Source organism: Aeromonas sp. TS_SC_11, assembly GCF_057318915.1.
The window spans coordinates 955,001-1,070,343 of the sequence record NZ_CM170470.1; the positions used below are offsets into that span (position 1 = coordinate 955,001).

At 58.3% G+C, this 115,343-nt stretch carries 94 protein-coding genes, 4 tRNA genes and 1 riboswitch (2 of these 99 running past the window's edge); of the genes, 61 read left to right on the plus strand and 37 right to left on the minus strand.

Annotated elements, in window-relative coordinates; translation table 11 throughout:
- Positions 1 to 1,744, minus strand: the 5' portion of a protein-coding gene (locus tag AC1P02_RS04555; RefSeq protein ID WP_346206323.1) for a TonB-dependent receptor domain-containing protein. It extends 92 nt beyond the left edge of the window; the window shows 1,744 of its 1,836 coding nt (coding positions 1-1,744); its start codon is at positions 1,742 to 1,744; its stop codon lies beyond the left edge, outside the window.
- A 52-nt stretch (positions 1,745 to 1,796) separates the two neighbouring features.
- Positions 1,797 to 1,974: riboswitch (cobalamin riboswitch) on the minus strand.
- 36 nt (positions 1,975 to 2,010) lie between these two features.
- Entirely contained in the window at positions 2,011 to 2,913 is a 903-nt protein-coding gene (locus AC1P02_RS04560; RefSeq protein WP_005321658.1) for a LysR family transcriptional regulator, read from the minus strand.
- 111 nt (positions 2,914 to 3,024) lie between these two features.
- Here AC1P02_RS04560 and AC1P02_RS04565 point away from each other — a divergent pair, with 111 nt between their 5' ends.
- From AC1P02_RS04565 to AC1P02_RS04580, 4 genes are all read left to right on the plus strand, one after another.
- Positions 3,025 to 3,951 (plus strand): sodium-dependent bicarbonate transport family permease, encoded by a 927-nt coding sequence (locus AC1P02_RS04565; protein ID WP_005321662.1) that lies wholly within the window; start codon positions 3,025 to 3,027, stop codon positions 3,949 to 3,951.
- Between the two features lie 5 nt (positions 3,952 to 3,956).
- On the plus strand, positions 3,957 to 4,259 hold the full coding sequence (locus AC1P02_RS04570) for a P-II family nitrogen regulator (protein ID WP_005321666.1): 303 nt from the start codon (positions 3,957 to 3,959) through the stop codon (positions 4,257 to 4,259).
- A gap of 63 nt (positions 4,260 to 4,322) precedes the next feature.
- A complete protein-coding gene (gene purE, locus AC1P02_RS04575) occupies positions 4,323 to 4,832 on the plus strand; it encodes a 5-(carboxyamino)imidazole ribonucleotide mutase (protein ID WP_485184277.1) in 510 nt (169 codons plus the stop codon).
- Positions 4,829 to 5,953 carry a 5-(carboxyamino)imidazole ribonucleotide synthase gene (locus AC1P02_RS04580; protein WP_485184279.1) on the plus strand — a complete coding sequence of 375 codons (1,125 nt, stop codon included), beginning with the start codon at positions 4,829 to 4,831 and terminating at the stop codon, positions 5,951 to 5,953. The genes purE and AC1P02_RS04580 overlap by 4 nt, the downstream gene beginning before the upstream one ends.
- A 79-nt stretch (positions 5,954 to 6,032) precedes the next feature.
- Here AC1P02_RS04580 and AC1P02_RS04585 read toward each other — a convergent pair whose 3' ends face one another.
- The 3 genes from AC1P02_RS04585 to AC1P02_RS04595 form a co-directional block, all read right to left on the minus strand.
- Entirely contained in the window at positions 6,033 to 7,229 is a 1,197-nt protein-coding gene (locus AC1P02_RS04585; RefSeq protein ID WP_005321675.1) for an L-lactate MFS transporter, read from the minus strand.
- Positions 7,230 to 7,338: 109 nt separating this feature from the next.
- Positions 7,339 to 8,070, minus strand: a complete 732-nt coding sequence (locus AC1P02_RS04590) for a LytR/AlgR family response regulator transcription factor (RefSeq protein WP_265434214.1) — start codon at positions 8,068 to 8,070, stop codon at positions 7,339 to 7,341.
- Positions 8,064 to 9,737, minus strand: a complete 1,674-nt coding sequence (locus tag AC1P02_RS04595; RefSeq protein WP_005321693.1) for a sensor histidine kinase — start codon at positions 9,735 to 9,737, stop codon at positions 8,064 to 8,066. The genes AC1P02_RS04590 and AC1P02_RS04595 overlap by 7 nt, the downstream gene beginning before the upstream one ends.
- A 173-nt stretch (positions 9,738 to 9,910) precedes the next feature.
- On the opposite strand from AC1P02_RS04595, the gene AC1P02_RS04600 reads away from it, so the two are divergent.
- Positions 9,911 to 10,351 (plus strand): hypothetical protein, encoded by a 441-nt coding sequence (locus AC1P02_RS04600; protein ID WP_058395503.1) that lies wholly within the window; start codon positions 9,911 to 9,913, stop codon positions 10,349 to 10,351.
- A gap of 34 nt (positions 10,352 to 10,385) precedes the next feature.
- Here AC1P02_RS04600 and AC1P02_RS04605 read toward each other — a convergent pair whose 3' ends face one another.
- Positions 10,386 to 13,967 (minus strand): ATP-binding protein, encoded by a 3,582-nt coding sequence (locus AC1P02_RS04605; RefSeq protein WP_485185419.1) that lies wholly within the window; start codon positions 13,965 to 13,967, stop codon positions 10,386 to 10,388.
- Between the two features lie 5 nt (positions 13,968 to 13,972).
- On the minus strand, positions 13,973 to 14,596 hold the full coding sequence (locus AC1P02_RS04610) for a response regulator (protein WP_485184283.1): 624 nt from the start codon (positions 14,594 to 14,596) through the stop codon (positions 13,973 to 13,975).
- Positions 14,597 to 15,174: 578 nt separating this feature from the next.
- On the opposite strand from AC1P02_RS04610, the gene ecpA reads away from it, so the two are divergent.
- The 5 genes from ecpA (at position 15,175) to AC1P02_RS04635 (ending at position 21,304) form a co-directional block, all read left to right on the plus strand.
- Positions 15,175 to 15,738 (plus strand): common pilus major fimbrillin subunit EcpA, encoded by a 564-nt coding sequence (gene ecpA / locus AC1P02_RS04615; RefSeq protein WP_113721576.1) that lies wholly within the window; start codon positions 15,175 to 15,177, stop codon positions 15,736 to 15,738.
- Between the two features lie 59 nt (positions 15,739 to 15,797).
- Entirely contained in the window at positions 15,798 to 16,460 is a 663-nt protein-coding gene (locus AC1P02_RS04620) for an EcpB family pilus assembly chaperone (protein WP_111588832.1), read from the plus strand.
- A gap of 81 nt (positions 16,461 to 16,541) precedes the next feature.
- Positions 16,542 to 18,992, plus strand: coding sequence for a CS1-pili formation C-terminal domain-containing protein (locus tag AC1P02_RS04625; RefSeq protein ID WP_485184286.1), 2,451 nt, complete (start codon positions 16,542 to 16,544; stop codon positions 18,990 to 18,992).
- 23 nt (positions 18,993 to 19,015) lie between these two features.
- On the plus strand, positions 19,016 to 20,614 hold the full coding sequence (locus AC1P02_RS04630) for a hypothetical protein (RefSeq protein WP_485185420.1): 1,599 nt from the start codon (positions 19,016 to 19,018) through the stop codon (positions 20,612 to 20,614).
- Positions 20,615 to 20,629: 15 nt separating this feature from the next.
- Positions 20,630 to 21,304 carry a fimbria/pilus periplasmic chaperone gene (locus AC1P02_RS04635; RefSeq protein WP_485184288.1) on the plus strand — a complete coding sequence of 225 codons (675 nt, stop codon included), beginning with the start codon at positions 20,630 to 20,632 and terminating at the stop codon, positions 21,302 to 21,304.
- 51 nt (positions 21,305 to 21,355) lie between these two features.
- On the opposite strand, the gene AC1P02_RS04640 is transcribed toward AC1P02_RS04635, so the two are convergent.
- The 4 genes from AC1P02_RS04640 to ftnA all read right to left on the minus strand — a co-directional run bounded on the left by AC1P02_RS04640 (position 21,356) and on the right by ftnA (position 24,750).
- Complete coding sequence (locus AC1P02_RS04640) at positions 21,356 to 21,964, minus strand: FimV/HubP family polar landmark protein (RefSeq protein ID WP_485184290.1); 609 nt, start codon at positions 21,962 to 21,964, stop codon at positions 21,356 to 21,358.
- Positions 21,965 to 22,093: 129 nt separating this feature from the next.
- Entirely contained in the window at positions 22,094 to 22,732 is a 639-nt protein-coding gene (leuE, locus tag AC1P02_RS04645; protein ID WP_485184291.1) for a leucine efflux protein LeuE, read from the minus strand.
- A gap of 108 nt (positions 22,733 to 22,840) precedes the next feature.
- Complete coding sequence (locus AC1P02_RS04650) at positions 22,841 to 24,025, minus strand: BaiN/RdsA family NAD(P)/FAD-dependent oxidoreductase (RefSeq protein ID WP_429234323.1); 1,185 nt, start codon at positions 24,023 to 24,025, stop codon at positions 22,841 to 22,843.
- 200 nt (positions 24,026 to 24,225) lie between these two features.
- On the minus strand, positions 24,226 to 24,750 hold the full coding sequence (gene ftnA / locus AC1P02_RS04655) for a non-heme ferritin (RefSeq protein WP_005319436.1): 525 nt from the start codon (positions 24,748 to 24,750) through the stop codon (positions 24,226 to 24,228).
- A 197-nt stretch (positions 24,751 to 24,947) separates the two neighbouring features.
- On the opposite strand from ftnA, the gene AC1P02_RS04660 reads away from it, so the two are divergent.
- Positions 24,948 to 26,741: a GGDEF domain-containing protein gene (locus AC1P02_RS04660; protein WP_485184293.1), complete on the plus strand. Its 1,794-nt coding sequence runs from the start codon at positions 24,948 to 24,950 to the stop codon at positions 26,739 to 26,741.
- A 63-nt stretch (positions 26,742 to 26,804) separates the two neighbouring features.
- Here the strand turns inward: AC1P02_RS04660 and fabV are convergent, their stop codons facing one another.
- Entirely contained in the window at positions 26,805 to 27,992 is a 1,188-nt protein-coding gene (fabV, locus tag AC1P02_RS04665) for an enoyl-ACP reductase FabV (RefSeq protein ID WP_219614867.1), read from the minus strand.
- 377 nt (positions 27,993 to 28,369) lie between these two features.
- On the opposite strand from fabV, the gene AC1P02_RS04670 reads away from it, so the two are divergent.
- Entirely contained in the window at positions 28,370 to 28,804 is a 435-nt protein-coding gene (locus AC1P02_RS04670; protein WP_005319449.1) for a universal stress protein, read from the plus strand.
- Positions 28,805 to 28,995: 191 nt separating this feature from the next.
- The gene (gene trpS, locus AC1P02_RS04675) at positions 28,996 to 30,009 is read left to right on the plus strand and encodes a tryptophan--tRNA ligase (protein WP_485184296.1); all 1,014 of its coding nucleotides are present in this window, start codon (positions 28,996 to 28,998) and stop codon (positions 30,007 to 30,009) included.
- Here the strand turns inward: trpS and AC1P02_RS04680 are convergent.
- Positions 29,988 to 30,962 carry a LysR family transcriptional regulator gene (locus tag AC1P02_RS04680; RefSeq protein ID WP_021140190.1) on the minus strand — a complete coding sequence of 325 codons (975 nt, stop codon included), beginning with the start codon at positions 30,960 to 30,962 and terminating at the stop codon, positions 29,988 to 29,990. The genes trpS and AC1P02_RS04680 overlap by 22 nt on opposite strands.
- A 91-nt stretch (positions 30,963 to 31,053) precedes the next feature.
- Between AC1P02_RS04680 and AC1P02_RS04685 the strand changes: the two genes are divergently transcribed.
- Together AC1P02_RS04685 and AC1P02_RS04690 are read left to right on the plus strand one after the other, a co-directional pair.
- A complete protein-coding gene (locus tag AC1P02_RS04685; protein WP_005319455.1) occupies positions 31,054 to 31,953 on the plus strand; it encodes a DMT family transporter in 900 nt (299 codons plus the stop codon).
- Complete coding sequence (locus AC1P02_RS04690) at positions 31,938 to 32,099, plus strand: hypothetical protein (RefSeq protein WP_096119800.1); 162 nt, start codon at positions 31,938 to 31,940, stop codon at positions 32,097 to 32,099. Before AC1P02_RS04685 ends, AC1P02_RS04690 begins: the two co-directional genes overlap by 16 nt.
- Before the next feature lie 156 nt (positions 32,100 to 32,255).
- Here AC1P02_RS04690 and AC1P02_RS04695 read toward each other — a convergent pair whose 3' ends face one another.
- Positions 32,256 to 32,714 carry a DUF6314 family protein gene (locus AC1P02_RS04695; protein ID WP_485185421.1) on the minus strand — a complete coding sequence of 153 codons (459 nt, stop codon included), beginning with the start codon at positions 32,712 to 32,714 and terminating at the stop codon, positions 32,256 to 32,258.
- A gap of 42 nt (positions 32,715 to 32,756) precedes the next feature.
- Here AC1P02_RS04695 and AC1P02_RS04700 point away from each other — a divergent pair, with 42 nt between their 5' ends.
- Positions 32,757 to 33,611 (plus strand): carboxylate/amino acid/amine transporter, encoded by an 855-nt coding sequence (locus AC1P02_RS04700; RefSeq protein ID WP_058395519.1) that lies wholly within the window; start codon positions 32,757 to 32,759, stop codon positions 33,609 to 33,611.
- Here the strand turns inward: AC1P02_RS04700 and AC1P02_RS04705 are convergent.
- On the minus strand, positions 33,608 to 34,468 hold the full coding sequence (locus tag AC1P02_RS04705) for a GGDEF domain-containing protein (protein WP_485184300.1): 861 nt from the start codon (positions 34,466 to 34,468) through the stop codon (positions 33,608 to 33,610). The two genes, AC1P02_RS04700 and AC1P02_RS04705, sit on opposite strands and share 4 nt — an antisense overlap.
- 70 nt (positions 34,469 to 34,538) lie before the next feature.
- Positions 34,539 to 35,252, minus strand: coding sequence for a 3-deoxy-D-manno-octulosonic acid kinase (locus AC1P02_RS04710; RefSeq protein ID WP_087756799.1), 714 nt, complete (start codon positions 35,250 to 35,252; stop codon positions 34,539 to 34,541).
- Positions 35,253 to 35,425: 173 nt separating this feature from the next.
- Here AC1P02_RS04710 and AC1P02_RS04715 point away from each other — a divergent pair, with 173 nt between their 5' ends.
- From AC1P02_RS04715 to AC1P02_RS04745, 7 genes are all read left to right on the plus strand, one after another.
- Positions 35,426 to 36,493 (plus strand): glycosyltransferase family 9 protein, encoded by a 1,068-nt coding sequence (locus AC1P02_RS04715; RefSeq protein WP_485184302.1) that lies wholly within the window; start codon positions 35,426 to 35,428, stop codon positions 36,491 to 36,493.
- A gap of 299 nt (positions 36,494 to 36,792) precedes the next feature.
- Positions 36,793 to 37,419, plus strand: coding sequence for a guanylate kinase (gene gmk / locus AC1P02_RS04720; protein WP_131731174.1), 627 nt, complete (start codon positions 36,793 to 36,795; stop codon positions 37,417 to 37,419).
- Positions 37,420 to 37,498: 79 nt separating this feature from the next.
- Positions 37,499 to 37,774, plus strand: coding sequence for a DNA-directed RNA polymerase subunit omega (gene rpoZ / locus AC1P02_RS04725; RefSeq protein ID WP_005307060.1), 276 nt, complete (start codon positions 37,499 to 37,501; stop codon positions 37,772 to 37,774).
- Positions 37,775 to 37,908: 134 nt separating this feature from the next.
- A complete protein-coding gene (gene spoT, locus AC1P02_RS04730) occupies positions 37,909 to 40,023 on the plus strand; it encodes a bifunctional GTP diphosphokinase/guanosine-3',5'-bis pyrophosphate 3'-pyrophosphohydrolase (protein WP_005319472.1) in 2,115 nt (704 codons plus the stop codon).
- Between the two features lie 156 nt (positions 40,024 to 40,179).
- Complete coding sequence (trmH, locus tag AC1P02_RS04735) at positions 40,180 to 40,926, plus strand: tRNA (guanosine(18)-2'-O)-methyltransferase TrmH (protein WP_485184310.1); 747 nt, start codon at positions 40,180 to 40,182, stop codon at positions 40,924 to 40,926.
- Positions 40,916 to 41,956, plus strand: coding sequence for an alpha/beta fold hydrolase (locus tag AC1P02_RS04740; protein ID WP_058395524.1), 1,041 nt, complete (start codon positions 40,916 to 40,918; stop codon positions 41,954 to 41,956). Before trmH ends, AC1P02_RS04740 begins: the two co-directional genes overlap by 11 nt.
- Positions 41,957 to 42,046: 90 nt before the next feature.
- Positions 42,047 to 42,859 carry a Cof-type HAD-IIB family hydrolase gene (locus AC1P02_RS04745; protein ID WP_034281594.1) on the plus strand — a complete coding sequence of 271 codons (813 nt, stop codon included), beginning with the start codon at positions 42,047 to 42,049 and terminating at the stop codon, positions 42,857 to 42,859.
- 116 nt (positions 42,860 to 42,975) lie between these two features.
- Here AC1P02_RS04745 and AC1P02_RS04750 read toward each other — a convergent pair whose 3' ends face one another.
- From AC1P02_RS04750 to AC1P02_RS04770, 5 genes are all read right to left on the minus strand, one after another.
- Positions 42,976 to 43,488, minus strand: a complete 513-nt coding sequence (locus tag AC1P02_RS04750; RefSeq protein ID WP_485184312.1) for a ricin-type beta-trefoil lectin domain protein — start codon at positions 43,486 to 43,488, stop codon at positions 42,976 to 42,978.
- A gap of 217 nt (positions 43,489 to 43,705) precedes the next feature.
- Positions 43,706 to 43,782 (minus strand) — tRNA-Pro (locus AC1P02_RS04755).
- A 77-nt stretch (positions 43,783 to 43,859) separates the two neighbouring features.
- Positions 43,860 to 43,945, minus strand: a tRNA-Leu gene (locus tag AC1P02_RS04760).
- A 20-nt stretch (positions 43,946 to 43,965) separates the two neighbouring features.
- Positions 43,966 to 44,041, minus strand: a tRNA-His gene (locus AC1P02_RS04765).
- Between the two features lie 50 nt (positions 44,042 to 44,091).
- A tRNA-Arg gene (locus tag AC1P02_RS04770) sits at positions 44,092 to 44,168 on the minus strand.
- A 258-nt stretch (positions 44,169 to 44,426) separates the two neighbouring features.
- On the opposite strand from AC1P02_RS04770, the gene AC1P02_RS04775 reads away from it, so the two are divergent.
- The 10 genes from AC1P02_RS04775 to AC1P02_RS04820 all read left to right on the plus strand — a co-directional run bounded on the left by AC1P02_RS04775 (position 44,427) and on the right by AC1P02_RS04820 (position 61,436).
- Positions 44,427 to 45,017 (plus strand): TetR/AcrR family transcriptional regulator, encoded by a 591-nt coding sequence (locus tag AC1P02_RS04775; RefSeq protein WP_058395525.1) that lies wholly within the window; start codon positions 44,427 to 44,429, stop codon positions 45,015 to 45,017.
- On the plus strand, positions 45,014 to 46,120 hold the full coding sequence (locus tag AC1P02_RS04780; RefSeq protein WP_485184314.1) for an efflux RND transporter periplasmic adaptor subunit: 1,107 nt from the start codon (positions 45,014 to 45,016) through the stop codon (positions 46,118 to 46,120). Before AC1P02_RS04775 ends, AC1P02_RS04780 begins: the two co-directional genes overlap by 4 nt.
- 15 nt (positions 46,121 to 46,135) lie before the next feature.
- On the plus strand, positions 46,136 to 49,216 hold the full coding sequence (locus AC1P02_RS04785) for a multidrug efflux RND transporter permease subunit (RefSeq protein WP_058395526.1): 3,081 nt from the start codon (positions 46,136 to 46,138) through the stop codon (positions 49,214 to 49,216).
- Between the two features lie 92 nt (positions 49,217 to 49,308).
- Positions 49,309 to 51,306, plus strand: coding sequence for an ATP-binding protein (locus AC1P02_RS04790; protein ID WP_059169625.1), 1,998 nt, complete (start codon positions 49,309 to 49,311; stop codon positions 51,304 to 51,306).
- 76 nt (positions 51,307 to 51,382) lie between these two features.
- A complete protein-coding gene (gene gorA / locus AC1P02_RS04795) occupies positions 51,383 to 52,732 on the plus strand; it encodes a glutathione-disulfide reductase (RefSeq protein WP_485184316.1) in 1,350 nt (449 codons plus the stop codon).
- Positions 52,733 to 53,236: 504 nt separating this feature from the next.
- Positions 53,237 to 54,919, plus strand: a complete 1,683-nt coding sequence (gene kdpA, locus AC1P02_RS04800; RefSeq protein ID WP_096119790.1) for a potassium-transporting ATPase subunit KdpA — start codon at positions 53,237 to 53,239, stop codon at positions 54,917 to 54,919.
- A gap of 67 nt (positions 54,920 to 54,986) precedes the next feature.
- On the plus strand, positions 54,987 to 57,044 hold the full coding sequence (kdpB, locus tag AC1P02_RS04805) for a potassium-transporting ATPase subunit KdpB (protein ID WP_042873548.1): 2,058 nt from the start codon (positions 54,987 to 54,989) through the stop codon (positions 57,042 to 57,044).
- A gap of 390 nt (positions 57,045 to 57,434) precedes the next feature.
- On the plus strand, positions 57,435 to 57,950 hold the full coding sequence (locus AC1P02_RS04810) for a potassium-transporting ATPase subunit C (protein WP_005319497.1): 516 nt from the start codon (positions 57,435 to 57,437) through the stop codon (positions 57,948 to 57,950).
- 127 nt (positions 57,951 to 58,077) lie between these two features.
- Positions 58,078 to 60,666 carry a sensor histidine kinase gene (locus AC1P02_RS04815; protein ID WP_125609241.1) on the plus strand — a complete coding sequence of 863 codons (2,589 nt, stop codon included), beginning with the start codon at positions 58,078 to 58,080 and terminating at the stop codon, positions 60,664 to 60,666.
- Positions 60,667 to 60,752: 86 nt separating this feature from the next.
- A complete protein-coding gene (locus AC1P02_RS04820) occupies positions 60,753 to 61,436 on the plus strand; it encodes a response regulator (protein WP_021139877.1) in 684 nt (227 codons plus the stop codon).
- 96 nt (positions 61,437 to 61,532) lie between these two features.
- Here AC1P02_RS04820 and AC1P02_RS04825 read toward each other — a convergent pair whose 3' ends face one another.
- Entirely contained in the window at positions 61,533 to 62,660 is a 1,128-nt protein-coding gene (locus AC1P02_RS04825; protein WP_256686422.1) for a multidrug effflux MFS transporter, read from the minus strand.
- A gap of 92 nt (positions 62,661 to 62,752) precedes the next feature.
- Between AC1P02_RS04825 and AC1P02_RS04830 the strand changes: the two genes are divergently transcribed.
- Complete coding sequence (locus AC1P02_RS04830; RefSeq protein ID WP_059112346.1) at positions 62,753 to 63,541, plus strand: AraC family transcriptional regulator; 789 nt, start codon at positions 62,753 to 62,755, stop codon at positions 63,539 to 63,541.
- On the opposite strand, the gene AC1P02_RS04835 is transcribed toward AC1P02_RS04830, so the two are convergent.
- Entirely contained in the window at positions 63,507 to 63,740 is a 234-nt protein-coding gene (locus tag AC1P02_RS04835; protein WP_021139880.1) for a hypothetical protein, read from the minus strand. The genes AC1P02_RS04830 and AC1P02_RS04835 overlap by 35 nt on opposite strands.
- A gap of 292 nt (positions 63,741 to 64,032) precedes the next feature.
- Between AC1P02_RS04835 and AC1P02_RS04840 the strand changes: the two genes are divergently transcribed.
- Positions 64,033 to 65,283: a valine--pyruvate transaminase gene (locus tag AC1P02_RS04840; protein WP_271787220.1), complete on the plus strand. Its 1,251-nt coding sequence runs from the start codon at positions 64,033 to 64,035 to the stop codon at positions 65,281 to 65,283.
- Between the two features lie 58 nt (positions 65,284 to 65,341).
- On the opposite strand, the gene AC1P02_RS04845 is transcribed toward AC1P02_RS04840, so the two are convergent.
- A complete protein-coding gene (locus AC1P02_RS04845; protein ID WP_058395536.1) occupies positions 65,342 to 65,779 on the minus strand; it encodes an Hsp20 family protein in 438 nt (145 codons plus the stop codon).
- Between the two features lie 92 nt (positions 65,780 to 65,871).
- Positions 65,872 to 66,285 carry an Hsp20 family protein gene (locus AC1P02_RS04850; RefSeq protein ID WP_021139883.1) on the minus strand — a complete coding sequence of 138 codons (414 nt, stop codon included), beginning with the start codon at positions 66,283 to 66,285 and terminating at the stop codon, positions 65,872 to 65,874.
- Positions 66,286 to 66,565: 280 nt separating this feature from the next.
- Here AC1P02_RS04850 and AC1P02_RS04855 point away from each other — a divergent pair, with 280 nt between their 5' ends.
- From AC1P02_RS04855 to AC1P02_RS04875, 5 genes are all read left to right on the plus strand, one after another.
- Positions 66,566 to 67,336, plus strand: coding sequence for an MBL fold metallo-hydrolase (locus AC1P02_RS04855; protein WP_485184322.1), 771 nt, complete (start codon positions 66,566 to 66,568; stop codon positions 67,334 to 67,336).
- A gap of 90 nt (positions 67,337 to 67,426) precedes the next feature.
- Positions 67,427 to 68,386 (plus strand): GlxA family transcriptional regulator, encoded by a 960-nt coding sequence (locus AC1P02_RS04860; RefSeq protein ID WP_485184324.1) that lies wholly within the window; start codon positions 67,427 to 67,429, stop codon positions 68,384 to 68,386.
- A gap of 71 nt (positions 68,387 to 68,457) precedes the next feature.
- On the plus strand, positions 68,458 to 69,162 hold the full coding sequence (locus AC1P02_RS04865) for a helix-turn-helix transcriptional regulator (RefSeq protein ID WP_219614856.1): 705 nt from the start codon (positions 68,458 to 68,460) through the stop codon (positions 69,160 to 69,162).
- 70 nt (positions 69,163 to 69,232) lie between these two features.
- The gene (locus AC1P02_RS04870) at positions 69,233 to 69,610 is read left to right on the plus strand and encodes a VOC family protein (RefSeq protein ID WP_485185422.1); all 378 of its coding nucleotides are present in this window, start codon (positions 69,233 to 69,235) and stop codon (positions 69,608 to 69,610) included.
- A gap of 203 nt (positions 69,611 to 69,813) precedes the next feature.
- Positions 69,814 to 70,578: a GNAT family N-acetyltransferase gene (locus AC1P02_RS04875; protein ID WP_485184326.1), complete on the plus strand. Its 765-nt coding sequence runs from the start codon at positions 69,814 to 69,816 to the stop codon at positions 70,576 to 70,578.
- A gap of 67 nt (positions 70,579 to 70,645) precedes the next feature.
- Here AC1P02_RS04875 and gyrB read toward each other — a convergent pair whose 3' ends face one another.
- From gyrB to dnaA, 4 genes are all read right to left on the minus strand, one after another.
- Complete coding sequence (gyrB, locus tag AC1P02_RS04880; protein ID WP_485184328.1) at positions 70,646 to 73,060, minus strand: DNA topoisomerase (ATP-hydrolyzing) subunit B; 2,415 nt, start codon at positions 73,058 to 73,060, stop codon at positions 70,646 to 70,648.
- Positions 73,057 to 74,160, minus strand: a complete 1,104-nt coding sequence (recF, locus tag AC1P02_RS04885) for a DNA replication/repair protein RecF (RefSeq protein ID WP_021139890.1) — start codon at positions 74,158 to 74,160, stop codon at positions 73,057 to 73,059. Before recF ends, gyrB begins: the two co-directional genes overlap by 4 nt.
- A gap of 2 nt (positions 74,161 to 74,162) precedes the next feature.
- The gene (gene dnaN / locus AC1P02_RS04890) at positions 74,163 to 75,266 is read right to left on the minus strand and encodes a DNA polymerase III subunit beta (RefSeq protein WP_005319542.1); all 1,104 of its coding nucleotides are present in this window, start codon (positions 75,264 to 75,266) and stop codon (positions 74,163 to 74,165) included.
- An 82-nt stretch (positions 75,267 to 75,348) separates the two neighbouring features.
- Positions 75,349 to 76,719, minus strand: coding sequence for a chromosomal replication initiator protein DnaA (gene dnaA, locus AC1P02_RS04895; RefSeq protein WP_005319544.1), 1,371 nt, complete (start codon positions 76,717 to 76,719; stop codon positions 75,349 to 75,351).
- A gap of 311 nt (positions 76,720 to 77,030) precedes the next feature.
- Between dnaA and AC1P02_RS04900 the strand changes: the two genes are divergently transcribed.
- From AC1P02_RS04900 to mnmE, 8 genes are all read left to right on the plus strand, one after another.
- On the plus strand, positions 77,031 to 77,789 hold the full coding sequence (locus AC1P02_RS04900) for an amino acid ABC transporter substrate-binding protein (protein WP_005319547.1): 759 nt from the start codon (positions 77,031 to 77,033) through the stop codon (positions 77,787 to 77,789).
- Positions 77,790 to 78,458 (plus strand): amino acid ABC transporter permease, encoded by a 669-nt coding sequence (locus AC1P02_RS04905; protein ID WP_087756815.1) that lies wholly within the window; start codon positions 77,790 to 77,792, stop codon positions 78,456 to 78,458.
- Positions 78,459 to 78,470: 12 nt separating this feature from the next.
- Positions 78,471 to 79,205 (plus strand): amino acid ABC transporter ATP-binding protein, encoded by a 735-nt coding sequence (locus AC1P02_RS04910; RefSeq protein ID WP_005319551.1) that lies wholly within the window; start codon positions 78,471 to 78,473, stop codon positions 79,203 to 79,205.
- A 269-nt stretch (positions 79,206 to 79,474) separates the two neighbouring features.
- Entirely contained in the window at positions 79,475 to 79,609 is a 135-nt protein-coding gene (gene rpmH / locus AC1P02_RS04915) for a 50S ribosomal protein L34 (protein WP_005307156.1), read from the plus strand.
- Positions 79,609 to 79,968 carry a ribonuclease P protein component gene (rnpA, locus tag AC1P02_RS04920; RefSeq protein WP_005319554.1) on the plus strand — a complete coding sequence of 120 codons (360 nt, stop codon included), beginning with the start codon at positions 79,609 to 79,611 and terminating at the stop codon, positions 79,966 to 79,968. Before rpmH ends, rnpA begins: the two co-directional genes overlap by 1 nt.
- On the plus strand, positions 79,935 to 80,183 hold the full coding sequence (gene yidD, locus AC1P02_RS04925; RefSeq protein ID WP_010635605.1) for a membrane protein insertion efficiency factor YidD: 249 nt from the start codon (positions 79,935 to 79,937) through the stop codon (positions 80,181 to 80,183). Before rnpA ends, yidD begins: the two co-directional genes overlap by 34 nt.
- A 5-nt stretch (positions 80,184 to 80,188) precedes the next feature.
- Positions 80,189 to 81,835 carry a membrane protein insertase YidC gene (gene yidC, locus AC1P02_RS04930; RefSeq protein ID WP_017411499.1) on the plus strand — a complete coding sequence of 549 codons (1,647 nt, stop codon included), beginning with the start codon at positions 80,189 to 80,191 and terminating at the stop codon, positions 81,833 to 81,835.
- Between the two features lie 87 nt (positions 81,836 to 81,922).
- Positions 81,923 to 83,284 carry a tRNA uridine-5-carboxymethylaminomethyl(34) synthesis GTPase MnmE gene (mnmE, locus tag AC1P02_RS04935; RefSeq protein ID WP_059112340.1) on the plus strand — a complete coding sequence of 454 codons (1,362 nt, stop codon included), beginning with the start codon at positions 81,923 to 81,925 and terminating at the stop codon, positions 83,282 to 83,284.
- 101 nt (positions 83,285 to 83,385) lie between these two features.
- Here the strand turns inward: mnmE and AC1P02_RS04940 are convergent, their stop codons facing one another.
- Both AC1P02_RS04940 and AC1P02_RS04945 read right to left on the minus strand, forming a co-directional pair.
- Complete coding sequence (locus tag AC1P02_RS04940) at positions 83,386 to 84,555, minus strand: histidine decarboxylase (protein WP_485184337.1); 1,170 nt, start codon at positions 84,553 to 84,555, stop codon at positions 83,386 to 83,388.
- 169 nt (positions 84,556 to 84,724) lie between these two features.
- A complete protein-coding gene (locus tag AC1P02_RS04945; RefSeq protein WP_005319564.1) occupies positions 84,725 to 84,976 on the minus strand; it encodes a phosphopantetheine-binding protein in 252 nt (83 codons plus the stop codon).
- A gap of 335 nt (positions 84,977 to 85,311) precedes the next feature.
- Here AC1P02_RS04945 and AC1P02_RS04950 point away from each other — a divergent pair, with 335 nt between their 5' ends.
- A complete protein-coding gene (locus AC1P02_RS04950; protein ID WP_485184339.1) occupies positions 85,312 to 89,685 on the plus strand; it encodes an amino acid adenylation domain-containing protein in 4,374 nt (1,457 codons plus the stop codon).
- A 64-nt stretch (positions 89,686 to 89,749) separates the two neighbouring features.
- Entirely contained in the window at positions 89,750 to 91,078 is a 1,329-nt protein-coding gene (gene basC, locus AC1P02_RS04955) for a putative histamine N-monooxygenase (RefSeq protein WP_485184341.1), read from the plus strand.
- Between the two features lie 45 nt (positions 91,079 to 91,123).
- Here the strand turns inward: basC and AC1P02_RS04960 are convergent, their stop codons facing one another.
- A complete protein-coding gene (locus tag AC1P02_RS04960; RefSeq protein ID WP_485184343.1) occupies positions 91,124 to 93,253 on the minus strand; it encodes a condensation domain-containing protein in 2,130 nt (709 codons plus the stop codon).
- 240 nt (positions 93,254 to 93,493) lie between these two features.
- Here AC1P02_RS04960 and AC1P02_RS04965 point away from each other — a divergent pair, with 240 nt between their 5' ends.
- The 8 genes from AC1P02_RS04965 to AC1P02_RS05000 all read left to right on the plus strand — a co-directional run bounded on the left by AC1P02_RS04965 (position 93,494) and on the right by AC1P02_RS05000 (position 104,010).
- Positions 93,494 to 94,012, plus strand: coding sequence for a sigma-70 family RNA polymerase sigma factor (locus AC1P02_RS04965; RefSeq protein ID WP_011899264.1), 519 nt, complete (start codon positions 93,494 to 93,496; stop codon positions 94,010 to 94,012).
- Between the two features lie 133 nt (positions 94,013 to 94,145).
- The gene (locus AC1P02_RS04970; RefSeq protein WP_485184346.1) at positions 94,146 to 95,969 is read left to right on the plus strand and encodes an ABC transporter ATP-binding protein; all 1,824 of its coding nucleotides are present in this window, start codon (positions 94,146 to 94,148) and stop codon (positions 95,967 to 95,969) included.
- Positions 95,963 to 97,732, plus strand: coding sequence for an ABC transporter ATP-binding protein (locus AC1P02_RS04975; RefSeq protein WP_485184348.1), 1,770 nt, complete (start codon positions 95,963 to 95,965; stop codon positions 97,730 to 97,732). The genes AC1P02_RS04970 and AC1P02_RS04975 overlap by 7 nt, the downstream gene beginning before the upstream one ends.
- A complete protein-coding gene (locus tag AC1P02_RS04980) occupies positions 97,729 to 98,673 on the plus strand; it encodes an ABC transporter permease (protein WP_159167388.1) in 945 nt (314 codons plus the stop codon). The genes AC1P02_RS04975 and AC1P02_RS04980 overlap by 4 nt, the downstream gene beginning before the upstream one ends.
- Positions 98,674 to 98,684: 11 nt before the next feature.
- Positions 98,685 to 99,620 carry an iron chelate uptake ABC transporter family permease subunit gene (locus tag AC1P02_RS04985; RefSeq protein ID WP_485185423.1) on the plus strand — a complete coding sequence of 312 codons (936 nt, stop codon included), beginning with the start codon at positions 98,685 to 98,687 and terminating at the stop codon, positions 99,618 to 99,620.
- Positions 99,617 to 100,399 (plus strand): iron ABC transporter ATP-binding protein, encoded by a 783-nt coding sequence (locus tag AC1P02_RS04990; protein WP_159167386.1) that lies wholly within the window; start codon positions 99,617 to 99,619, stop codon positions 100,397 to 100,399. The genes AC1P02_RS04985 and AC1P02_RS04990 overlap by 4 nt, the downstream gene beginning before the upstream one ends.
- Positions 100,396 to 101,370 carry a siderophore ABC transporter substrate-binding protein gene (locus tag AC1P02_RS04995; protein ID WP_485184350.1) on the plus strand — a complete coding sequence of 325 codons (975 nt, stop codon included), beginning with the start codon at positions 100,396 to 100,398 and terminating at the stop codon, positions 101,368 to 101,370. Before AC1P02_RS04990 ends, AC1P02_RS04995 begins: the two co-directional genes overlap by 4 nt.
- A 165-nt stretch (positions 101,371 to 101,535) precedes the next feature.
- Positions 101,536 to 104,010, plus strand: coding sequence for a TonB-dependent siderophore receptor (locus AC1P02_RS05000; RefSeq protein WP_485184352.1), 2,475 nt, complete (start codon positions 101,536 to 101,538; stop codon positions 104,008 to 104,010).
- A gap of 99 nt (positions 104,011 to 104,109) precedes the next feature.
- Here AC1P02_RS05000 and fhuB read toward each other — a convergent pair whose 3' ends face one another.
- The 5 genes from fhuB to AC1P02_RS05025 form a co-directional block, all read right to left on the minus strand.
- Positions 104,110 to 106,092 carry a Fe(3+)-hydroxamate ABC transporter permease FhuB gene (gene fhuB, locus AC1P02_RS05005; RefSeq protein ID WP_485184354.1) on the minus strand — a complete coding sequence of 661 codons (1,983 nt, stop codon included), beginning with the start codon at positions 106,090 to 106,092 and terminating at the stop codon, positions 104,110 to 104,112.
- Complete coding sequence (locus AC1P02_RS05010) at positions 106,089 to 107,003, minus strand: ABC transporter substrate-binding protein (RefSeq protein ID WP_485185424.1); 915 nt, start codon at positions 107,001 to 107,003, stop codon at positions 106,089 to 106,091. The genes fhuB and AC1P02_RS05010 overlap by 4 nt, the downstream gene beginning before the upstream one ends.
- Before the next feature lie 164 nt (positions 107,004 to 107,167).
- Positions 107,168 to 107,932 (minus strand): ATP-binding cassette domain-containing protein, encoded by a 765-nt coding sequence (locus AC1P02_RS05015; protein ID WP_485184355.1) that lies wholly within the window; start codon positions 107,930 to 107,932, stop codon positions 107,168 to 107,170.
- A gap of 46 nt (positions 107,933 to 107,978) precedes the next feature.
- On the minus strand, positions 107,979 to 109,625 hold the full coding sequence (locus tag AC1P02_RS05020) for a multidrug ABC transporter permease/ATP-binding protein (RefSeq protein WP_374994577.1): 1,647 nt from the start codon (positions 109,623 to 109,625) through the stop codon (positions 107,979 to 107,981).
- Positions 109,626 to 109,682: 57 nt separating this feature from the next.
- Complete coding sequence (locus tag AC1P02_RS05025; RefSeq protein WP_212539423.1) at positions 109,683 to 111,788, minus strand: TonB-dependent siderophore receptor; 2,106 nt, start codon at positions 111,786 to 111,788, stop codon at positions 109,683 to 109,685.
- A gap of 384 nt (positions 111,789 to 112,172) precedes the next feature.
- On the opposite strand from AC1P02_RS05025, the gene mioC reads away from it, so the two are divergent.
- From mioC to rsmG, 3 genes are all read left to right on the plus strand, one after another.
- A complete protein-coding gene (gene mioC, locus AC1P02_RS05030; RefSeq protein WP_005319600.1) occupies positions 112,173 to 112,622 on the plus strand; it encodes an FMN-binding protein MioC in 450 nt (149 codons plus the stop codon).
- A gap of 509 nt (positions 112,623 to 113,131) precedes the next feature.
- Positions 113,132 to 115,021 (plus strand): tRNA uridine-5-carboxymethylaminomethyl(34) synthesis enzyme MnmG, encoded by a 1,890-nt coding sequence (gene mnmG / locus AC1P02_RS05035; RefSeq protein ID WP_021139943.1) that lies wholly within the window; start codon positions 113,132 to 113,134, stop codon positions 115,019 to 115,021.
- 8 nt (positions 115,022 to 115,029) lie between these two features.
- Positions 115,030 to 115,343, plus strand: partial view of a 16S rRNA (guanine(527)-N(7))-methyltransferase RsmG gene (gene rsmG / locus AC1P02_RS05040; RefSeq protein ID WP_021139942.1) — the 5' portion only. 313 nt of this gene lie beyond the right edge of the window; only the first 314 of its 627 coding nucleotides appear in the window; it begins with the start codon at positions 115,030 to 115,032; the stop codon falls past the right edge of the window.

The following is a 115,343-nucleotide window of genomic DNA, read 5'->3' on the forward strand; positions in this document are numbered from 1 at the left end:
TACGGCCACCCAGCGTGAGCTGAGGCGTCACCCCATAGCTGGCCCCCAGATTGATCAGGGTGTAGGAACTTAGTTCCACCCGCTCTGCAGGGAAGCTGCTGAAGTTCTTGTCATCCCGCTTGCCCACATAGAGCAGCTCGGTGGAGAGATCGACCGGGCCCAGCTGCACCTGGGTAAGCCAGCTGGCTTTCTGCTTGGCGCGGCGCAGCAGTTGCTGATCTCCATCGTTCTTGTCTTCGGCCCGGGTGTAATCGAAGCTCAGGTCATGATGGAGCGGACCGGTTTCCAGACCCAGCGCCACTTCCACGCCACGGATCTCGGCATCCGTGTTGTCCGGCTTGCAGGTGGAGAACGCACTCTGACAGGCAATCAGGTTCTTGATCTTGTTGCGATAGAGGTTGAGCGACCAGTCCCAACCGGTATAACGACCCGCAAAGCCCAGCTCCAGGTTCTTGCTCTCTTCCGGCTTCAGATCCGGATTCTCATAACCGGGATAGTAGAGGTCGAGGAAGGTCGGCGCCTTGAAGCCGGTGCCATAACTGAGCCGTACATTGTGGTTGTCATCTATGTCCAGCCCGCTGGCGGCAGACCAGGTGTTGTGACGGCCATACTGCTCATTGTCATCGGTACGGCCAGAGAGCTCCCACAGCAGGGCCTGCCAGCGGTAGCTGCCCACCGCAAACAACCCTGTATTGTCGCGATCGGGGGCATTGAACGCCAGGCCAGAACTGCGCGAGTCGGATTTCAACTGCTCCTGCTGCCAGTCGGCGCCGCCGGTCAGGTTGAGCCCCTCAACGCCGCTCCAGCTGTTGATCCAGGAGAAACGGGTCAAGCCGGTGTGGATCGGCTGGGCGCTGGATTCCCCCTTGCTCTCCAGCCAGCTCTTCAGCTTGTTCTCGCCATAGCTGGCCTCAAGCCGGCTGGTCAGCGTCTCGCTCTGGAACTTGAGACCGCCATCATACTGGAAGGCCTGTACCCGGCTCTGGTCAGCCGACTGATAGGCATCATCCATCTCGGTCTGGTTGTCATAACCCTGGGCGTTGAAGTCCGCACTCCAGGCATCATTGAAGGCATGGTTCAGCCCGATCTGGCCGTTCAGACTGTCGAAGCCATCCCGATCCGGCTGCTGGGCATTGGCCACCACATCGAAACCATCGGTACGCTCGTAGCCGATCATCATATTCATGTCGGTCTGCTGACCCAGGGCCTGCACGGTACGCACCTGACCCTGGCCGTAACCATTGCTGCCCACACCACCCTTAAGATGGGTCTCGCTGCCATTCTTGGCGGAAGTTTTGGTGATGAGGTTGATGACGCCACCGATGGCATCTGCGCCATAGACAGCAGCCCGCGGGCCACGGATGTACTCGATGCGCTCGATATTGCCCAGCGGGATCTGGCTGAGGTCTGGTGTGCCGGCCACCATGGCGGCGATGGGGCGTCCATTCATCAGCACCAGCGAATGGTTGGAGTTGGTACCGCGGATGAACAGGCTGCTCATGTGCCCTCGCCCACCTAGGGTGGTGATCTGAACACCCGGCAACGTCTTCAACAGCGCTGGCAGGCTCTGCACCTGACGGGATTCGATCTCGGCGCGATCGATCACCACAACGGGTGCCAGTACCGAGCTGATGGGTTGTTCCACCCGATTGGCGGTGATCACCAGGGTAGGATTGACGGGGATGGTCGTCTGGGCGAAGGCCGCCGTTGGCAACAGGGCAGCCACCAATAATTTCTTGGACATGAGAGATCCTTAAGTTCGCGTAAGCATCTACTTCGTGGCCGGTTTCTCTCGGCCCGAAATACGAACTTTGGCAGGTCTTCGGGCTGGGGGGCTGATGGCCTACGGCGACGGCTTCCCACCTGACGGCAGTGCCCTGATGTCGCTTCGTTCCCCCTTACCGCTGCGCGCCAGCTCCGGATTTTCACCGGATTCCCTATTAAGCATGATGCGCCAAAGCGGAGGGGATTATAGGCAGAGCCAGATTGGATGTATAGCCATCCAGATTTCTATTTCTGCTTTTCCAGCTCCACCAGCCGCTGCCTGGCTCCCTCCATCACCGCCTGTACACCGGGATGGGAGAGGTGACGGCCAGCAGAGACCAGATAATAGGAGAGCGTGACCTCGGGCAAGGTGGCAATCCGCTCGACACCATAGAGGCGCTCAATCTCGTCACGCATCGCAAGGGGGGCGGGAAAGATCCCCATGCCCGCCTTGCCGAACGACTTCATCAGGGTCGAGTCGTCAAACTGGCCGACCAGATGGGGATGTATTCCCTGCTGGCGATACCAGGCCAGCAGCCGATCATGGGTCGCCGACTTCTCGCCGGGGATAAGCAGCGGCAGCCCTTCCAAAGAGGCGGGAAACCCCGAACGGGCACGAGCCGCCAGCGCCGGGCTCGCAAACAGTGCCAGCGGGCTGCGTCCCAGTTCATGGTTGTAGCCACGTACGCCACTATCTGGTGGCAGTGGGCGATCGATCAGCACCATATCCAGCTTGTGTCTGGCCAGCTCGCTGAATAGCTGCTCGGCCCGCTCTTCATGGCAGATCAGCCGCACCGGCGTCGCCAGCGCCATGGCCGGTGCCAGCAGCTCAAACGCCAGAGTGCGGGGCACCGAGTCGGCAATCCCCACCTGCATGGTCAGCTCCTGGCTGGCATGGCGCAGTGTGTGTTCCAGCTCTGCCCCCAGCGAAAAGATGGCGCCGGCCTGCTCAAGTGCCTGGCGCCCCGCAGCCGTCAAGACGAGCCGCCTCCCCTCCCGGCTGAACAGCGCCACCCCGAGAGACAGCTCCAGCTCCGCGACCTGACCACTGATGGTTTGCGGAGTGAGATGAAGCTGTTCGGCAGCCCGTGTCACGCTGCCGCTGCGCGCCACATGCCAGAAGTAATAGAGTTGTTTGTAGTTGAGCATCCGGATTCCTATCAGTTTTTGCCGAACAATCATCAATCAAAATCTGATTTTATCGAAGCATCATGCACTCTAGCATGCAAGCACCCTGTGAATTGCCTCCTGCGACCCCTCATGCTGGATGTTGTTGTACTCTTTTTCCTGTTTGGCCTGCTGGCCGGTCTGGTGCGATCCGAGCTCAAGTTGCCCCCCGCACTCTATGACACCCTCTCCCTCTTCCTGCTGCTGGCCATCGGCCTCAAAGGCGGTGTGGGCCTGGCCCAGCAATCCTTGTTGCCACTGCTGCCACAACTCGCCCTGGTGATACTGCTCGGTGTGGTGCAAACCCTGGCAGGCTTTGCCCTGTTGCGCATCAAGATGAACCGGATCGATGCCGCCGCCACCGCAGCCCACTACGGCTCGGTCAGCGTGGCGACCTTCGCAGTCGGGGTAAACTGGCTCACCGAGCGCGGCATCAGCTTCGAATCCCAGCTATCCATCTTCCTGGCTGTGATGGAGATCCCGGCCATCCTGGTGGGCATAATGCTGGCGCGCGGGGTGAGCCGCCAGACCCGCTGGCGCATGCTGGCGCATGAAACTTTCCTCGGCAAGGGGGTGACCCTGCTGCTCGGTGGCATGGCCATCGGCTATCTGGCCGGGCCGCAAGGCATAGCCCCCCTCAAACCCCTTTTTGTGGATCTGTTCAAAGGAGCGCTCGCCCTGTTCCTGCTTGAGATGGGTTTGATAGTGGCACGCCAGTGCCAGGATCTGCGCCGCCATGGCCTGTTTCTGCTCGGCTTCGCCCTGCTGATGCCGCTCGCCTCGGCAGGACTGGGGTTGACGGTCGGCAAGCTGATGGGGCTCTCCCTTGGCGGACTCACCCTGCTGGCCACCCTGGCGGCCAGCGCCTCCTATATTGCCGTGCCAGCGACCTTGCGCATCGCCGTGCCCCAGGCCAACCCGGGGTTGTCCCTCAGCGCCGTGCTGGGCGTCACCTTCCCCTTCAACATCATGCTGGGGATCCCGCTCTACCACAGCTGGGCCCGCCACTTCACGGAGTAGCCATCATGCAGACCGAGACCCGTACCCTGCTGACCGTCATCACGGAAGCAAATCTGGAACCCACCCTGCTGCGCACCCTGACCCGGGAAGGGCTGCGGGGCTACACCATCACGGATGCACGCGGACGAGGCGATCACGGCGAGCGCAATGCCAGCTGGAGCGAGAGCGGCAACATCAGGCTGGAGGCGATTTGCAGCCGCGAGCAGGCGGAACGACTACTCGCCCACCTGCAGAGTCGCTACTACCCCGACTACGCCATGATCGCCTTTCTGCAACCGGTCGAAATCGTGCGACCCGAAAAATTCTGAGCCGGCTTGCCGGCTCTTTTTGTTTACCGAAAGCAAACGTTTAACAGCAAGGAATCAGAAAAAATGAACACCCCTCCCCTGATCGGCCTGGTAATGGGCTCCGACTCCGACTGGCCCGTGCTGCAGGCTGCCGCCCGCATCCTCAAGGAGCACGGCGTGCCCTACGAAGCGCGGGTGGTCTCGGCCCACCGCACCCCGGACCTGCTGTTCGAGTATGCCGCCAGCGCCCGCGACCGCGGCCTGCGCGCCATCATCGCCGGGGCCGGTGGCGCCGCCCATCTGCCGGGCATGGTCGCCGCCAAGACCACTGTGCCCGTGCTGGGAGTGCCCATCCCCTCGCGCCACCTCAAGGGGATGGACTCCCTGCTCTCCATAGTGCAGATGCCCAAGGGGGTGCCGGTCGCCACCTTCGCCATCGGCGAGGCGGGGGCCGCCAACGCCGCCCTGTTCGCGGTCTCATTACTGTCGGTCACCCAAGATGGCGATGCCCCCCGCTACCAGCAACAGCTCGACGACTTCCGCGCCAACGAGCGTGACCGGGTGCTGGCTCTGCAACTGGAGGACCCGGCATGATACTGCCACCCGCCACCCTGGGCATGCTCGGCGGCGGCCAGCTTGGCCGCTACTTCGTGATGGCCGCCCACCGCCTCGGCTACAAGGTGGTGGTGCTGGATCCGGATCCCGCCAGCATCGCCGGAGCAGCCGCCGATCATCATATTGTCGCTCCCTATGACGACCAGGCCGCTCTGCACGATCTGGCCAGCCGCTGCGCCGCCATCAGCTGCGAATTCGAGAACGTGCCCGCCGCCACTCTCGCCCTGCTGGAAAAACAAAAACCGGTGCGGCCAGCCGCCAGCGCGGTGCGCATCTGTCAGGATCGACGGGAGGAAAAAGCCTTTCTGACCCGTGCCTGTGTGCCTGTGGCCCCCCACCTGACCCTGCTGCCGGATGAGCCACTGCCCCCTCTGGATGCGGAGCTGTTCCCCGCCATCCTCAAGACCGCCCGCGAGGGATACGACGGCAAGGGCCAGTGGCAGGTCGGCAATCTGGATGAGCTGGCAAGCGCGCTGACCGCCAGCGGCGTGCCCTGCGTGCTGGAGAAACGACTGCCGCTGGAGGGGGAGTTTGCCCTCACCCTGGCACGCAGCCCGAGCGGCGCCATCAGCGCCCTGCCCCTGGTGCAGAACTGGCACAGCGGCGGCATTCTCGATCAAACCCGCTCCCCGGCCAATGTCCCTGCGCTGGAGGCTGAGGCGAAAGATATCGCCGAGCGGCTGATCGCGGTGCTCGACTACGTCGGCGTGCTGACGGTGGAGTTTTTTCTGGTGGAAGGGCGGCTGTTGGTCAACGAGATGGCGCCCCGCCCCCACAACTCGGGTCACCCCAGCCTCGACAATGCCGAGTGCAGCCAGTTCGAGTTGCAGGTGCGCGCCCTGTGCGATCTCCCCTTGCCCGAGAAAGCCGAGGTGCGGCCCGCCATCCTGCTCAATCTGCTCGGGGATCTCTGGCACGGGGGCACACCAGACTGGGCAGGGGTGCTGGCCCTGCCCGGAGTGCACCTGCATCTCTATGGCAAGGGCGAGGCTCGCCCCGGCCGCAAGATGGGTCATGTCACCATCACAGGCCGTGACTGGCCCACGGTGGAAGATACTAGCCGCCATGTGCGCAGCCTGCTGGGGCTGCCCCCACGCTGAGCTGCACTCCCTTGAATGCAAAGACCCGGGCCAAGCCCGGGTCTTCTTTTTCATGCTGTCATCACAATGGAATGAGGGATCAGGCCCTGTCGACGGATACCGCGACAGGCGCCGGCAAGCGGATGGTCAGGGAGAGCACCAGGGCCACCACCATCAGCACCAGGATCAGGTTGAAGGTCGCCATGAAGCCGCCGAACAAGGAGGCCACGATGGAGCCTATGATGCTGCCCAGACCAAAGCCCAGATAGATGACGCCATAGTTCTTGGTCAGGTTGTTGAGACCGAAGAAGTCGCTCACCAGGGAGGGGTAGACTGTGATGGTGCCGCCGAAGCTGAACGCCACGCAGGCCACCGCCACGAAGAAGAGGTTGGCATTGAGGGGCACGAACAGCAGCAATCCCATGCCACCGAGGGTGATCAGCTGGGCTATGGTGATAACCCGGATGCGGGACATCTTGTCAGACAGAATGCCCAGCACCAGTCGACCACCCAGGTTGGCCATGGCGATCACCGCGACCGCATTGGCAGCCACCGCAGTCGACAGACCCACCATGTTCTCGCCGATATCCTTGGCCACGCCGATGACGTAGAGGCCGCTCATGCAGGCGGTGAGGAACATCAGCGCCAGCATCCAGTACTGCGGTTTGCGCATCGCCTCGGCCAGGGTGAAATCACGGCTCTCGGTCTGCTGCGCCGAAGCGGCCTGCTTGGGTGCATCCTTCATCAGCATGCCACCCACCAGCACCATGGACATGGCGATCAATCCCCACAGCTGGAAGGTCGCTTCCAGGCCGTTGTTGGAGAGCAGCAGCAGGTTGATGTACTTGAAGCCGAGGCTGCCCAGGCCATAGGCACCGATGGAGCAGGCGGAGATGAGCCCCTTTCGCTCCGGGAACCACTTCACGCAGTTGGAGAGGGTCATCAGGTAGCCGGTACCGTCGGCAAACCCCACCAGAATACCGGCGCAGAGGTAGAGCATGGCCAGATTGCTGGCGTGGGCGGTGAGGAAGAAGCCGATGCCGAGCAGCACGCCGGCGCCCAGGGTGACATTGCGCACCCCGAACCGCTCCTGCAGCTTGCCCGCCATGGAAGAGGCGACCGCCAGCGACAGGCTGAGCAGACCGAAGGCAAACGCCACCTGGCTGACCGGCTCGTCCAGCTTGTCGGAGAGCTGGGCGTTGAACAGGCTCCAGGTGTAGACGGAACCCAGCGCAAACTGGGTAATGATGGTACCGATCAGGGTGAGGTACCGGGTGCGGTTCATCTCTTTGGTCATGATGCGTCTCGGTCGATGGCCTTAAGGAAATTGAGGCCACTATAGGCAAGACGCAACTCGTGCCAGCCGATTAAGGCATGAAATGCAGATCGGCAGGAATGAATGACAATCAGAGCCGCATCAGCTGACGAAACGCCTTGATGTTGCTGCGACTGACCGGCACCTCGAACGGCAGGTCATGGAGCCGGATGAGATAGGTGCTGTTGAACCAGGGCACTATCTCGCGGATCTTGTTGATGTTGACGCAATAGGATCTGTGGCAACGGAAGAAGCCCTCCGCCGGCAGCCGGCTGACAAACTCGCTGATGGTCATGGTCATCACGTAGCGATCGGTGCGGGTGTAAACATAGGTCAGCTTCTCGTCCGCTTCCGCGTAGTAAATCTGCTCGCAGGGGGTGACTATGATGCGCTCCCCCTTCACCAGATTGACGGTGCGATTCTGCGGGCTGCTCCCCTCGACACCCTGCATCGGCTGAGACTTGCCCGCCAGCTCGAGCTTTTGCAGCAGATTGATGATGCGCGGCTCGTTGTAGGGCTTGAGGATATAGTCGAACGCCTCCAGCTCGAACGCTTCCACCGCAAACTCCTTGTAGGCGGTGACGAAGACGATGTGGGGCGGATGGCTCGACTTGTGCAGGTTCTTGGCCAGCAGCAGGCCATCGATGGAGGGGATCTGGATATCCAGAAACACCACGTCCACCTCGTGATCCTGCAAGTATTTGAACGCCTCCAGTCCGTCCTCGAAACTCGCCACTATCTCGATCTGGCTATGCTGGCCCACCAGATAGGCCAACTCCTCCCGGGCCAGATATTCATCTTCGACAATAATGGCTTTCAACATGGCATCGCCTCCTGATCCGGCAGATAGAAACAGACTTCAGTACCCGGTTCCAGCCGCCTTAGCTGCAGGCCGTCACCGTACAACAGCTTGACCCGCTGATGAACGTTCATCAGGCCTATGCTGCGGCTCTCCACCCGACCGGCGGCCACGCCGTCGATCACCGCCTGACTGATGCCGTAGCCGGTATCGCGCACAGCCACCCGAATCCCCCCCGCCAGCTGTTTCACCTCGATGGTGACCCGGCCCGGGGCGCTGCGGGGCTGGATGCCGTGCAGAATGGCGTTTTCCACCAGCGGCTGCAACAGCAGGCTCGGCACCTGGATGTGGACGTCATCCACCTCGAACACCACCTCCAGTTTGTCGCCGAAGCGGGCCTGCTCTATGGCGATGTAATCGCGCACCTGCTGCAGCTCCTCCTGAATGTCGATGAGCTCGTCCCCCTTGTTGAGGTTGTAGCGCAGATAGTCCGCCAGATTGGCAATGAGCTGGCGCGCCTGCTGGGGACGAATGCGGATCAAGGATGAGATGGCGTTGAGGGCATTGAACAGGAAGTGCGGGTTGATCTTGCTCTGCAATGCAGTGAACTCCGCCTTACGGGTCATCTCTTTCAACTGCTCGATGCGCGATACCTCCATCTGGGTGGAGATGAGCTGGGAGAGGCCCACCGCCATCTCTCGCAGCGAGCTGGTAATGCTGTGGGTGCGGCGATAGTAGATCTTGAGGGTGCCGCTGACGGCGCCGTTTTCCCGCAGCGGAATGATGATGACAGAGTGAAAATCGGAGAGGTGATACTGGCGCAGATCGTTGTTGATGATGATCTGGTCCAGCAACACGGCCCGCTGGGTCATGTCGCTGATGGCGTGGTGCTCGTCCAGCTCGTAGTAATCCTTGCCCACCCCCACGTAGGCCAGCACGTCGCGGGTATCTGTGATGGCTACCGCATCGGCATGGATCTCGTTGCAGATGACGCCGCACACCTGGCCGAGGGAATGGCGATCGACCTTCTGGAAGAAGGGCAACGTCTTGTTGGCGATATCCAGCGCCAGCTTGGCCTGCTTGGCGGCAATCAGCTCCTTCTCGTCATCCAGATCCTGCACCAGCTTGATGATGAGGCCGATACAGAGCGCCCCGGCGATCATCGGATAGGCGATGTGGCTGACGATCTCCACCCCCACCTCATGGGGTTCGGTCAACAGCCAGATCAGCAACATGGTCAGCCCCTCGCACAACATGCCCGCCAGTATGCCGTAGAGCCAGAGTCGCGACTTGCGGCAGCGCAGGTGCAACCAGGTGGCGAGCAGACCGGCGATGATGCTGGCGATGAGACAGGGGATCGAGGTGTGGCCATCCATGTCGATGAGGTAGCGGTGCAGGCCCGAGATAACCCCGGCCGGGATGCCGACCCAGGGGCCGAACAGTATGCCGCCCGAGATGATGGCGATGATCCGCACGTTGATCAGCGCCCCCTCCACCGGAATGCCGGTATAGGTACTGAACACGGCGAACAGGCCGAAGATGGAGGCGACCAGCACCAGCTCGGCCGGGGTGTGATCACGCTTCTGGAACAACCGCTGGAACGGCCTTGTACGGGTCAGAAAGAACAGGGTCATCAGCATCAGCGCCGCCCGTTCAAACACCGCCAACAACATCATCTGATTTTCGAGCAAAACAGGGATCCCGTATCAATGAAGAAGATATGCACCAAGGCGCGGGATCATACCCCGTATCCAGTGTCAGCTCATTTCGAATAACTGGATCCATACTAAGCTTCTCGGTTGGAGGGCCGATAAACAAGCACTCCTGCCAACGGGAGTAACTTCTATATCCAGGAGAGGATCATATGTCTCAGAAAGGAATTCTGGTGGCGTTACTGCTTGGGTGCTGTGGTTCAGCCGCACAGGCCGATACCCAAACCCGTCAGCTCAACTTGCCGGCCATTGCCAGTAAAGATACCAGGATGGAAATAGCGCTCACCCATCCAGGCCTTCAACCCGTCAATTCAAATCAGGCGCGGCATCCCACCCATACCCTGGCTGCCAATATCAGCAGCCCGGATTTCAATACCACCTATCAGCTGCAAGCCCGCAAGCTATATGGCCGCCTGCCACAAGAGGCCGGCACTGATATACAGCTGACAATCAATGGGCAGCTGTTGCCAGCCAATCACCCGCTGATACTGGAACAAGCCACACACTACTATCTTGGCTATGAGGCTGCCTCAGTCCGGCCAAACCAGATCGGTGAGGCCGCCTATGAATTGATGGTGTATTGGCATGGCTGAAAATTGTAAAGGCATGCTTGTCATGCCTTTATCCTTACTCAGCCTCCTGAAGCTGCACAATTGCCAACCTGACCACCTCATAGCTTCGTTGCAAACGTTCCAACGCCAAGGGTAAAGCCAATGAATCCAGCTCATCGGACTCAGCCTCGCCGCAGGCCTTAACCAGTTGTGAGGCCCCCATGATTCTGGCGCCACCTTTCAAGCGATGAACATAATCCAGAAACTGTGGCACATCTTGCACATCAGCGGCTTGTTCTAATCCCAGGAGATCGTCATCGCTGGCACTGATAAATGCTGTCAGTAGAGGCATTATCAATGCAGGTTGATTGCCAGTCAGAGGCCCGAGACAATGTTTGATTTCCTGCATGCAAGTTGCAATGTCTGCTTGCTCTTCACGCTGCATGTATCTATGTAAGCAATGACCGAGTTCTTCCAACCCAACTGGTTTGAACAAGCAGTCATCCATACCAGCAAGATAGCCCTCACTCACCTGCTCCTGACGAGCATCAGCCGTCAAACCTAGAATCACACAACGCCGTATCCCATTGTGGTGTTCCCGCGCCCGATACTGACGAGTCAACTCAAACCCGTTCATACCTGGCATGTTGAAGTCGGTGATGATGACATCAAACGGATATTCAGCAGAAAGTCTCAATGCCTGATCACCTGACTCGACCGCTTGGGCTTCATGCCCCAAATAGGCCAGTTGCTGGCTGATCAGCAACCGATTGGTGGGGTGATCATCCACAACCATTACCTGCAACCGCCGATCGCTTCTTGTTGTGTTGCCAAGTTCAGCTGACGGAACTAGCTCCACAGCATCTGTCAGAGGGAGTTTCATTTCTATCAAGACACGAGTACCACGACCCGGCTCGCTCTCAAGCAACAGTGACCCACCCATCAATTCACAGAGAGAACGGCTGATCATCAGCCCCAGACCAGTACCTGACTGCTCGATATGTTTGGGCTGACTGGCCTGATAGAAGGGATGGAACAACTTTTCTTGCTCCATCGGATCTATTCCTATCCCGGTATCTCTGACAGCCAGTTGCAAGGTGCACCAACCGTCACTAATCCGTGACAATAATTCCACCCGAACCGATCCTTTGTCCGTGTACTTGATGGCATTGCTGATCAAATTGGAGACAACCTGCTTGTAGCAGAGTCCATCTATCTGAACCCAGTGTGACGCACCCACAACCAGCTCCAGTTGCAGGTTCTTCTGTCTGGCCAAGGCATTGAAGACGGTAACAACCGATTCGGTCAAGGCCACAATATCATGAGGTTCTGGTACCAGCTCGAGCCGACCCGACTCTATTTTGGAGATGTCGAGAATGTCGCCGATCAGGGATAGCAGATCTGCTGCCGAACCATGTGCGATAGAGAGCGAGGCCTTATCCTCCTCATGTAGACGATCTCGCCTCAGGGTCAGTTCCAGCAAGCCGATGATGGCATTCATGGGGGTACGAATTTCATGGCTCATGGTGGCCAAAAATGTCGACTTGGCACGATTGGCCTCTTGCGCCTCCTGGCTTGCCACGGCCAGATCGTCAAGTAGACGCAAACGCTCGCTTACATCGATCCAGCCGCCAATTCCACCCTGTACCTTGCCATCCCGATCGTAATAAGGCTGAACCCAGTGATAGACATCCACCCCCCCTCTTGCCATAACCAGACGATGATCACCCTCTTGCACCCTCCGCTCTTCGCAAGCAACAACAAGATCGGTAAACAAGGGAGCAAGAAAAGGCCATCGTTCACGATCCGAATCCAAGTTGCCCCCCAACAGATTGGCTTTTGGTTCACCAAAGAAACTCGCATAACTGCTATTGCAAAGGATCAGTTGCCCAGACTGATCCCTGGCATAAATAGGATGAGGTGTACCATCCACCAGGTCTTCAATAAACTTGAGTTGAGCATTCAACGCCTCCTCCGCGAGTCGGCGTTCACGCATCTGTTTGCGCAGGGATAGGCCCCACAAGCTGACCCAGATAGTCAGCAACAGGATCAGCGAGATGAAGATCCCAAACTCCCGAACAAACTCCTGCCAAGTGATGGCCTCTTTCTGAGGACTGACACGCCAGCGGTTGGAGAGCCCTTCCAACTCATCTGGGGGTATGGTTGCCACCACCTTGTCGAGAATATTGCGCAGCATTTGGTTTTCATAAGAAACAACAAATGAAGCACCAATAGGAACTGACTCAAACAATTCGCCTGTAACAAGCAAGCTATCGGGAAACTTGCTATTGATGTAATACTTGGCAACCCGTAGAGGTAATACGGCTACATCGCATACCTCCGTTGCGACACAGCGCAACGCATCTTCGATGCGATCAAAGGAGTGAGTTGTCATTTTGCCATATGCCTTGTCTATGGCTTGTGTAGCGATAAAACCTTTGACGATGGCCACAGTCCCAAACTTGATTAGACTCTCAGGCTCTGTCACCTCATGCTTCACGCCAACAACATAAGACAGAGGATCAAGCGCAAAAGCCCTGCTGAATAGATAGCGCTGCTTACGTTCTGCAGATGGACTCATTACCGCTGCATCCACGTTCCCATCATCCAGTAGCTGTAACATGTGTTTGGCCGTCTTGACCGGTACAGCTTCTATTTCGACGTCTAGTTTTGCTCTCAGAACCTGAATGAGATCAGCAACCACACCATGCAAGGTACCATTGACATCAAGAAAACTCAGCGGTGGTACGCCGCTGTTAACAGCGATCCGGATTGTCCTCTTCTGCCCCAGCCATACCCACTGACTACTGGTCAGCCCGATCCTCTTGGCATCGATAGAGAGTCCTCCCCCGCTCCAGCGCTTGGCAATTTCGTCACGCTTGCCATCCAATATCCTATGTAGAGCAACATCAATGATTTTCTTGAGACGCCGATTCTGTTTCTCCAGCGCGAATGAAAAACCATGAGTATCCACATACAATGGCCTTAGTAATTGAATGCTGTCTTGGTAAAATTTATTGACGATAAAGTTCCCGGAAATCATATCCACCATGACGGCATCAACTTGGCCATATGATACGGCTGATATTGCACTGTATCGAGAAGGATATGTTTTTATTTTAACATTTGGCAGATAGCGTTTCACTGCAATAGCGGGCAAGTAATAACTCGGAACAGCTACCGTTTTTACATCCTTCTCTGGAACATGAATGCTTTTATATATAGCAGGATCATCGGCGATATATCTATTGGTTAATAATAGTTGCTGCTCCTCCTCATAGGAGTTTGATGAGCTTAAGAGATCTATTTCTCCCCGCTTTAGCGCATCAATGGCTTCTGCCCGTGATGGAAGAGTTTTCACTACTATATCGATATTAAGTAGATGGCTCAGCATACCAATCATGTCAGCAGTAACACCTTCATAGGCATCAGAGCGCAAGGTTATATCCAGAGGGGGATCATCTGGCTTTGGAACCCCAAGAATCAACTGGTCACGATTACGTAACCACAACCAGTCATCGGCATGCAAGGGAAGTGTCTGTTGCCCGAGAGACTCACTGTCGTTCCGTGCATAGACATGTAATAAATCATCTCCCAGCTCATGAGCAGAAGTGAAGAATGAGCAGAGGCAGACGAGCAATACCGGGAGTAGTTTCATTTTGCTCACATCAATTCTTGCCGCTTGGCGAGGCTGATCAGATCGATCATGTTGGTTACATTGAGCTTCTGCATCAAACGAGTTTTGTAAGTACTTACCGTCTTCTCACTCAGTAGCATGTGTTCCGCAATTTTCTTATTTGTATGGCCTTGGCATATATGCATGAGTACACTCATCTCACGATTTGAGAGGGAAGACAGCAGCCCCTCCTTATCAAGGATATAAGCATCTCTGGCACCAGTAATAACATCTCTAGGAAAACAAACCTGACCATTTTCTATCTGTGAAAGCATGCTTTTTAATAGTGAAAGATCATCAAGTTTAGACATAAATCCATCAGCGTCGGCCTGCAGGCAACGTACCATGACATGATGAGTCGCCTGTGCAGAAAGAATTACAACCTTGATCCCCATATTCAAGGTCTTTATTCTTTTTATCACCTCTATGCCATCCAGCTTTGGGATGCCAATATCCAGAACAATAATATCAGGTTGATGCTTTTTAGCAGCAACGATGGCATCGACACCATTATCTACCTCAGCAACAATATGATGACCATCCTGTTCTAGCAAAATATTAACTGCCATTCGTATCGCAGGGTGATCATCAACTATTAATATTTTTGCCATATGCAACCTATCATTGAATAATTTTATTTGGCGTATGATAACTATAATGTCACAACATCACCATACGATAGCCTTACATTAATAATACGTTAATCAATTAAAAAATCATTAACAGCAAAGTCCCTTGCTGATTATGTAAAAATTAATATTTTACATAACTATCAACAAGTTAATAAATCCTCTTTTCGACCTGGCCACCCATTCTGCCGCTTACTCAAGCTCACCCAAACTCGGTGTCAACACCTTGACAAGGTAAGCAGTAAAACACCTAAAAAACAAATATTTAAATTAAAAAATTGATGCGGATAGTATTTAAATTTTTATCTACCCGGAGTTGTACGTAACAAGCACCTTTTAGGATTTTTCCTACGCATGATTAAATCGATTCAAACAGGTCAAGCAGTTATCTTTGTTGGCGAAAAGATAGGCAGGCCAGATGGGCATTTCGTTCCGGTGTTCTGCCTCCCCCCTTGACGAAAGGTGATTCGAGGGCGGGATAAACGAATACACCTCGGTGTAGGTAATAAAACAAGTGGTCTAAAGCCGCTTTCATTAAAATACATATGGAATACATTAATATGAAAAAGACTCTGCTTGCACTGACCGTTGTTGGCCTCGGCTTTACTGCCTCCTCTTATGCTGCCGTAGAAGCCTCAGCCGTGGCGACTTGGAAAGCCACAGCGAAAAAAGATACCACCTCTGAACTGGTTGTCACCCCGCTCACCAGCCTCTCCTTCCAATACGCCGAAGGGATCCAGGGTTTCAATACCGTCGATGGCCTGTTCGACGTCGCCATCAAGGGTGATGCCAGTGCGACCGACTTTACCCTGAAGGCCAAGAAGCTGAATGGCACCCTGAATCACCTGGGTGGCGACTCCACAGTCGATGTCGGCGTGCTGTGGGCCGGTGTACCTGTCACCACCACTGCCTACTCGACTCTGATCGATACGGCAGCCGGCATTAACGGCGGCAACCTCTCCCCCATCGCCCAAGGCTACACCGGAGATGTGACTGCACAAGGTGCCTTCACCTTCATCATCGAGAGTGCAACCAGCGCAGGTGCAGATGCAGCCTTTGATACCCTGCCAGACGGTCTGTGGAGCGGTGAAGTCAACGTCGAGTTCGTTGCCAACTGGTCCTAATTGCTTCGGCACAGGTAATCAGGGGCCCGAGTGGGCCCCTTATAGTCATTGGAGGTCGCATGAACCTGAAAATACTAGTGGCATGGATGCTGTTTATTCCCGGAATCAGCCAGGCAATCAACGTCGGCTCGGTTACCACTTTTATTGATGCTGGCAGCCAGGACGTTTCCAAGGAGATCGCGAACGAAAGCGATCAGGCAAGGCTGATCACCATATCTGTGTCTCGCATTTCCTCACCTGAAGAGGGCGGACAGGAGATGCCGATGGAGGTAGACGGTGAACTCATGCTGTCGCCGAGCCGGCTGATGCTCCCCGCCAATGCCAAGAACAACGTGCGCTTCTTTTACAAGGGTCCACAGGATGGCAAGGAGCGTTACTACCGCATTCGCTGGCTGGACACCGCCTTGTCGATGGACGATCAGCGCAATGAGCGCCGTCAGGCAGTCGCCACCACCTCTGCCCAGATAGGCACCATCCTGGTGGTTACCCCCCGCAAGCAGCAATTCGATTACACCCTGCAAGATGGCATCCTGACCAATAAAGGAAATGCCTCATACAGAACCATTGCTTATGGCACTTGCCTGAAACAAAGCCAGGAGCAATGCAAAGAAACCTATTACGACCTGCCGGGCAAAAAACGCCACTTTAAAAAGGTCAATATCCAGCATGACAAGAGTCACATCGGTCTCTGGCTGGGTCAGGAATTCGTCGTCGTCAAATAACGCTGCTGTTCTCTTACTGCCTCTACCACCTTGTCGAGTGGCGGTGTTGTTTTGCCGAAATTTGGAACCATGGTGCGTGATATGTTGAAAAAAGCCTGCCTGTTGCCAGCCGCACTGCTGATCATGATGTCAGCCTCGGCCAACGCCTCGGCACCACTCAAAATCGCCAATGTCATCATTCCTGCCAGCTTTGCCAGCGCACTGGCAGAAGGCATTGCCGTACCAGTCAGGCTGCAATATCAGGATCAGGCACTGGCGCTCGACACCACCACCGAAGAATCCATCGGCAACGCCACGCTGATCCTGCGGGATGGCACACTGCACCTGCTCAATCTGGACTTCAATCAGGGCCATAGCGATGTGGCCCTGCGCAAGGAGCTGGTGGATCTGTTGCAACAGAATCAGCTGCGCACCTTCTCCAGCGACGGGCGGCTGGTCATCAACGACAGCGCCACCATGCAGCTGGATCTGATCGCCATGCTGCTGACCATAAAGGTCACCAAGGCTGCCTTTGGCGAGAAGAAAGCCAACACCACAAAAGCTAGCCTGACTCCCTCCGTTGAAGCACTGACCAGCGTCAATCGCTACAACCTGGGATACTCCTTTGCCAATAGTCGCCAGGCAAACAGCACCAGTACCAACTTCGCCCAGCTGAACACTCTGGTGGGGTACAGTGAACACCATCTGGACCTTGATGGTTCTCTCTACAATCTGGGGGAAACGAACCAGAACGGCGCCATTTATCGCGCCATGTATGAGCGGGATATCGAGGATCGCCGCTTTGCGGCCGGCATGGTATCAACCTGGGATCTCCAGACGCTAGGAGGGGTGTCCGCCCTGAATACAGGCAGGATCTACGGGCTTTCTTACGGCAATCAGGCCCTCTCACGTACCGTCAATGAGAGCGAATCCACCACCCCGATCCAGGTCTTCATGCCCTCTGCGGGTGAGGTTCGGGTCTATCGGGATGGCAAACTGATCAGCCTGCAGAACTTCTCGATAGGCAACCATCGCATCGATACCAGCCGCTTCCCCCACGGCTCCTACAGCGTCACGGTCGAGATCCATATCGATGGCCGTCTAACGGAATCTAGCAACCAGCGTGTCACCAAGCTCGGCAACAGCCTGGGCTTCGATCAGGAGTGGGGTTGGCAATCCTGGGGTGGCATGATGGAAACGAGCCAGGATGGTTCCCGCTCACCCCTGCTGGGGTTGTCGCTGGCACGTACCTTCGAGACCACCAACCTGACCCTGACCGGCTATGGCTTCAAGGATGCCCTGGTCAGCGAGAGCCAGGCCAGCTGGCAGCTGACCGACAGGGTCAGCACCCAGCTGCAGGGCATGTTGGCCTCTGATGCCTCCTGGCGGATCTCGTCCAGCGTGACGGCACAGGTCCATGACAACGTCTCGCTCTGGCTCAGTCAGGAAAAACTCGACACAGGCAGCAAGCTGACCACAGCCACCATGGAACTCTATACCGCCGGCATCAGCATCAACCTGGGGGGCTGGAATGACAAGCTCGGGAGTCTCTCGTTCAACACCACACATGACCGTGAGCAGGAGAGCGACCGCAGTTATATAGACTATTATCAGAGCCTCTACACCGGTCGTTATGGTCAGCTGGGGTTGCGTACCAGCCTGCAGAGCAACAGCGCGACCCTGAGCGGGTTCAACAACAAGAGCATAACGCTGGACTATTCGATCCCGTTCGACAACCTGTTCAATCTGGGCATGAGCAGCAATGAACAGGGCCACACCACAGCCAACCTCAGTTATCAGAAACGCATGGAGGGCTTCATCAATACGGCGTCCTTCAACAGTGCGAAAGTCATCAACGGCATGGAAAACAGTAACCCATCCCTCTCCGGTACCCTGGGTTTTGAAAACAGCATGACGGGTGGCACCCTGACCCTGGGTCGCAGCTCGGGTGGCGATGTAAATGGCAACCTGATGGCCCGCGGCTCGATTATCACCACAGGGGATGAGGTCCTGGTCTCCAGCCAGAACCGATCCGGTTCAGGCTTGCTGATCGACACCGGCATGGGCAAGGAGGGCAAGATGCTCGCCAGAATCAATGGCCAGGAGCACTCGCTAGAAGGCAGCAAGACCTTTGTCGCCCTATCTCCCTTTCAGGAGTACGAAGTGGAGCTGCTCAACAGCAAGACCACCAAAGACAGCTATGACATCAGCACCGGCAAGCAGCGCTATACACTGTTCCCCGGCAACGTGGCCAGACTGGATGCCACCCACTCGGTCAAGGAGATGGTCACCGTCTTTGGCGTCATACGCGCCGAAGATGGCAGCGTGATCGCCAATGCCAGGATCGACAACCATATCGGCACCACAGTCACCAATGAGGCCGGTGAGTTTTCGCTGGATGTGGACAAGGCCAATCCGGTACTGAGCTTCAAGCATGGCAACGAATTCTGCGAAGCCGAACTGGATCTGGCACAGCAGAGTGGCGCCGTCTGGATGGGCGATGTCATCTGCCGCGGTCTGCAAACCTATGCAATGGCAAGAGGATATCAGTGATGAATACTAACACAGCGGCACTCATGCTTTTGCTATTGGGAATCGGCTGGAGTCAACCCAGTGAATCGGCTGTATCCAAAACAGTCTGGCCTGATGCACCACTGAAGAACTTCCTGTTTATCGAAAATCAGGAGGACAACAACCTGTTTGTAGCTCCGACTGACGGCTTGGACCCACGCTTGACGGGGAGCAATGCCTGGACATCCCTCAAAGGCAATGGCCAAGTGAGCTTGGCATATGTGGACAATGGCTATAACACAGACATTAATAACTGGAATGTAGATATGTGGGAAACGGGCCCAATTCATCGTCCCTATCTCAACCAACGCTGCATCATGACCTATACCCGCTGCGACCCTGAAACAGCAGAAGCCGTCAATAAACCAGCTGTGGTGGATGATCAGGGTTTCTATGGACTGATCGGTGCATCTGCCGGTTGGGGACATGGCAAACTCAGTTCCAGCTTTTTTGATTACCTGCGCACCATGCCAACTGGTGCCACCCTCAACCGCGAGATGAACCTGTGTGCCACTACCATAAAATATGACGCAACAAGAGGCGCTCGCTGCAAGGACCAAACCGGCGGCTACTGGTACGTAAGAAAGATGCAACACAAAAAGGCGGGGCATCTACGTTTCGTACAAACCAATGCCATCAGTGAAGTGATCGTAGACAGCAATGGTAGTCCATATGTCCTGCCCGGTTCGCAAGGGTGTGAAAACTATCGTTTGGGTACACGAGACGGAATTTTGTGTCGTTTCCTGGATTACAACTTCAATGATGATGGAAGCCAGAGTTATTCAGAACCCTATATGTACACGCACGTCAAGGATAGTGCTCTCAATGCCGCCATCGGTGCCGCCGACCTGCAGATGAGCTCTAACCTCACAAACTGGGCAAATAAAGAGGGGCGTTATAATGTTAGCTATTTACGGGGGCACACTTCCGTCTACCTATTTTTATCAAGCAATTTTTTCAAACAGGTCGTACGGCTGGGGTTGCAGGATAAACTGACACGCAATCTTATCAACTTCAACATGAAGAACGGATATGCACCGGAGAGCGGCTATTACGAATTCAGTGGCACAACTGAAATTGTCATCAAGCCCCGTGACTTTAGCGTGTCAATTATCTCTTCCGAAGGTGTGACGAATCCCTACCGGGAGGGGGAAGTTGGCAAGGATATTCTCCGCTTTCCCTACAATATTTCGGACAGTGGTCCAACTAGTGCCGATACGCTGAATATCTCGGTAAAACAAGATAGCGGTAGTCCCTACCAGGGTCACTGCACCTTCTACCCCACCGATCAGATAACAGCGGGAAAAGCCGTACCAGTGCCAACCCGGTTGGTGTTCGACTCAGCCCAGAAAGGGAAGAATTATAAACACCCGATCCGTTGTGACAGCACCCCTGTCGATATCCGCTCACTGGGAATTCAGGATAGCCAACCGCCCCTGGAATGGACTGATCCCAATGGTGACAAAGGAATTACCCGTTTCCGTACACTGGCACTCGAATTCGATCTCACGGATCCCATGACACAGCACACCACGACTGGCGATATGTGGGAAGGAAATGTCCAGCAAAGCGGTACCATTACCATCAATGGGATCTGGCGTTAGGGTGAGGAGTTGAGGATGCGTTATAGAGCTCTGCTGACACTGACGTGTTTACTGGCGTTGCCAGTGAGTGCCATCGATATAGGTCCCATGACTGCCGTGCTTGAATCCACAGACGAGTTCATGGCTCGTACCGTAACCAACAATGGCACCACGCCCAAAATCTATGAGGTTCGCGCGGCCAAGATCAGCAACCCTACGGCCAGTGGGCAACTGCTGGCTATGCCTCCGGGAGAGCTGCTTTATGCGCCCAAGCGCTTCGTACTGCATTCAAAACAGCAGCAAAACGTCAAATTCTACTATAAGGGGGTTGCCGACGATCAGGAGCGTTACTACCGGGTGACCTTCATCGAGTCGCCAGCAGCCCAAGCCGGTGGCCATGAAGATAAGAGCCGTAAAAGCAAGCTGGACATTAAGATAGAGCTGCAATCCATTCTGGTGGCGCGTCCCCGGCAGGAGCGGTTCGAATACCGGCTCGATCAGGCGGCGGGCAGCATCACCAATACCGGCAACAGCTTCTTTGAATTCATGGTGAAACAGGGCTGTGATCAGCCCGACAGCGTGGCAGACAACAAATACCTGCTGCCCGGCGAGACCTATCGCAACACCAAGATCAGCCAGTCTGGCAACCAGAAGCTGATCGTCTATCAGTCACGCTTCATCGCAGTTGGCAAGGACTGCTGGCCAGATTAACCCTTGCTCTCGACTAAAGAACTGCGGTCAAGAGAACACCTTCTCCCGTACCTACCTGACCGTCTCTTTGAACATCCGGCTGGCATGCTCTGGCTCTATATGGGCAACAAGTGCGGGATCGGGGCAATAGAGTCTGCGACTGCGCAAGCGGTGGATATCCTCGCCGGCAAAAGCCCGTTTATTGGTAACAAAAATGGCGTAAACGTTCTGGTAGATACTGACTCGATTGCGTTTGGCAAGCTCGGTTGCCACTCGCCACAGGGTATTCCCACCTGTATCGATCAGACATTTACCCTGCTTTTCATATATCAGGACAGGGGGGAGTGGTGGTGGTGCCGAAGGTGCAGTGACGCAGGACTGGGCAGGAATGGTTGCACTGAGCAGCGGTCGCCCCGGTAAAGACCAATAGAGAATACTGTCGTCTGTCAGCCATTGGCAGGGTAGCGCCACCCGCAAAGTGAAAAGCCGTTCCAGTACTATGTTGTTCAGAGGCTCAAACTGTTCACCACGGCGCAGCAGCAATTCCCCATCCAGACTCGGACTTATCAATGTCATGCGCAGTACGCCCTGCTGGTAACTCTGGAACGAGAAGGTTTCAGTTGCCGCTGAAAAGGGAGTCGTGATCAACATGACCAGCAGCAGTAGAGATTGGCGCACCATGGGTGAAACGGGATCCAAAAAACCCTATTGGATCAGGTCGTCAGCCCCCTAACAAGGGGGACCAGCCAGTTTCAGAATGGTCTTACGCGGCGGGTCCCCGGCATCATCAGGTAGAGCTATCGAAAAAGCTCAGGACGACAGGGTCGCCAGCCTCGCGGCGAAGCCCATGAAGAAGAGGCCGATAAGGCCATTGCCCAACCGGGCAAGCCCCTGTTTACGGCGAAAGAAGCTAGCCACCAGAGTGCCGCCGAAGATCAGCAGGGTCAGATAGACGAAGCTCATGGCCTCCAGCATGCCGGCCAGCACCAGATAGGAGAGCCAGATGTGGGCATAGTTGAAATCGATGAACTGCACGAAGAAGGAGACGTAAAACAGGATCGCCTTGGGATTGGTGAGGCTCAGGGTCAGCGCCTTGGAGAAGTAACGCTCGCCCGGGTCCACCACCGACTCCTGCCCTTCCCGCTTGGCGATAAAATTGGCGTGCAGTATCTTCACCCCCAGATAGAGCAGGTAGATGGCGCCGAGGTAGCGCACCAGAGTAAACAGCAGGGGCGTGGTACGGATGAGAGAGGCCACCCCCAGGTAGGCGCAGAAGATCAGGATGGCATCACCGACGAAGACGCCGAGCGCCGCCCGATAACCGGGACCTACGCCACGGCTCGCGCCGGTGCGCAGCACATAAAGGGAGTTGGGGCCCGGCGCTATGATGATGAAGAAGAGACCGACCAGATAGGTCCAGACATTGACGACACCCAGGCTCTCAAACATCTTCCACCTCGCCAGCAAACAAGAACAGGCAGGCAGCCCCGCCGGATAAAATAGTGAACTGCCACTCTATACCAATTTTCCTGCCGCCGGGAACAGGGCCGTCGCAGATCAGCAGTACTGGCCAGCCACCCAGCCGGAAGACCAGGCCCACTGGAAGTTATAGCCCCCGAGCCAGCCGGTCACGTCCACCACCTCGCCGATGAAGTAGAGACCGGGCACCTTGCGCACCTCCATGGTCTTGGAGGAGAGCTCGTTGGTATCCACGCCGCCCAGGGTCACCTCGGCGGTGCGATAGCCTTCGGTGCCGTTCGGCAGTATCTGCCAATCCCCCAGCAGGGTGGCGATGGCCTCCAGCTCTCGCTCGTTGTACTGGCGCATCGGTTTGCTATTGAGCTGACCCAGCTCCACCAGCTTGTCGACGAAACGCTTGGGCAGCTCGCGACCCAGCACGGTTTTCAACTCCTGGGCAGGATGAGCCTGCGCCCATGCCTTGAGGGCCATAGGAATATCCAGCTCGGGCAGCAAGTTGATATGGATCTTCTCCCCCGCCAGCCAGAAGGAGGAGATCTGCAGTATGACGGGGCCGGAGAGACCGCGATGGGTAAACAGCATGGCCTCTTTGAAGCAGGTGCCATCTTCGGCGGTCACCGCCACCGGCAGGCTGATACCCGCCAGATCGGTAAAGGCCTCTTTCTCGGCTTGATGCAGGGTAAACGGCACCAGACCGGCGCGGGTCGGCAGCACATTGAGGCCAAACTGCTCCGCCAGCTTGAAACCATAGGGAGTCGCGCCCAGCTTGGGCATGGAGAGGCCGCCAGTGGCTACCACCAGAGAGTGGCAGCTCACCTCCCCCTTGCTGGTACCGAGCACAAAACCGGCCTCGGTCCTGGTGACCGACAGGATCTCGGTCTGGAACTGCAGGGTGACGCCAGCCCAGTCGCACTCGGTAAGCAGCACATCGACTATCTCCTTGGCACTCTCGTCACAGAACAGCTGGCCCAGGGTCTTCTCGTGGTAGTTGACCCCGTGCCTGTCCACCAGATCGATGAAGTCCTGCTGGGTGTAACGTGCCAGCGCAGATTTGCAGAAATGGGGATTGCCCGAGAGGAAGGCGTGGGGCCCGGCCTGATGGTTGGTGAAGTTGCAACGACCACCACCGCTGATGAGGATCTTGCGACCCGGCTTCTTGGCGTTGTCGAGCACCAGCACGGAGCGCCCGCGATAACCCGCCTGCTGGGCACACATCAAACCGGCCGCACCGGCCCCGATCACCACCACATCCACTTGCATCATCACTGCCCTACTCATCAGACGGCCAAACACGCGACCAAAAAACCACCGCAACGGCAACTCATAAAAAACAAAAAACGGCCCATAAAAAGAACCGTTTTTGTGCCCGGCAAGAACCACCGCAACGGCAACTCGTAAAAAACAAAAAACGGCCCATAAAGGGGCCGTTATTGTACTGGGTGAACACTAAGTGTCCACGACTATCAGGCGTTGCCATCCATGACGCTGGCGGGGGCACCCTTGGCCAGCTCGGCCAGCTCCTTGTCGATGAAGTAGAGACCCTTGCCATCTTCGCCCACCAGCGACAGACGGTCGACGATGCTCTTGAACAGCTTCTCCTCTTCATGCTGCTCGGCCACGTACCATTGCAGGAAGTTGAAGGTGGAGTAGTCCTGAGTGGTGAATGCCACGTGAGCCAAGCCATTGATGCACTGGGTGATGTGATATTCGTGTTCGAGGGTGTTACGGAAAATGTCGCCCAGGGATTTGAATTCGTGGGGAGGCGCATCGATGGCGCCCAGCATCGGCATAGCGCCGGTCTCGCTCACGTAGGTGAACAGACGCTCCATGTGCTGGCGCTCCTCAACGGCGTGCTGACGCAGGAAGGTGGCGGCACCTTCGAAACCCTTGTCCTCACACCATGCGCTCATCTGCAGGTAGAGATTGGAGGAATAGAATTCAAGATTAATCTGCTCGTTCAACTTCTCGATCATGGCTTTTGCCAACATGCTGATTCTCCACTGTGATTTGATCACGATTGTCGCCACTGTTTTAACACGAATCAACCAGATACGGCGGTCAAACTGCTCAGTTGTGACCGTTTTTCGCCTCATCCTATCCCCCATACAGGTATAGAGAAGCAAAGAAACATGGTGTACGTGGATTCAGCCATTATGATGGCGCCAGTGGTCAGGGAAAGGATTCAATGAGATTCATAACGGCACTGGCACTGCTCTGGATAACCCAGTTGCAGGCCGCTCCCTCCTTGCTGGAAGAGGCTGAATTGCAGGCGGCGCGCGATCCCGCCGGCTATCTGCAACGCCTCGATGCCAACCCGCAGCAGGATATGGAGCTGTTTTATGCCAGAGCCCTGGCCCAGGCAGCCCTAGGTCACTATCCGCAGGCCCTGCTCGACAATGCCAGAGCCCGCGAGCTGGCCAGTGCCCAGCAGCAACCCCTGCGCCTGCTGGATTTTCAGCTGCAAGAGGTTGCCCTGATCCTGGATACAGAGGCACCTGATGAAGCCCTCCGTCTGCTGGCCCGGCTCAAACCCGCCGTTATCGACCACCCAATGCAAGCATCTGAATGGCATGCCCTGAACGGGTTGGCACTCTATCGCACCCAGCAGTTGAAAGAGGCGATCGCCGAACTCAAGACGGCCTTTCGCTTCAAGCAATCCACACGAGACAAACCGGTTGCCAGTCTGGACTCAGCCCGCCTCTTGATGACCCTGGGCAACCTCTATGCCGACCTGAGTCTGCCCAGAGAGGCGGAAACCTATTATCGGGAAGCCCTGCAGCAGATGGTGCAGCTGGACGAGCCAAACAGCCAGACCATCATCAAAGCCAACATGGCACGGCTTTACATAGACACGGATCGCCCCATCCAGGCCAGACAACTGCTCGACAGCCTGCTGGCTACGCCCCATCTGGCGCCGGATTACCGCGCCATCATCCTCGGCTATCAGGCCATGGCGCTCAACGCCCAGGGTGACTGGACGGCAGCCCTGCGCAGTCTGGACGAAGCGCAGACACTCTATCAACAGTTGGGATATCAGGATGCGGGGGAACGCCTGCTCGAGACCCGGGTCAAGGCATTGCAGGGCCGGGGAGAGATACAGCTGGCGTTGCAACTGCTGACGTCCCAGGGCCACCCCAGCGCCGGCAGCAAGGCATTGCAAGCCAGCCTGCTGGCCCAGCAGGGCCGCTATCCGGAGGCTTATGAGGCCTTGTCCGCCTACATGAACGATTACAAGCAGCACTTCAATCAGGCGCTGAGCCAGCATGCCGCCACCTTTCAGGCCGAGATGGATCTGGCCCGCAGCGAGGCCAGCAACCGGGTGCTGCAAGAGGAGAACGAGCGCAAGCGCCAGCAGCTGCTGCACCAACAGAGCGCCCGCAACTACCAGCTGATGCTGGTCGGCCTGCTGGCGGGCGCCCTGCTCCTGCTCGGCATCACCACCCACAGGCTGCACCGCAGCTCACGCCACCTCTACAAGCTTGCCACCTTCGATCAGCTGACCGAGCTGCCAAACCGCCGCGCCCTGCTGGAACGGCTTGCCATCCAGTGGCAACTGGAAGACCCGCTCACCCTGCTCATCATCGATATCGATCACTTCAAGCAGATCAATGACAGACACGGCCATCAGGCGGGTGATCGGGCCATCCAGCGGCTGGCGCGGGAGCTGAGCGACTGGGCCCCGGACGCACAGCTGATAGGGCGCTGGGGAGGCGAGGAGTTTCTGGTGGCGGTACCACTGGCGGCAGAGGATTGCTGGCACCTGGCAGAGCAGTTACGCCTGAGGATTTCCCAGCTGGACACACCGCACATGACCATCAGCATCGGCATAGCGGGGCGTTCAGAGGCTGATGAGGGGCTTGGCCCGCTGATCCACCGCGCCGACATGGCTATGTATCAAGCCAAGCGCCAGGGCCGCAACCAGACCATATTGGCGACAACCCCTTCGGCGCAGGATGAATTGACCAGCAGCGTGGCCTGACGGTCAGTGAGCACGGCCACCCGCGCAGAATGAAACCGGGATAACTTGACCAGCCGGGCGGGATCAGGGCACCAGCTCGGTCAGGGAAGCCACATCCACCGGCGCCCCATAGTCGACACCGGGCAGCTCAAAACCGTTGAGCTGCATGAAATCCTGCCGCAAGCCGGCAAAATCCCCCAGGGTATGGAAGTTATCCGGCGTCACCTTGGACCAGAGTGTCGAGACGGCGGCCTGAATGGCCGGGTCCAGCTCGTGGTCATCCATCCGGATCAGCCGGTTGCCATCGGCCACCACGCCCTGCGGCCCGTACATCTTGCTGGCAAACAGCCGCTGCATCTGCTCGATGCAGCCCTCGTGCACGCCGCGCTCCTTCATCACCCCCATCAGCAAGCCGAGGTAAACCGGCAGCACAGGGATATAGGCGCTCGCCTTGGTCACCAGCGCCTTGCAGACCGACACCCAGGCGTGGCCGCCCAGTTCTGCCAGTTGCAGGTTGATGGCCTCGGCGGTGGCATGCAGGTGCTCCTTGGCGTAGCCGATAGTGCCGTCCCGGTAGAGGGGATAGGTGGATTCCGGGCCTATGTAGGAGTAGGCCACGGTCCGGGCGCCGGGGGCGAGGCAATCGGCCTGCTGCAACGCCAGCATCCAGAGCTGCCAGTCCTCGCCGCCCATGACGGTGACGGTGTCGCGGATCTCCTCCGGGGTGGCGGGCGCCAGGGATTGTTGCACCAGCCTGTCCTGCTCCAGATCCAGCCCCCAGCCGCTGAAAGGCTGGCCCGTGGTCTTGAGTGCGGAGCGCACCTGACGGCCATCCGGCAATACCCGGATACCGCTGGCCAGCGAGTAGATCACCAGATCCACCTGCCCCAGCTGCTGGCGAATGGTGTCGATGGCCTGCTGACGCATGGCATCGGAAAAGGCATCGCCTATCAGATTGACGGCGACGCGCCCCTCCTGCTCCGCCGCCTGCCGAAACCAGATATTGTTGTACCAGCCTGCGCTGCCGAGCCCCTTGTCGGACGGGCCTCGCTCGAACGAGACGCCGACGGAATCGGCACCGGCCCCGAAGGTCAGCGCTATGCGGGAAGCCAGCCCGAAGCCAGAGGAGGCACCGAGAACCAGCACCCGCCTGGGCCCGTTGAAACTGCCCGCAGCCTTGACGCTGGATATCTGCTGCAACACGGCGGCCCGACAGCCGATGGGATGACAGTTGCGGGCAACGCAACCCTGGATCTGGGGATGAATGATCATGACGGGATCTCCAAAGGAACTGGCTACAGCATAACCAAGAAGTTGCGGATTACCTTGATGTCGGGCGGGATATGGGCAGTAAGGGGGCAGAAAAACAAGAGGGAGCGCGAGGCTCCCCAAAGCGGTATTCAGATGCTTTTTATTGTTTTGTGTTCATTGCGAAGCACGGGCACATCCTATGCCTGCCACCCTCGCCGGGCAAGTCGAGGGGTGTGACTCAGGTCAAACTCCTGTTCGATTTATAGACAATTTATGACGCATGACATAGAAGAAGCCCCATAAGAAACTCATTTAAATCCCAAAACTGTGTCGAGAACGCCATTTTAGTTTCATCAGACATTGGTATAGTGAACTCAGGATCAGTGAGGAGAATTCCCATGAATGGAACCTATTACCAACACATACTGGCCGCTATCGACCTGTCGGAAGATAACCGCAAGGTGATCGAGAAGGCGGTTGATCGGGCCCGTTCCAACGGCGCCAAGCTGTCCGTGATCCATGTTGATGTGGACCTCAAGGATCTCTACACCGAGATGATCGATATCGACATCGACAACGTGCAGGATCAGGTGATCGCCGAAGCGAAAGAGAAGCTGGAGACCTTCCTGGCCTCGGTGGACTACCCCATCGAGAAGAAGCTGGTGATCTGCGGTGATCTGAGCGAACGGGTCAACCAGGCGGTCAAGGATTACCAGATAGACCTGCTGGTGTGCGGCCATCGTCAAAGCTTCTGGAGCCTGCTTACCTCCAGTGCCCGTCAGCTGATGAATACAGTACCCTGCGACCTGCTGGTCGTTCCCTTGCAGAAGTGATCAAACTGGCGTAGTTTTATTTGCCATGAATATGACCATCTTCAATCACAACTACTGGTGGTGCTGCTTCTAAACAGGCGGCACTGCTTTTCTATGTAAAATATCCCAAAGAAAACACCGTGACCGCCGAGAGGCGGTCATTGTTTTTAGTCCTTTGTCGCCTCCCGGCCCACCCCACTGGAGAGAGTGACATGCACAACCCCATCATACTGACCGGCGACCGTCCCACCGGCAAACTGCACATAGGCCACTATGTCGGCTCATTGCGTCAGCGCGTCGAGGCCCAGCACCATTACCGCCAATTCGTGATGATCGCCGATCTGCAGGCACTGACCGACAACGGCCACAATCCGGCCAAGGTAACCGACAACGTGCTGGAGGTGATGGCCGACTACCTGGCAGCCGGCCTGGATCCTGCCAAGACCACCTTCTGCCTGCAAAGCGCCCTGCCCGCCCTCGCCGAGCTCACCACCTATTACCTCAATCTGGTCAGCGTAGCCCGACTGGAACGCAACCCCACCGTCAAGGCGGAGATCCAGCAGAAAGGGTTCGAGCGCAGCCTGCCGGCCGGTTTTCTCATCTATCCAGTCAGTCAGGCCGCCGACATCACCGCCTTTCGCGCCACCCATGTGCCTGTGGGTGAAGATCAGTTGCCCATGCTGGAGCAGACCAATGAGATAGTCCGCCGCTTCAACGTTCTGGTGGGTAAAGAGGTGCTGACAGAGTGCCAGCCGATCCTGAGCGACACAGGGCGTCTGCCCGGCATAGACGGCAAGGCCAAGATGTCCAAGTCCCTCGGCAACACCATAGAGCTCGGCATGTCAGCGGAAGAGGTCAAGCAAGCGGTGTTCGCCATGTATACCGATCCCAATCACCTCAAGGTGAGCGACCCGGGTCAAGTGGAGGGCAATACGGTATTCGCCTATCTGGATGCCTTCCATCCCGACAAGATGCTGGTGGCGGAGATGAAGGCCCATTACCAGCGCGGCGGGCTCGGCGACATGCGCTGCAAACAGGTGCTGAACGACTGCCTGCAAACCCTGCTCGCCCCCATGCGGGCGCGGCGCCAGGCGGCGATTGCCGACAAGCGGCAGCTACTGGCCCTGTTGCAGCAAGGTACCCAGCAGGCCCGTTTACTTACCGACGAGGTACTGGCGGAGGTAAAAAGCGCCATGGGGCTGGATTACTTCGCCGGGCTGGGTTGATCCGCACTGCGCTGGGCCACACTGCCCAGCGCATCCGCGCCATAGCGCTCGAAGGCAAGTCGGTGCAGCAACCCCTTGAACCAGCCAATGGCCTGGTCATGGGCGGTGAGCGGGTGGCCCGCCATCAGGTAGACGATGGGGATATCCGGGTTCAGCTGATGCAGGCGCAGCGGGTAGTAGCGGCAGAAGTGGCGCCCTATCATCTCGGGTACCACCACCAGATAGCGGCCGGTCGCCATCAGCGGCGGTACCGCCATAAAACTCGGCAGCCGCACCCCCAGCTCACGCTCAACCCCGAAACGGGCCAGCCAGAGATCCACCATGGCCTGGCTGTGGCCCCAGCTGGAGGTATGGATGTGAGGGCGGCTGACCAGTTCGGCCGGCCCCAGCACCTCGGGCAACTCACTGCCCAGCGGTGACAAACAGACCAGCGGGTTGTTGAACCAGGGCTCGCGCCACAGCCGGGGCGAGAAGTGATTGGCATCGGCGAACCCGATCACCAGATCCAGCTCCCCCTTCTCCAGCTCCCGCTCGTAGTCGCTGTCTGCCAGTTCACACACCTCCAGCCGGCAGTGTGGTGCCTGCCGGTGCAGCTGTTCCACCAGCGCCGGTACCAGACCGTGCTCCACCGAACCCGGGGTGGCGATGCGAAAGATCCGCCGCGCGCTGGCGGGATCGAACCCCTCCGCCTGCCGCAATCCCTGTTCCAGCATGGCCAGCGCCTGACGCACGGGTCCCGCCAGGGTCTTGGCTCGCTCGGTCGGCATCATTTCGCGCCGACTCATGACGAACAAGGGGTCATCCAGCGCCTGCCGCAACCGCCCCAGGGCGTGACTGACGGTGGACTGGGAAAGGTGCAGACGCTCGGCGGCGCGGGTGACGTTTCGCTCCTGCATCAGCATGTCGAACACGGTCAGCAAGTTGAGGTCGAGGCGGGAGAGAGGGAGTTCCATCGATATATGCCATAGTTGAATGACGACAATTCATTTTTGGCATAGTAGCAGATTGCATAGAATGCGCTGGCGAATTACATCGGAGATTAACATGCGTAGCTATCTGTTGTTGCTGGCGATTGGCCTGTTGTGGGGCTCCCAGTTTATTTTCATGCATCAGGCGGTGACCGAGTTGCCCCCCATCATGGTGGCGGCCGGACGAGCCTTGTGCGGCAGCCTGACCCTGGGTCTGCTCTGCCTGTTCATGCGTCTCAAGAGCGAGCACACACCATGGCGCACTTACATGCTGATCGCCCTGCTCGATGCCACCCTGCCCTTCATCATGGTGGCCTGGGGTCAACAGTATGTGGATAGCGCCATCGCCGCCGTGGTAATGGGTTGTATCCCCTTTGTCACCATCTTGATGGCCCCCCTGTTGCTTTCCGGTGAAAAAATCACCAAGGGCGGTCTGGTCTCGGTGATCATCGGCTTCATCGGTGTGCTGGTGCTGTTCTGGCCGAAACTGGCCAACGGCATGAACGCCGGCCTGCTCGGCGCCGTGGCCATACTGTTCGGGGCCAGCTGCTTTGCCATCGGCCTGCTGATGATCAAGCGCTTCGCCAAGGACCACCCTGTGGTGGTGGCGCGCAACATACTGATCTCTTCGGCTATCCAGCTGATGCTGGCGGCCCCCTTCCTGACCGATCTGAGTGCGCTCACCATGCCGAGCCAGCATGCCATCAGCGCCGTTGTCGTGCTGGGTGTCTTCTGTACCGGTCTGGTCTACTTCCTCTACATGGCACTGATCCAGAAGGCGGGCCCGACCTTTGCCTCCTTCAGCAACTATCTGGTGCCGCTGTTCGGCGTCATGCTGGGTGCCATGTTCCTCGGCGAGCAGATCCAGTCCACCACGGGTGTGGCACTGGCCCTGATCCTGGGCTCGGTCGCGCTGAACCAGTGGGCACAGCAACGCCGCGCACAGCGGGAGGCTGCCCTATGTCAGGCATCCTGACCACCTTGTGTGGGGGCCTGGTACTGATTGCCGGCTGGCAATATCGCCACCGGCTGGCCGGCCTGCTCGGCCTGCTGATGGTGCTGCTGCCCTGGTTCTTCGACAGCAAGCTGCAAGCCATGCTGAGCTATGCGTTGCATGCCTGAATACCGATGCTGAATGTGTGACGAGAGTGTATCTCTCCTGTTTTTGGGACCGTTTTAAAAAAACCTCCGATTTGTCCCCTCTACCGGCGCTCTGCGCCGGTTTTTTTATTTCTGCATTTTCATGCTCTTGCATTGGACAGGTGCCCGACTTGAGGGTCATCTCAGGTAGCGATAACTGAGCCGCTCATTCTTGCGCGGGCCTGTGATCTCCCAGCTCAGCAGAAAACCACTGTCGCTCTCGGTCAGCTCGGCACTGTAGTGATCCTGGCCACACAGATGCGGCTCAGCGGTCAGCCAGCGGCCATCCCCTTGCGGCAACAGCTCGAACAATTCCACCGGCTGGGCATAACGCAGGTGGGATAGACGGATCCCCTGATCGCCGCGCTGCCACCAGAAGCGGTTGTGCATGGTCAGTACACGGCCATGGGGCGTGGTGTAACGGCCCGTCTCGGCGAACAGCCAGCCCCCCTGATGATCGGTCACCTCCACATCTCCCTCACCACGACCACACCAGTCAGTCGCGGAACCCGCACCATTGCTTGCCTCGAAGGCAAAGGCGCGGATCTGTGGCAACTGGTGCCATAAACGCTGGATCACAGCTTCCATCTCGGCCATCATAGCGCCCTCAAAATTGACAACTGACGATAAATCAAACACATGAACTATTTGATAGGAGTTACCCTGCTCTGGTCATTCTCCTTCAGCCTGATCGGGGTCTATCTCGCCGGCCAGGTGGATGCCTACTTCTCCGTGCTGACGCGCATCGTCCTTGCCAGTCTGGTGTTTCTGCCATTCCTCAGACGCCGCTGGCTGCGGCCTGATTTCGCACTCAAGCTGATGGGACTCGGCGCCATCCAGCTCGGCATCATGTATCTGTTCTACTACCAGTCCTTCCTGCTGCTGACGGTGCCGGAAGTGCTGGTATTCACCATCTTCACCCCCCTCTACGTCACCCTGCTCCACGACCTGCTGGAGCGCCGCTTCAAACCTGTTTATCTGTGGGGCGCCCTGCTGGCGGTGCTGGGGGCAGCCGTCATCCGCTTCGACGGGCTGACCGAAAGCTATGTACTGGGATTCCTGGTGGTGCAGGGTGCCAACCTCAGCTTCGCCATGGGACAAGTGGGCTACAAGGTACTGCTGGCACGAGAAGCACAGCAACCGCCACAGCAGGCGGTATTCGGCTGCTTCTATCTGGGAGCACTGGCTGTCGCCCTGCCCGCCTGGTGGCTGCTGGGCAAGCCGCAGTATCCGACTTCCGGTTTACAGTGGGGCATTTTGCTCTGGCTGGGGGTGGGAGCCTCCGGCCTCGGCTACTTCCTGTGGAACAAGGGCGCGACCAGGGTCAGCAGCGGTGTGCTGGCCATCATGAACAACGCCCTGATCCCGGCGGGCCTGCTGGTCAATCTGTTGATCTGGGGCAAGGATACCAATCTCGCCAGGCTGGCCATTGGCGGCCTGCTGATGCTGGCCTCCCTCTGGATCTGTCAGCGCGCCAGCGTGAGCAAGCATTAACCAACAACGGCATTGTGCTCCCGTCTGGCCTGACCGTGGCAGGTCGCCAGCCGGGCCAGCAAGTGATCGATATGCTCGCCGGCCTGGCTCTGCACCAGCCCGACACTGACGGTCACAGGCCGCTGCGGCAGCAGGCTGGCATCGGCGATCTCGAGGCGCAATCGCTCGGCAATCTCGAGGCCACTCAAGCGATCGGTCTGGGAGAGCATCAGGATGAAACCATCCTGATCCCAACGGGCGAAGGGATCTTCCCGCCGCAGCTCGTGGCGTACCATGCGCGCCAGCTTGGCCAGCATGGCATCGCAGGCCGCTTCGCCAAACAGTTGCTGGATCTTGGCACTGTGGTCGACGGTAAACTGCAACAGGCTGAAGCTGCCGCTCTCGGTCGCCAGCCGCTCGTCGAGCAGCTGTTCGAAGTGGCTTCGGCTCTCCAGCCCGGTAAGGGGATCCGTGCCATGCCGCTCTTCCGCCACCGGCTGTGACTCGAGCAGGCGCACCACCCCCAACACCTGACCGTGAACATCGCGCCGGGCCCGCTCTTCCAGCCGAACGTAATGACCGTCGTGATGCAGGATGCGGTACTCGAGCCGGATCTGGGGCACTCGCCCGCTCTGACAGGCAGCGAGAGCCTCCTGCAGCACAGCCACATCGTCGGGATGCACCCGTTCCAGCCAGCCGAGATCGTCCAGACCGGTTTCATTCAATCCCAGCAGACGCAGACAGGAGAGATCCCGCTGCACACCCTGTTGCGGGCTCCAGCTCCAGAGTCCCGCCTCCAGCAGAGCCATGACATCCGCCATCAGCGTCGGATCAAACCGGGTGACCACTTCCCTCAGGGGAGCCTTGAGCATGTCCATCGAATGCCTCGAAACCGAATCTGAATACCTGCTCAATAAGTAACATTGGCTCTCGCGCCGAGCAACAGGGTCAGCTCGCTTTTCCCTGATAACCGCTCATCAGCGCCTGCCAGTTTTCCGGCACGAAGTGAAAACTGGTGTGCAATTGGGACTCTTTACTGAAGGAGCGTTGCAGCCGCTCCAGATTGGCCTGCTGCCAGCTGCCCGGGGAACGGATCGCCCCCTTGTCGAAGTCGATCACCCACACCTTGCCCTCCTTGTCGAGCAGCAGATTGTGGCTGTTGAGATCCGCATGATAGACACCCGCATCGTGCAGCTGACGCACAGTCTGACCTACCTTGTGCCATACCTGATCGGCGATCGGCCCCTGCTTGAGCAGGGCCACCAGGTCCTTGGCACCGCGAATGCGTTCGATAAGGATGTCGGCGCGATAGAAGGGGCCCTGCTTGGCCATACGGGCCGCAAACGGGCGCGGCACCGGCAGGCCCTGTTCGCTCAACTTGGCCAGCAGAGTGTATTCGGCCATGGCCCGGCTGGATTCCACCCCCTCGAACCAGAAGCGATCCCGCACCACCTTGCCCACCATGCCGCCACGATAGTAATGACGCAGCACCAGATGACGGGATTCATCCTTCACGAACCAGGTCACACCACGCCCTATGGCAGAACCCACCACCTGGCGATGTGTCTGCCACCAGGCCGGATCAAACAGCTCGGGAGAAGGGTCACGAAAAACCCCTTCGGCGTACCAGCAGATCTGGTTGTGTTCGGTCTGTATTCGCATCTTGGTGATTCCGGTCGGTCAGTAATCGCAATGGTTCGATTCACGATAAGGCGGCTTGCCAGCACGGACCCGTGCACCTTGTGAGGAGCAGGGCCGGTACCGGCTGCCAGTTGCGCGCAATTTTACAATCCACAGGGGAGTTTGCATAATGCCATCCATCCATTTTTCCACCATTGCACCACATCATGCCGCTGTTCCAAACGCCGCCTTCTTCTATCTGCATACTGCGGCTCTCCGCCATCGGGGATTGCTGCCACGCGCTGGCGCTGGTGCGCGTCATCCAGCGGGCCTGGCCCCAGACTCGCATCACCTGGATCACCGGCAAAATCGAAGCGACCCTGTTTGCCGACTTGCCCGGGGTCGAGGTGATCGCCTTTGACAAGAGCAAGGGTTGGCGCGGTTATCTCGACCTGTGGCGCACCCTCAAGGGACGCAAGTTCGATGCGCTGCTCCACCTGCAGGCGGCCATGCGCGCCAGCATAGCGACGCTCGGTATCAAGGCCAGGGTCAAACTCGGTTTCGACAAGGCGCGCGCCAACGACGGTCAGTGGTTGTTCACCAACCACAGGGTTCCCTCCCCCACGTCTCCCCATGTGCTGGACGGTTTCCTTGCCTTTGCCAAAGAACTCGGCATCAAGGATCTGACGCCGGACTGGCAATTGCCTATCAGCACCGAACATAAAACCTGGGCCAGGGAGAAAATCGGCGGCAAACTGACTCTGCTCATCTGTGCCGCCGCCAGCAAGGCATTCAAGAACTGGACTGCCGAAGGCTATGCTGCACTGGCGGATCACGCGACCAACAAGGGCTTTCAGGTCTACCTGTGCGGCGGCCCGGCCAAACTGGAGCGGGATCTGGCGGCCGACATACAGCGGCTAAGCCAGAGCAAACCGGTGGACCTGGTGGGGCAGACCAACCTCAAACAGCTGCTGGCCCTGATTGGTGAAGCGAGCCTGGTGCTGGCCCCCGATACCGGCCCCACCCACATGGCAACCCTGGTAGGCACGCCGGTGATTGGCCTCTACGCCCACCACAATCCGGCTCGCACCGGCCCCTATTTGTGCCGTGACTACGTGGTCAGCGTCTATCAGGAGCTGATCGAACAGGAAACCGGCAAGCCGCTGGCCGAGCTCGGCTGGCGCACCCGCCTCAAGGATCCGGATGCCATGGGCAAGATAGGGATTGAGAGGGTCATTGCTACCTTTGACCGGCTCTGCGCCGATCGTCACCTGCCCGGCTGAGGGCGATTCGGAAATTCCGAGCCATGAGGCAGGGATAACCTGATGGCCCCTGTCCCGCCTGCAGGGCAGAATGGCAGCCGATGTGGGTTACGCTCCCGCAGCAAGCAACGAATACTTTGATCGGCTGGAATATGATTCCAGCCGTTTTTTTATCCGCCGCCTTCTGATAAAATTCGCCGCCTTTACATCCTCCCGACTCAAGAATTTCCTGCGTTTTGCGTTTGGCTGTCTCCCTTTCGGGCACAAGACGGCGGCCTCTGCTACAACCAAAACGCAGCTCTAGATAATAAGGTAATGACATGGCGCAACAAGGCACTCTCTATATCATCTCCTCCCCGAGCGGGGCGGGTAAATCCAGCCTGCTCAATGCCTTGCTGACCCAACACAACCCGGCTGGCAAGATGCAACTGTCGGTTTCCCACACCACCCGCGCCACTCGTCCCGGCGAAGAGAATGGGGTGCACTACCATTTTGTGCAGGTGGAAGAGTTCAAGGAACTGATCGAACGCGGTGACTTTCTGGAGTGGGCAGAGGTATTTGGCAACTATTACGGCACCTCTCGCGCCGCCATTGAAGCCTGCCTGGCTCAGGGGATCGACGTCTTCCTCGACATCGACTGGCAAGGCGCCCGCCAGATCCGTGAGCAGATGCCGACCAAATCCATCTTTATTCTGCCCCCCAGCCGCGCCGAGCTGGAACAGCGCCTGATCGGGCGCGGTCAGGACAGCGCCGAGGTGATTGCCGGCCGGATGGCGAAAGCCATTGCCGAAATGGTGCACTACGACGAGTATGACTATGTCATTATCAACAAGGACTTTGAGCTGGCACTGTTCCAACTCAGGGCCATTATTGAGTGCCAACGGCTGGAAATGCGTCAGCAACAGCAGGCACAACAAAACTTGCTGCAACAGCTACTGGCAGAATAGGCCAAAAACAAGTAAACTTTTGCGTCATTTTTAAACACTGCTTTTTTAAACACAGAAAGCCCAAACACTGGAGTCCTGCATGGCACGCGTTACTGTAGAAGATGCTGTAAAACAGGTAGGTAACCGTTTTGACCTGGTGCTGGTCGCCGCCCGCCGCGCCCGCCAAATCGCGGTTCAAGGCAAAGATCCCCTGGTCGACGAAGAGAACGACAAGCCGACCGTGATCGCCCTGCGCGAGATCGAACTGGGTCTGGTGAACAATCAAGTGATGGATACCCAGGACCGTTACGAGCAGCAAGAACAGGAAGCCGCCGAACTGGCAGCCGTTGCTGCCATCGCCGAAGGCCGCGGTTAAGTAAGTAATTTCCCATGGTCGGCGCCCGCCCGGGTGCCGACTGTTCTTCCCATTTACAACCGCTCGAAAACCTCGCAAACTCAGGACTATTCCTCAATTCCACGGATTGCCGTTTCACCGCTGCGGGGACTGTCTTGTATTTATTTGAAAATCTTAAAGAAATAGCCAGTTCCTACCTGCCTCCAGAGCAGGTTGAGAAGCTCAGGCAAGCCTATGTGGTGGCCCGTGATGCCCACCAGGGACAGATGCGTTCCAGTGGCGAACCCTATATCACCCACCCGGTTGCCGTTGCCCGCATTCTCGGCGACATGCGACTCGATCACGAAACCCTGATGGCAGCCGTGCTGCACGACGTCATCGAAGATACCCCCGTGACCAAGGCCGATCTGGCCGCACTGTTTGGCGATGCCGTCGCCGAACTGGTGGCCGGTGTCTCCAAGCTCGACAAGCTGAAGTTTCGCGATCGCAAAGAAGCTCAGGCCGAAAACTTCCGCAAGATGGTGATGGCCATGACCCAGGATATCCGGGTCATCCTGATCAAGCTGGCCGACCGCACCCACAATATGCGTACTTTGGGTTCGCTACGGCCGGACAAGCGCCGCCGCATTGCCCGCGAAACCCTCGAGATCTTCGCCCCCATCGCCAACCGCCTCGGCATTCATACCATGAAGAACGAGCTGGAAGAGCTGGGTTTCGAGGCTCTCTACCCCATGCGCTCACGGGTATTGCGAGAGTCGGTACGCCGCGCTCGCGGCAATCGCCGTGAAATCATCGACTCCATCCAGAGCGAGATCGAGGGCCGCCTGCATGAGGCCGGCATCGACTCCCAGGTGAGCGGCCGCGAGAAGAACCTGTTTTCCATCTACAACAAGATGGAGAAAAAAGAGCTGCAATTTCATGAGGTAATGGATATCTACGCCTTTCGCGTCAGAGTGAAGGACATAGATACCTGTTACCGGGTGCTGGGGCAGATGCACAGCCTCTACAAGCCGCGCCCCGGTCGCTTCAAGGATTACATCGCCATCCCCAAGACCAACGGCTACCAGTCGCTGCACACCTCGCTGGTGGGGCCCCACGGGGTGCCGGTGGAGGTACAGATCCGTACCGAGTTCATGGATCAGATGGCCGATAAAGGGGTTGCTGCTCACTGGGCCTACAAGCAGGATGGCGACAGCTCGGGCACCACGGCCCAGATCCGCGCCCAGCGTTGGATGCAGAGCCTGCTGGAGCTGCAGCAGAGTGCCGGCAGCTCGTTTGAGTTCATCGAAGGGGTCAAGACAGACCTGTTCCCTGACGAGATCTACGTGTTCACTCCCGAAGGTCGCATCATGGAGCTGCCCACGGGTGCCACGCCGGTGGACTTCGCCTATACGGTACACACAGATATCGGCCATGCCTGTGTGGGGTCACGGGTTGACAGACATCCCTACCCCCTTAGCAGCCCGCTCTATTCGGGGCAGACGGTAGAGATCATCACGGCACCGGGCGCCCGTCCCAATGCGGCTTGGCTCAATTTCGTGGTGACCACCAAGGCCAGATCCAAAATCCGCCAGTTCCTCAAGAACCTGCGCACCGAAGAGTCTGTGGTGCTGGGCCGCCGCCTGCTCAACCATGCGCTTGGCGCCAAGAACATCGAAGACATTCCGGAACCCCGCATCAAGCAGGTGCTGGCCGATACCAAGCACGAAAACCTGCAGGGTCTGCTGGCCGATGTGGGCCTGGGCAACGCCATGAGCGTCATGGTGGCGCGCCGCATGCTGGGCGAACTGCCGCCGGAAGAGCAGCCCAAATCCAGCAGCAAGAAGATGCCGATCAAGGGTGCCGACGGCATGCTGGTCACCTTCGCCAACTGTTGCCGCCCGATCCCGGGGGATGCCATCATTGCCCACATCAGCCCGGGCAAGGGGCTGGTGATCCACCAGGAAGCCTGCCGCAATATCAAGGGCTACAGCCGCGAGCCGGACAAGTATCTGCCGGTACAGTGGGAGGTGGACAAGGATCAGGAGCAGGAATTCCGCACCGGCATCAGCGTAGAGATAGTCAACCATCAGGGTGCGCTGGCCGAGCTGGCCAACGTGATTGCCGCCACCGGCGCCAACATTCACGCCATCAGCACCGAAGAGAAGGATGGCCGTGTCTATCTGGTCACCCTGCTCATCACCACCAAGAGCCGCATCCACCTGGCCAACATCATGCGCAAGATCCGCGTGATGCCCAATGTGCTCAAGGTGAGCCGACAAAAGAACTGAAAACAGGCGGCGCAAGCCGCCTGCTGCTTTTATAGAGACAAGCCATGATCCCCGAATGCATCAAGCAAATCAGTATCATACTGACCCAGCCTCAACCCGGCTCAACCCGCTTGCTGCGCACTCTTGGCACACCCGCCTCACCCTATAGAAACTGATATGACTCCTGAACGATTTAAACGGATTTCCGACATGCTGGCCCAGCGTCAGCTCGACTTGACCGTCTGCATGGAAGAGGTTCATAAGCCTCACAACCTGGCCGCCATAGTGCGTACCGCCGATGCGATTGGCATCCACAGGGTGCATGCCGTCTGGCCCAAGACCTGGATCCACAAGCGCAAGGGCACGGCCCGCGGCAGCCAGAACTGGGTGGATGTGAAGCTGCACCCGGATATCGGCAGCGCCGTGGCCGAGCTGAAAGCCTCCGGCATGCAGATAGTGGCGACCCACCTCTCGGAAAGCTCTGTGGACTTTCGCACCATCGACTACACCAGACCCACCGCCATTCTGGTGGGTCAGGAGAAACACGGCATCGGTGAAGAGGCGCTGGCCCTGGCCGATCACCATATCGTCATCCCCATGGTGGGCATGGTGCAGTCCCTCAACGTTTCGGTGGCCGCCGCCGCCATCCTCTACGAGGCCCAGCGCCAGCGCGAGCTGGCGGGCTGTTATCAGCGCGGCTGCCCCCTCACGCTTGAAGAGCAGAACACTATCTTGTTCGAGGGGGGCTACCCCATCTATGTCCAGCTCTGCAAAGAGAAAGAGATGCCCTATCCCCAGCTCGGCCCGGCCGGTGAAATTCTGGCGGACGAGGCCTGGTGGCAACGGATGCAGCTGACCCGCAAGGGCTGGGCTGCACAACAGGAAGATCCCCAGGATATGGAGTATCCAACCGATGAAATTTAACTGTCTGCCCCTGCTGGCACTGACCCTGTTTTCTGCCGGAGCCCTTGCCGTGACCAATCCCTATCCGCTGACCTCCGAAGCCGAGGTCCCCGCGCTTTACCAGCAAACGCTGCCCGACTTCTGGCGTACACATGCTATCGAGGGGGAGTTCAAGGCCAGAGACGGCGTCACCATCCGCTATGCCGCCCTGCGCCAGGCCAAGGTGGATCGCGCCATCGTTATCGTCAATGGTCGGGTCGAGAGCTATCTCAAGTATCAGGAACTGGCTTGGGATCTGTGGCGCCAGGGCTACAGCCTCTACCTCATCGATCACCGGGGACAGGGCTTGTCCGACCGTATGCTGGCCGACAAGCAGAAAGGCTATGTTGCTGATTTCGAAGATTATGTGGTGGATCTCAAACAGTTCCACGACCAGGTCATCATGGCAGATCAGCCCACCAAGCTGTTCCTGCTGGCTCACTCCATGGGCGGTGCCATCTCGGCGCTTTACCTGGAACGCTGGCCGGATGATATCAAGGCGGCCGTGCTCTCCTCCCCCATGATGGGCATCAACCTCGGCGGTCTGCCCAAATGGCTGGCACAGGGGCTCGCGGCCAGCATAGACACGGTCGGCAGCTGGCTGGGCGAACCACCCTATGGTCCCGGCCAGGGCAGCTACCAGTCACACGAATTTGCCGATAATGGCCTGAGCCACAGCGCGCCGCGCTATCAGGCGTTTCGCGATCTCTACGAACAGCACCCGCAAATCAAGCTGGGGGGGGTGACCGCCCACTGGATCCGCGAAGGGATAGCCGCTGGAGATACCGCCATTGCCGCCGCTGATCGGATCAAGACGCCACTGTTGCTGCTGCAGGCGGGGGAAGACAGCGTGGTGGACAATGCCGCCCAGGATGCTTTCTGTGCCAAGGCCAGATGTGAAGGGGGCAAGCCGCTGCGGATAGAGGGCGCCTGGCATGAGCTGTTTATCGAAGCAGACCCCCAGCGTCAGGCCGCACTGAGCGCGACCCTAGCGTTCTTCGAGCGCTTCTAGCGCTGGTTATTTTTTGGATCCCTAAATAAATGGGGTGACGCAAAACGCTGGGGTACACTGCCCCGGCGTTCAATTGATGCCGAGGTAATGATGTTCAAGGTAGTTGTATCCGATCTCGATGGCACCCTGCTCAACAAGCAGCACCAGATCTCCCCCCGCACCCGTGACACCCTGCACCGTCTGGTGGAACAGGGGATCAAGTTCGTGGTGGCCACTGGCCGGCACCATGTGGATGTGCGCAGCATTCGCGACACGCTCGGGCTGGACATCTACCTCATCACCTCCAACGGTGCCGTGGTGCACGACAAGCAGGATCAACTCATTTTCAATCAGGCGCTGCCAGCTGCCGTGGCCGCCGAGCTGATCGCACTGGATCGCGACCCTTCCATTCACCTCAATGTCTACTATGGCGACGAGTGGCTGGTAGAAGAGGAATTGCCCTGGTTGCTGCAATTCCATGACGAGTCCGGCTTCACCTACCGCCTCACCGACCTCGCCACCCACCCGATGGACAAGGTCAACAAGGTCTTCTACATCGGCGAGCACGAAAAACTGCTGCGGATCGAGGCTCACCTCAACCAGCATTATGGTGATCGACTCAACGTCACCTTCTCCCTGCCGGACTGCCTCGAAGTGATGCACGCCGGGGTGCACAAGGGCAATGCCGTGCGCGCCGTGCTGGCACAGCATGGACTGGATATGTCTCAGGCCGTCGCGTTCGGGGATGGCATGAACGACTTCGAGATGCTGGACATGGTGGGTCGTGGCGTTGTGATGGGCAATGCCCACGACCGCCTCAAGCTCGCCTTGCCAGCACATGAGCAGACCCTGAGCTCGGACGAAGATGGGGTTGCCGTCTATCTGGAGCAGCTGTTCGCCCTCAGTACTGCTGGCGCAGCCTGACCCGTGACAGCATGGATACCACGACTGTGGTATCCATGCTGTTTGGCAGATATTTCAAATCGAGACACGGGCGAAATCTCCCCCAGCCTGAAACCTGTCCCACATCCCCTATCGCCTCACCAGATGAGGCTTTTCAGATTCAACTGCTCCAGCATGCTAGCGCTACTCTTCCACTCGAAACTCTGGTTGGCACCCCCGTAGCACTCCGCCAGCCGAAGCGGTGTGCCGGGCTTGTGGCGACGACCGGCGACATCCAGACACCGATCAACCTTGTGATTGAGCAGACGATCCGCCTGCCACTGCCATTGGCGGCTATCATCCTGACACTCAGCCAGCACGAGTTCGCTCACCCCCTTGGCCACCAGACAGCGCTGATCAAGCTGCAGGGCGCCAGCATCCCAGTTAAACTGCTGTCGGGTTATCTTTTCACAAGGTTGAGTGATCAGTTGATCCTGGGCATTCAATGCCACACAAAAACCACCGCTGGTCATCAGGGCAGAGGGAGCATCGATGGCCTGCCTGGGGGCGGCGCCCATCAGGATTTCATCCGGCTTGGGTTTGTACGAGCAGCCGCTGAGGGCCACGACAACCAGCGCCAACATGCTGGCGCGAACTGTATTATGGTGCATATGACATTTTGGCCTGAAAAGTGTTCAATAATGCCCACTTTGCTATGGGTCTGCGGCCCAGCATACCCGAAGCGGTGACAGGAAAGTGCCAACAGAAGTGTAAACAGACGTAACAGACGCAGAGATGGGGAGATGGGGAGATGGGGAGATGGGGAGATGGGGAGATGATAAACGCCAGAAAGCGAAAAACCCCGCCTAAGCGAGGTTTTTCTGAATATGGTCGGTGATAAAGGATTCGAACCTTTGACCCTCTGGTCCCAAACCAGATGCGCTACCGGGCTGCGCTAATCACCGAGACAATTTTTTCACTGCAACACTCTTTCAAAACACCAAGACAACCACTTTCGGTCATCTTCATCATACAGCAAGTATGGTGCGAAGAGAGGGACTCGAACCCTCACACCCGGGGGGCACTAACACCTGAAGCTAGCGCGTCTACCAATTCCGCCACCTTCGCATACCTGACAAGCTGTAAAATGGGGTGGCTGATGGGGCTCGAACCCACGACAACCGGAATCACAATCCGGGACTCTACCAACTGAGCTACAGCCACCACAGCTGTTTTCGTTCCACAACACGCCCGTTTAACCGGCGCACTTTAAATGGTGCGCCCGACAGGATTCGAACCTGTGACCTCTGCCTCCGGAGGGCAGCGCTCTATCCAGCTGAGCTACGGGCGCTACGCTGTCGAACGGGGCGCATTATTGATGATGGGGGCAGGCTTGTCTACACTTTTTTGCTCCCGCCAAATCAACCGCTTGTTTTTCCATCGTTTATGGCGCTTTTTCACCATTTTTGTTTCATTCAGGCTGGATCCAGCTCTGCAACGCTAATTTGTTTCCCCCCTAATGGTGATGCATCCAGTAGTGGAACTTGACTTGCTTCAATGCCCCCCTAAAATGAATGAACGTTCATTCAGCCGTTGTGATAATCGAGTCATGAACAAGAAAGAACGCATTTTCAATGCGGCTCATGAAATACTCGGCGAGCAGGGTTTCCACGGTCTGTCCATTGCCGTGGTAGCCAAGAAAGCCAAGGTGGCGGCGGGCACCATCTACCGTTACTTCAGTGACAAAGATGATCTGATCCGCCAGCTCTATCAACACAGTATCCTCCAGTGTCATCCCCTGGTCATGGAAGGTGTGCAGATAGATGAGGTGTCATTTCAGCAATTTCGGCGTCTGTGGCTCAACATCCACGCCTTTTTTGCCGACGACCCCAACGCACTCAAATGCAAGTTGCAATATGAGTGTTCCCCACTGGGAGCCGAACTGGAGAAAGACCCGGTCATCATGGCCGCCTGGGCGCCTCTGGATCGTTTCTTCGAGCAGGGACGTGAACAAGGTCTGTTTATCGATCTACCCGTCCGGGCACTGCAGGTGCTGAGCCTGGACTGTGTGGGGACTCTGGCGCTACAACGCCAGGTTCATCACTTTGAGCTGACGCAAGAACAGCTGGAAGCCGCGATCCGGGCCAGCTGGAATGCCATATTAACCCCCAACTTTTCCACCTCAGGAGCCTGTTCATGAAAAAGTGGATGGCCATCATGTTGCTGATAGCGCTCGCCCTGTTTGGTAGCGTCATCGGCTTCAATATGTTCAAGCAGAAGAAGATTGCAGAGTTCATGGCCAACCGGCCAGAGCCCGAGTTCCCGGTCACCGCCATGGTCACCAAGGCCCAGGACTGGGTTCCAACCATAGAGGCAATCGGCTTCATCGAGCCGAATCAGGGGGTAACGCTCTCCACTGAACTGGCAGGCACAATCGATGCCATCACCTTCGAATCGGGCAAGCCGGTCAAGGCAGAGCAACTGCTGCTGAGCCTGGACTCCAGCGTGGAGAAGGCCAATCTGCAAGCCTCCCTGGCCAAGCTGCCAGCGGCGCGAGCCAAGTTCGAGCGTTTCCAGAACCTCTACAAGAAGAGCTCCATCTCCAAGGATCAACTGGATGATGCCGAAGCCAGCTACCGTTCACTGGAAGCGGATATCGACAGCCTGAAGGCAACCATTGCCCGTCGCCAGGTACGTGCCCCCTTCGGTGGCGTGGTCGGTCTGCGTAACGTCTTCCTCGGCCAGTACCTGCAACCGGGTACCGACATAGTGCGGCTGGAAGATACCAGTGTGATGCGCCTGCGCTTCACCGTGCCCCAGACCGATATCTCCAAAATCACTCTGGGCCAGACCGTCAAGATCAATGTGGACTCCTATCCACAAGTACAATTTGACGGGCATATCACCGCCATTGAACCCGCAGTCAACTACCAGAGCGGCCTGATCCAGGTACAGGCAGACATCCCGAACAACGGCGGTCAGCTTCGTTCCGGCATGTTCGCCCGCGCCAGCATCATTCTGCCCACGGTGAAAGACCAGGTTGTGATCCCGCAATCCGCCATCTCCTTCACCCTGTATGGCGAGAACGTCTATGTCATCCATGAGACGGACGGCGTGAAACGGGCCAAGCAGGTAGTGGTCAAAGCGGGTGAGCGTCGCGGCAATGACGTGCATGTGCTGTCCGGCATCAAGGCTGGAGACCAGATAGTGCTGTCGGGTCAGGTTCGCCTGAGCAACGACACCAAGGTGCGCGTGGTCGAAAACGATGCCCTGGCCGTTCCGGCACAAACCCCGATGCTGTAAGCGCGGAGATCTGCAATGCGATTTACTGACATATTTATAAAACGGCCTGTGCTGGCGATCTCGCTCAGCTTCCTGATCGCCCTGCTGGGCTTTCAGGCCATCTTCAAGATGCAGGTGCGGGAATACCCCGAGGTGACCAATACGGTGATCACGGTCAGCACCAGCTACTATGGCGCCAGTGCAGACCTGATCCAGGGATTCATCACCCAGCCGCTGGAACAGGCGGTGGCACAAGCCGACAACATCGACTTCATGACCTCCTCCAGTCAGCTGGGCAGCTCCACTGTCACGGCCTTCATGAAGCTGAACACGGACCCCAACGCCGCGCTCTCCGACATACTGGCCAAGGTCAACTCGGTACGCTCCCAGTTGCCGAAAGAGGCGGAAGACCCTTCGGTCACCTCCTCCACCGGCTCGACCACGGCAGTGCTGTATCTTGGCTTCACCAGCCCGGAGCTCAACTCCAGCCAGATCACCGACTATCTGGAACGGGTCATCAAGCCGCAGCTGTTCACCGTGGGCGGTGTGTCCAAGGTTGACCTCTACGGTGGGGTCGAATTTGCCCTGCGGGTATGGCTGGATCCGGCCAAGATGGCAGCCTTCAACCTGACCGCCAGCGACGTGATGACTGTGCTCAACAGCAACAACTATCAGTCAGCCACCGGTCAGGCGACGGGTTACTTCACCCTGTTCAACGGCAATGCCGAAACCCAGGTCAGCGATACCGACGAGCTCAAACGGCTGGTCGTCGCCACCCGTGACGGCAAGGTGATCCGCCTCTCCGACATCGCCAAGGTGACGCTGGAGAAGAGCCACGACATCTATCGCGCCAGTGCCAATGGTCGCGAAGCCGTGGTCATGGCGGTCAACGCAGCACCGACTGCCAACCCCATCAACATCGCCCACGATGTACTGGAGTTGATGCCAAGCCTGAAGAGCAACATGCCGAGCACCATGCAGACCAATGTGCTGTATGACTCAACCATCGCCATCAACGAGTCCATCCACGAGGTTATCAAAACCATACTGGAAGCAGCTGCCATAGTGCTGGTGGTGATCACCTTGTTCCTTGGCTCCTTCCGCGCGGTCATCATCCCGATCATCACAATACCGCTCAGTCTGATCGGCGTAGTGATGATGATGGATCTGTTCGGTTTCTCCATAAACCTGATGACCTTGCTGGCCATGGTACTGGCCATCGGTCTGGTGGTGGATGACGCCATAGTGGTGCTGGAGAACGTCGATCGGCATATCAAACAGGGGGAGGAACCCTTCCGGGCCGCCATCATAGGGACCCGCGAGATAGCCGTGCCGGTTATCGCCATGACGGTCACCCTGGCGGCTGTGTACGCGCCGATCGCCCTGATGGGAGGCATCACGGGTTCCCTGTTCAAGGAGTTTGCCCTGACCCTGGCGGGGGCGGTATTTGTCTCCGGCATCATAGCCCTGACCCTGTCGCCCATGATGTGCGCCAAGATGCTCAAGGCCAACGAAAAGCCGGGCAAGTTCGAGAGCACGGTTCATCACCTGCTGGAACGGATGACAGACCGCTACGACAGCATGCTGCACGCCGTGATGCAAAAGCGCATCGTGGTCCTGGTGTTTGCCGTCATAGTGTTCGGCAGCCTGCCGCTGCTGTTCAAGTTCATCCCCAGTGAACTGGCTCCGTCAGAGGACAAGGGGGTTATGGCCGTGCTGGGTACGGCACCGTCCAACGCCAACCTGGACTACATCGAAAACACCATGGCGGACGTGAACAAGATCCTGGATGAGCAGCCGGAAATCGCCTACTCCCAGGTCTTCTCCGGTGTGTTCAATGCCAACCAGGCCTTTGGTATCGCCTCCATGGTGCCCTGGAGCCAGCGTGAAGCGAGCCAGAAAGAGGTACTGGACCGGGTTGCCAATCTGGTGAAAGACATCCCCGGCATGGCCATCACCACCTTCCAGTTCCCGGAACTGCCAGGGGCGTCGAGCGGTCTGCCGATCCAGTTCGTCATCACGACGCCGAAGAGCTTCGAAAGCCTGTTCCTGATCGCCGGTGAAATGCTGGCGGCCACCCAGGCCAACGGCCAATTCGTTTATTCGGATCTCGATCTGAACTACGACTCCGCCACCATGAAGATCAAGATCGACAAGGACAAGGCGGGTGCTTACGGCATCACCATGCAGGACATAGGTATCACCATGGGCACCATGATGGCGGACGGTTACGTCAACCGTATCGATCTAGATGGCCGCTCCTATGAGGTGATCCCGCAGGTCGAGCGCAAGTACCGCATGAACCCGGAATCCATCAAGGGTTACTACGTGCGGGCGGCTGACGGTAAATCCATTCCGCTGGGGAGCCTCATCAGTATCGAAGTGGTCGGTGAGCCCCGAGCCCTGCCCCACTTCAACCAGCTGAACTCGGCCACCATAGGCGCAGTGCCGGCACCGGGCGTGGCCATGGGAGATGCAATCAACTGGTTCAAGGCCACAGCCGAAGAGAAGCTGCCGCAAGGCTATCGCTACGACTTCATGGGTGAAGCCCGCCAGTTCGTGACCGAGGGCAATGCGCTCTACGCCACGTTCGCACTGGCCCTCGCCATCATCTTCCTGGTGCTGGCGATCCAGTTCGAATCCGTGCGTGACCCCCTTGTCATCATGGTATCTGTCCCTCTTGCCATCAGTGGCGCCTTGATTGCGCTGGCATGGGGCATGGCCACCATGAACATCTACTCCCAGGTGGGCCTTATCACGCTAGTGGGTCTGATTACCAAGCACGGTATTCTGATCTGCGAAGTGGCGAAGGAAGAGCAGTTGCTGCATGGCATGAACCGGATGGAAGCCGTGATGCAGGCAGCCAAGGTGCGTCTGCGCCCCATACTGATGACAACGGCCGCCATGATTGCGGGTCTGATCCCGCTGCTGTATGCCGCGGGTGCCGGTGCGGCCCAGCGCTTCAGTATCGGTATCGTGATCGTGGCCGGTCTGGCGATCGGCACCATCTTCACCCTGTTCGTGCTGCCGGTTATCTATACCTACCTGGCCTCCGAACACAAACCCCTGCCGGTGTTTGATGAATCCATTCCGCCCAAGGCGAAAGGGAGTCACTGATACCCAAATTGACTGCTCAAGGCCCCGTTTCGGGGCCTTATTTTTATCACGCTAACGAAACACGACATAAGTGCATGAAGCAGTTAAACTAAATGGCAATATATCCAGACCGCAAGGACGCCATGTCAGGACTCTTCTCCAAGACCGCGCAGGCCGTCGGCCGCAACGGACTCTCATACCGACTGCTCTCCTATATTCTGGTGTGCAGTACCGTATTGGCGATGATCATTACGGTGCTTCAGCTTGGCTGGGATTACCGCAAGGATGTTGCCGTCATCGAAGACAGCATCGGCCAGATCGAAGCCTCCTTCCTGCAGCCCATCGCCGCCAGTTTGTGGAACCTGGATGAAGAGCAGGTCAAGGTGCAGATCGAAGGCATCATGAACCTGCCCAACATGCAATTCGTGATGGTCAAGGAGATGCTCGGCAACTCGGAAGTCCCGCTGTTGACCCAGGGGGTCGAACGGGAAAGCTACGACATCTCCCGCGAGTTCAACCTCACCTATCAGGGTGAAGTGGTTGGCAAGCTTTTCGTCGCCGCCTCCCTCGAGCAGATCTATCAGCGCCTTATCGAAAAATCCGTGCTGATCATGGTCAGTCAGACCATCAAGACGCTGGTGGTCTCATTCTGCATCCTGATCATCATTTACTATCTGGTGGTTCGTCATCTCAACCGCATCGCCAACTACGCCCAAAAATTCAATCTGGACAGACTGGCAGTCGAGCTGACGCTGGAAGGCCGCCCCCTGCCCCGCAAGAAACCCGACGAACTGGATACCCTGGTCGCCACCCTCAACCAGATGCGAGCACGGCTGAACGATGAGTTTGCGGCGCGCCATCAGGCGGCAGAACAGCTGCAACAGGAGCGGGACTTCTCGGCAACGCTGATCAACTCGGCCAACATGGTCATCTGTTGCATGGAGCCGGATCTCAACATCGCCAGCATCAACCCGGCGGCCATACTGCTGACCGGCTATCACCAGCAGGAAATATTGCAGCACAACTGGCTGGATCTGTTTGTCAGCCAGGAGCAGCGGGAAGACCTGACTCTGACCCTGGCCGATCATGGCGCCATTGAGGACAAAGAGGTCATCATGCATGACCAGCAGGGCCATGAGCTGGTGCTGCAGTGGACCTTCGCCCCCTTTTACGAAGGCCCCAATCTCAAGTATCTGATCGGATTCGGTTATGACATCACCCGCCTGAAGAAGGTTGAGCGAGAGATCATTCAGCTCAACGAACTGCTGGAAGGCAAGGTGGTGGAACGGACACGTAGCCTGAGCGATGCCAACAACCAACTGGGCAAGGCGTACGACGACCTGAAACAGGCGCAGCAAACCCTGGTAGAGTCGGAAAAAATGGCCTCACTCGGTTCCCTTGTCGCAGGGGTCGCCCACGAGATCAACACCCCTATCGGCATCAGCGTCACCGCCTCCTCCTATTTGCAGGAGCGAGTGGCTGACTTCAAGCTGCACATCGACTCCAAACAGCTGTCGCGCTCTTACCTCAATGAGTTCACCGTCAACCTCGATGAATCCATGCAGTTGCTGCAGAGCAACCTGAGACGCGCCTCGGAGCTTATCGCCAGCTTCAAGCAGGTGGCAGTCGATCAGTCATCGGAAGCACGCTACAACTTCAGCCTCGCTGACAACCTGCATCAGGTAGTGGTTTCCCTCGGTCACAAGCTGAAAAAAGCCCAGTGCGAAGTGGATATCCAGTGCGATCCCAAGCTGTCCATCTTCTCTTTCCCCGGCAGCTTTACCCAGATCTATTCCAACCTGATCCTCAACTCCATCAACCATGGTTTTGATAACTGGGACAAGCCCAAGAAGATCACCATCAAGGTGGAACAAGAGGGTGAAGAGCTGCTGATCAACTACAGCGACAACGGCCGCGGCATACCGCCGGAGATATTGCCGCGCATCTTCGACCCCTTTGTCACCTCCAAGCGAGGCCAGGGCGGCAGCGGGCTCGGCACCCACATCATCTACAACCTGGTGGTGCAGTTGCTGAAAGGCCGCATCAGCTGTGCCAGCGAACCGGGCAATGGCGCCCAGTTCCATATTCGCCTGCCAATCCAACATAACTGAGTGCTGGCTCTTGTGAGCCAGCCGCTTTATCCCCATCATGCTGTGATTGCCTTCTTAATGAGCGGAGAATCTCGCAATGGCACAGCATTTTGACTATATCGCCATCGGCGGCGGCAGTGGCGGTATTGCCTCGGCGAACCGGGCTGCCATGTACGGCAAAAAAGTTGCCCTGATTGAAGCCAAAGAGTTGGGGGGAACCTGCGTCAACGTCGGTTGTGTACCTAAGAAAGCCATGTGGTATGCAGGCCAGATCGCCGATGCCCTGAAATATGGCGCCGATTACGGCTTCGATACCACACTCAATCAATTCAGCTGGGCCAAGCTGGTCGAGTCCCGCCAGGCCTATATAGGCCGCATCCATCAGTCCTACCAGAATGTGCTGGGCAAAAACCAGATCACCGTCGTCAAAGGCTTCGCCCGCTTCGTCAATAGCAACACGATCGAGGTCAATGGTGAACAATACACGGCCGATCACATACTGATCGCCACCGGTGGCCGCCCTGAAGTACCCACTATTCCCGGTGCCGAACTGGGTATCGATTCTGATGGTTTCTTCGATCTGCAGGCGCAGCCCAAGCGAGTTGCCGTGGTCGGTGCTGGCTATATCGCCGTCGAAATTGCTGGCGTGATGCAGGCCCTCGGCAGCGAAACCCATCTGGTGGTCCGCAAACACGCGCCGCTGCGTAACTTCGATCCCATGATCCACGAGACTCTGGTGGAGATCATGGCGCAAGAAGGGCCCAAACTGCACACCCATGCCACTCCCAAAGCGGTAATCAAGAACGCCGATGACAGTCTGACACTGCAGCTGGAAGATGGTCGCCACCTCACGGTCGACTGCCTGATCTGGGCCATTGGCCGCACGCCAGCCACCGACAATCTCGACCTGACAGCAGCCGGCATCGAACTGGACGACAAGGGTTTTATCCCGACCGACAAGTTCCAGAACACCGACGTCGCCAACGTCTATGCGGTGGGTGACAACACGGGTCGCATCCAGCTGACCCCGGTGGCCGTCGCCGCAGGTCGCCGCCTCTCGGAGCGGTTGTTCAACAACAAGCCGAACGAGCACCTTGACTACAATCTGGTGCCGACAGTGGTGTTCAGCCACCCCCCCATTGGCACCATAGGCCTGACCGAGCCGGAGGCCATCGCCGAGTATGGCGAGAGTCAGGTAAAGGTGTACCGCAGCCAGTTCACCGCCATGTATTCGGCACTGACACAGCATCGCCAACCCACCCGCATGAAACTGGTCTGTGTCGGGCCGGAAGAAAAAGTGGTCGGTCTGCACGGCATCGGCTTTGCCATGGACGAGATCCTGCAAGGCTTCGGTGTCGCCATGAAGATGGGCGCTACCAAGGCTGATTTCGATAACTGCGTGGCCATTCATCCCACCAGCGCGGAAGAGTTTGTGACCATGCGTTAAGTGTTCGTGAAGCCCGCCTCATCACCATCAGGCTGGCTTCGATAATTGCGTTGCTATCCTCATCCCACCAGCACGGAAGAGTTTGTCACCATGCGTTAGCCATATGCGAAGCTGGCCCATCAGATCAGCTTCGACAATTGCGTAACCCTTCCCATCCCACCAGCGCGGAAGAGTTCGTGACGATGCGCTAAGCCTCTCGCCCTTTTCCTATCAACCCGGTCCAGGCCGGGTTTTTTCATATCTGCCCTTCGCCAGCCCGACAAACCCTCGCTTTTTACGCCGATTTTACGCCCGCCCCATGCTGCTTTATGGCGCCTTTACGCCTGTTTTACATACCCTTTCAGCGTCAACTACACCAACGGAGTCGATGCTGTCTTACATCGACTCTTGCAGCTAATTATTTCAATGGAGTCGATATGAATTGGCTATATCTGCTGCTGGTCCTCGCCCTTATGGGTTATCTGTTGCGCGCTTTAACGCGCAGCCACGAGTGAGGGATCTGATATGTGGCAAGAAGTGATCTATCCGGTAGCCTTTGTGCTGCTGGTCCTGCTGCCAGCACCCCTGCTTGGCAGCTATATGTATCGGGTGTTTGAAGGCAAGAGCCGCTGGCTGTCGCCGATCGAGCGCGCCACCCTGGCCTGCTGCGGCACGGACGGACGGGAGCAGGATTGGAAGTCCTACGCCCTCAGCCTGCTGGCCTTCAACGGTGCCGGTTTCGGTCTGCTGTTCCTGATCCTGATGGCACAAGGCCTGCTTCCCCTCAACCCGCAGCAATTGCCAGGGCTGAACTGGGAACTGGCCTTCAACACAGCGGTCAGCTTCATGACCAATACCAACTGGCAAGCCTATTCCGGTGAGGCCAGCCTCTCCTACTTCAGCCAGATGGTGGGGCTTACCACCCAGAACTTCGTCTCCGCCGGTACTGGTGCAGCCGTTGCCGTCGCCCTGTTTCGTGGTATCTCCCGCCAGCAGACCATTCATCTAGGCAACTTCTGGCAAGATCTGGTGCGCTTCTGCCTCTATGTGCTGCTGCCACTGGCGCTGATCATGGCACTGCTGCTGGTGTGGCAGGGTGTGCCCCAGAGCCTGTCTGCTTACCTGCCGTTCCACAGTCTGGAAGGTCAGGAGCAACTGCTGCCACTGGGCCCCGCTGCCTCGCAAATCGCCATCAAGCAGCTCGGTTCCAACGGTGGTGGCTTCTTCGGTGTCAACTCGGCGCATCCGTTCGAGAACCCGACAGCCCTCTCCAACTGGCTGGAGATGGTCACCCTGCTGACCATTCCCGCCGCGCTGGTCTGCACTCTGGGTCGCTATGTGAAGGACACGGGCCACGGCCGTGCCATTCTCACCGCCATGGCCTTGCTGTTCGTGCTGGGGCTCTGCCTCTCCCTTTCCCAGGAGATGAAGCTGGATCCCAATCTGGCCCATATCACCAGCCAGGCGGGCAACTGGGAAGGCAAGGAGAGCCGCTTCGGCCCCGTGCTTTCCAGCATTTGGGAAGTCGCTACCACTGCTGCCTCCAACGGTGCAGTCAACTCCATGCATGACAGCTTCACCCCCCTCGGCGGCATGGTCGGCATGATCAACATGCTGCTCGGCGAGGTCATCTTCGGCGGCGTGGGCTCGGGTATCTACGGCATGATGCTGTTCGTGCTGCTGACCGTGTTCCTCTGCGGCTTGATGGTGGGACGCACCCCAACCTATCTGGGCAAGCGCCTCGGTATCACGGAGATGAAATGGGTTGTCGCCAGCATGCTGGTAATGCCAGTCGGGGTATTGGTGTTAGGCGGGGTCACTCTGCTGATGCCGGATGCCAGCACCATCATTGGTCATGAAGGGCCCCACGGGCTGTCACGGCTGATCTATGCCTATGCCTCGGCAGCGGGTAACAACGGCTCTGCCTTTGCTGGTCTCGCAGCCGCCGATAGCTGGCAATGCATCGCCATCGGCCTGGCCATGCTGCTCGGTCGCTTCGGTTACATCATACCTGTGCTTGCCATCGCTGGTCAGCTTGCCCGAGCCCCGCGCCAGGAGACGGGTGAGGGTGACTTCCCGATCCGCGGCCCTCTGTTCATTACCTTGCTGATTATCACAGTGTTGCTGATAGGTGGGCTTTCCTTCCTGCCGGTACTGGCACTGGGCCCGGTAGCCGAGCATCTGAGCCTGATGCAGGGAGCGTTCTGATGAACGACGCCAGCGCGATCACATCACAGATGCCAATGGTCAACTATTTGATACTGGGAGCTTTTCAATGAGCAAGTCCATATCCATCACAACCCATGCCGACAAGGTGAAGGGTAAAAAGCAACGCTCGCAAATCGTGCAGGCCATGGCCGAAGCGCTTTACCGCTTCAATCCCAAGGCACTGTTTGGCAGCCCTATTCTGTTCACACTCTGGCTGGCTGCCGTCATGGCAACCGTAGAGTCCCTGCTGGGGCAGCCCTTGTCTGGGGTCGCCCCCAGTCTGGCCTGGCAGCTGACCGCCTGGCTGTGGCTGACCCTCTGGTTTGCCAACTTCGCAGAAACTCTGGCCGAAGGTCGTGGCAAGGCGAGAGCCGACAGTCTGAAGGCGGGCATGAGCCAGCTCAAGGCTCGTCGGGTGACCGATGCCAAAGATGGTCAGGGCGAATGGGTGCCTGCCACCAGCCTGCTGAAAGGCGATCTGGTGCTGGTACGCAGCGGCGAGATGATCCCGGCCGATGGTGAAGTGGTCGCCGGTATCGCCTCGGTCAACGAAGCCGCCATCACGGGGGAATCTGCCCCCGTCATCCGCGAATCCGGCACCGACCGCAGTGGTGTGACTGGCAACACCACAGTTGTCTCCGACGAGATCTGGGTACGCGTCAGCAACAATCCGGGTGAAAGCACACTGGATCGGATGATAGCCCTGGTCGAAGGAGCCAAGCGCCAGAAGACCCCGAACGAGATGGCTCTCGACGCCCTGCTGGTGGGTCTGACCCTGATCTTCCTGCTGGTGGTGGCGACCCTGCCCTGGTTCCTCAACTACAACGGCACCCAGGTACCCAGGCTCTATCTGATAGCCCTCTTCATCACCCTGATACCGACCACCATAGGCGGTCTGCTCTCCGCCATCGGGATCGCCGGTATGGACCGGCTGGTGAAGCTGAACGTGATAGCCAAATCAGGCCGTGCCGTGGAGGCCGCCGGTGACGTGCGCACCCTGTTGCTGGACAAGACAGGCACCATCACCTTCGGTAACCGCATGGCAGACGAGCTGATCCCGGCACCTGGGGTGGATCCCTCACTGCTTGCCCAGGCGGCCATGCTGGCCTCCCTTGGCGACAATACGCCGGAGGGCAAGTCCATCCTGACCCTGGCGGGCAAGAGCATGGCCAAGCCGAGCCAGCTGGAGAGCGACAAGGTGATCCCCTTCAGTGCCGAGACCCGCCTGAGCGGCCTGGATCGCAACGGTCACCAATATCGCAAGGGGGCTGTGGATGCGGTGCTCAACTACCTCTCTCTCGACCGCAAGGCAGTACCAGAGGTAATCCTCAAGTCGGTGGATCACATAGCTCGCCAGGGCGGCACGCCGCTGCTGGTCTGCACCCATGAGAAGCTGCTGGGAGTCGTGTTCCTCAAGGACATCATCAAGCCAGGCATCAAGGCCCGCTTCCAGATCCTGCGTCACATGGGGATCCGCACCGTGATGATCACAGGTGACAACCCGCTGACCGCCGCCGCCATCGCTGCCGAAGCCGGGGTGGATGACTTTATCGCAGAAGCAACGCCGGAGAAGAAGCTGGCTTATATACGCCAGGAGCAGGCGGACGGACGTCTGGTGGCAATGTGTGGTGACGGTGCCAACGATGCGCCCGCGCTGGCCCAGGCTGACGTGGGTCTGGCCATGAACGAGGGCACCCAGGCCGCCAAGGAGGCGGGCAACCTGGTGGATCTCGACTCCAACCCCACCAAGCTGCTGGACGTGGTACTGGTCGGCAAGCAGTTGCTGGTGACCCGCGGTGCGTTGACCACCTTCTCCATCGCCAACGACGTGGCCAAGTACTTTGCCATACTGCCGGCCCTGTTCATCGCTGCCTATCCGCAACTGGGTGCGCTGAACCTGATGCAGCTGGGTAGCCCCGAAAGCGCCATCTTGTCGGCCATCATCTTCAACGCCCTGATCATTGTGGCGCTGGTACCGCTGGCCCTGCGCGGTGTCAGTCTGAAGGGAACGGCTGCCAGCCTGCTGCGCCGCAACCTGATGATCTACGGTGTCGGTGGTCTGCTGGTGCCCTTTATCGGCATCAAGTTGATCGATCTGGTCATTACCGGCCTGGGTCTGGTGTAGGAACAAGGGCGCAACGCGCTGAATCCATGGTGCCCATGGCCTGCTGGTGCACCCGATTAATCGGCACCAAGTTGATCGATCTGGTCATTACCGGCCTGGGCTTGGTGTAGGAACAAGGGCGCAACGCGCTGAATACATGGCGTCCATGGCCTGCTGGTGCACCCGATTAATCGGCATCAAGCTGATCGATCTGGTCATTACCGGCCTGGGCTTGGTGTAGAAACAAGAACGCAGCACGCTGAATCCATGGCGTCCATGGCCTGCTGGTGCACCCGATTAATCGGCATCAAGCTGATCGACCTGGTCATCACAGGCCTGGGTCTGGTGTAACGACATAGCGGGGTGCAAGCCAGGCTTGCATCCCATCAACCTGTTTGGAGCAAGAAAATCATGATCGCAATCAGAACCCTGCTGACCCTGACCCTGTTGCTGGGCGTCGGCTACCCCCTGGCAGTGACAGGTGTGGCCCAGTTGCTGTTTCCCTGGCAGGCCAATGGCAGCCAGTTGACCAACAAGAAGCAAGAGTTTGTCGGTAGCGCCCTGCTGGCGCAGAAATTCGAGCGGGCTGAGTACTTTCATTCCCGTCCTTCCGCCAGTGACTTCGCCACCATTGGCAGCGGCGCCAGCAACCTGGGCGTCAGCTCACCATTGCGTAGCGAGTTCGCCAAGGCACAGGGTGATGTCCAGTCTCCCGCCATGCTGACCCGCTCCGGCTCGGGCCTCGACCCCCATTTGCCGGTGGATGCCGTGCTGGCTCAGGTGGACAGAGTGGCCAAGCAGCGAGGGCTGGATCCCGCCTTGCTGACGGAGCAGGTCAAGTCGGCGACACAAGCTGGTATCCTTGGCCCGCAAGTGGTCAATATCCTTCAGCTGAATCTGTTGCTCGATCAGGGCAAGGATGCCTGATGGAGGCAAAGTCCGGCACATACGGGCTGGCGATGACCCACATTTTCGAACTGAGCCAGCGGTTGCTCGATAAGGACAATAATGCGTAATGAGGTAAAGGCGGCAAGTCTGGAGCGGGAGCACCGGGATGCGTGATGAGGCAAGGGCCGACGCCTTGCTGGCGAGCCTGGAGCAAGAACACAAGGGCAAGCTGAAGGTATTCCTCGGTGCCGCACCCGGCGTAGGCAAGACCTACGCCATGCTGCAGGCAGTGCGTGAGCAGGCAAGAGAGGGGGTCGATATCCTGATCGGCGTGGTGGAAACCCACGGCCGTCAGGAGACTCTTGCCCTGCTCGACAAGCTTGCCATCCAGCCACGCAAACTCCATCTCCACCGCCAGCAACGTCTGGAGGAGATGGATCTGGATGCGCTGCTTGCACGCAAACCCACCATAGTGGTGGTGGATGAGCTGGCCCACAGCAACGCCCCCGGCAGCCGCCACGAGAAACGCTGGCAGGATGTGGAGGAACTGCTCGGTGCCGGCATCGACGTCTACTCCACCCTCAACGTGCAACACCTCGAGAGCCTCAACGATCTGGTGTGGCAACTGACCGGTGTCAGGGTCAAGGAGACCCTGCCCGATCAGGTGCTGCTGGAGGCCGACAGCATAGTGCTGATCGACCTGCCCCCCAAGGAGTTGCTCGGCCGGCTCAAGGAGGGCAAGGTCTATGTGCCCCATCAGGCCAAGGCCGCCCTGCAATCCTTCTTCTCCCTCAACAACCTGACCGCCCTGCGCGAGCTGGCGATGCAGACCGCCGCCAGCCACGTGGAGGGGGATCTGCAACTGCAGTGGCAAGCCGCAGGCAAGACAACGCTGCCGTTGCGAGGCAAGCTGATGGTTTGCCTCGGCGATCAGCACGGCTCTGCACTGGTGCGTTACGGCCACCGTTTCGCCCAGCGCCGCCAGCTGCCCTGGCTGGTGGTCCACATCGACAGCAAGGGGCAACGCTCCGCCGAACTGGAGCAAGCACTGGCGCTGGCTTCCCACCTCGGTGCCAAGGTGCTGACTCTCTCCAGCCCGGCGGTAGCCAGTACCCTGCTGGAAACGGCCGAGCAGCAACAGGTATCGCAACTGCTGCTCGGCAAACCCCACAAGGCCCCCTGGCGCCGCTCCCTAGTGCAACACCTGCTCAAGCAGGCACAAGGGCTCGAAATCACGCTGGTGGATACCGAGAAGCGCAAACCCGGCATAGGATTGCAACCGCTTCACCCCAAGGACATTCGCCAGAGTCTGCTGGCAGTGACCATAATGGGGCTGACATCGGCTGCCGCCTGGGGACTCTCTCACTGGCTGCCCCCTGCCTCCCTGCCGCTGCTGTTCGTATTGGGGGTGCTGGCGACGGCACTCACCACCAGCCTGGTGCCCGCCATTCTGGCGGCCGTGCTGGGGTTCGTCGGCCACAATCTGCTGTTCACCGCTCCCTACTTCTCCCTCAGCGTGGCCAGTCACAGTGATCTGCTCACCCTGTTTGTGCTGCTCATCGTCGGCATGACGGCGGGGCGGCTCGCCTCCCGCCAGCGCCAACAGCTGGTGGGCTTGCGCGAAACCCAGCAGCTCGGCAACGCCCTGCTGTCGCTGAGCCAGGGGCTGGCCACCGCCAGCAGCCCGGAAGAGGTGCTCAGGCAAGGCACCCAGGCCATCTCGCTGGCCCTGGCCCAACCCGTCTTTGCCCTCGATCAGGACTATCAGCACAGGGCGGGCTCGGCCCAACACAATCCGGGCCAGACCGACAAGGCGGCCATCGACTGGTGTCTGGCCCAGAAGCAGAGCGCCGGTGCCCACACCGCCACCCTCAATGCAGCCGAAGCCCAATATCACCATCTCACCGATGAGCTGATCCTCGGCATTCGACTGTCCAACCCGCTCGCCTCGTCGGCCGAGCATCAGCTGCAAGCCCTGCTCACCGACATCCGCGCGGCCCTGGCACGGATCGATCTCAACGAACGGTTGGCCGACAGCCAGTTGCAGGCAGAGACGGATCGGATGCGCGCCGCCCTGCTCTCGTCTGTCTCTCACGACCTGAAAACCCCGCTCGCCACCATAATGGGGGCTGGCAGCACCCTGCTGGAGTACGGTGACAGGATCAGCCCGGAGGATCGCAGCGAACTGCTCCATTCGGTGCAGGACGAGGCCCGTCGCCTGCACAGCTATGTGCAGAACCTGCTGGACATGACCCGCATCGGTTCACCCGACTTCCAGCTGAAACGCGACTGGGTCGACCTGGCCGATCTGGTGGAGAGTGCCCGCAAGAGGCTGGAGTCTTCCTGGCGTCAGCACAAGCTGCTGGTGCACTTCGATCAGCAGATCCCCCAGCTTTATGTGCACGGCGCCCTTATCGAGCAGGTGCTGGTCAATATCCTCGACAATGCCTCCCGCTACTCACCGGCCGGCACCCCCATAGAGTTCAAGGTGATGCTGGCGGATCCGGACCTCATCCTCGACATCATAGATATCGGGGTCGGCATCGCCGAGTCGGACCGGGACAAGATCTTCAATCTGTTCTACACCCAGCCTGTCGGCGATTGCGGCAGTCGAGGCACCGGGCTTGGCCTCGCCATTTCTCGCGCTATGATAGAGGCCCATGGCGGCCGTATCTGGGCATTCTCCGGTCCCAATGGCAACGGCACCTGCATGCGCATCTCGCTGCCGCTTGCCCTCAACGCACCTGAGGTATAATGGTCCGCATATGGCTCACAGCGATGGCAGAGAGTGCTATTTCCCCTCGCCTCAGCCCTCCCCCAATGTTCGCCTCAGGAGACTAGATGGCTCACATATTGGTCATAGATGATGAAGCGGCGATTCGCCGCTTTCTGCGTATCAGCCTGATTGCCGAAGGGCATCAGGTCAGCGAGGCGGTAGGGGTCAACGAAGGGCTGGAGCTGTATCGCCATCTCAATCCTGATCTGGTGATCCTGGATCTCGGTCTGCCGGATGGGGATGGCATTCAGATACTGCAAGCCATTCGCGAGCACCACCAGAATCCGGTACTGGTACTGTCGGCGCGGGATTCGGAACAGGAGAAGGTGCGACTGCTGGATGCCGGCGCCAACGACTATATGAGCAAGCCGTTCGGCATTGGTGAGATGATGGCCCGCATCCGGGTATTGCTGCGCCAGCGGGCCGGAGTCAGCAGCGGCGAACGCCGCCACTTTCCGCAATGTGGCCTGACCCTGGACGCCAGCAGCCACAAGGTGAGCCTGCATGATGAGGAAATTCCCTTGTCTCGCAAGGAGTTTGCCCTGCTGCAGGCGCTGGTGTGCCATCCCGGCAAGCTGGTGATGCAGACCCAGCTGCTCAACGACATCTGGGGGCCAAGCCACAAGGAAGATACCCACTACCTGCGCATCGTCATCGCCAGTCTGCGCAAGAAGCTGGGGGATAATCCCCAGCAACCCAGCCTGATTGAAACCGAATCCGGCATCGGCTACCGCTTTGTCGGCAGCTGATGTTTCAGCAAAAAGCTGGGCGGCAACATTCCCAGCAACCCCACCTGATCGAGACCGAGTCCGGCATCGGCTACCGCTTTGTCGGCAGCTGATGTTTCACGTGGAACGCCGTCCGCTGCACAGTACGGCCAAGAGGCCACAGCCAAAGAGCAGCATGCCCAGATCCTGCAAACCGGCCGCCAGTGCCAACCCCAGACTGAGCAACAGGTAGTAGGCCAGCCCGAACAGAGCACCCGCACTGCCTGCCACCTCCCGATAAGTCAGCAAGGCCTGACTGAGCACATTGGGAATGGCGATACCAAAGGCCACGACCACCCCCATCATGGGCAACAGGAACCAGAGCGAATCCTGACTCGCCCACACAGCCCCCCCCGCCCCCAGCGCCAGCGACGTGGCCAACCTGATGAGCGACATCGACTGCCAGCCCTTGCCCAGCAAGCGCTTGTTCAGCAGGCTGCCGATCAGAGTCCCTAGCGCCAACACCAGGCCGGAATAGCCGAACTCGCTGGCATTCAATCCCAATCCGGCAAACAGAAACGGTGCCAGGCTGTAGTAGCCAAACAGCATGGTATTGAACAGAGCGACCAGCAGGGCGCTACGCCAGAGCCCGCCATCCCTTGCCATCCGGTACGCCAGTGGCCAGAGAGCCACCCGGGTAGTGATGGCAGGACGGGTTTCCGGCAGACGCCAGCTGGCGATCACCATCAATCCCAGGGCCAGCACCAGCAAGCCGCTGAAGACACCGAGATAGCCTAAATGCTCGGCCAACAGACCGCCGCTCACCAGCCCCAACACAGGGCTGATGGACAGAGCCACCCCCATCACGGAGAAGACACGGGCCAGATCGCTGCCCTGATAGCTGTCACGCAGCATGGTCTGGGTCACGACAGATCCCACGGCTGCGCCAAAGGCCGAGATGATCCGGGCCAGCAGCAGGGTTTCAAACTGGTTGGCCAGCAATGCCAGCAGACTGCCTGCCCCGTAGGTAAGCAGACCGGCCAGCATGGCCGGACGCCGACCGATCAGATCGCAGAGGCGACCCCAACAGACAACCCCTACCGCAAACGCCAGAAAATAGACTGACAGTGTCTGGGACGCCTGCCCGTCACTCACCCTGAACTGACTGGCAATATGCGTCAGCACAGGGCTGTAGATGGTCTCCACTATCTGGGGAAACATCATCAATCCGACCACCAGCCAGAGCGGTGGCAACTTGTTGTTCATGACAAACCTCCTTGACGAGAGGTTGCCAGTCTAGAGAGATACGAAATGTCTGATTACAATAAGCAAGACTATAAACATCAATAATCAGACATATGGCCTTTATTCTTCCCGATCACCCTTTTGATCCCGACCGCCTGACTGGCAGCGTGATCGGCATAGCCTCTGCACTGGGTTGGCACGACTCAGGCCTGCATCAGCATCAACGCCATCAGCTGTTGTTCGCCCAGGCTGGCTGCATGAGCATAGAGCTGGCCAATCGGGTATGCCTGCTGCCACCCAGTCGGGCAGCCTGGCTGCCGGCGGGTACGCCCCACAGGGTCTTGATGCGCGGCGTGGTGGCCTACCGATCCCTCTACTTCATGCCACAACCAGAGCTGCCAGCCAGTGTGCAGGTGATCGCTGTCAACCCGCTGCTGCGGGAGATCATAGAACGAATGGCACTCTGGCCATGGGAGAAACCGGAAGTGGAGCAGAGCCGGACGCTGGCCTTGTTCATGGAGGAGCTGGCGCAAGCGCCGCGACAATCCTGGCAGCTGCCGTTGCCGGCAGACCCTCGCCTGGCAGTCTGGTTACAGGAGGTAAAACGGGGGGACACCCTGCCCGATCGGCTCAACCGGCTGGCCGGACGGGTGGGTGCCAGTGACAAGACCATAGGCCGCATCTTCATGCGAGACACAGGCATGAGCTATCAAGCATGGCGCCAGCAGTGGCGTCTGCTGCGCGCCATGGAGCTGCTGGCAGAGGCTGTGCCCATCAGTCGGGTAGCGGCTTCGCTGGAGTTCTCCAGCGACAGCGCCTTCATCAGCTTCTTCAAGCAGCATACGGGGCAGACTCCCCTGCGTCATCTCAACTCTCGGGGTGAGTCGCATCGGCCGAGCTAGCTTCCACCACCAGGGTATCCAGCGCCAGTGGCTTCAAGTTGCTGAGGGCATCCAGCACCACAGCCCGGGATGCTTCCTGCTGCTGGGCCAGCATCTCCTGTCCTAGTTTGGCGGTATCCAGTTCGGGTCTGGGGTTTTCAGTTGCCATGACATTCAGGCTGAGGGTGCTCATTATCAGGGTGGCGATCAGGGTTTTCATCTGGCTTGCTCCGGTATGGTTGAGATGACCAGATAGCTATTCCAATAGTCGTGCCAATCCTCAAAAAATACATAAGATTATGAATTTGTTTAAATTTATCTTCTTATGACACCAAGGTACGTCGCACAAAACATCATGCGTGGTCATTTTTAAACCCATTAATGGTATTTTTTACCATGCTCGATTATTGAGTCATGTTCCACGTGGAACGTCCCGTTATTTTGATCGACACCCGCTTTTAAACTGAGCTATGGTGCTACATCCCCGTAACTGACTCTGGATCCGTCACCGAATGGAATTTTCCTTGTTCGGCGAGAAGTTCACTCGCCACGCCGGCATTACCCAACTCATGGATGACCTTAATCAGGGGCTGACCAATCCGGACGCCATCATGCTGGGTGGCGGCAATCCGGCTCCGATCCCCGCCATGCTGGAGCGCTTTCAAACCGAAGCCAGAAACCTGCTCGACAATGGCGAACTGGTCAAAGCCATGGCCAACTACGACGGCCCCCAAGGCAAAGACAGGTTCACCAAGGCACTGGCCACCCTGCTCAGCAAGGAGCTCGGCTGGGATATCACGTCCCGCAATATCGCCCTGACCAACGGCAGCCAGAATGCCTTCTTCTACCTGTTCAACCTGCTGGCCGGTGAGTTCGCAGATGGCCGCAAGAAGAAGGTGCTCTTCCCCCTGGCGCCCGAATACATTGGCTATGCCGACTCGGCACTGGCCGATGACTATTTCGTGGCGTACAAACCCACCATAGAGAAACTGCCCGATGGCCAGTTCAAATACCATGTGGATTTCGAAAGTCTGCAGGTGGGTGACGATATCGGCGTGATCTGCGTCTCTCGGCCGACCAACCCGACCGGCAACGTGTTGACCGACGAGGAGATTGAACACCTCGATCAAATCGCCCGCGACAAGGGAATTCCACTGCTGATCGACAATGCCTACGGTGTGCCCTTTCCCGGCATCATCTTCAGCGAGGCCAAGCCGTTCTGGAACGCCAACACCATCCTCTGCATGAGCCTCTCCAAGCTGGGACTGCCAGGCACCCGCTGTGGCATCGTCATCGCTGATGAGAAGATCATCCAGGCCATCACCAACCTGAGCGGCATCATCAACCTGGCGCCGGGCAGCCTGGGGCCCGCCATCACAATCCCCATGATCGAGAGCGGCGAGATCATTGCCCTTAGCGAACAAGTGGTAAAACCCTTCTACAAGCAGAAGGCCGACTTCGCCGTGCAACTGCTGCGAGACGCCATCCCGGACCCGCGCTTCCATATCCACAAGCCGGAAGGCGCCCTCTTCCTCTGGCTCTGGTTCGAAGGCTTGCCGATCCACAGCCAGGAGCTGTATGAACGGTTGAAGGCCAAAAATCTGCTGATCGTGCCTGGTCACTACTTCTTCCCCGGCATTGATGACCCAGAGTGGCGCCACAGCCAGGAGTGCATCCGCCTCAACTACTCCCAGAGCGAGGAGCTGGTGCGCCGTGGCATTGCCATCCTTGCGGACGAAATCAATACTCTCTACGCTCGCTGATCAAGCCTGCCAAAAACAAAAAGGCCTGCAATCGCAGGCCTTTTTCATCTCTTGTCACTTAGTTGGGCAGCGCCAGCTGATCGGGTTTGCCGATCTCGATGGCACGAGGCTTGAGCGCCTCGGGCAGCTCGCGAGCCAGATCTATGGTCAAGAGGCCATGTTCCAGTTTGGCGCCCTGCACCTCAACGTGCTGACTCAGCTTGAAGGCGAGCTCGAAGTCACGCTCTGCGATACCCTGATGGAGGAACTGACGCTCACCGGCAGCTGCCTTGCGCCCCTTCACCTTGAGGGTGCCGTTTTCGGTTTCCAGCTCCAGCTCTTCGCGCTCAAAGCCTGCCACCGCTAGCGTGATGCGGTAGCTGTCGTGCTCCCGCTTTTCGATGTTGTAAGGGGGATAGGCTGCTGCTTTTTGTTCAAACAGGCCCTCCAGCTCACGGGCCATCCGCTCAAAGCCGACGGCATTGGAATAGAGATGAGAAAAATCGAGGTTACGCATAATCCTATCCTTCTAATAAGCAACAGGTTTTTATTTCCACAGGCCCGTCATCGGCACCGGGAAGCTTGGTAAAAATGGATGCAAATCAGGCGTTAGCCGTTGATCTCAATCTTGCGCGGCTTCATCGCCTCAGGTACTTCTCGCATCAGCTCGATGTGCAGCAGGCCATTTTTCAGATCAGCCCCTTTCACCCGCACATAGTCGGCCAGTTGGAAACGACGCTCGAAGCCTCGCTCGGCTATGCCCTGATACAAATAGTTGCGATCGGACTCTGCCTGCTTGTTGCCCTTCACCGTCAGCAGATTTTCCTGGAAGCTCAGCTCCAGCTCTTCCTGGGTAAAGCCAGCCACCGCCATGCTGATACGGTAGTCGTTGTCACTCAGCTGCTCGATGTTGTAGGGGGGATAACCGGCATTGCCATTGCTGGCCGCAGATTCGATGAGATTGGCCAGACGATCGAAACCGATGGCAGAACGATAGAGCGGGGAAAAATCGATAGAACGCATAGTATTACCCTCTTGTGAGCGATAACGGATTATTTGCCCTCCTGTCGGACGGGCTCCTGGTCGAAACCTCTGTCGAGCGTTCCGGCCTTGTTACCTATATAGGGGCCAGCTTTTTGCTTTCAAGGGCGAAAATCAAAGAAATTTTTAGAATTTGCCCGGCACACAGTCGTCTCGTTCACCTGGCCCGATAGGATCGATAATCGACCCGCGGGCCACTCATGGCTGCCCGCATCCCCCGTCATACTGATTGCACATCTCGCCATTATCACGGAGCTACACAATGCAGATTACCCAGGTTCGCAACGCCACCTTGCTGATCGACTATGCCGGTACCCGCTTTCTGATCGACCCCATGCTGGCAGCGAAGGGGACACTGCCCGCCTTCGCCGGAACAGCCAACAGCCACCTGCACAACCCCCTGGTCGAGCTGCCCCTGCCCCTGGCGGAGATTCTCGATGTAGATGCGGTGATCGTCACCCACGATCACCTGGACCACTGGGACCCGGTCGCTCAGCAACAGATCCCCAAGCATCTGCCGCTGTTTGTGCAACATCAGAAAGATGCCGACACCATACGTGCCAGTGGCTTCAAAGATGTGCGCCTGCTGAGCGAGCAGGTCGAATTTGCCGGTATCCGCCTGCAACAGACAGAGGGGCAACACGGCAACGATCAGGTCATGGCTGCGTTGGCCGAGCGGCTGGGTGAAGTGTGTGGTGTGGTCTTCTCCCACCCGCAAGAGAAAACCCTCTATCTGGCAGGTGATACCGTCTGGAACGAGATGGTCGCACAGAGCCTGCGACAGCATGAACCTGATGTGATCATCCTCAACTGTGGCGATGCCCAGGTGCCGGGGCTGGGCTCCATCATCATGGGAAAGGAGGATGTGCGGGCCGTCTATCAGGCCGCACCACAGGCCACCCTGATTGCCAGCCACATGGAGGCGGTCAATCATGCCGTGCTGTCACGCAAGGAGTTGCGCGACTATCTGGCCGAGCACGGCATGGCGGATCGGGTGCGGGTACCGGAAGATGGCGACACGCTCTCGCTGTGATGGCTGGGGCCGAGCATCCGCATGGCCCTTCGGCTTTCAGCTGCCAGCGCATATCATGGTTGTTCATCGCGCAAAGAGGAGGCCAGCGTCATGCCCATACCGATAGTTGCCGTCGTGGCCTTTGACCACTTCAGCCCCTTTCACTGCTCAGTGCCCTGCCTCATCTTCGGCGACATACTGCCGGGTCAGCCCCTGTTCGAGCTCAGGCTCTGTGCCGGGGATGGCAAGGCCAGCTCGCATTCGTCACAGGGGTTCAGCATCCAGGCACCTCATGGGCTGGAGGCCCTGGCCGAGGCGGACATCATAATCATTCCCTTCTGGCGCGACCCGGCAGAACGCCCGGCCCAGCCACTGCTGGATGCCCTGGTGGCGGCTCATGCCAGAGGAGCTGAGGTGGTGGGACTCTGCCTCGGCACCTATGTGCTCGCCTATGCCGGCTTGCTCAATGGACGCAAGGCCTCGACCCATTGGGAGTACGAGCAGGATTTCCTCCGCCGCTTTCCCTGCGTGCGGCTCGATACCAACGCCCTTTATGTGGATGACGAGGGGCTGGTCACCTCGGCGGGCACAGCTGCCGGACTGGATTGTTGCCTCTATCTGGTACGCCAGCACTACGGCAGCGCCATTGCCAACCAGGTGGCACGACGGCTGGTGATCCCGCCCCACCGGGAAGGTGGCCAAGCCCAGTTCATCCAGCAGCCGGTCTCCGCCTCTACCCGGGATACCAGGATGAACCAGCTGCTCGATCACCTGCGAGCCCACCTGACGGAGCCGCATACCCTCGACAGCCTGGCGGCCCACGGCCTGATGAGTCGTCGCACCTTTACACGCCGCTTTCATCAGGCCACCGGCCTCTCCGTCGGAGAGTGGCTGCTGATCGAGCGCCTCAGGCGCTGCCAGGAGCTGCTGGAAGCCAGCACCCATCCCATAGAACGCATCGCCGAACTGGTAGGTTTCAAGACAGCCACCTCCCTGCGCCAACATTTTCGGGCCCGCTTCGCGGTTTCGCCGAGCGAATGGCGGCGATCTTTTCGTGGCAACAAGGAGTGAGTCGCTCTTCTCACCCTGTTCCGGCTCGCCCAAACATGGCACCCTAACCGCAGATCCCAAGGAGCCATGCTATGTCCCGTTCCGAACGCCTGCTGGCCCTGCTCCAGCTGTTGCGCGGTCACCGTTACGCCATCACAGGCACAGAGCTGGCCAGCCAGCTTGGCATCAGTCTGCGCACCCTCTATCGGGATATCGCCACCCTGCAGGCTCAAGGTGCCCATATCGAAGGTGAGCCCGGTATCGGCTATGTGCTGCGCCCTGGCTTCATGCTGCCACCGCTGATGTTCAGCGAAGAGGAGCTGGAAGCCCTGGTGCTGGGTTCACGCTGGGTCGTCGCGCACTGTGATGAAGCCTTGAGTGCATCTGCCAGCAGTGCACTGGCCAAGATAGAGGCCGTGCTGCCCGCCGAATACCGCCAACAGCTCCAGGCCAATGCCCTGCTGATCGGCACCTCCCGCAGCGACAGCCCTGTCGATGAGGCTCCCCTGCGCAGCGCCATCCGCCAGCAGCGCAAGGTGACCCTGAGCTATCGCGATCTGAAAGAGGAGCTATCTGAGCGCACCGTCTGGCCATTTGCTCTCGGCTACTTCGAGCAGGTGCGGGTACTGGTCACCTGGTGCGAACTGCGGCAGGGCTTTCGTCATTTTCGGGTAGATCGCATCGCCCGGATGCAGCTGGAAGATAACCCCTATCCCAAGAGCAGAGAGAGCCTGCTGAAAGAGTGGCGTGCTACCCAGCAGATCCCGCAACCAAAATTCATTGCTGACAGAAACTGACAGCAGGTAGCGCCATGCTGACGGGGTCGGCGCAAATGCGCCCTCCACCGAATCAAGGAGCGTTACCATGTTGTTAGTCCCACAGTTCACCATTCTCTATGTCGCGAATCCGGCTCGCAGCGCCCTCTTCTATCGCGAGCTGTTTGGCCATCCGCCAGTTGAAGAGTCTCCCACCTTTGCCATGTTCGTGTTCGAGTCGGGCGCCAGGCTGGCGCTCTGGTCCAGTGCCACAGTAGAACCCGCCGTTACCCAGAGTGCAGGCGCCATGGAGCTGGCCTTCCCTCTGCCTGATGAAGCCAGTGTCGATACCGAGTTTGCGAAATGGCAGGCTCGCGGCCTGGCCATAATCCAGCAGCCAACCAAGATGGAGTTTGGCTACACCGGCATGGCGCTCGATCCGGATGGCCATCGCCTGCGCCTCTACTGCCCGGGTGCCGAGCCAACCTAGATCTTCAGGTATCCACATCTGTACATCAGGAAAAATGCCGAACGCTAATCAGGCGTTCGGCATTTTCGTTATTTCAACCCGGCCGACAGTGACACTATCATCCTTTCAACTGCCAGTGTTTCACGTGGAACATCGGGAGGTGCCTCGCTAACCAGCTGCATTGCCTGTGTTATCATTCTCAAGCCTGATTATCTGGAAAAACAATGACCTCTCGACATAACTCCCTCAGACTTTACCAGCCGACCAACAGCACCCCGGATGAACTGACAGAGCAACAACTGGCACTGTTCACCCTGCTCCAACTGCGTGAGCAGGAGTTTGGCTTCAACCCGAATGTGATCGTCCATTATCCGGAAGCAGGCTTTCTCGGCTCGCCGATCGGTTATCTGAATCAGCTGATTGGCGAACAGTTGCAACAGGGCTACTTCATCAATCAGGTGGTTATCCTCACCACCTATCAGGTATTGAGCTCCCCACTCATGCAAGCCGGTTATCAGCATGAAGCCGTTCACATGCCAGCAGGCCCCGACCATACCGCTATCTTCAGATGGCAGTGTGGCACTCACCCGGCTGGCAAGACCCTCTATATCGAAGTCGTCAATGAGCAGGACCCAAAGATCCGGCCAACGTTTGTGCTGATGTTGCGCGATGAGCATGGCAAGCTGCAGGGTGGCATGTCCGGGTCAATCTGGACTAAAGAAGAGCGTCGTTATGCCTATATTGGCACTGTCGTTGTGCAACCGGGGCAACCCGCGGGAACCGGCACAATGCTGGCCAATACAGTGCTGGAGTACCTAAAGCTGCAAAGGGTTTGCGAAATCAATCTGGGCACCCAGACCGCCGAGCCTTTTTATACCAGGTTAGGATTCAGGGCCATTCGCAACATAGTGCCTGCGTTACGTCACCGCACGACAAAGGATGGCACCGAGCTTCCCCATAATCTGGTCATCATGAGCAAACTGCTCTGATCCCGCTGACTGCAGATGTAAAAAAGCCGCTCACAAGGAGCGGCTTTTTGCTGTCTGACTGCGTCGGTTAGACGTCGAGGTTGGCCACGCGCAGGGCGTTGGTCTCGATAAAGTCACGACGGGGCTCAACGGCATCACCCATCAGGGTGGAGAAGAGCTGGTCAGCACCGACGGCATCGTCGATGGTGACACGCAGCATGCGACGGGCTTCCGGATCCATGGTGGTTTCCCACAGCTGATCCGGGTTCATTTCGCCCAGCCCTTTATAGCGCTGGATGTAGATGCCACGCTTGCCTTCGCCCATCAGCCAGTCGACCGCTTCCACGAAGTTGGCGATCGGCTTGACCTTCTCGCCACGCTTGATGAAACCACCGTCCTCGATCAGGTTCGCAATCTCCTTGCCCAGCGAGACCAGTTGACGGTACTCGGAGGACTGCAGGAAGTCGTAGCTGATCGCATATTCACGGTCAACCCCGTGCTGACGCACGACGGCGTGCGGCACGAACAGGCTGCGCTCTTCGTCACGACGCACCTGGATCTGGTACTGAATACCGTGGTTGCTCTCGTTGAGCACGGCTTCCATGCCTTGGCACCAGGCCAGCAGCTCGCTTTCACTGGCCAGCAGGGTTTCGTTCAACTCAGGCTGATAGATCAGCTGGGTCAGCACGGCATCCGGTGCCCGGCGGGACATGCGGGTGATCAGGTGAGACACGGCACGGTGCTGGTTGACCAGACGCTCCAGTGCCTCGCCGCCGATAGGTGGCGCCGACTCGTTGACATGCAGGGTAGCACCATCCAGCGCCATGGCAGTCTGGTACTGCAACAGCGCATCTTCGTCTTTCAGATACTGCTCCTGCTTGCCCTTCTTGACCTTGTACAACGGCGGCTGGGCTATGTAGATGTAGCCACGCTCGATGATTTCCGGCATCTGACGATAGAAGAAGGTCAGCAGCAGGGTACGGATGTGCGCACCATCGACGTCCGCATCCGTCATGATGATGATGTTGTGGTAACGCAGCTTGTCCGGGTTGTACTCGTCACGACCGATACCACAGCCCAGGGCTGTGATCAGGGTGCCCACCTCTTGCGAGGAGATCATCTTGTCGAAACGGGCCTTCTCTACGTTCAGGATCTTGCCCTTGAGCGGCAGTATGGCCTGATTCTTCCGGTTGCGACCCTGCTTGGCGGAACCGCCAGCAGAGTCCCCTTCCACTATGTAGAGTTCGGAGAGGGCCGGGTCTTTCTCCTGGCAGTCTGCCAGCTTGCCGGGCAGACCGGCGATATCCAGCGCACCCTTGCGGCGAGTCAGCTCGCGGGCCTTGCGGGCCGCTTCACGGGCACGGGCCGCATCGATGATCTTGTTGACCACTATCTTGGCATCGCCCGGGTTTTCCAGCAGGAACTCGCCGAGCTTCTCACCCATCGCCTGTTCAACGGCGGTCTTCACTTCGGAAGAGACCAGTTTGTCCTTGGTCTGGGAGGAGAACTTGGGATCCGGTACCTTGACCGAGATGACCGCAATCAGACCTTCACGCACATCGTCGCCGCTGGCGGCCGACTTGGCCTTCTTGCTGTAATCCTCTTTGTCCATATAGGTGTTGAGGGTACGGGTCAGCGCAGTACGGAAACCCACCAGGTGAGTACCGCCATCCCGCTGCGGGATATTGTTGGTGAAGCAGTAAACCCCTTCCTGATAGGCATCGTTCCACTGCATGGCGACTTCGACACCGATACCGTCCTGCTCTGTGGAGAAGTGGAACACCTTGGGGTGGATCGGGGTCTTGTTCTGGTTCAGGTATTCAACGAACGCCTTGATACCGCCCTCATAGCAGAAATGCACCTCGCGGCCATCACGCTCGTCCTGCAGACGGATGGAGACACCGGAGTTGAGGAAGGAGAGCTCGCGCAGACGCTTGGCCAGGATCTCGTAGTGATACAGGGTATCGGTAAAGATGGTCGGGCTCGGCCAGAAGCGTACTTCGGTACCCGTGCCGCTGCTGCTGTCGCCAATCTGCTTGAGTGGCGCCTGCGGCTCACCCAGGTGATAGGTCTGCTCGTAGACATGGCCGTTGCGACGTATGGTCAGCAACAGCTTGTCAGAGAGGGCGTTAACAACTGAGACGCCCACGCCGTGCAGGCCGCCTGACACCTTGTAGGAGTTGTCATCGAATTTACCGCCGGCGTGCAGCACAGTCATGATGACTTCTGCGGCGGAGCGGCCCTCCTCCTCGTGCATGTCTACCGGGATACCCCGGCCATTGTCACGCACGGATACGGAACCGTCGGAATGGATCTTGACCAGAATATCGGAGCAGTAGCCAGCAAGAGCCTCGTCAATGGAGTTATCGACGACCTCAAACACCATGTGGTGCAGACCTGAGCCATCATCCGTATCGCCGATGTACATCCCCGGGCGCTTCCGGACCGCATCCAGGCCCTTCAGTACTTTGATATTCGAGGAGTCGTAAGTATTTTCACTCATAGCTTACTCTCTGCCTTCTCTAACGTTTCGGAGATCTTGCCTTGTTCCACGTGGAACAACTTGCAGTCATTCGCATCCATCATGTCTGCGAGCTGACCGGTGTCGATGGCGGTGATAAACACCTGAGAACCGCACTGCTTCAGCCTTGTGGCCAGCAAACGGCGCTTGTCGACATCCAGTTCAGAGGCAAAATCGTCAATTAAAAAAATACAGCCACGGCTGCTATGTTGATTCAAATAGAGCCCTTGGGCCAGTCGCATGGCACAGACCAACAACTTCAGCTGACCCCTGGACAAAATATCCTGAGCAGGCACACCGTTCGCCTTGAGTCGCACATCGGCCTTCTGTGGGCCTACCCCTGTGTAACCCAGCGTACGATCCCGCTCAAACCCCGCCTCCAGCAAGTCGCCGAGGGGGGTATCTTTCTCCCAGCCCCGATAGAAACCGAGACTGATGTCGAATTCGGGCAGAAAATCTGCCGTCATCTCCTTGATCAGGGGCGTAATGGCCTGACAATAACTGGCGCGAAACTCGGCCAGTTCACTCCCGAGCCGCACCAGCTCCTGATCCCAGAACGCCAACTGACGATACTGGGTGCTCTGGCGCAACAGCGCATTGCGCTGTTTCAACAGACGCCGCACTCGTCCCCACAGGGAGAAAAAGGTCGGTTCCTGATGGAAAACACCCCAATCCAGCCAGGCCCGGCGAGCCTGGGGCCCGCCCGTCAGCAGGTTGAAGCCATCGGGATGGATCAACTGCACCGGCAACAGCTCGGCCAGATCGGCCAGTCGCTGGGCCTGGGCCCCGGCGATCTTGAGCTGGGTCTCGCCACTCTTGTCCTTGGCGAGCCCGATGGGCACCTGACGCCCCTCCAGTTCACACTGGGCAAACAGGGTAAAGGCCCGCTCCCCCTGGCGGATAACCCGCCCGGTCAGGTGAGTACGAAAGGAGCGACCGAGACCAAGATAGTGAATGGCTTCCAGCACGCTGGTCTTGCCACTGCCATTGCACCCGACCAGGATATTGAGACCGGGGGACAGCTTGAGACTGGCCTGCTGGATATTGCGAAAGTCGCTGAGCTGGAGTTTGACCAGGGACACGACTAGATCCGCATCGGCATCACCACGTACTGAGCATCCTGATGATCAAAATCCTCAATAATGGCACTGCTGATGGAATCGCTCAGGCTAATCCGAATTTGGTCACATTTTAACGTATTCAGCACGTCCAGCACATAAGAGACGTTGAAACCTATCTCCATCTCGCTGGCTTCGTATTGTACGTCAAGCAGCTCTTCGGCTTCTTCCTGTTCCGGGTTGTTGGCGGTAATGCGCAGCAGGTTTTCCTGCAGATTGAGACGCACCCCACGGAATTTCTCGTTGGAGAGGATGGCGGCGCGGGCAAATGCCTGACGCAGATCCTCACGACCGGCAATCAGGGCCTTGTCGCTGTTGCGCGGAATAACCCGACGCCAATCAGGGAAGCGGCCATCCACAAGCTTGGAGGTGAAGATGAAGCCGTCCAGCGCGGCGCGCAGGTTGCTGCGACCAATCTGCAGCCTTACCGGCTTGTCTTCCGCTTCCAGCAAGCGCACCAGCTCAAGCACACCTTTACGGGGCAGGATAACCTGATGATCGGGCAGCGATTCTTCCACTACCTCGCGACGGCAGGTGGCCAAACGGTGGCCATCGGTCGCCACCGTACGCAGGCCGTGGCCCTCGCTCTCGAACAGCATGCCGTTCAGGTAGTAACGCACGTCCTGGCTCGCCATGGAGAACTGGGTCGCATCGATCAGCTTCTTCAACTCCAGCTGGCCAATGTCGAATTCGAGCACGGATTCCCAATCCTCGATATTCGGGTATTCACTGGCAGGCAGGGTCGATAGGTTGAAACGGGAACGACCGGAACGGATGATCAGGCGCTCGCCTTCGGTGTTGAGGCGAATGTCCGCGCCTTCCGGCAGGCCACGGCAGATATCCAGCAGCTTGCGCGCCGGCACAGTGGTGCGGCCATCCTGGCTCTCATTATTGAGATAGACCTGACCTATCATCTCGACTTCCAGGTCAGTCCCGGTCAGCGACAGCAGACCCTGGCTGACATCAAGCAGGACATTGCCGAGGATCGGCAGGGTCGGCCGGCCACCCAGGGCACCGGACACCAGTTGCAGAGGACGTAACAGGGCCTCACGGCTAATTTCGAGCTGCATCTGTGCTCTCCGTTGTTATCAGGACGAAAGGTTTCGGATCAGGTTGGAATATTCGCGCTGCATCTGTCCACTCACCGTCATATCAGGAAGAGAGGGTTCGGATCAGGTTGGAATAGTCCTCCTTGATGTCGTGACTCTCCTCCTTCAGCTGCTCTATCTTGCGGCAGGCATGAAGAACGGTAGTGTGGTCACGGCCACCAAAGGCATCACCTATCTCCGGCAAACTGTGGTTGGTCAGCTCCTTGGCCAGTGCCATCGCCAGCTGACGCGGACGGGCAACGGAGCGTGAGCGGCGTTTGGATAGCAGATCCGCCAGCTTGATCTTGTAATATTCAGCCACCGTCTTCTGGATGTTGTCGATGGTGACCAGCTTCTCCTGCAATGCCAAGAGGTCGCGCAGCGCTTCGCGCACGAAATCGATATTGATGGCACGGCCGGTAAAGTTGGCGTTGGCGATCACCCGGTTGAGGGCGCCTTCCAGTTCACGAACGTTGGATCGCAGACGCTTGGCGATGAAGAAGGCCACTTCGTCCGGCAGGTGGATCTGGTTCTCATCCGCCTTGCGCATCAGGATGGCGACGCGGGTCTCCAGCTCCGGCGGCTCGATCGCTACCGTCAGGCCCCAGCCGAAGCGGGACTTGAGACGATCCTCGACACCGTTGATCTCCTTCGGATAGCGATCCGAGGTCAGGATGATCTGCTGGTTACCTTCAAGCAGCGCATTGAAGGTATGGAAGAACTCCTCCTGGGAGCGCTCCTTGTTGGCGAAGAACTGGATGTCATCGATGAGCAGGGCATCGACGCTACGGTAATAACGCTTGAACTCTTCAATGGCGTTATTCTGCAGCGCCTTCACCATATCCTGCACAAACCGCTCGGAGTGCATATAGATGACTTTGGCGTCCTTCTTGCGCTCCTTGATGGCGTTGCCAACGGCATGCAGCAGGTGGGTTTTGCCCAGACCGGTGCCGCCATAGAGGAACAGAGGATTGTAAGCGCCACCCGGGTTGTCGGCTACCTGACGGGCAGCCGCACGGGCCAACTGGTTGGACTTACCCTCGACGAAGTTCTCGAAGGTATAGTTCACGTTGGTGTTGCTCTTGTGGTTCGGCTCAGGCTTGGCGTCAGCCTTGCTTTCCCAGCTCTTCTGCAAGTTATTCACAGGCGCAGCACCCCGCGCCGGCGCTCTTGCGATCGCAACGGGATGGGGACGATTACCTATATCAAAACGCAGGGTGGGGCCATCGACCCCACAGAGTTCATTGATGATGCCATTAACCCGGATGAGATACTTGTCTCGTACCCAGTCCAGAACAAAGCGATTCGGTGCATACAGGGTCAGAGTATTGTCACTCAACTCCGCTTGAAGCGGCCGGATCCACATGCTGAATTCTGCCGAGGGCAACTCATCTTGCAGCCGGTTAAGGCACTGCTGCCATAGCGAAGCAGTCACTCTAAACTCCCGTCAATTGATTAACTAAAGACCGGCTATTCTACGTTTTTAGCGGCTGGATCTCTAGCCGCCACCTCGTGGATCCGGCAAATAAGATCCTTGACTTTCAAGGATCCAGCACCGATGAATCTGATTTCATCCCCAAAGTTACCCACAGCCTGATCCCACCCGGACGGCCCCGGGGATCCTGACCTTAACCGGTTATTTTATATAACCAAATATCATTTATTCTTTGGGTTTTATTCCAATAACATCAACGCAAATCCAGTCATTACAACTAAAAATACAGAACAACAGAGAGAGGAATCCCCATGACATCATCCATCAAGCTGGTCTCCGGTGCCGCCATTCTGCTGGCCGCCCTGTCCGGTCAAGCCATCGCCCAGGAAACCATCAAGGTCGGCATGTCCGGCAAATACTTCCCGTTCACCTTCGTCAAGCAGGACAAGCTGCAGGGCTTCGAGGTGGATATGTGGAACCAGATCGGTGAGCGCACCGGCTACAAGGTCGAGTTCGTGACCGCCAGCTTCTCCGGCCTGTTCGGCATGCTGGAAACCGGCCGCGTCGATACCATCTCCAACCAGATCACCATCACCGACGAGCGCAAGGCCAAGTACGCCTTCTCCCAACCCTACGTCTATGACGGTGCCCAGATAGTGGTCCGCAAGGGCAACAGCACCATCCACGGCATCAAGGATCTGGAAGGCAAGACGGTTGCTGTTAACTTGGGTTCCAACTTCGAAGAACTGCTGCGCAAGAACGACCCGAACAAGAAGATCGATATCCGCACCTATGACTCCAGCTTCGAGCAGGATGTCGCCCTGGGTCGCATCGATGCTTTCGTGATGGACCGCGTCTCCACCGCCCAGCTGATCAAGGAATCCAAGCTGCCGCTGCAACAGGCTGGCGCACCGTTCGAGACCATTGAGAACGCCCTGCCCTTCCTGAAGACGCCTGAAAAGCAGGCTCTGCTGAAGAAGGTCGACGACGCCCTGACCGCCATGCGCAAAGATGGTGCCCTGCGTCAAATCTCCGAGAAATGGTTCGCAGCTGACATCACCGACAAATAAATGATGGAATTTGACCTCGAGTACACACTAGGGCTGTTCCCCATCCTGCTCAAATACCTGGGCACCACGATGGAAATGGCCCTGTGGGGATTCGTCTTGGCACTCGTGCTGTCGCTGACCCTGGCGATAGTACGGGTGTTTCGCATCCCCGTGATCCACTGGCTGGCGATGCTCTATATCTCGTTCTTTCGAGGTACACCCCTGCTCGTCCAGCTGTTTCTGCTCTACTACGGACTGCCGCAACTGTTCCCCGTCTTCGTGGGAATGGATGCCTTTACCGCCGCCATCGTCGGTCTGACACTGCACTTCGCCGCCTACATGGCCGAGTCGATCCGTGCCGCCATCCTGGGTATTCACAAGAGTCAGATGGAAGCGGCGCTCAGTATCGGCATGAGCCGCTATCAGGCTATGCGGCGGATCATATTGCCGCAGGCGGCACGCATAGCGACCCCGTCGCTGATGAACTACTTCATCGACATGATCAAGAGCACCTCGCTGGCGTTCACCCTGGGAGTGGCCGAGATCATGGGCAAGGCGCAGATGGAAGCCTCCTCCTCCTTCAAGTTCTTCGAGAGCTTCATGGCGGTGGCCCTGGTCTACTGGGTGGTGGTCATCATCTTCACCCGCTTGCAGCACCTGCTGGAAGTGCGCCTGAACCGTGCCTATTAAAGGAAGTCTGCGATGATCAAATTAACAGGCCTCTCCAAGGCATTTCACGGCAACAAGGTGCTCAACAGCATAGATCTGGAGGTCAGGAAGGGGGAGATAGTGGTTATTATCGGCCCCTCCGGTACCGGCAAGTCGACGCTGCTGCGCTGCCTGAATCTGCTTGAGACACCGGATGCAGGCACCCTTGCCATCGATGATCTGCAACTGGATCTGGCCAACGCCAGCGAGCAGCAGGCAATAGAACTGCGCAAGCGCGCCTCCTTCGTGTTCCAGAACTACGCCCTGTTCGCCAACAAGACGGCGCTCGACAACATAGCCGAAGGGCTGATCACCGTCTGGAAGCAGCCGAAGGCTGAGGCCCGCGCCACAGCCCTCGGCATCCTCAAGGACATAGGGCTTGCCGACAAGCAGGATGCCTACCCGGCGTCCCTCTCCGGCGGCCAGCAACAACGGGTCGGCATCGGCCGCGCCATGGCGGCTCACTCCAAGGTCATTCTGTTCGATGAGCCCACCTCGGCCCTCGACCCCGAGTGGGTCGACGAGGTACTTGGCCTGATGAAGGAGCTGGCACGCCAGCACCAGACCATGGTGGTGGTGACCCATGAGATTGAATTTGCTCGTGATGTTGCCGATCGGGTGATCTTCATGGAGGGGGGCCGGATCGTGGAACAAGGCCCGCCGGATCAGATATTGGTCGATCCCAAGGATCCCCGCACCCGGGAGTTCTTGCGAAAAGTCCTTAAATAGCTCTCTCTTTGGCGGCCTGGCCGCCTTTTTTATTGGAGGATCCTTGTTTAACCCCGGGTTGCCAGTATAATCCTGAGCCCTTGATCCTCCGGATCCTGTCAGCTTCTCCTGCTTATTGATGAGTCAGGGCAAGATGAGAGGGAACGGCGGATTGACTAAAAGCCGAACTCTGTTTAGAATTCGGCCTCTTTTGCTAGTCGTCACACGCTATAGCTGGCGCGTCGGCTAAGTGTGACAATCAAAACTGTACAGAAATACGGAATCGAATCATGAAACGTACTTTTCAACCGTCCAACCTGAAGCGCAAGCGCTCTCACGGTTTCCGCGCCCGCATGGCAACTGCCAACGGTCGTAAAGTTCTGGCCGCTCGTCGTGCCAAGGGTCGTGCCCGTCTGGTAGTTTAATGCCAACGCCGCACACCTTCTCTCGGGAGTTACGTCTGTTAACTCCCGAACACTTCAAACGCGTTTTCGCCGAGCCTGTCCGGGCCGCTTCTCCGCAAATTACTCTTCTCGCCTGTCCCAATACTCTCGAACATCCCCGTCTTGGCCTCGCTGTGCCCAAAAAAGCACTCAAGCGTGCCGTCTGGCGTAATCGTGTCAAACGAGTGGTCCGGGAAAGCTTCCGTCTCAATCAAGCCAGCCTGCCCGCTATCGACATCGTCGTGATCGCCAAGGGCGGCGTCAAAGAGATGGATAACGAGGAGCTGTTCAAGTTACTGGAAAAGCTATGGCGCACTCTGTCACGCCGTTGCAATGGGTAGCTGTCAAACTGATACGCCTGTATCAGCTAATCATTAGTCCCCTGCTGGGGCCGCGCTGCCGTTTCACGCCAACTTGTTCCCAATTTGCGATAGAAGCCATCCGACTTCACGGTTTCATAAAAGGCGTTTGGTTAGCCAGCAAACGTCTATTAAAATGCCATCCCTTATCCGAGGGTGGTTATGACCCGGTTCCGCAACCAAAGCGAAGAAACTGAAGACTATGGAATCACAACGCAATCTTATCCTGATCGGTTTGCTGTTCGTGAGCTTTCTGCTCTGGCAACAGTGGGAGTCCGACAAGGCTCCGAAGCCGGCCCCGACTACCGTGGCCCAAACCGAACATTTCGTACCTGAAGCCGGTCAGACCGGTGATATTCCTCAGGTTTCCGAGCAAGCCAACGCAAACGCCGCACGCAAGCTGATCACCGTCTCCTCCGACGTGCTCAAGCTGACCCTGGATACCCAGGGCGGTGACATTGTTTCTGCCGAGCTGCTGGCTCACAAACTGGAAGAGGGCAAGGATCAATCCTTCGTCCTGCTGACCAGTCAGCCTGACCGCCTCTATGTCGCCCAAAGCGGCCTGGTGGGTCGCGATGGTCCTGACAGCCAGGCCCAGGGTCGTCCCACCTATGAAGCCGCCCAGACCAGCTACCAGCTGGCCGATGGTCAGGATCAAGTCGTCGTTCCGATGACCTGGACCGACAGCAAGGGTGTGGTCTTCACCAAAGAGTTCGTGCTCAAGCGCGGTGACTATGCGATTGGCGTCGATTACAAGATCGACAACAAATCTGCCGAGCCGGTCCAGGTGCAGTTCTACGGTCAACTGAAGCAGACCGTGACCACACCCAAGGATCAGGAAGGTCACGCCATGGTAGCCAGTGCTTACCGTGGTGGCGCCTTCTCCAGTGAAGAGAGCCGCTACAAGAAGTACACCTTCGACGAGATGAAGGATGCCGACCTGAACAAGACCACCAAGGGTGGTTGGGTCGCCATGCTGCAACACTACTTCGTCTCTGCCTGGGCACCGAATGCCGACGATACCAACAGCTTCTACAGCCGCGTGATCCCTGGTAAAGACCAGGCCATCATTGGCTACAAGGCGCCGCTGGTAGACGTGGCTGCCGGCCAGCAGGCCGAAGTGACCAGCAAGCTGTGGGTGGGTCCCAAGCTGCAAGACCAGATGGCCAAGGTGGCAAACCACCTCGACCTGACCGTCGACTACGGCTGGCTGTGGTTCATCGCCCAACCGCTGCACTGGTTGCTGACCGTGTTCCAGGGCTTTGTGCATAACTGGGGTGTGGCCATCATAATGCTGACCCTGCTGGTGCGCGGTATCATGTTCCCGCTGACCAAGGCCCAGTACACCTCCATGGCCAAGATGCGCATGCTCCAGCCCAAGCTGGCCGCGCTCAAGGAACGCTTCGGTGACGATCGCCAGAAGATGTCCCAGGGCATGATGGAGCTGTACAAGAAGGAGAAGGTCAACCCGCTGGGTGGCTGTCTGCCTATCCTGGTCCAGATGCCTATCTTCATCGCTCTGTACTGGGCACTGATGGAATCCGTTGAGCTGCGTCACGCACCGTTCGCGCTGTGGATCACCGACCTGTCAGTGAAGGACCCCTTCTTCGTACTGCCAATCCTCATGGGTGCTTCCATGTGGTATCTGCAGAAGATGAGTCCGACCACCATTACCGACCCGATGCAGCAGAAAGTGATGCAGTTCATGCCGATCATCTTCACTTTCATGTTCCTCTGGTTCCCGGCTGGCCTGACCCTGTACTGGTTGGTGAGCAACGTCATCTCCATTACCCAGCAGACCATCATCTATCGTCAGCTGGAGAAGAAAGGGCTGCATACCCGCACCTGATCTTCCCCCTGATGACAAAAGAGGCGGCCTTAGGGCCGCCTTTTTTATTACAATGTCCCCAATTACCGAACATACGAGCCAAGCAAGATGACAACAGATACGATCGTGGCCCAGGCCACCGCGCCCGGCCGTGGCGGCGTTGGCATAGTCCGGGTCTCAGGCCCCGCCGCCGAACAGGTCGCCGAGATAGTGCTCGGCAAGCTTCCCCGGGTCCGTTATGCCGAATATCTGCCGTTCAAGGATGAGCAAGGCCAACCGCTGGATCAGGGCATAGCACTGCTGTTCAAGGCCCCCAACAGCTTCACCGGCGAAGATGTGCTGGAGCTGCAAGGTCACGGTGGCCCCGTCATCATGGACATGCTGGTGCGCCGTATCCTGCAGATAAAGGGGCTGCGCCCTGCCCGTCCCGGCGAGTTCAGCGAGCGCGCCTTCATGAACGACAAACTGGATCTGGCCCAGGCCGAAGCCATCGCCGATCTGATTGAAGCGTCCAGCGAGCAGGCCGCCCGCAGCGCCATGCACTCCCTGCAGGGGCAGTTCTCCAGCAAAATCCAGCAACTGGTGGAGAGCCTGATCCGGCTGCGCATTTATGTAGAAGCCGCCATCGACTTCCCGGACGAGGAGATCGACTTTCTCTCCGACGGCAAGGTGGCAGGCGATCTCTACGCCATCATGGCTGAGCTGGACGGTGTGCGCAGTGAAGCCAAACAGGGGGCCCTGCTGCGGGAAGGGATGAAGGTGGTGATCGCCGGTCGTCCCAACGCAGGCAAATCGAGCCTGCTCAACGCCCTGGCCGGACGCGAGTCAGCCATCGTCACCGAGATTGCCGGCACCACCCGCGACGTGCTGCGCGAGCACATCCACCTGGATGGCATGCCGCTGCACATCATAGATACCGCCGGCCTGCGCGATACCCTGGACAAGGTAGAGCAGATCGGCATCGAACGGGCCTGGGCCGAGATAGAGCAAGCCGACCGTGTGCTCTTTATGGTGGATGGCACAACGACCGATGCGATCGACCCGCGGGAGATCTGGCCGGAATTTGTTGATCGGTTGCCAAAAAACATCGGTCTCACCGTCGTACGCAACAAGGCAGACCTGACTGGCGAGGATCTGGCTCCAAGCCAGGAACTGGGCCACGCCGTCTACCGCATCTCCGCCAAGACAGAGCTGGGGCTGCCCGCCCTGCGCGAGCACCTGAAAGCCTGCATGGGCTTCCAGGGCAACACTGAGGGGGGCTTCATGGCTCGCCGCCGCCACCTGGATGCGCTGGAGCGCGCCGCCGAGCGGTTGCTGGTGGCCAAAGATCAGCTGGAAATCTATGTCGCCGGTGAACTGGTGGCCGAAGAGCTGCGTCTGGCGCAAGAGTCTCTGTCCGAGATCACCGGCGAGTTCAGCTCCGACGATCTGCTCGGTCGCATCTTCTCCAGCTTCTGCATCGGCAAGTAATCTAGCGAGAAGCAGCCAGAGTAACGCAAGCAAACAGGGCGAGAGCTGGCTCTCGCCCTGCAACCACGTCCACCATGGCAAAGCCGTCGACTCTGGTGCTATCAGACAGTCAACGCATGCGCCAAACCGCGACCAGGTTCTCCATCCAGAGCAATGTCATTGATCACCCTGTCCAGGGTTTCCTTCCCGGTGTGATGAGGCATGGTGATGATATGTGATATTTTTCCTGATGTGGCCAGACAGTGCTTTTTCCATATATGGTCAGCAGGCTTTGGGAAAACCACAGTGATCGAATTTGGATTGCGCCAGGCATGAATCCCTTTGGCGTGAAAACGCTCGATGACATATTGGGCCATATCAAGACAGTGCTGCGTTCGCTGACGCCAGTCTGAAAATGATCGGCTTTTTATTGCCATCCATAGCAGTAGCGGGGTGTAGCCATTGCGCGAGCCACTGATTGTCTGATCACATGCCGAGATATAATCTATTTCAACCGAGACATGCTCGACATGCTTGCGTCTGGCCAGGACAATCCCGCAGGGAATGGGAGAGCCGATCATTTTATGACCCGATACACTTATCGAGTCGATGCCATCTGCAAAAGAGAAAGGTTGAGGGTTGTCGATGAAGGGCAAGATCATGCCACTCAATGCCGCATCGGCATGCAGGTAATAGTCCCCCCTGGTGATTCCTATTTTTTTCAAGCGTCCTTGAATGGTGGCAATATTGTCTGTCGCCCCTGTCATCGTCGTCCCTATGTTGGCAAATATAATAGGGTGACGCTCTCCATCCAGTCGGATTCGATTGATCAGGTCATCATAATCCATCTCGCCATTAGGCAGTGAATCGACCATACATGACTTTACTCTCAATAGTCGAATGATCTTTGCAACCGAATAATGCGTATCTTTTGAGTAATATAATGTTGCCTCAGGAAATAACTCGCGGGCCAGATAGCATCCGAACATATTCCCCTCAGTACCACCGTTGGTCACATAACCCCAACTTTGCTCAAAAGGAATGCAGAACAGGGTTGTAAAGAATTGCATCACCTCTCTTTCAAAATCAAAGGAGTTGAGAAGGTAGTTGCTCTGCTGGCTCCAATCACCACAGTTGTTGATAGAGAAGTTTAGAAAACGGTTCAAAGCGGAGTAGTCGAAGTCAGCCGCCTCTGGATAACCAATATTGAAATATTGATGCTGAACACAATACCGCCAAAACGACTCTATTTTCCCGGCATCTTCTGATGACAAACCCATTATCATACCCATGGCTAGCGCTATGCAGGCATGCCTGCACATTTGGTGGTGTAGTTTGGCAATCCGCATCTTGATTTATCAAGTTGCCGATTATTAATCGTAAGGGATGGAGGTGAAACAACCATTAATAAAAGTAAAAAGCCATCACTCGGACTCTTGCTGTCAATACTATAATTTACGTTTATCTTGCAATGGCTTGTCGATTGGCAATCAACTCCCGCCAGCTAGCCAATGTTGGTGATTTTATCAGATCTTCAAAACTGACATGGATGTTGCGTTCTTTAAGTTCAGCAGCAAATCGCATCACTCGCAAAGAGTCTAGTCCATATAAAATAAGGCTCTCTTCCAGATCCAGCTCTGTGTCATTATCTTCAATAAGTTGCTGTACGCGCTCTTGTAGCCATTGATGGCTAATCATTTCTGGATTGGTCATGTGAAACCAGCCTCATATTGTTGATGTCATTGTAAATAACAGCAGACACAAATACCCACATCATAACTATGGACCTAACGCCTCCACACATTGAGCAGGGATATAAGCCTGCCATTTGTCATGACAATTTTTCGCCCAGGATAATAGAGTTGGAAAATACTTGTCCCGCATTTCAGCGCACACCTTAAACCATTCCGCAGTAGATCCGTTGCAGACTATCTTGCTTCCCCCCCATACAGGTTGACTCAATAAAATAAACTTGAAATGAAAACCATTCTCATCCGTAAATATATAAAGAACCAAATGAATGGCCTTGTCAACATTACGAGCGAGATATGAGAGAACTGACTTCCATGCAGGCGGCTTGCTGGATTGGCCGAGGCAATCACTCATCACTGGGTGAGGTTTCTGCGCATCTTTACGCCGAGTTCGATTGCCATACCCTCGACCTGCAACGCTTGGGCCGCGCCCTTGAACATGTGTATCGATCACACCCCATGCTGCGACTTCAGATAACCCATGACGGCATGCAGACAGTGGCTGAGATGGCGCCATCACAACGCCTTGAGGTTGATGACTTCAAGGCGCTGGGTGATGCAGAACGGGCGGAGGCACTGAGGCGCAAACGCCAGGAGTGGACACATCAACGCCTTGACCTGGCCCGGGGGCAAGCTGCGCGTTTCTCGTTATCAATTCTGGGGGAGGATGCATGCAGGCTGCATATCGATACCGACATGATAGCGGTCGATCCCTCCAGCTTCCGCGTGCTGATGGAAGACCTGGCGCTGTTCTATGAATGCCCGGACTCGCCACGGCAAACCCCTCCTGCCTTCTTCGACTGGTGCGATGCAATCAATCGGGATCCCGTGCAGCAAGCAGCCAGAATGGAAGACAGAGCCTGGTGGCGCAGCAAGCTGTCACAGATAGCACCGGCCCCCTCGCTGCCAGCGCCAGCACATGCTGCTTCATCCCCCGATAGCCACCGCCTCAGTGCATGGATCTCCCCCGAAGAGCGTCAAACCCTGATCCAGTTGGCCCGACACAGACGAATGACGCCTTCCAGCCTGATGTTGGGGCTGTTTGCCCATCAGCTCGGCATGGCCACGGGCCACACGACATTTCGTCTCAATCTGCCCTTCTTCTGGCGCCAGCCCGTGATTGAGGGGACAGAACAAATCGTCGGGGAGTTCGCCAATCTCACCATCCTTGATGTCGACATGACCTCTGCCAATACCCTGGCAGGGCTCTGCCATCAACTGGCAAGCCAGATGGCCGAACGACTCAGTCATGGCAGCTACTCAGGTGTCAACCTGATGCGCGATCTCTCCCGCCACCATGGTGCAGCCCAGCTAGCCCCAGTGGTGTTCACGGCAGCGCTGGATCTGGATGGCGGCGAGCTGTTTTCCGAACGGGTTCACAGTGTGTTTGGCTCCATGAACTGGGTCATCTCCCAGGGACCTCAGGTCGCACTGGATGCACAAGTTGTCCGTATTGATGGCGGCATATTGATCAACTGGGACATTCGCCTGGATGCACTGCCGCAAGCCTGGATCACCCGTCTGTTCAACGATTTCGTCACTCAGGTTGGCACAGTGGCCACCAATCCAGCCACCCTTGACCAAGCGCTGACACCACAAAAGCCTCTGATGGAAACACCTCTGACACCATTGCAGCGAGCCTATCTGCTGGGTCGCACCACCCAGTTCCCACTCGGGGGGGTCGCCATGCAGGAGTTTCGGGAATACTGCGGGCGACTGGATCCGGCCACGCTGCGGCAGCGACTGCACGCCATGGTCAAACGCCACGAGAGTTTGCGCACCCTTGTCGATCCCGAGAGAGTAATCCAGTACGTCAGTGACGAGGAGAGGATCAACCTTGAGGAGATCGACCTGCGCCACCTCTCTGCCAGCACGGCGCAAGAACGGCTCAAGCTGCATCGCAACCACTATACCCACGCACTCTTCAGTCTCGAGCATGCCCCCTGGAACTTGACCCTGTTCCATTTGCCGGATGACCAGCATGTTGTTTTCACTCGCTTCGATGCGCTCATCCTCGACGGGCGCTCGATCGCGGCACTGATGCTGGAGTTGTTCGAGGGTCATCAGCCCGACATGCCCTCCATCACTGCGGCACAGGACGCCCCCGTGAGCCCTGAGCTGCGCAAGGCTGATGCCCAGTATTGGACGCATAAACTCGCCGGGCTGGACGGCCCCCCCCGGCTGCCATGGAAGCAGCCACTGGATCAGATCCCTACCGCCCGTTACGAGCGACAGAGCCTGATCATCCCCCCTGACCTCTTCACCCCGCTTTGCAAACTGGGCTCCCGACAGCACTTTTTCAAAAACACCACCATCATGGCCCTGATCCTGGATGTGCTGTCCCGCTGGCTCGACGAGGGAGATCTGTGTGTCGCCATTCCGGTCGCCCCCCTGCCCTCAGGCCCGCTTGCCAACCGATCCAGCTTCATCGCCGTCGAGTGGTGTGGCGCCAGGGACACCTTGGTAGACAGGGCAAACCAGCTGCAAAACGACGTGATGGAAGGGTTGCAGCATCTGGCCTTCTCCGGGGTGGATATTGCCCGTCAGCTGTTTGAAACCCGGGGTACAGGCCCGGTGCTGCCCATTGTCATCACCAATGGACTCTCCTGGCCAACAGCCACCGGCAGCAGCACCATGACCCTGTGCGCCGGACTGACCCAGACGCCGCAGGTGGCGATGGACATTCGCTTTTCGAGCCGCGCGGATGGCGCCCTGGTACTGGATATCGACTATGCCCGGGAGGCAATAGAGAGCGACCTGGTGTGCGATATCCTCACGGCACTGGACAAGGCAAGCCGCCATATCGTCACCTCCGGCCTGTTTGATATTGATGCCAGCGCCATCATTGATACGGGCCACTATCGCCATAACAGTGACGAGACAGGGGCAGACACGGACCCCTTCCTCGAGCGCATCGCGGCGCATCTTTTCGATGCCGGCAATGACAAAATTGCCCTGATACAGGGGGATCGCCGCATCAGCTATCGCACTCTCGGCGACAGCGTCTTGCGGATCATGGGGGCGTTCGAAAGAGAGGGGATCACGGCAGGCAAGGTCGTCGCCATCTGTCTGCCCCGCAGCCCGGAGCACACCATGGCTACCCTGGCCTGCGCCCTGAGCGGCGTGGTCTGGGTACCGATAGACAGCTGCTCCCCCACCGAGAGGCTGTACTACTTGCTGGAGAACTGTCAACCTGACCTGATCATCTGTGCAGACGGGCTCGAGTCTGACTACCCCACTGTCACACCAGCGGCGCTGCTGGCGTCTCCCCACGACAATGTCAGCGGCCCCCCTTGGGTCGGGCGCTCCCAACACCTGGCGCCAGCCTACTACCTCTACACCTCGGGGACGACCGGCAAGCCCAAATGCGTGGTGCTCAACAACAGGGCCACGGCCAATGTCATCGGCAGCACGCTCAAGGCATGGCAGGTCACCCCTGACGATGTATTCATCTCGGTCACTCCGCTGCACCACGACATGTCGGTCTTCGATGTGTTCGGTTGCCTGAGCGCTGGCGCCACTCTGGTACAGCCGGAAACGGGGGCGGAAAAAGATGCGGTGCGCTGGAATCAGCTGGTGGAGCAGCATGGCGTCACCCTCTGGTGCTCTGTGCCGGCCATGCTCGAGATGTTGCTCTCCTGCAGTCAGGCAACGGGGCTGGCGAGCCTGCGGCTGATCGCGCAAGGGGGGGATTACATCAAACCCGGCATCATAGCCGAACTTCGCAAGCGGCTGCCGTCAGCCCGCCTGACGTCACTGGGAGGGCCGACTGAAACCACCATCTGGAGTATCTGGCACCAGATCGACGCCAGGGATCAGGACAAGATACCGTACGGTACGCCCTTGCCGGGCAACGGCTACTGGTTGCTCAATGAAAGGGGAGAACACTGCCCGACCGGGGTTGCCGGTCGCATCCATACCACAGGGGTGAACCTGGCGCTCGGCTACCTGGAAGATGGCGAGCTGACACAGCAGGACTTTGTCACCCTTGCGTCAGGCTCCGGTGAGGAGACAAGGGCGTTTCGTACCGGCGATCGGGGCCGTTATCGGGCTGACGGCACCCTGATGTTCGACAGCCGCGTGAACGGCTACATCAAGGTGCGTGGCGTGCGCGTCTCATTGCCTGATATCGAAATCGAGCTCATCAAGCACCCTGCCATTGCCCATGTACTGGTGGTGGACTACGGCGCAGAGCAGCAGGGGGAACTCTGTATCGGGGCCCTGTATGTGGGCAAGCATGGGGAAACTGTCTCCATCACCTCGTTACGCGAGCATGCAAAGCAACACCTGCCAGCCTCCCATGTGCCGACGCGCTTTATCCAGGTCGACAGCCTGCCGCTGACACAAAATGGCAAGCCGGATCGGCGCGCAGCACGCAGCAGGTTGACCTCATCAGACAAGGGGGGATCGGCACCACAAGCCACAGCGGATGCTGGTGCGACGGATGGCGGCGCCGTGCTCGATATCTATCTGGAGGTGCTGGGACAGGTCCGGAATGAAGGGATGAGCAGTCAGCTCGACTTCACCAGCCTGGGGCTGCGTCCCCAACACCTCAAGATCATCTCGGCACGCCTGGGTGAGCACTTCTCCAGAACCCTGTCACCGGGACAACTGCTGCGCTGCCGCAATGCAGCGGATGTTGAAGTCCTGCTCAGGTCCCCCGGTTCCTGACCTATCAAGCCTCGGGGGAGAGCGCACTCCCCTGGGGTTCATTGTCATTCCCTCGGAGTTTTTTATGGATATCACAAGCGTTGACCTGACCGGTATTGGCATCGGGCCCTTCAATCTTGGGCTGGCAGCCCTGCTCTCCCGTCACAATGAGGTGACGGGGGTATTTCTCGAGCGCAAACCCGCGTTTCGCTGGCATGAGGGATTGCTGCTGCCGGGCACCACACTGCAAGTGCCCTTCCTGGCCGATCTGGTGACACTGGCCGACCCGACCCACCCCCTGAGTTATCTCAACTACCTGCACCAGCAGGATCGGCTTTACCCCTTCTATTACTACGATCACTTCCTGATCCCGAGACGGGAATATGACCACTACTGCCGCTGGGCCGCGCAGCAGCTAACGAGCTGTCACTTTGGCGAAGAGGTCATCGATGTCCGCTATGACGACACCAGGGAGAGGTTTCTCATCGACAGCACATCAGCAACCGGAGCCGTACAGCGCTACAGCAGCCGCGATCTGGTGATCGGCATAGGCACCACCCCCTGGCTGCCCGACTGGGCTCGAGAATGCCAACATCCTCTGGTCATGCATTCAGCCCGGTTCATGCATGCCAGGGAGCAGCTCTTGCAATGCAAGCGGGTGACCGTCGTTGGCTCGGGACAGAGTGCCGCCGAATGCGTATTGGCGCTCTTTAGCGCCTTGACCCCGGAACAGGTCCGGGCCGGTGCCTCCATTCAGTGGATCACCCGGGCGGCCGGTTTTCACCCCATGGAATATTCGAAGCTGGGGCAGGAGTGCTTCACCCCCGCCTACATGCACTACTTCCACTCTCTTCCCAGAGAGCGGCGCAGGGAGATAGTGGCGGAGCAAGGATTGCTCTACAAAGGCATCAGCTTCTCGACCATTGGCGAGATTTTTGATCTGCTCTATGAGAGATCCATCGGTGGAGAGACGCCAGGCCTGGTGCTCTACTCACATTGCACCATCGAAGGAGTGGAAGAACTGGATGGCCAGGGTGCCCTGCGCATGAGCTGCCATCACACCCAGCTGGATCAGCACTGCACACTGGAGACCGACGCCATCGTTGCCGCAACCGGTTATGCCCATGCGTGGCCTGCGTGGTTTGAACGGCTCAAAGGCACAGTCCTGGCCATTGATGAGCAGGGGGATTGCATAGTCCAGCCAGATTTCACGGCCCGTCGTTGCGACAGAGGACAGGGGCGGATCTTTGTTCAGAATGCCGAAATATTTCAGCATGGGGTGGGCTCACCGGATCTGGGCATAGGCCCCAACCGCAATGCACATATCATCAATCAGTTGCTTGGTCGGGAGCAGTATCGCCTGCCCCGAACCTCCACCTTCCAGCACTACGGGCTGCCAACCTCAACCTCCTAGCCTTGTGTTCTGCCCCCTGTCGGCTGACAGGGGGCAGAACACTGTTTATGCCTCCTTTTGCAGTGCCAGATCAGCCAGTCGACATGCACTCGTACCGGTACTTGTCATCAGTCCGAACAGCCGGTTCAGCACAACGCAAAGGGCCTCGACCCAATCCCTGTTGTAGCGTTCGGCGCTATAAGTGATCACCAGCCGCAATCTGCGCTCCCCTTCCAGCACATCCTCCATGATCTCGAACTGCAACCCGAACATGGACTCCGTTTTGTCAGGATCAATCTGTCGGTAGCGGATCCCCTCACCGGCAGGGGTTGGCAAGCGCCCGTTCAAGGCATTATTGGCGTGAATCTGGACATAGACATCGAACAGGAGACCCTCTGCCGCCGTCATGCCAAGCCCTTGCTGGATCTGCTCCAGCGGGATGTCTGCGTAGGACATGGAGTCATTGATGGTATGCGTAACCGCCCTCAACAGACTGCCGAAAGACTCCTGCTCATCGAACTCGACCCTGTGCGCCACCATGGTGGTGAAGTAACCCACTGTATCAAAGAATGCCGGATCGGTACGTCCGGATGCCGAGGTCCCTATGACGATCTCGTTCAGGCCATCCAGCTTGTGCAGGGATACTGCAATCGCCGTGTACACCAGATTGAAGAGCGAAGAGTCATGGCCTCTGGCGAAGGCATACAAACTGTCGAGACTCCCCTGCTCGAGCTTGAGCTCCAGCCACTGCGCCGCGATAGAACCCAGGCCCTCGGACGGAGCACATAGCCGCTGTTTTCGCCGCTCGTCGGCAGCACCTTGCAACATCCGGGTCCAGTACGCCAGGTGCCGGGGATTGATGCCCTGCTCTGCCTGCTGCCGTGCAAATCCGTGAAAATCGAGCGCTGGCGTGGCCCATACCGGCGCCTGATCTGCCGCACGGGCAAGATAAGCGCTGGCGAGATCCTCCATCATGAGATTGATGGACCACTCATCCACCACCATGTGATGAACCAGGAATGAGAGGTGCTGACGGCCAGTCGCCACATCCCGAATGAAACGGATACGGATCGGCAGCTCACGGGAGAGATCGAATTGATAGGTCGCCTCATTGGCCAGGGAGACACCTCCGCTTTCAGCGCTGTGCCAGAACCACCGATATTGACCCAGATGTTCAACGGGAATAATACGCTGGAATACCTGACCGTCTTGCACATGGAAAGTCGTTCGCAAACTGGGGTGGCGTTTTATCAGGTCTGTAAATGCCTGCAAAAAAACCGTTTCATCAACTTCATCAATAAAATCCAGCGCAAAGGGCAGATTGAAGATGGTGCCAAAATCATGGGCAGCATAGGCTCGCCACAATGACGCTTGTGCCAGCGCGAGTGGCGCCTGCTGGCAGGTATTTTCAACAACAAGTGAAGGTATTTGCTGAGGCGGGCTATTCAATATTGCTTTTTTAGCGAGGGCAGCCGCAGAAGGCGACTCAAAAAAATCATTGAAACGGCACTCAATACCATGACGATTCTGCAACTTGCCAATAATGCGCGTAGCCAGCAATGAGTGGCCGCCAAAATCAAAGAAGTCATCATTAAGCGTCATTTCAGGGCTGGATAAAGCAATACGAAACTCATCAAGTAAAATAAGCGCCAGCTTGTCCCTTTCCGTATGTTCCGTCTGGTTATTGGTAATTTCAGGTACTAACACGCCTGAGTTTATCGATAGCTTTGTCATTTCCAGAGAAGGCAGATGCGGAGCAAGGGCGCCGTACTCATCACGCAACCTGGCCACCAGCTCGCCCAGACAACACGCCTCCCCCAGTATGGGATGAGACATCAATGCGAACATAACATACTGTTCTACATAGATAATGAATGCTTTGAACGGCGGCTGGCTGGCAGAATCCCAGGGCGACGTATGAAGGGCGCCAAGGTTGTCATCGAGGTCCCCCGAAGACAACCGGATAAATTCCAGACAGGGATACCAGCCATCAACCCTGTATTTATAAAGGTCTCCTTCATCACTGAAGAGATAGCGGGAATTCAAATCCGGCAAGGCCGTTATTAATGACTGAATTGTCAGAGTGAGCAATGAAATATCGACATTGTCATCCAGCCGCCAGACTTCCACGTGCTTGATGACTTGCTCCGGATGCTGTTGTTGCAACAACCAGATATTTTCTTCATGAGTGCTCACAGGTATTTCGGGCAATACCTCGGAGTAACATAGTGGCAAGAGTGGCCTCCTTGCTGAATTGTGAATAATGACCATTGGGTTATGCCGGTTTTTCTGTCAAAAACCACTGAGATAGCTCCCCTGCTGTCAGAGTCAGTGAAGAGCATTGCTTGATATCTACGAACAGGATATCTTGTAAATGATTATCATATAGATTTTCATTATCAAAAAGAAAAACACTGTATTCGGGAGAAAAGAGCCGTGGAGAGGGAAGCTTGCTCCTTGCAGGAACAGTGGCAGACGTTATATCGGGACAATCATGGATGGCTCTGTCGCCTGCTCCGCCGCAAGCTGGGAAATTCGTACGATGCAGCGGATTTGGCTCACGATATTTACCTCCACCTCATCAATAAGGGCCATATTCCCGCGGCCAGCGAATCGCGCCGTTATTTGATGCAAATAGCCAAAGGCAAACTGATCGATCTCTATCGCCGGCGCAGTCTGGAAGCCCGCTATCTCGAACGCCAAACCCAGCAACCTGCACTCAGGGAACCTTCCGAAGAGACCCGTGCACTGATGCGCGAAGCCCTGGGCGCGGTCGATATGGCGTTGCAGCGCAAGCCACCCAAGATCCGCCAGGCACTGCTGCTGTCGAGACTCAATGGTATGGGCTACCAGGACATAGCAACCGAACTGCAGGTCTCGGTCTCTTCCGTTGAGAAGTACATAGCCCTTGGCCTGCAGACCTGTCACCAGTGCGAATCAGACGCGGGACGCTGAACTTTCTTTGGTCTTAAAAAGATTCATTTGAGGTTTTTATCCGCCCGTTCGGAAAACCACAAGAGACGTGTCAGCCCAATGCAAACGAGACGGTGGGACATGGCCGCCATCACCCCACAGTGGAGAAGTATTCATGAAGGTAGACGACGAGTTCATCCTTGATTCCAAAGCCGCGGGTCCGATTGCCCGAGTCCTTTCACCTATCCGAGGCCGGTTGCTGGCTGCCGCCCTGCTCGCCGCCGTTGGTTCCATGCTGACACTGGTTCCCCTGGCGGGTATCACCCGGATTGCACAGCTGGTGCTCGACCAGAAGGGTGCTGGGTGGGAGCTTGAAGAACTCTGGCTGATTGTCGGTGCCAGCCTGGCGAGTCTGTTTCTGGGCATGACGCTCATTTCCGCGGGCGATCTGGTCGCTCACCTCGCCGACAACCGCATCACTGGCTATCTGCGCCAGGCGCTGACCCGCCGCCTGGCCAGAGTGCCGCTGGGCTGGTTCACGGCCCGGGCATCGGGTGAAGTGAAACAGGCGATGCAAGATGACATAGGCACACTGCACAGCCTGACGGCCCATTTCTTCACGACCATGGGACGTAGCGCCGGTGCCGTTGCCATCTCGATTGCCTACCTGTTCTTCATGGACTGGCGCATGGCCATCATCTCGCTGCTGCCCTTTCCCCTCTTCTTCCTGTTCTCAGCCAGGGCGCACAGCGCCAGCGCCGCCAACATGCAGCAGTTCGGTGCCGGCATGGCGCGGATCAACAACGCCGTGGTCGAGTTTGTCAGCGGCATTCCGGTAGTGAAGGCATTCGGTGTTCAGGGCAAGCTCCACAGCAGCTACCGCGAAGCCATCGATGCCTTTGCCTATGCCTTCAAGGCGTTTACCCGTCCCCTGGTCAGCGCCATGGCCAATGCCAACGCCATCATGGCGCCAGCCTCCGTGCTCGGTGTCGTGCTGGCCGGGGGCGTCGTGCTGGTCAGTGCCGGCTGGATCGCACCAGCCGATGTGCTGCCATTCGTGCTGGTGGCCCCAGGGCTTTGCGCCCCCCTGCTGCTATTGAGCTACCTCACCCATGACCTGAACAATGCGACCGGCGCTGCCCAGCGGGTGCATGCCTTGCTGCAGACTCCCGTGCTGGACACCACTGCTGCGGCCGACTCCCAGCAGCCTGCAAACGGGGAGATCCGGGTCGAGCAACTGAGCTACGGCTATGACGATCAGGTACAGGTGCTGACCGACATCAATTTCACCCTGCAGCCTGGCACCGTCACCGCCATTGTCGGGGCATCCGGTTCGGGGAAATCCACGCTGGCACGCCTGCTGCTGCGCTTCTTCGATCCGGATGCAGGGAGGATCACCCTTGGCGGGGTCGATCTCAGACAAATGGACAGCGCCCGGCTCTATCGACACATCGGCTTTGTCTTGCAGGATGTGCGCCTCATTCACGCCAGTCTGCACGACAACATAGCGCTGGGTCGTCCGAACGCCACCCGGGCAGAGGTTGAAGCCGTCGCACGGCTCGCCAATATCCACGATCGCATTCTGGCGCTGCCGCATGGATACGACTCAGTGGTCGGAGAGGATGCGCAGCTCTCCGGTGGGGAACTGCAACGGGTGAGCATAGCCCGAGCCCTGCTGCTCGACCCGCCGGTGCTGGTGCTTGACGAAGCCACGGCGGCGGCCGATGCCGACAACGAGGTAAAGCTGCAACAGGCACTCTCGGCCTTTGCCCATGGCCGTACCCTGGTCGTCATCGCACACAGACTCGACACCGTCATGAACGCCGATCAAATCCTGGTGATCGACAACGGTACCCTCTGCGAACAGGGCAGGCACGACGAACTGCTGGCACTCAATGGCCGTTATGCCCGCTTGTGGGCCCAGGGCCGCTATGACAAGGCCATTCCCGTAGAGAAAAGACAATCCCCTGAGCATGAAGAGGCGATCCCCCAATGCTGAAGACCTTTGTTCGTCTGCTGGACGATGACACTGCAATATTGCGTCGCTATGGCTGGCTGGCAGTGATCTACAGCCTCTGTTGCGGCCTCACCATAGTCACCCTGATCCCTGTGCTCAGGCACTTGTTGCAGGGAGAGGTGAACAGCGCAGCCAGCTGGCTGTTCGTCCAGCTGCTGGGGGTGGTGCTCTGCTGGTACCTCAGGCGCAAGGTGGAAAAGGCGGGGATAGCGGTCGGCATTGCCGTTCTCCAGACGGGTCGCCATCAGCTGGGCGAGCACGTCGGCAGCCTGCCCATCGGCTGGTTTACCCCTGCCAACACAGCCCGGCTCAATCACGCGGCATCACAGGGGATGATGGAAATCGCCCAGCTCCCGGCCCATGTGTTTACCCCGCTGCTGACCGGCTCCCTCATACCCCTGGTAGTGCTGGCGGCCCTGTTTGCCATCAACCTGACCCTGGGGCTGGTGGCGCTGGTCGCCCTGCCGCTCATGGTGGGGGTGTTCTGGTTCACTGGCCGCCTCAATCAAGCGGCTGACCTGAAGTTCCACCACAATGCCGCCTCCACCAGCCAGCGCATGGTCGAATTCGCGCAGGCACAATCCGTGCTGCGAGCCTTCAATGGCGAGCGCGGCGGTACCCGCTTCCTCAAGCAGGCCATCTCGCAGCAACAGCAATCCGCCAAAAAGCTTATCCAGCTCACCGCACTCTCATCCGGACTCAATCTCTGGGCGGTGCAAGCCGGCTTTGCCGCCCTGCTGATCGCCGCGACCCTGTGGTTGCAGGGAAATGCAGGTGCTGGCGTGGACAAAGAGGGGCTGATTGCCGCCCTGGTGGCTCTGGTGCTGATAAACCGTTTCATCGATCCCTTGCTCGATGTGGCCAGTTACAGCGATATCCTGCGCAGCGTCCGTGGACAGCTGGATGCCTTGCGAGACATCTTTGCGCAAGCTCCCCAGTCGGCCCCGCATTCACCACGCATCCCGACCGATGCCTCGGTCGAGCTGTGCAACGTCAGTTTCCGGTATGCCGCAAATCAATCCTCCGTGCTCAGTGACGTCAGCTTGAGAGTCGAACCAGGCAGCATGACGGCACTGGTCGGGGCATCCGGCTCGGGGAAAACCACCTTGCTGAGGCTGATTGCACGCTTTTTCGATGTCAGCCAGGGAGAGGTCAAGGTGGGTGGCGTGGATGTCAGGGAGATAACCAGCGACGTACTGGCCAGCCAGATCAGCCAGATTTTCCAGGATGCCTATCTGTTCCAGGGATCGATTGCCGACAACATCCGCATCGGCAAACCGAACGCCAGCGATGAAGAGGTGTTGATCGCGGCAAGGCAAGCCGGGGTGAGCGAGATCCTGGAGCGCCTGCCCCAGGGTCTGGCAACTCAGGTGGGTGAAGGGGGTGCCCGCCTCTCTGGCGGTGAGCGGCAACGTATATCCATCGCCCGGGCCCTGATCAAGGATGCCCCCATACTGCTGGTCGACGAGGCCACGGCAGCCCTGGATGCGGAGAACCAGGCCGCCATCGCCGAAGCGCTGGCGCGTCTGCGAGGGAAACGAACCCTGATTGTCATCGCCCACCAGCTGTCGACGGTCGAGATGGCAGACCAGATACTGGTACTGGAAGAGGGCAAGGTACGCGAACAGGGTACCCATGCCGAACTCAGCCGCCAGTCCGGCCCCTATGCCAATTTCCTGGCACAACGGCAAGCCGCCAAGGGATGGCGCATCACCCGCGCCGTCCGTGACGAGGCCACCTCTTGAGACCAGCGGTACTGCCCACCCTCTTGATCCTGCTCAGTGGCCTCTCCCTGCTGGTCGGGGTCAAACAGATATCCCTGGCGGCGCTCTGGTCCTTCTCGGGCGACAGCTGGCTGACCCTCACCGCCAGCCGGTTGCCCCGACTGGCGGCACTCCTGCTCACCGGGGCCGGCTTGTCGGTGTCCGGGGTCATATTGCAGCAGATAGTGCAAAACAAGTTTGTGGAACCGGCCACCTCGGGTGGGCTGGATGCCGCCAAACTCGGCATCCTGATTGCACTGACCCAGCTCCCCTCAACCGGCACCACGGGGCGGATGCTGGTGGCGCTGGCGTTCTGCTTTCTGTCCAGCCTGCTGTTCATCGCCATCATACGACGCATTCAGTTCAAAAATACTGTGCTGATCCCCGTGATTGGCCTCATGTATGGCAGCGTGCTCAGCGCCATCGCCGAGTTCTATGCCTATCGGCACAACATATTGCAAAGCATACAGGGCTGGCTGCTGGGGGATTTCTCCAAGGTGGTCGAGGGCAATTACGAGATCATCTACCTGATCCTGCCCATTACCGTGCTCACTTATCTCTATGCCCATCGCTTCACAGTGCTGGGCATGGGGGAAGAGGCGGCCACCAGCCTGGGACTGCGTTATTCGGCAACGGCGGCATTGGGATTGGTGCTGGTGGCGGTCACGGTAGCCGCCACCGTCATCACGGTGGGGGCCATCCCCTTCGTCGGTCTGGTCATCCCCAACCTGGTGGCCATGCATTATGGTGAGCACCTGAAGAAAACCCTGCCCATCGTCGCCATGAGCGGCGCCCTGCTGCTACTGGCGTGCGACATTCTCGGCCGTCTGCTGATCTACCCCTTCGAGGTGCCGATAGGCTTGACCGCAGGCAGCGTGGGGGGCGTGCTGTTCCTGTCGATGATCCTGTGGAGACGCGCATGAAGCACCTGTTGATCCCTTATGGCATCTGGGCGCTGGTGATAGTGCTGGCCTTGCTGTTTCTGCTGGTGGGGTCGGATCTGGACTTCGACTATGTGATCCCCCAAAGGTTGATGCGTCTTGCCGCCATCGGACTGGCGGGCATCTGTATCGCGCTATCGGCTGTGACGTTCCAGACGCTGGCGGGCAACCGGCTCCTGACTCCCGCCATCATGGGCTACGAGGCTGTCTATCTGCTGCTGCAAGCCTTACTGGTACTGACGCTGGGCAGCCAGAGCCTGATCCTGCTGGACCGTCAGGAAAACGTGCTGCTGTCACTGCTGTTCATGCTGGGCTACTCCTGGATAGTCCATCGCTGGCTGTTCAGGGAGGGGCAGACCAACCTCTATCAGCTGCTGCTGGCGGGCCTGGTACTGACCATGGTGCTCGGCACCTTTACCCAGTTCATCCAGCTCAAGACCAGCCCGGGTGAGTTCTCCATCCTGCAGGGCTTCAGCTACGCCACCTTCAACCGGGTACAGCCCGGACAACTGCTGTTCGGCGCCGCCTTGATCACCCTGGTCAGCATCATGACCCGCCGACGGCTGGCGGTGCTGGATGTGCTCTCCTTGGGCCGTGACCAGGCAATCTCGCTGGGGGTGGATTACCGGCACACAGTGCGGCTGCAACTGGCCTTGATCGCCGTGCTGGTGGCCGTCTCCACCAGCCTGGTAGGCCCAACGGCCTTCATGGGGGTATTCGTGGCCAATATCACCTATGCGCTGGCACGCACCTTCCGCCACAGGGTCACCCTGCCGCTGGGCTGCGCCATTGCCATCGCCATTTTTATCGTCGCCCAGTTTCTGGTGGAGCAGCTGTTCAACTACCGCACCACGGTCAGCATCCTCATCAACCTGGTGTGTGGCACCTACTTTCTCGCCCTCATGGTCAAAACGAAAGGCACCCCATGATCACCCTGGAGCATGTTCACAAGACTTACGGTGACAAGCCAGTGCTGCGCGATGTCACCCTGACCTTTCCCGCCGGTCAGGTCACCTCGCTGATCGGGCCCAATGGCGCAGGCAAGAGCACGCTGCTGATGTCGATTGCCCGGCTGCTCACCGTCAGCCGGGGCAGAATTCTGATGGACGGGATCAATATCGAGCAGATCCCCACCCGCGACTATGCCAGACGGGTCGCGACCCTGCGCCAGTCACCGGACGTCGGGCTGCGCCTGACCGTTGACGAGCTGGTCTCTTTCGGGCGCTTCCCCTACAGCCAGGGTGCTCTCACCCGCCAGGACCGGCTGGCAATCGATGACGCCATTGATTTTCTGGCCCTTGCGCCGCTGCGCAAGGCCTATCTGGATGAGCTCAGCGGCGGCCAGCGACAGATGGCGTTTCTGGCCATGACCATTGCCCAGCAGACCGACTGCCTGTTGCTGGATGAACCCCTCAACAATCTGGACATGAAGCATGCGGTCAACATCATGCAGGCCATACGGCGCCTCTGTGATGAACAGGGCCGCACCGTCATTCTGGTGGTACACGACATCAACTTTGCCGCCAACTATTCCGACCACATAGTCGCGATGAAAGCAGGCGCCATCGCCCACAGCGGCCCGGTCGGCCAGGTGGTCACCCGTGCCTGTCTGCAAGACCTCTATGAACTGGACTTCGAGATACTGCCGAGTCAAAACGGCTTCGTCTGCAACTACTTCAACCCATCCCTGTCAGGAGAATCGCTATGAGGATGAACAAGGCACATGCAGTGCACGGAATATTGCTGGTGGCGGCCGCTGGCCTGATGGGGTGTGATGACGCCTCATCAGGATCGGCGGCACAGACACCCTCGGCAAACGATCCCATTGTCACTGTCGAACACCAGCTGGGTACGACTCGGATAACCCACCGCCCGGAGCGGGTGGTGGCCTTCGACATGAGTGAACTGGACTCCCTGGATCAGCTTGGCGCCCCCGTGGCGGGCATCGCCAAAGACTATGTGGCTCACTTCCTCAGCAAATACAAAGACGATCCCAACGTCATGGATGTGGGCACCACCATACAACCCAACCTGGAGCGACTGCACAAACTCAAGCCGGATCTCATCCTGATCTCCCCCCTGCAAGCCCAGAGTTATCAGGAGCTGAGCCGGATAGCGCCGACCCTGCACTACGACATCGACATGACCAATCACCAGGGGCATGTACTGGAAACCGCCAAGGCTCACCTGCTCACCCTCGGAAAGATACTGGGTAAAGAGGATCTCGCGCGCGAAAAGGTTCAGCAGATAGACGACAAAATAGCCCAGGTGCGTGAAGTGACCCGGAACCGACCGGAAAAGGCCTTGATAGTGCTGCACAATAACGGTGCCTTTACCTCCTTCGGCACACACTCACGGTATGGCTTCATCTTCGATACCCTTGGGGTTCAGCCGGCGGGTCCTGACAGGGAAACAGGCACCCATGGGCAGCCCATCTCCAACGAGTTCATCCAGCAGGCGGATCCGGACATCCTCTATGTGATCGACAGGACAGCCGTGATGGAGCGGCGGGCGGCACTCAATGCCCAGAGCCTGGATAACCCCCTGCTGCGCCAGACCAAGGCGTGGAAAAGTGGCAAGGTCATCTTTGTCGACCCGGAAACCTGGTATCTCTGCACGGCCAGCGTGACCTGTCTGACCCGCATTGCCGATGAAGTGATGACGGGCTACCGCAGCTGACAGGATCACGTTGTTTGCCCGGCTGTCGCGGCTGAATCACTGGCCGTTATGCTGCCGGGCCACAAAGATACAAATGATATTCATTTTTATTTGAGGGTTGTGAAGTCTCGTTCGGAAAACTGAAGGAGACAATCAATCACCTCCTCGAATAGAAAGGAATCCTGAATGTTAAAGCCCCATCTGTTGCATCCTGCTGCGCTCGCCCATCCCCCTCTGGCACAAACCGTTTCCCGCTTTTCCTTGAACAAGCTGGGCGTGGCCGCACGTCTGGCCATTCTGGCCGGTGTCAGTGGCACACTGCTGCTCGGCCTGGCCCCATCCGCACAGGCACAATCCCCGGAGCAGTCGGTCACGACCACAAAAAGCCTCAGTATCCCGGCTGGCTCTCTGGCCCAGGCGCTCAAGACCTTCTCGTCCGAGACAGGTATCAGCCTGGAGCTCGATGATAAAACCCTGCAAGGGATGACCAGCCCCGGGCTGGCAGGCCAATACAGTCCCCCCCAGGGTCTGGCCCTCTTGCTGAGTGGTCACGATCTGGTGGCCGAGCCTGCGGGAGAAGGACGCTACAAGGTTCGCCGGCAAGCCGGGGTCAGTGCCGATGAGGTCATGGTGGTGCAAGGGCGTCAGACCTATGCCGGTGGCCAGGTGGCCTCTGACAGTCGGGTCGGATTGCTTGGCAACAAGCACTTCATGGATACCCCGTTCAACACCGTCAGCTACACAGAAGAGTACATAGAGAACGAGCAGGCACAGGATATCGGCTCCCTCGCCGGTGCCACCAATGCATCCATCTATGTGCCGAGCAAACGCAGCGTCTTCGAGACCTTCTACATGCGTGGCTTCAGCACCACGGCCAGTGACATGACCTTCAACGGTTTGATCGGCATGGCGCCCAACATGCGCAGTTCGACCGAGATGGCCGAGCGGGTCGACGTGCTCAAGGGCCCGTCCGTGCTGCTCAACGGCATGCCGCCAGACGGCAGCGTGGGGGGCAGCATCAACATAGTGCCCAAACGCGCCGGCAAGGATCCTCTGGCCAAGGTGACCGCCACCTATGAATCAGACGGGCTCGGCGGCGTGCATCTGGATCTGGGTCGCCGCTTTGGTGAAGAAAAACAGTGGGGGGTGCGCTTCAATGGCGTCTACCGCGATGGTGACACCCCGGTCAATGACCAGCAGCACAAGATGGAGCTGACTTCCATTGGCTTTGACTGGCGCAACGAGCGGGCCCGCGCCTCCCTCGATCTCTATCGGCAACATGAAGAGGTGGATGGGGTCAACTACTTCAGCATCTTCTCCATCGCCAGCACTGTCACCCAGCTGCCCACAGCCAAAAAGGGCGACTATTCACTGGCTCCGGCCTGGGCCTACACCATCAATGACACCAGGGCAGCCGTATTGCGGGGGGAGTACGACCTGACCGACTCGCTGACGGCCTTTGCCGCATGGGGCCAGCGAGAGGGGGGATACAGAGCCCTGATCACCCGCAATACCCTGCTCAACAATGCGGGGGACATCAACGCCATGGCCATTCGCTCCGAACGGGACGGCACCCAACGCTCGGGCGAAGCCGGTCTGCGGGGCAACCTCGGCACGGGCCCTGTCGATCACGCCTGGTCACTGGCTGCCACGCACTACACCTCGGAGCTCAGCTTCAAGGATCGCATGTATCCCAACCACACAATCACCAACTATGACCACCTCGATTTTGGCTCGGCCCCCGATCAGAGCGGTTTTGGCGCAGTGACGTCCAGCAGCGACGCCAAGCTGGAAAGTGTCGCCCTGGTGGACACCCTCTCCTTCCTGGACGGGGACCTGCAGTGGACAGTCGGCGCCAGACACCAGATGGTGGAGAGCACCAACTATGGCGCCAGCGGCGCGCAGACCTCCCACTATGACGAGAGCCGGCTCTCGCCAGCCACCGCCATTCTGGTCAAGGTACGGGATGACCTCTCCCTCTACACCAACTACATAGAGGGACTGGGCCAGGGGGGCACGGCGCCCACCACGGCCAGCAATGCGGGTGAAATCATGAAGCCCTACCAGACCAAGCAGTATGAGGTCGGCGCCAAGCTGGATCTGGGTCAGTTCGCCCATACAGTGAGCCTGTTCCAGATAGCCAAACCAAGTGCCTACACGGATCCGGTCAGCAATGTCTATGGGGTCTACGGTGAACAGCGCAACCGGGGGATTGAGTGGGATCTGTTTGGCGAGCTGACTCCGGAACTGCGCCTGCTGGGGGGAGCCTCCTATACCCAGGCCGAACTGACCAAGGCCCTCAACAAGGCCAATGAAGGCAACCAGGCGACCGGGGTGCCCAAAGTGATGGCCAAGCTGGGGCTGGAATACGACCTCGCCGCCCTGCCCGGGCTCACGCTGACCGGCAATACCCAGTTTGTCGGCAAGCGCTATGTCACCGATGACAACCGCATGTCGCTCTCCCCCTACACCACCTTCGACCTGGGGGCCCGCTACACCACCAACATTGCCACCAAGGAGGTGACGGTGCGAGCCTCGGTGCAAAACCTCACCAATCATGCCTACTGGCTCGGCTCCTGGAGCGGTGGCGATGGCAGCGGGCTGTCCGGCGGACTGGGTTCTCCACGTACCTTCCTTTTGTCCACCTCACTGGCATTCTGAGTTGGCTGTCTGCCTCGGCACATGAGTCGGCGCTAGCCTTGAAAAAAAGAGCCCGGGATTATCCCGGGCTCTTTTTTTGTGCATGTGTCATCCACACACCTAGAGGCGGCGCAGGCACCACATGAAGTAAGCGCCCCCTAACAGGGTGGAGACCAGCCCGACCGGCACGTCCTGCGGGAACAGGATCTGCTGGCCGATCCAGTCCGCCGACACCATCAGCAGGGCGCCGGAAGCGGCGGCACCGAGCAGATGCCAGCGCGCCCGTACCAGTCCCATCAGCTTGGCCATGTGCGGGGCCAGCAGACCAACGAAGGAGAGCGGCCCCACCACCAGGGTGGCGCTGGCGGTGAGCACGGCCACCAGCAGCAGTATGGCGAGCTGGGCACGGTTGAGGCGAATCCCCAATGCGGTCGCCAGTGCCGGTCCCATGGGCAACAGATCGAGCCAGCGGCTGATGAGCAGGCAGGCTGCCAGCATCAATACCGCCAGTACCACCAGTCCATAAGCCACCGGCAGGGTGACGTAATAGGTGGAGCCGGACATCCAGGAGAGCAGTTGCTGCACTCGCATGTCGCCGTTGGCCAGCGCTATGGCCTGCAATGGTTCGAACAGCGCCGTGATGGCGATGCCGGACAGCAGGATCCGCTCCGGCTGGAAACCATGCTTGCGGTTGACCAGCACCAGCAGCAAGAGGCAACCGAAAGCCCCGACCAAGCCCCCAAGCAGCATCATGGGCAATGGCAAGGCAGGCAACAGCAGTGCCGTCGCTATCACTCCCATGAAGGTGCCGCCACTCACCCCCAGCAGTTCCGGACTCGCCATGGGGTTGTTGCTGACCCGCTGCAGCAGGGTGCCCGCCAGCGCCAGCAAGATCCCGGCAGCCCCCGCCGCCAGAGTGCGCGGCAGCCGCCACTCCAGCTGGGCCTGCCACCTGAGCCAGCTTGGCCAGCTCCAGCCGTGCATTCCCTGACCGAACAGCAGAGAGCCTATGATGGCAAGCCCCAAGCCGAGCAGCAGCAAGGTGATCAGGCGAGTCGGGGCAGGATGTCGTGCTACCAGCAAACCGGTACTCGCTTTGGGTGTGCCCGACTTCAAGGAAAGTCGCGGGATCAGCCAGAGCAAGAGCGGCGCCCCCAACAGAGCCGTCATGGCACCGGTCGGGATCAGCATGGGCCAGAATCGACTGACGGATTGCAGCAACAGATCGGTGGCCGCCAACAGCAGAGCCCCCAGAACAGGCGCCCACAGCAGCCGCAGACCGAGCTGGCGGATCCCCAGCAGCCGCACCATGGCCGGTGCGGCCAACCCGATAAAACCGATCAGCCCCACCACGCTCACTACGCAGGCGGTGACAAATACCGCCAAGCCAAGCCCCGCCAGTCGCAAGTGTTGGAGGGAGACCCCCAGACTGCGGGCACTGGCATCATCCAGTTCAAGCACAGCCAGCGGGCGCACCAGCGCAGCCGCCAGCCCCCCCGCCACCAGCAGCCGTGGCAGCAGGTAGCTCACACCGTTCCAGCTGTTCTGAGCCAGAGAACCGCTGCCCCACACCAGCAAGCCTTTCAACTCCTCCTGAAAAAACAGCAACAGCCCCATGCTGATGGCCGCCAGATAGAGGTTGATCACCAGCCCCGCGAAGACGATGACAACGGGATTGAGCTGACGGCGCCAGGCCAGGGCAAACACCAGCGCCATGGCGAGGCTGCCACCGGTCATGGCGATCCACTCACGCCCCAGCAGCAACCAGGAGGGGGCAAACAGGGTCACCATCATCAATGCCAGCTGGGCGCCGGAGGCCACCCCCAAGGTGGTCGGCGAGGCGAGCGGGTTGCGCAGCACCTGCTGCATCAGGGTGCCAGCCAGACCGAGGGCGGCCCCGGCCAGCAGGGTCACCGTCAAGCGGGGCAACCAGCTGAAATGGACCACGGCTTGACGGGCATCATCCAGATTGGGCGCAAAGAGGGTCTGCCACCAGAGCGCGCCCGGCAACTGGCGGGCCAGCTCCCAGCAAGCGAGCGAAAGGGTCAGCCCCAGCAGGATCAAAGTCGGTCGCTGCAACGGGGATGGAAATATATGTTTCATTGGCGATCTCCCCTGGCATCCTTCTGCAATGCCTCGCTGAGCAAGGTGGCGAAGCGACGGGCGGCGAGCACGCCACCGAAGCTCCAGACTGCGGGCAGATGCAATACCGGAGCCTGTTGCACCAGCGGCAAATGCTGCCAGAGACCGGGCTCCTGCAGCCGTTCGCTCACCCCGACCGGAATGGGATCCACTACCACCAACCTGGCCTCCGGTATGGATAAAAACTGCTCTAGACTGGCCACCGAGAAACCCCAGGCATTGGTCTCCCCCTGCCAGGCGTTGCGCAGGCCGAGTCGCAGCATCACGGCCTCGAACAGGCTGTGGCGGCCGAACACCCGCACATGGCGCTCATCGATGAACTGCACCACCAGCAGGGGCGGCAGCTCCGCCGGCAGGGTCTGTTTCATCTGCTCGAGATCCCGATTCAAATCTGTCAGCAGCACGTTCGCCTCGGCCGTTTTGTTCACCAGCGCCGCTATGGTCAGGGTCGCCTCATGGAGCCGCTGCCACAGATCAGTTTGTGGATCATAGAGGGCGATGGACTGCACGGGGGCGATGCGGGACAGGGTCGGTGCCAGCGGCGCCGCCAGCGGGGAGATGAGGATGCGATCGGGTTTCAACTCGGCCAGCAGCTCGCGATTGGGCTGAGCCCGCAGGCCTATATCCACCACATCGGCCGGCAGCAGCGGCTCGCCGACCCAGGCGCGGTAGGCGCTGACATCCCCCACCGCCAGCGGGGTCACCCCCAGCGCCAGCAGGGTTTCGGCTATGGTCCAGTCGACGGTGGCAATCCGTGGTACCTGTGTGTGCTCACTCGGCCGAGCGGTATCGGTGGCGGCACTCTGGCTCGCCGGACTGGCCTGCAATCCCAATGGCGCCAGCAGGCAGAGCAGCCAGCCGGCCCTTTTCAATGAAGATATCAAGATAGCTGTCCCGGCTAGATGATGGCGATGGCATGGGCATGGGCCGGGTGGCGCATGACCTCCATCGGAATGCCATGGTAAATGGAGTGCAGAGTCTCGCCAGTCTGCAGTGATATGGGTACAAATAAACTCATCGGGATAACAAGCCTTATCTAAACGATGGCGATGGCGTGGTCATGGGCCGGGTGACGAATGACCTCCATAGATATGCCATAGATGGCGTGCAGGGTCTCGCTGGTCATGATCCGCTCTGGCTCGCCATGGGTAAGCAGACGACCCGAGTGCAGCGCCACCAGCCGATCGCAGAAGCGGGAGGCCATGTTGATGTCGTGAATGACTATGATGACGCCGAGGTTGAGCTGACGGCTGAGCTGCCTGACCAAAGTCAGCACCTCCACCTGATGGGCCACGTCCAGCGCGGCCAACGGCTCGTCGAGCAGGATGAAGCGGCTCTCCTGGGCCAGCAGCATGGCCAGCCAGACCCTGCCCCGCTCACCACCGGAAAGAGTATCCACCAGCCGATCGGCAAAACCTTCGGTATGGGTGAGAGCAATGGCCCTGTCGACCTGACGCTGATCCTCTGCTCCCATCCGGCCCAGCAGGCCGCGCCAGGGATAGCGCCCCATCTCCACCAGTTCCCGGCCGAGCAGGTTCTCGGCGCTCGGCAGATGCTGGGGCAGATAGGCCACCTGACGGGCGAACTCCCGGTTGCCCCAATCGGTCAGCGGTTTGCCATCGAACAGGATCTCGCCCTCACTCAGGAGCTGCTGGCGCGCCAGCAGCTTGAGCAGGGTGGATTTGCCCGAGCCGTTGTGGCCTATGAGGCCATAGACCTGGCCCTGCTCGAAACGCAGGTCCGTTGGGTGCAGCAGCTTGCGGTCGTTTACCGCGAAGCTGGCGGCTTTCATCTCAAACATAAGCTGTTCCTGTGCTGGCCTGATGCCAGTCTCATTGGCGCCGGTATCAAGCCGGCACCTCGCAATCCAGATGGGCGACGGCATCCCGGCTGACCTGCTCGCGCCGTTCACCGGTCAGTTCGGTGAGCTGGCCCTGACGCATCTCCAGCAAGCGGTCGGCCAGGGAGAAGTAGTGATCGTCGTGACTGATGGCAATCACCGTCTTGCCCATCGCCTTGAGGCGCGGCAGCAGCAGCTGATAGAAGATGCGGCGGAACTGGGGATCCTGATCCGCGGCCCATTCATCAAACAGCATCACCTCGCGCTGCTCAGCCAGTGCCAGCAGCAGGGCGACCCGCTTGCGCTGCCCCTGGGAGAGATCGATATCGGCGATAAAGTTGTCCTCTATGGCGAGCTTGCTGCCCATCTGCAACCGATCCAGCCACTCGGTGACCAGCTCGGCCTTGGGCTCAGGCCCCAGCAGATGCTGGAACAGGTGATAGTCGGTGAAGATGGCGGAGAAGAGCGCCAGATAGGCGTTGCGATCCGTTATGGGTTCACCATCCAGCAGGATCCGGCCCGACACAGGCTGATAGAGACCGGTCAGCAGCATGGCCAGGGTCGACTTGCCGGAGCCGTTGCCACCTATGATGAAGACCTGCTCCCCCTTCTCTATGGTGAGGTTGATGGGGCCCACCGCGAAGCCACCCTCCCCCTGATAGTGAAAGCTCACCTGCTCCAGCTGGATGCGTTGCCAGGTGTGGGGTGCCGGTGGCAGCGGGAAGTCGGGATCCGGCTCGGCCAGCGCCAGTGCGGCTATCTTGTCGAACGCCACCTGGGCGGAAAGCAGGGTCGGCAAGGCGCCAATCCCCTGCAACAGCGGAGTGCGCAGGAACAGCAGGGTCAGGGCAAAGGTGGCGGCCACATTGGTGTTGGCCCAGCCGAGGCCATTGGCCAGGAAGAAGACCAGGCCTATGGCTCCCAGCATCATGATATTCGACCAGTTCACCGCGCTCAGGTGATAGGTGTCGGCACGGATGATCTGCTGGCGATAGTCACGGGCGTTCTGCTCATAGAGCTGGTGGTAGACGAAATGGGCCCGCTCGCGATTGAGCGCCAGCTCTTTGCTGCCGGCTATGATGGCCTGATAGTTCTGATAAAGGCGATCCTCCGCCTGACGCATGTGGGATAGATGGCGATAAACACGGTTCACCAGCAGCCAGCCCACCACCATGGTGACGGTGACCCAGAGTGCTGTGACGCCGAGCAGGGCCGGTGACAGCCAGCCGAGATAGAGGGCCGAACCAACAGTGAGCACCAGCCCCTGCACCAGCTCGGGCAGGCGCACGAAGGCGATGGTGATCTGGCCTATGTCGCTGGAGAGGGATGCCAAGAGCGGCCCCTGGCCAAGCTGGCGAATGCGGGCGACATCGGTATCCAACAGTTGCTTGAGCAGACGGCCCCGCAACCGGTAGACGAAATGATGACCGAGTGTGGTCAGGGCCAATTGAGATCCTAGTGTGATCACCAGCAGCAACAGGATCAGGCCAAGCAGTTGGCCAAGTACCGGCAGCGGATCGCCGACGGATTCGACAAGAGATTGATTGATAAAGGCAATGACGCCGATCCCGCTCACTGCGCTAAGCAGGCTGAGCAGAGTAATGGCGATGAAGGGCCAACGATATTGGCGGTAAACCAGAGACAAGAGTTCCATGACGGGCCTGTATGCGGGGGAAAAAGGGCGGGAGTCACAACTCCCGCCCGACCTCTGTTACCAGCGGTAGTTGATGCTGCCCACCACGCTGCGCGGCTCGCCGTAGTAGCAGTAGTAGTCACAGCTGGCCACGTAGGTTTCACCCAGCAGGTTGTTGACGTTGAGCTGGGCTCGCCAGTTCTTGGCAAAGTCATACCCGATCATCGCATCCCATACGGTATGGGCCGGTACCTGGGCCGAACCATAGATGGGGTTGTAGCTGGCATCCACGGCGCCTATGCCGACACTGGAGCCGACATAACGTACGCCGGTGCCCAGTTCCAGACCGGAAGCAACTCCCTGCTGCACCTTGTAGTTGCCCCAGAAGGAGGCGATATGGCGCGGGATCAGGCTGGCACGGCGATCACCCTTGCCGGTGTCGTTGGTCTTGGCATCCGTGTAGGTATAAGCAGCGGTGAGACGCAGCGCCTCTGTGGCCTGCACGCTGCCTTCCAGCTCGACACCCTGGGAGGTCACTTCGCCGGCCTGGGTCTGCTGACCGGATCCTGTAGAGACGAGCGAGTTGGTCTGCTCCAGATCGAACAGGGCCAGATTGATGTAACCGTCTAGGAAGCTGGGGGCGTACTTGACGCCAGTCTCATACAGGGTGCCCTTGAGCGGCTTGTAGGAGTTCTGGGTATTGGGATCTATCCCGGGCAACACCTCGAACGACTCGGCGTAGGCAATATAAGGAGAGAGACCGTTGTCGGCCAGATACATCAGGCTGCCGGAGAGGGATAGCTCGTGATCGTACTGTTTCTCCTCCTTGCTCTTGGCTTCGCTGATGTTGTGGGTCTCCACATAGTCGAAGCGGCCACCACCGGTCAGCAACCAGCGATCGTCCCAGCGGATCTGGTGCTGGGCATAGAGGCCGCTCTGGCCCTTGGTGCTCTTCTGGTGGGTGGTGGTGGATTCGTCAAAACCGGGGAAGCCACTGTAATCCGGGTTCATGGTATTGATGGAACCCATGCCGAAGTTGTCGGCTTCCTGACCTTCGTTGACATGACGCTGCAGATCCAGCCCCAGCAGCAAGGTCTGCTCCGTGCTGTCCGTGTTCCAGTAACCCACCATCTGGTTATCCATGGTGGCGCTCTTGGTATCGCCATCCCGGTAGACAAGCCCACGGTAGGCGGTCGTGCCTTCATAGGTCGGGAAAATATAGGTCTGGCGCAGCAGCAGATCGTTGTAGTTGAAGCGGACGTTCTGCTTGAACTCCCAGGTCTGGTTGAGCTGGTGGGCCAGCTCGTAACCGGCGGAGATCTGGGTGTTGCGATTGCGATCGTAATCCGGCTGGCTCAGGTTGGTGGAGGGATCGATCTGGCCACCGCTGGTATTGAGAGTGCCATAGACAGGGAAGAAGCCGTTGGTCGGCACACCTTCGTCATGCTTGAAACTGGCCAGCAGGGTCAGGCTGGTACGATCCGATATATCCAGGGTGACGCTTGGCGCCAGATAAACCCTATCGTTATAAGTATCGTTCAGCACGCCGTCACGCTCGCTATAGAGGGCGACCAGACGGTAGCGACTGTTGTCGGTCAATGCATCCGAGACATCCACCCCGATCTGGCGAAGATCCCGGCTGCCCATCTGCAGATCCAGCTGCCCCTGCGGGGTGGCGGTCGGCCGCTTGCTGATGGCATTGATCACGCCGCCGGGAGGCGCCTCGCCGTAGAGGATAGAGGCGGGCCCTTTCAGCACTTCCACGCTTTCCAGACCGAACGGCTCTGGCGTCCACACATAGTAGCCGGTGCTGAACAGGCGATTGCCATCCAGATAGGAGGCGGCATCGAAGCCACGCACCTTGAACCAGTCGGCATCGTTGTCGGATCCATAGGATTGGGAGAGCACACCGGAGCGGTAGCGCAGCGCTTCGTCCAGTTTCAGCACGGCGTGCTGATCCAGCTCCTCACGATTGACCACTGAGACGGCCCGTGGCGTCTCGGCCATCGGCACTTCCACCTTCATGGCGGTACCTGTCACCACCATGGTTTCGCTGGCTTTTGGTAATTCTTTCGGTTGTTCGGCCAGTACTGGCAGGCTTGCCAGCAGGCAGGAGAGCGGCAGCAGTTGCTGTGCCCCTCTCTTTCGCATCGCTGCGGTCAGGGTGTTTTTTTGCGCAATCATATAAGTGTCTCAAATATCAATGAGTTGTTTCTGGTTTCTTATTATTGGTGACCGATCAAGCTGGTCTGCCCGGTTCCTCAGGCGAATAAAGCAGCGCAATGCTACTACAGGAGCAATGATCGAATCGATTCAATAATTGCTAATCATTTGCATCTGCATTGTTACCTAACGTATCAAAGCAGTAGCTGTCGGGCAGAAAAAGGAGGGATCAGACTGGGGCATTTCTGGGAAAAAGATCCGGGGCAGACGAAAAACGGGGGATCCTGCCTTATATAGGAAAAGAAAAGAGGATCCATTATCCCCAAGCTTTATCCATATTTATCCACACCCTTTGGCGGTAGAATTCGGCTTTCCGTTTCTTTGTCTGAACTCAGGATCCATTCCATGGCCAAACTCAATCTCGTCGTCGGCTCCATGCTGGGCGCCGCCGAATATGTCGCAGACCACGTCGCCAACCTGCTGGAACAGGCGGGCCATCAGGCCGAGATCCACAATCCAGCCAGCCTGGCCGAGGTGCTGGCCGAGCCGGACGCCATACTGCTGGTGGTCACCTCCACCCACGGTGCCGGTGATGTGCCCGACAATCTGCAACCCTTCGCCAAGGATCTTGCCGAGCAGCATCCGGATCTTAATGCCTTGAAATATGGCGTGATCGCCCTCGGCGACAGCAGTTATGACACCTTCTGCCAGGGCGGCAAGACGCTGGATCTGCTGCTGAGCGAATGTGGCGCCAGCCGGATCGGGGATCGTCTCGACATAGATGTGACCCAGCATGAGATCCCTGAAGATGCCGCTGAGGCCTGGATCCAGGGCTGGATGCAGATGATCGCCTGATCAGGAGGTGGGAGATCCGGTAAAAAAGCCTTGATCTCCCCGTTTATCCCCAGATCGCTATCCACCAAGTTATTAACAGATTGATCCTGACGACTTGTTCTACACGGTTACCCACAATGCCCAGGGGTAATGTGCATAACTACCGTGTAAACCTCTGCAAAACCTATAGTTATCCATGTATGAGATCCAACCCGCTAGCCACCTGTGTATAAAAGCACTGGTTATACCCTGGTTCACGGCCCCAGGATCCAAGCTTTTCCACAAGCTAGGATCGTCTTTAACACGATGATCTTTATGATCAAAAAGTGCTTATCAACAGAAAAGGCGGATCCTAATAAAAGATCCAATAAAAGATCGATCTAAAGATCCTTAAGATCTATTAAGTAGATCCTCCCTTCATTCTGAACGTTAAGTAGACGTTCCCCTCAGGGCGCGAAACAGATAGAATGTTCAGCCCCTCAGCCCAGGCAATCAACGATCTTCAGACGTGCAGATCAAGGTGATCCCCAATGCAATACCATGAACAATTTGATGTGATCGTCGTTGGTGGCGGTCATGCAGGAACCGAAGCAGCAACAGCGGCAGCCCGTATGGGCCTGAATACCCTGTTACTGACCCACAACATAGATACGCTGGGACACATGTCCTGTAATCCGGCGATCGGCGGGATCGGCAAGGGACACCTGGTCAAGGAAGTTGACGCCCTCGGTGGGATCATGGCGCGAGCCACAGATCTTGCCGGGATCCAGTTCCGTACCCTCAACTCCTCCAAGGGGCCAGCGGTACGAGCCACCCGTGCTCAGGCGGATCGACTGCTCTACAAAGCCGTTGTTCGCCAGATGCTGGAGAACTATCCCAACCTGAAGATCTTCCAGCAGGCCTGTGATGATCTGATCATGGACGGGGATCGTGTTGCCGGTGTCGTCACCCAGAGCGGGATCCGCATCAGTGGCAAGACCGTCGTGCTGACGGTCGGGACCTTCCTGAACGGCTTGATCCACATCGGGATGGAAAACTACAAGGGCGGCCGCGCCGGGGATCCTCCCTCGATCGCCCTGGCTCAGCGGCTGCGCGAGATGCCGCTGCGCATCGATCGTCTCAAAACCGGGACGCCGCCACGGATCGACGCCCGCAGCGTCGATCTCTCCGTGATGCAGGCGCAGTACGGCGATGATCCGCGCCCTGTCTTCTCGTTTATCGGCGATGCCAGCCAGCACCCACGCCAGGTGCCCTGCTACGTCACCCATACCAACGAGCGTACCCACGATGTGATCCGCAACAACCTGGATCGCAGCCCCATGTACGCCGGGGTGATCGAAGGGATTGGCCCCCGTTACTGCCCGTCGATCGAGGACAAGATCACTCGCTTCGCGGACAAGACGGCCCACCAGATTTTTGTCGAGCCGGAAGGCCTGACTACCCACGAACTCTATCCGAACGGGATCTCCACCAGCCTGCCATTCGATGTGCAGGTGCAGATAGTGCGTTCCATTCGTGGTTTCGAAAATGCCCACATCACCCGCCCCGGCTATGCCATCGAATATGACTTCTTCGATCCCCGGGATCTCAAGGCCAACATGGAGAGCAAGTGCATCGGCAACCTGTTCTTCGCCGGCCAGATCAACGGTACTACTGGCTACGAAGAAGCCGCGGCCCAGGGCCTGATGGCCGGTTTGAATGCCGGTCTGCGTGCCCAGGACAAGGATCCCTGGCATCCCCGCCGGGATCAGGCCTACATGGGCGTGATGATGGACGATCTCTCCACTCTGGGGACCCGCGAGCCTTACCGCATGTTCACCAGCCGCGCCGAATATCGCCTGCTGCTGCGGGAAGACAACGCCGACCTGCGCCTGACCGCCATTGGCCGCGAGCTGGGTCTGGTGGATGACGAGCGCTGGGGCAAGTTCAATATCAAGATGGAACAGGTGGAGCTGGAGCGTCAGCGCATGCGTTCGACCTGGATCCACCCGCAACATCCGTCACTGGAAGCGGTCAACGCCCTGGTCAACACGCCGCTGACCCGTGAGCAGAATCTGGAAGAGCTGCTGCGTCGCCCCGAAGTGACCTACGATGCGCTGATGGCCATCGAAGGGGTTGGCCCGGCGCTGAGCGATCACGCCGCCGCCGATCAGGTGGAGATCCAGATCAAGTACGCCGGTTATATCGAGCGTCAGTACGACGAGGTGGAGAAGCAGTTGCGCAATGAGAACACGCTCTTGCCGCTGGACATGAACTACCGCGACGTCAACGGTCTCTCCAACGAGGTGATCGCCAAGCTCAACGATGCCAAGCCCGAGACCATTGGTCAGGCTTCCCGCATCTCCGGTATCACACCGGCGGCCATCTCCATCCTGCTGGTTCACCTGAAAAAACACGGCCTGCTGCGTAAAACCGCCTGAGGATCTCCATGCTGCAAAGATTGAACGGCCTGCTCATGCAGGCCGGTATTGTTATCACCGACACCCAAAAGACCCAGTTGGTTCAGCTTGTCGAGTTGCTGCACAAGTGGAACAAGGCTTACAATCTCACCTCGGTGCGTGATCCCGACGCCATGCTGGTCAAGCATATCCTCGACAGCCTGGTGGTGAGCCCTCACCTGCACGGTGAGCGCTTCATCGATGTGGGGACAGGTCCTGGGCTGCCTGGCTTGCCACTGGCCATCATCAATCCTGACAAGCAGTTTGTGCTGCTCGACAGTCTGGGCAAGCGGATCAACTTTAT

What these genes read in the sequence shown, in the direction of transcription:
- kdpB (WP_042873548.1), top strand. Translation starts at nt 54,987, where the DNA reads ATGAGCAAGTCCATATCCATCACAACCCATGCCGACAAGGTGAAGGGT.
- ftnA (WP_005319436.1), bottom strand. Translation starts at nt 24,750, where the DNA reads ATGTTGGCAAAAGCCATGATCGAGAAGTTGAACGAGCAGATTAATCTT.
- AC1P02_RS04570 (WP_005321666.1), top strand. Translation starts at nt 3,957, where the DNA reads ATGCAGACCGAGACCCGTACCCTGCTGACCGTCATCACGGAAGCAAAT.
- dnaN (WP_005319542.1), bottom strand. Translation starts at nt 75,266, where the DNA reads ATGCAGCTCGAAATTAGCCGTGAGGCCCTGTTACGTCCTCTGCAACTG.
- AC1P02_RS04945 (WP_005319564.1), bottom strand. Translation starts at nt 84,976, where the DNA reads ATGACCAATCCAGAAATGATTAGCCATCAATGGCTACAAGAGCGCGTA.
- AC1P02_RS04860 (WP_485184324.1), top strand. Translation starts at nt 67,427, where the DNA reads ATGCCCATACCGATAGTTGCCGTCGTGGCCTTTGACCACTTCAGCCCC.
- fhuB (WP_485184354.1), bottom strand. Translation starts at nt 106,092, where the DNA reads ATGAAACATATATTTCCATCCCCGTTGCAGCGACCGACTTTGATCCTG.
- AC1P02_RS05000 (WP_485184352.1), top strand. Translation starts at nt 101,536, where the DNA reads ATGTTAAAGCCCCATCTGTTGCATCCTGCTGCGCTCGCCCATCCCCCT.
- AC1P02_RS04975 (WP_485184348.1), top strand. Translation starts at nt 95,963, where the DNA reads ATGCTGAAGACCTTTGTTCGTCTGCTGGACGATGACACTGCAATATTG.
- mnmE (WP_059112340.1), top strand. Translation starts at nt 81,923, where the DNA reads ATGACAACAGATACGATCGTGGCCCAGGCCACCGCGCCCGGCCGTGGC.
- AC1P02_RS04705 (WP_485184300.1), bottom strand. Translation starts at nt 34,468, where the DNA reads ATGGACATGCTCAAGGCTCCCCTGAGGGAAGTGGTCACCCGGTTTGAT.
- AC1P02_RS04995 (WP_485184350.1), top strand. Translation starts at nt 100,396, where the DNA reads ATGAGGATGAACAAGGCACATGCAGTGCACGGAATATTGCTGGTGGCG.
- AC1P02_RS04700 (WP_058395519.1), top strand. Translation starts at nt 32,757, where the DNA reads ATGAACTATTTGATAGGAGTTACCCTGCTCTGGTCATTCTCCTTCAGC.
- AC1P02_RS04670 (WP_005319449.1), top strand. Translation starts at nt 28,370, where the DNA reads ATGAATGGAACCTATTACCAACACATACTGGCCGCTATCGACCTGTCG.
- AC1P02_RS04565 (WP_005321662.1), top strand. Translation starts at nt 3,025, where the DNA reads ATGCTGGATGTTGTTGTACTCTTTTTCCTGTTTGGCCTGCTGGCCGGT.
- AC1P02_RS04840 (WP_271787220.1), top strand. Translation starts at nt 64,033, where the DNA reads ATGGAATTTTCCTTGTTCGGCGAGAAGTTCACTCGCCACGCCGGCATT.
- AC1P02_RS04865 (WP_219614856.1), top strand. Translation starts at nt 68,458, where the DNA reads ATGTCCCGTTCCGAACGCCTGCTGGCCCTGCTCCAGCTGTTGCGCGGT.
- yidC (WP_017411499.1), top strand. Translation starts at nt 80,189, where the DNA reads ATGGAATCACAACGCAATCTTATCCTGATCGGTTTGCTGTTCGTGAGC.
- trmH (WP_485184310.1), top strand. Translation starts at nt 40,180, where the DNA reads ATGACTCCTGAACGATTTAAACGGATTTCCGACATGCTGGCCCAGCGT.
- AC1P02_RS04635 (WP_485184288.1), top strand. Translation starts at nt 20,630, where the DNA reads ATGCGTTATAGAGCTCTGCTGACACTGACGTGTTTACTGGCGTTGCCA.
- AC1P02_RS04590 (WP_265434214.1), bottom strand. Translation starts at nt 8,070, where the DNA reads ATGTTGAAAGCCATTATTGTCGAAGATGAATATCTGGCCCGGGAGGAG.
- rpoZ (WP_005307060.1), top strand. Translation starts at nt 37,499, where the DNA reads ATGGCACGCGTTACTGTAGAAGATGCTGTAAAACAGGTAGGTAACCGT.
- trpS (WP_485184296.1), top strand. Translation starts at nt 28,996, where the DNA reads ATGCACAACCCCATCATACTGACCGGCGACCGTCCCACCGGCAAACTG.
- AC1P02_RS04585 (WP_005321675.1), bottom strand. Translation starts at nt 7,229, where the DNA reads ATGACCAAAGAGATGAACCGCACCCGGTACCTCACCCTGATCGGTACC.
- AC1P02_RS05025 (WP_212539423.1), bottom strand. Translation starts at nt 111,788, where the DNA reads ATGATTGCGCAAAAAAACACCCTGACCGCAGCGATGCGAAAGAGAGGG.
- AC1P02_RS04855 (WP_485184322.1), top strand. Translation starts at nt 66,566, where the DNA reads ATGCAGATTACCCAGGTTCGCAACGCCACCTTGCTGATCGACTATGCC.
- AC1P02_RS04560 (WP_005321658.1), bottom strand. Translation starts at nt 2,913, where the DNA reads ATGCTCAACTACAAACAACTCTATTACTTCTGGCATGTGGCGCGCAGC.
- AC1P02_RS04815 (WP_125609241.1), top strand. Translation starts at nt 58,078, where the DNA reads ATGCGTGATGAGGCAAGGGCCGACGCCTTGCTGGCGAGCCTGGAGCAA.
- leuE (WP_485184291.1), bottom strand. Translation starts at nt 22,732, where the DNA reads ATGTTTGAGAGCCTGGGTGTCGTCAATGTCTGGACCTATCTGGTCGGT.
- AC1P02_RS04750 (WP_485184312.1), bottom strand. Translation starts at nt 43,488, where the DNA reads ATGCACCATAATACAGTTCGCGCCAGCATGTTGGCGCTGGTTGTCGTG.
- AC1P02_RS04785 (WP_058395526.1), top strand. Translation starts at nt 46,136, where the DNA reads ATGCGATTTACTGACATATTTATAAAACGGCCTGTGCTGGCGATCTCG.
- AC1P02_RS04690 (WP_096119800.1), top strand. Translation starts at nt 31,938, where the DNA reads ATGTCAGGCATCCTGACCACCTTGTGTGGGGGCCTGGTACTGATTGCC.
- mnmG (WP_021139943.1), top strand. Translation starts at nt 113,132, where the DNA reads ATGCAATACCATGAACAATTTGATGTGATCGTCGTTGGTGGCGGTCAT.
- AC1P02_RS04740 (WP_058395524.1), top strand. Translation starts at nt 40,916, where the DNA reads ATGAAATTTAACTGTCTGCCCCTGCTGGCACTGACCCTGTTTTCTGCC.
- AC1P02_RS04680 (WP_021140190.1), bottom strand. Translation starts at nt 30,962, where the DNA reads ATGGAACTCCCTCTCTCCCGCCTCGACCTCAACTTGCTGACCGTGTTC.
- AC1P02_RS04695 (WP_485185421.1), bottom strand. Translation starts at nt 32,714, where the DNA reads ATGGCCGAGATGGAAGCTGTGATCCAGCGTTTATGGCACCAGTTGCCA.
- AC1P02_RS05020 (WP_374994577.1), bottom strand. Translation starts at nt 109,625, where the DNA reads ATGGAACTCTTGTCTCTGGTTTACCGCCAATATCGTTGGCCCTTCATC.
- AC1P02_RS04900 (WP_005319547.1), top strand. Translation starts at nt 77,031, where the DNA reads ATGACATCATCCATCAAGCTGGTCTCCGGTGCCGCCATTCTGCTGGCC.
- purE (WP_485184277.1), top strand. Translation starts at nt 4,323, where the DNA reads ATGAACACCCCTCCCCTGATCGGCCTGGTAATGGGCTCCGACTCCGAC.
- rpmH (WP_005307156.1), top strand. Translation starts at nt 79,475, where the DNA reads ATGAAACGTACTTTTCAACCGTCCAACCTGAAGCGCAAGCGCTCTCAC.
- AC1P02_RS04810 (WP_005319497.1), top strand. Translation starts at nt 57,435, where the DNA reads ATGATCGCAATCAGAACCCTGCTGACCCTGACCCTGTTGCTGGGCGTC.
- AC1P02_RS04850 (WP_021139883.1), bottom strand. Translation starts at nt 66,285, where the DNA reads ATGCGTTCTATCGATTTTTCCCCGCTCTATCGTTCTGCCATCGGTTTC.
- AC1P02_RS04990 (WP_159167386.1), top strand. Translation starts at nt 99,617, where the DNA reads ATGATCACCCTGGAGCATGTTCACAAGACTTACGGTGACAAGCCAGTG.
- AC1P02_RS04620 (WP_111588832.1), top strand. Translation starts at nt 15,798, where the DNA reads ATGAACCTGAAAATACTAGTGGCATGGATGCTGTTTATTCCCGGAATC.
- fabV (WP_219614867.1), bottom strand. Translation starts at nt 27,992, where the DNA reads ATGATCATTCATCCCCAGATCCAGGGTTGCGTTGCCCGCAACTGTCAT.
- gorA (WP_485184316.1), top strand. Translation starts at nt 51,383, where the DNA reads ATGGCACAGCATTTTGACTATATCGCCATCGGCGGCGGCAGTGGCGGT.
- AC1P02_RS04710 (WP_087756799.1), bottom strand. Translation starts at nt 35,252, where the DNA reads ATGCGAATACAGACCGAACACAACCAGATCTGCTGGTACGCCGAAGGG.
- AC1P02_RS04580 (WP_485184279.1), top strand. Translation starts at nt 4,829, where the DNA reads ATGATACTGCCACCCGCCACCCTGGGCATGCTCGGCGGCGGCCAGCTT.
- AC1P02_RS04630 (WP_485185420.1), top strand. Translation starts at nt 19,016, where the DNA reads ATGCTTTTGCTATTGGGAATCGGCTGGAGTCAACCCAGTGAATCGGCT.
- AC1P02_RS04745 (WP_034281594.1), top strand. Translation starts at nt 42,047, where the DNA reads ATGTTCAAGGTAGTTGTATCCGATCTCGATGGCACCCTGCTCAACAAG.
- AC1P02_RS04660 (WP_485184293.1), top strand. Translation starts at nt 24,948, where the DNA reads ATGAGATTCATAACGGCACTGGCACTGCTCTGGATAACCCAGTTGCAG.
- gmk (WP_131731174.1), top strand. Translation starts at nt 36,793, where the DNA reads ATGGCGCAACAAGGCACTCTCTATATCATCTCCTCCCCGAGCGGGGCG.
- kdpA (WP_096119790.1), top strand. Translation starts at nt 53,237, where the DNA reads ATGTGGCAAGAAGTGATCTATCCGGTAGCCTTTGTGCTGCTGGTCCTG.
- AC1P02_RS04610 (WP_485184283.1), bottom strand. Translation starts at nt 14,596, where the DNA reads ATGGCAAAAATATTAATAGTTGATGATCACCCTGCGATACGAATGGCA.
- AC1P02_RS04685 (WP_005319455.1), top strand. Translation starts at nt 31,054, where the DNA reads ATGCGTAGCTATCTGTTGTTGCTGGCGATTGGCCTGTTGTGGGGCTCC.
- AC1P02_RS04940 (WP_485184337.1), bottom strand. Translation starts at nt 84,555, where the DNA reads ATGGGTATGATAATGGGTTTGTCATCAGAAGATGCCGGGAAAATAGAG.
- AC1P02_RS04905 (WP_087756815.1), top strand. Translation starts at nt 77,790, where the DNA reads ATGATGGAATTTGACCTCGAGTACACACTAGGGCTGTTCCCCATCCTG.
- AC1P02_RS04650 (WP_429234323.1), bottom strand. Translation starts at nt 24,025, where the DNA reads ATGATGCAAGTGGATGTGGTGGTGATCGGGGCCGGTGCGGCCGGTTTG.
- ecpA (WP_113721576.1), top strand. Translation starts at nt 15,175, where the DNA reads ATGAAAAAGACTCTGCTTGCACTGACCGTTGTTGGCCTCGGCTTTACT.
- AC1P02_RS04970 (WP_485184346.1), top strand. Translation starts at nt 94,146, where the DNA reads ATGAAGGTAGACGACGAGTTCATCCTTGATTCCAAAGCCGCGGGTCCG.
- AC1P02_RS04950 (WP_485184339.1), top strand. Translation starts at nt 85,312, where the DNA reads ATGAGAGAACTGACTTCCATGCAGGCGGCTTGCTGGATTGGCCGAGGC.
- rnpA (WP_005319554.1), top strand. Translation starts at nt 79,609, where the DNA reads ATGCCAACGCCGCACACCTTCTCTCGGGAGTTACGTCTGTTAACTCCC.
- AC1P02_RS05015 (WP_485184355.1), bottom strand. Translation starts at nt 107,932, where the DNA reads ATGTTTGAGATGAAAGCCGCCAGCTTCGCGGTAAACGACCGCAAGCTG.
- gyrB (WP_485184328.1), bottom strand. Translation starts at nt 73,060, where the DNA reads ATGAGTGAAAATACTTACGACTCCTCGAATATCAAAGTACTGAAGGGC.
- mioC (WP_005319600.1), top strand. Translation starts at nt 112,173, where the DNA reads ATGGCCAAACTCAATCTCGTCGTCGGCTCCATGCTGGGCGCCGCCGAA.
- AC1P02_RS04910 (WP_005319551.1), top strand. Translation starts at nt 78,471, where the DNA reads ATGATCAAATTAACAGGCCTCTCCAAGGCATTTCACGGCAACAAGGTG.
- AC1P02_RS04830 (WP_059112346.1), top strand. Translation starts at nt 62,753, where the DNA reads ATGGCCTTTATTCTTCCCGATCACCCTTTTGATCCCGACCGCCTGACT.
- AC1P02_RS04640 (WP_485184290.1), bottom strand. Translation starts at nt 21,964, where the DNA reads ATGGTGCGCCAATCTCTACTGCTGCTGGTCATGTTGATCACGACTCCC.
- AC1P02_RS04825 (WP_256686422.1), bottom strand. Translation starts at nt 62,660, where the DNA reads ATGAACAACAAGTTGCCACCGCTCTGGCTGGTGGTCGGATTGATGATG.
- yidD (WP_010635605.1), top strand. Translation starts at nt 79,935, where the DNA reads ATGGCGCACTCTGTCACGCCGTTGCAATGGGTAGCTGTCAAACTGATA.
- AC1P02_RS04835 (WP_021139880.1), bottom strand. Translation starts at nt 63,740, where the DNA reads ATGAAAACCCTGATCGCCACCCTGATAATGAGCACCCTCAGCCTGAAT.
- AC1P02_RS04775 (WP_058395525.1), top strand. Translation starts at nt 44,427, where the DNA reads ATGAACAAGAAAGAACGCATTTTCAATGCGGCTCATGAAATACTCGGC.
- AC1P02_RS04845 (WP_058395536.1), bottom strand. Translation starts at nt 65,779, where the DNA reads ATGCGTAACCTCGATTTTTCTCATCTCTATTCCAATGCCGTCGGCTTT.
- AC1P02_RS04820 (WP_021139877.1), top strand. Translation starts at nt 60,753, where the DNA reads ATGGCTCACATATTGGTCATAGATGATGAAGCGGCGATTCGCCGCTTT.
- AC1P02_RS04625 (WP_485184286.1), top strand. Translation starts at nt 16,542, where the DNA reads ATGTTGAAAAAAGCCTGCCTGTTGCCAGCCGCACTGCTGATCATGATG.
- AC1P02_RS04875 (WP_485184326.1), top strand. Translation starts at nt 69,814, where the DNA reads ATGACCTCTCGACATAACTCCCTCAGACTTTACCAGCCGACCAACAGC.
- AC1P02_RS04790 (WP_059169625.1), top strand. Translation starts at nt 49,309, where the DNA reads ATGGCAATATATCCAGACCGCAAGGACGCCATGTCAGGACTCTTCTCC.
- AC1P02_RS04780 (WP_485184314.1), top strand. Translation starts at nt 45,014, where the DNA reads ATGAAAAAGTGGATGGCCATCATGTTGCTGATAGCGCTCGCCCTGTTT.
- AC1P02_RS04600 (WP_058395503.1), top strand. Translation starts at nt 9,911, where the DNA reads ATGTCTCAGAAAGGAATTCTGGTGGCGTTACTGCTTGGGTGCTGTGGT.
- AC1P02_RS04605 (WP_485185419.1), bottom strand. Translation starts at nt 13,967, where the DNA reads ATGAAACTACTCCCGGTATTGCTCGTCTGCCTCTGCTCATTCTTCACT.
- basC (WP_485184341.1), top strand. Translation starts at nt 89,750, where the DNA reads ATGGATATCACAAGCGTTGACCTGACCGGTATTGGCATCGGGCCCTTC.